Consider the following 86,890-nt stretch of genomic DNA (forward strand, 5'->3'; position numbering starts at 1 on the left):
GTCGATTTTGGAGCCCCGAGTGCTTCAAACACTTCGCTCTGGCGCTTCCGCGCCGCACTAGCCCCCAGAACAGAAATGACCTCTGCTAGGCCATCCGCCGGCTTCGTCGATGTGTCGTCACTTCGCCCTCTAGGCAAAAGCGTCATGCGTCGACCGTCCAAGTACATAGATTCGCCCTGGACAGTGTGCGGTCTAGCCGGTAGGTCTGCGGCAATCCTCCCCACGGTACCTTACTGAATGCGGTTTCCTTCTATCTTGGATCCCGTATGATGGCGATTAGCCATGCGCGGCCTGCCAGGTCAGCCCCAGGATCATCGACTAAGCCAAAGGAACACACATGCCTAACGAGGCGTTGTCCGCTGCCCAGCTTAAGGAGCTGGTAAAGCGAGTTGTTGTTGCTCAAGGCAACACTTTCATCAAAGACCTGTTGCGCTCTACCGAGAGCCGAATCGGTAGCACAAAGCAGGAGTTCGCTCAAAATCTGGATGATGCTATCGATGAAGGGCGTTTGACTCAAACAGGTCTTGAAACGTGGCTGGCGGAGGTTGAAGGGTGGGGTGACCAGTATGTTTATGTGTTGTCGGCACCGGCGATCGAGGTTGAAGAACTGACGAGGGGCGTTGCTGGGAGCCGCGTTGCGCATCTTCAGGATGCCGCGGCCAGTGCTGAATTTCCTGATGACCTGCAGCTAAAGCAGATTGCGGTAAATGAAAATGGTTTGTCGATGGTTTGGCACCAAGGCAAAGAAGGTTGGAATCGTTGGCCGCGGAAGGATTTTGAGGAGGAGGAGGGGGTTGAGAGATATCGGTACGAGGCTAAACGGCAGCGCCTTGACCGTAGCGTTGTTCGGTTTGAATGGCAGTTTGGTAACGAGTATTGCCTCGCCCTGATTCACCGGAATCCAGACATCGAGCATAACGAGGTTTTTGAGGCTATAGGGGAGATGCTTGTACATTTCGGATGTGGTGGCCTACCTCTGCAACTGGTACCGCTCACGCAAGCCATCCGGACGTCAGCGCAAAGAGTCAATGGTGTGCAGTCGACCCGGTTTGAGTTGGATAGCGGTTACGTGGAGCTGGCCTCTACCTTGCCTGGGATGGGTATTGAAGGGGTTGGCCCCGTACGAATGGTGCTGCAGGCGGTGAACACTGATCAGTTCGAAAGGGCCCAAGGAATACTAAATTTCGTTGCGCATGAGCACGGCACAAGTCGAGATATTTCCATCGAGGTTTTCGGTTCTGAAGCGAAATTGCGGATCTGGGCACAGTGCAAGCGCGATGATGTTTTGATCATTCTCCATCAAATATGGGGGTACAACGCGTCGTGACTATCGACGATGTTTCACCACTAGAGCGGTGGGTCGATGCCTTAAACCGAAAGGTGGAGCTTGGAGAAGGCCTTGAGTTTTCGGCTGTACAGCTTGCTCGCCAGCTGAACGAGCCCGACATCGCTAGCCTGACAGCATTTCTCGCCAAACTCGTGGCATGGGGATCCGCGACCGAGTTCACGGCTTACACCTGTCCAATGAGCGGTTGCCGAAAAACACTTCCTAGCGGAGTCGATCCGGTTGCTTGCCCATTCTGCTGGGTGACCTTCATCGAAGAAGGTGTAACACCTACATCGGAACAGTTTTTTCGCCTGACCGGGGAGATCAGTCGAGACATTCGGTGGATGGTGGTGATTCACGGGATGAACAGCCGTGCTCCGTGGCAAGAGGCGTTCAGTTGGGAGATAGCAAACCTTCTGAAATACTCCGCGCCAGTGCTGATCTACAAATACGGTTGGGCAACGTATGAAGTCTTGTTCCCGGGTATACATAGACGGATGGCGAAGAGTCTGGGGCGGCGTATTCGTATTGCCATTGGGCGAGCTAGGGCCGCTAATCTGCCAGATCGCCCTGACGTCATTGCACACAGCTTCGGTACTCGCTTGTTCTCGTTAGTCTTGCAGGATCCTGAATTCGCGGATCTCAGATTCGGACGAGTAATTACTGCTGGTAGCATCATTCGACCGGATTTTGATTGGAAACGTCATTTTCGAGATGGAAGAGTTGAGGCCGTTTTGAATCATGTAGCTGCTAAGGACGGTGCTGTTCCCTTTGCTGTTTGGGCTATTCCCGGAACGGGCCCTGGTGGGAAGGTCGGGTACATGGCTCAGCAGGTTTTGAATGTTCGTAACCTGCAATACGGGCATTCGAGCTTTTTTGAAGATCAACATCTGCCCGCGCTTATTGGCGAGAATGGCCTGTGGCGCAGCTTTTTCACGCGGCCACTGAAGCCATTGAGGGATGATGGTGTGTTCGTGCAAAAGGATGCCTGGCAACCACCGGCGAGGTGGCGGATTATCACGGCTCGTGCCGGAGGGTGTATTGCAATCGCTGCGGTAGTACTGGCGTCTCTATGGTTACTGAAGCTGAGTTTGTGCTGGTAGGAAAATCCGCCTCGACCTTGGATGATCAGGCGGCCTGTGAACTCCGATACGTCCCACGATGACCTTGAAGCGATTCGTGTTTCAATCAGATGAACTCGGCAGTCATTCGTGAGCGGCTGCTATCGGCTAGACGCGACCGCTCGAAGTGTCTACAAATTAAAAGGCTATTCCGTGGTGATCAGGGGGCGTCCTCACTGACCTCTGTGGCCGACTCTGTATTAATTCGGGGGCGAAGATCCAGTATTTTCACAAGAATTCGGACTTCGTGGCCCACCTCCTCCATAATTTGATCGGCTTCTTCTTCCAGCATGGCCCTTAACTCTCCAAGGTCGATCCTTTCGCCAGTGTCAGGGTGCTCCCATTGTCGCGAAGACGCTACGGTCACCATCAAACAACCAGTTTTGCAGCTGTCAGCCGCCATATATTTAGTCAACAGCTGATCCCGCAAGGTGCGTTTCAACACTGCGCCGGACCAGCCGTTCTCACCTACTTTTAATTCAATTGTCGCTTGCTGGCCGGACGTTGAACGCATTCGTACGTCCGTCTCTTTCTCATCAGCAGTCACAGCCTCTTGATCAACTGTATAAAGTTCGTTCGCTGTCTCCCTCAACCGCCGCGCTATTTCCCGGCGCATGAGCTTTTCTGATTTTATATTCGCCCAATTTTCACGAGGGGACACATCCTGCAGCAGCAGGTCATCGATATCGTCCAACCTATCCTGCATCAAGCCAAACATTTCATCGCGGGTCTTGGGGGGGGCTTCGCCGATGTCGTCCAGAAGTGAGATTTCGTCCTCAGTCATCTCGGCCTTATCCATTTCCTCCGCTGCCTTTTGCTTCGCCAAGAGTGCAAGCCTATCGCTAAAATGCGCAAAGAGCGGATCGACAACCAACTCCATCTTGGCAGCCCAGGCTTCGGGTCCCGTCAGCGCGAGAACAGCACTTAGGAGCGTATTACGCGCCTGCTCCGCATCGTCTCGCGCTGTAGGCGTAAACGAACTCTCCCTGTGCAGATCATCGCTGGGACGGACATGCTGGTAGGCGAGTCGCAAGAGCCGTACGCGCTGGCTGACGGTGAAACGTTCGAAACCCAGATCAAAAGGCCACCCGCTCCATCGGCCACCAAACACACTGGAAAAGAGGTCGACTCCGGCCCCCTCGGCCGACGGGTCTATTTGTAGAAGAAGTCGTGTCAATTCGAGAGTAGCTGCTTCAGGGTCCAAGGCAAAAAGCGCAGACAGCCACAGGTGGACGAACGCTGGTTTGGCGGCCACTCCTAGCTTTTCGAATACGGTATCGCGAAGTATGATTCGATCGCCCTCGACGTTTTGGCCCATGAGTATTGCCAAAACCGACTTTGGCCGCTCCCAGATAGCAGGGCCACTGTCGTCAGTCTGAGCGGGCTCGATAAAAGTGCTCAACCAGCTTTGCAAATCGACAATGAAAAGCTGTGCGACGAATTGCGGTGAATTTTTGATGACGTTTAATGCGTTGAGATAATCACCGTGCCCACTAACCTTTTCGAGCTCCCATCGCAACTGCCTGCCAAGGACGCTCTGAACAACGCCAGGAAACGCTTTTGCGAGCTGCTCTATCCACCCGGGACAGCCCAGATACTCTAATGGAATGTAATGTGCAGCTGTTCGAGCCTGTGTTTCGCTGATATTTGTTGCCCAAAGCGGATCTTCGGCTTCCGCCCATAGCGATGTCAGTCCAAGTTGCCAACGAACCTGAACAACATTGATTTGGTCTTGCGGTCGATCCATGGGCAAGGTAGGGCATTGTGTCGGCCATAGCGTACGCATCCTGGCGTGCAAATGATTGGTGACCGAGATGCCAAAGTGCTGCTCCAGGAAACGTCTGTTCCAGCCGGACGCCTGGTTCGATCCAGGTGCCCTCTCCATGATTTCCCAGAGCGCTCCCAACGTACGCTCGCCAACAGGGGAGTTCAGCACTCCCACTGGGTCGTCGTTCAGCCGCTGCCAGAAATCCACCCAGTACTGGATCTCGTCGCTGGCACGGCGCGCAGCCACACGTTTACGCTCCGCATCACGCCTCTCATACTCCACCATCTGCGCAGACTCGGGACGTGGCTGCAACGCTGCATCTATCCTCGCCAACAATATCGAATCGTCACTGACCAGTGGCCTGAGCGTCTCCACGTAGCTCGCCCATTCCTGAGAATGGTCAGCCGCGTGCGTGAGTGATGCTTCTAACATCAGTTGGCGCAGGTCGAGGGAGTGCTGACGGTCGGCTAGGACCGCATGAATCCATTCAGAATCCTGAGCATGATTCAGGTATATCGCTCCGCTAGAATTCGATGCGTATAACCGCAGCCAAGGATCGCTTTCAGGTTTAAGTCGTTGCCGTAGGCTGTCCTCGCAGGAAAACACAAGCATTCTTAACTGCGAGGGCGCATTGGCAAACATCGCCTTGATCGATTTGAAGTGTTCGCCGCGAAGGTGAAGTGATGAGGCTATCGCCAAGGCGAGAACAAGGCCTTCCACCACCTTTTCCGTAATCAGATCCGCAATAGCGAGGCGCAGCCCCGCGATCGCGAGCAACGGTACAAGATCAGGACGAGATACGCAGATGTGCGGCCAATCTTCTGACCAAGACACGCTTTCATTATGCACTGTCGAGATCGTATCAAACAGTCGATGAAGTTCAGCGTCGCTGATGTTGGCGTCCCGTACAACTCGTACTAAATATCCCATTCGCCCGCTGTCCGGCTTGGGAACCACCGGTAGCGAAGCCAGCAACTGCACCAGCAATTCGGGCCCCAAATAGGCCGGGAAAAGCTCGTTTATAGCCCCACGAATGAGCCGCTCTGACCAATTCTCAGAAGGCTCCAGCATCTCTTGTACGAGCGTTGATAACCGTGAATCAGTCAATTGCACGAGGGCATCGATAGCAGTCAGACGCTCGTCATCTTCAACTGACGGATCTATGGCGATCGCATACACGAGGTCACTGCAATCACGCATCTCTGCGTACGCAACGAGATGAAGCAATAGCTGTCGAACTTCCGTATTCTCAATTCCCCGCTCCAGCATCTCTCTGACCGTTGAAGACAAATCTTGCGAAGCGAAACGGCTAACCTGCAACGACGGTATTTTCAGCCCGCGCCAGCCCCCATTGCCGTACCGAGAGACAAAAGCTTGAAGCGCCTCGACTCGCTGTCGTGGGCTTAGTGACTCCGGATCACCCTCAGAGAGCAAAGCTTCGGGTTCACGATCTCGGACTTCTTCGAAAATGCTGGGGTTCAACCGCGCTAACCACGCTGCGATTGGTCGCATGGATGGTTTGATGACTTTGATGTTGTGCGATGTCTCTGCGAACAATAAGCGCTTAACGGCTTTGAGCGACATGCCCGCGGACAATCGATCCTCGAGCCGGTGAGCCGCCAGGTACTCGACCACCGAACGGTGGTGAAACCGAACACGACCATAGCTTGCGAATCCAAAAATGCTGCGTTCCAAAAGAGTCTGGATTTCTTTGGCGTTCCAGTTCCTCAGTACGCGACCAGGATCTAATGCGATTGACTGTGGGTTGGCCTCCAAATCGGATTCCGTGTTATGACGGATCGTCAACTTACGGGCCAGCAGCGCTGCGAGGGCCAGTCGGCTAGCGCCCTCCATCGCACGTGCAGGCGATATCTCGCCAGGTTCAGGTCGATCAGTGCGCGCTTTGAGCTTCACCTGGACGTTTTGCAGAACCTGTTCCCGGTGGGTCCGAATGCTTCTTGAAGCCTGCCAGTCAGCGCAGAGTTCGATCAGGTCTTGCGGGCGTCTGGCAAAATCCTGAGCGTTCTTCTCACGAATTGAGGCGACAAAACCATCGATATCCGTCACGCGTTGAGTGGCAGCCATTTCTCGAATTTGCGCGTCAGACAGCGGTTGTAACCTGACGATTAGAAGCTCTGCTACGCGATCCCCCTCGTCTTTTGAATCTTTCTGTTTCCCTTGGCCGGATGCGATCTCAGCAAATCGTTCGGCGCTTGGCAAAGCGACATCTTCGAGGCTGATCTGGTACGGGAAATACTGTCGAATCAGATGTTGGTCCACGGGAATCGGACGGGTTGTAATGACGATACGTACCCTGTCCAGGTTCCCCTGAAGCTTTTTGCTTAGCTTGTTTAAAGCGAGCCTGAATGAACCCAGCGTGAGCTGTAGCTCATCGATTGAATCCAAAAAAAATGTTGCGACATCCGACTGGCTTGTCTGCCAAGCAACAAACCGGGCTTCTTCCTCGTAAGACAGGAGGTCCTCGAATGGAGACTGCGCCAGATCTGATAATTCCAGGAAAAACGCCGGCTCGCCTTCTTCCCAAAGCTGCTGGTGTTGAGTCCTACACTCAAAAGTCTTGCCCGTCCCGGCCTCAGAAACAATCAACACGCGCATAGATTTCTGTAGCTCATCCCAGTCGATGGTTGGAGTCAAACCAAGCTGGTCGCGCAGCATCAGATTCTCGATGTCTGCGGCTTTTTCTTGAGAGAGTGTGCCAAAGGTGCGTCGGATGCGTGAGGACTGCGTACTTACTAAGCTCATAGAGAGAACGCCGAGAGACGAAATAGCGCCTTTGTAGTTCATTTCTCAAAGGTTGTCTGCAGAATTGCAGGCTGAATCGCCCCTAGCTTGATGGATAGGCGGAATGACCGCTTGTGGCTGTGGATTCAACCGGTCGATAGCAGCCGATCTCACTCAGAGATTGAAAATCCATGTTTTTTGTAAACGATGAGCGAGCAGCCGCACGGTCAGCAAATAGTAATATCGCGTCGCCTCGCTGCGTCGATTTAGGCGATGCTCAAGAAACCAAACCACGTGCTTTTTCTGCCAAGCCCAAGGCGTCTGTAGCTGCCAGCGCTCTGAGATTTCAGACTGGATGATTCTCGCCTGTCGCAAATGGCGTTGCCGCGTGACGTGCGATCCGGTCAGCACTCCAGCCAGGAACAGCTCCATGTCGAATACTCTACTCATCTGCGACCCCCTATGTAGGCAGCGACCACATCGATCCGATCGTGCCCTAGCTCATTGCTGATTTGCCTCCGGGCCTCGCGATCAAGGCGCCGATCTATCTGGCAACATTGGCCGCCGTTGATAGGTGCGCGGTGTTGGGTGATTTGTTCATACCGCTCACATGCGTACGCCGCTCGTAGCTCATGGAAACCTTTGAGGTGGTGTGCATGCAGGATGTCCCGCGCAGGGCGGATAATTTCTTGCAGAACATTCAGGTAGCTCTCATATGGCGCAATCAGGTTGCGGCTACCTCCGGGCGACACCCGCCGCGCAAATCCAAGCGCGCTTTGAACATGTTCGTTCACCGCAATCCAGCGAGGTGCCGAGGCCCCGGCGCGGCCACCTTTGGTGCCATCCTGAATGTTAATTCTGCCTAGGTCGTTAGCCTCACGGCTTAGCCGTGGCAGATCAGCCAAGATGGCTTCACGCAAGCGCATGCCGGCGGCGCGCGCCAACAGAACGATCGCAGCGGCTCGTAGCTGATGACGGCTGCAAAGTGCGTCGACGATCTGCTTAACCTGTTCGCGGTCTTGGCCTTGCGGCACCGAGTGTCGAACCCGGGTGCGCTGCATACCCAACGCCTTACTCGGACTTGGCAATTTCACGCACTGATCACCGCGAAGCGCCGCCATGGTCCTGTTAACGCTGGATAACCGGTTTTGTGCGGTGCTGACGGCGAGTTCGCCGCACCTAACCACGTCGCGCAGATACGCTGCATAGTCGGTCAACACTTTCCGATCAATCTGTCGCGCATCGTTGATACCCGGTCCCTGTTCGGAGCGGCACCACTTCACGAATGCCAACCACCGGTCACAGTGCGCTTTGACCGTGCCGTAATGGCCACCGCCGAACATGTCTTTCAGCGCCTGCGGCCCTGCGTAGCTCAACTGCCTGCCGTAACCAAAATTACGACCCTCGCGCCTACCCACCAATGCCATCTCGGTCACCTCATCTTCCGCTCTCCAATCCTCGCCCCACGTCATCCCGCCAAGAATGCTGAGTGTTATCAGGGATCAAGGCCCCTGCGACCTGTGGGGATGTCCTCTAACGCGGGACTGGCGGCTCTTTACGACCAAGAGCAAGGGCATCTCATGATCTGGCCTCCTGAGCACCATTACCGGTGGGCGGGTGGAGGCTGCATTGGCTGACGAGACCAGTGCCGCGAGATCCTGAGCCTGGTGCAATCAGCAATGCGATGACCGGGGCATGCCTGACTGTCGGTCAGGTGCAGTCCGTTCCCTGGTCTGCGGCACCATCATCTGCATGGCTGTGCTGGTGACATCGGCATTGTCACGCCGATTGTCACGAGGGGAGTTGCCGCAAAGCCAAATGCGATGAGGGCTGCAGCAGTGCTAGGAGCGCCCGTCTCTTTCCAGGAGAAAGAGACGGGCGCAGGTTGGCGCAAGATTCGGCCAAGCGGATAGGTTGCTGCAGGGCAGCGAAGTAGGAGGTGTCGTCTGGCGCACGAGGGCCATGATCTGAAGTAGGCATCCATCACCGGGGAGGTGACCGGGCGAGCTGCCGGACGCGAATCGCCATTTGGGGGAGAACCACCGCAGGGGCGGCGTGGCCTTCAAGGTTCGGGCCACCTGGGTTGCTGTCATCGACAGCGCTTGCACGGCCAGTTTTACGCCTGTGGATAAACCCGGTCAAGGTTCGAAATTCAGCGCCACTTTGGACTTGAAGAACGGTTACCCACCGGTGGAATTCCGTGGTAAATCCTGGACAACGTGGTCGCTTTGAGCTTTTCAAAGTAAGGTCCATCCAAACAGGGCGGCTTTGCAGCCCTGTTTGGATGGACCCGCGCTTAGAAGCGGATAAGCAAGGTTGCTTGCCCAGAATCCTGAGCGCTCAGTTGTTGCTGCGTTATTGCGGCTGTACGGCGCTAGCGGATCGGCACCACGTTCTTATCTCTGACTTGGCCGTATGCTGAGGCAAGCAGGCTGCCGGTGGCGGCTTTCTGGATGTACTCACTCCACCACGCCATCATCGGACGCCGGCGTTCGATGTAGTCGGCTCGGTTGTAGGCGCTCCGCACCTCATCCTTATCGACGTGCGCCAGTGCCACTTCGATGAGCTCCGGGTCCCAGCCATGTTCATTCAAGATGGTGCTCGCCATCGAGCGCATGCCGTGGCTGACCAACCGATCCTGGAAGCCCATGCGTTTCAATGCCATGTTGGCGGTCTGGCTATTGGCGTGGGTGCGCGGATTTCTGTCTGCCGGGAAGATGTATTCGCGATGGCCGCTGTGAGTCTTCAGTGACTCCAACAGTGCGACAGCGTGATCACTCAACGGGATGCTGTGTGGGCGGCGCTTCTTCATCCGTTCCGGTGGGATAGTCCAGACACGCCTTTCAAAATCGATGTCTGCCCAGCGAGTAGTCGCCGCCTCGGCGGGGCGAGTCATGGTGTGCAACTGCCATTCGATCAGGCAGCGGGTCGTGCGCTTGATGCTGGCATTTGCGATTTCCAGCATGAGCTCGGGGAGCTCTTCGGGCGGGAGGGCCGCCATGTTTTCTTTCTTGGGCTTTTTGAAAACCGCTCGGATGCCACTGAGCGGGTTGGCGAAGATCAGGCCGGAGTTCACGCCGTAGGTCATGATCTCGTTTAGCCGCTGGCTAAGACGCTTGACCGTTTCCAGGCTGCCTTTCGCTTCGATTGGACGAAGCAGAGCGATCACCATCGGCGCGGTGATTTTCGCGAGTGGCGTCGTCTTCAAGTCCGGGAGCACATGCAGCGTGAGCGACCGCCAAATGTCCTCGGCGTAGGCCGGGGTGACCGAGTCTTTCTTTAACTCGAACCAGGCGGTGGCCACGTTCTCGAAGGTGTGTTCCGTTTCTGCGCGTTTGAATTCATTCAGCGTATTGCGTTGTACCTTGGGATCGATGCCCTGGGCGAGCAGCTCGCGGGATTCGACTGCCAGCTTCCGTGCATTCGCCAGCGACAGTTCGGGATAGGTCCCAAAGCCAATGTTGATGCGCTTCTTGGTCACCGGCTCGCGGTAGTTGAAATTCCACAGCAACGAGCCGTTGCTGCGTACGCGGAGCTGCAAACCGTCACCGTCTGTGAGGACGTAATCCTTGGACGCGGGTTTGACTCCCTTGAGCTGTCGATCGGAGAGGCGGAGGGTTTGGGCAGGCATGAGATTCTCCTCAGGCACTGATTCGGTATTCCAAAGATTAGCACCGGATGAGCTGGAATACCGTCTGGAATCCCCGAATGGCTGGAACTCAGAAAATCTCAAAAGACCGCAAAAGCGCTGGAAGCCGCGTATTTACTGGATCACAGGCACAAAAAAAGACGTCCGTGGACGTCTTTTTTTGATCATTTGGTGGAGCCGGGGGGATTTGAACCCCCGTCCGCCAGTACTCCGCTGTCGGTACTACATGCGTAGCCGTTTCTATTAAGTTAACCCTCAGCGACCCGAAGGGCAGGGTGCTTTGGGCGAGTTGTGTAAGTTTTAGCCGCTTCGTCCACAACGTACTGCACGGCGATTCTGTTCTATATGACAATCACTTTGGGTTTACAGACATCCCCTGGTGATTGCTGGACCCGAAGGTACCAGAAGCTCAGGGCTAAGGCTGCTTACGCAGCGAGAGCGAATTCCTGGCCGTAGTTTTCGTCATTGGCAACTATAAGAAGTTGCAACAGTGGATTTACGAGTTCTGTTACCAACTCGGCATGCACCTAAAGTTTCGCGACCGGCGTCGAATCCTAAACGGCCCCGTGCTTGTAACTCGTTGTTTCTTAGTGAGTGACAAGCCTGTGCAGTGTACGCCAAAACGTCAGCGAAGGCCAACCCGAAGGTTGGCCCTCTCGCTTACTGGCCGCCTTTCTCGCTGTTCTGCAGGTCTTGCAGGGCCTTGGAGGTGATTTCGATGCACTTCTTCTCATCACCTGCGGCGTGGGCGGCCTTGGCCTGGGAGACGGCGGTGTCTATTTCGCCACTTTTACCGCTGGTGTCGGTGGCGAGCAGGGCTTTGCCGTTGTTGATTTTGTCCAGGTTGATCTGGCACAGGTCTTTGTCACCGGCGGCGAAAGCGGGGGAGGCGAGCATCGCAGCGGTCATGAACAAGCCAGCAAGAGCGGAACGCTTCATAGGGTGTCTCCTTGCGCAAAAGGGCTCGACGCTGCTGGCGGGCAACCGCTGCCAGCGACATCACTGATTGGCCTCGTTGGTCGAGGCCTATGCAGATGACTGCGCCGGTGCGCGAGGGTTCGGTTTTTTTGCCGGGTCAGTGGGGGCGGGCGCGGGTGACGCGGTCTACCAGGTAGACCAGGCCGTGGTAGTCGATGCCGCCATGCTGGCTCAAGCCGATCTCGCAGGTGCGGCTGGTGGAGATGCCTTCGCTGCAATATTGCACGGCGTCTTTGAGTGAGCGCAGGGAGTGGGCGTTGAGCTCCGGGGTGGTGAAGCCTTTGTCGCCGGCAAAGCCGCAGCAATGAATGCCTTCGGGGATCACCACGGTTTTGGCGCAGCGGCGTGCCAGTTCGATCAGTGCCTGGCTTTCGCCCAAGTGTTGGGTGCTGCAGGTGACGTGCACGGCGATGGGCGCTTCCTGGGGTGTGACGTCGAGGCGGTCCATCAGGTGGGTGCGGATAAAGCGCACGGGGTCGTAGAGGTCCAGGCGCGTTTCTCCCAACTCTTGCACCAGGCGTAGGGTGCAGGGGCTGGTGTCGCAGTAGATCGGGTCGAGGCCGCCGCGGCTGGCGTGGAGCAGGGCGCCGATCAGTTCCTGGCGCTTGTGTTCGGCCTGCTCGGCGTAGCCTTTGGAGGCGAAGGGTTGGCCGCAGCAGAGGCTGTCCTGATTGTCGGGGAAGACTACCTGGTAGCCGGCTTTTTCCAGCAACTGGCGGGTTTTGTCGTACAGTGACATTTGCTCTTTATCACCGGCTGCCGGGCCCATGGCGCGGGAGACGCAGGCGGCCAGGTAAACCACGCGCGGGCGCGTATCCGCCACTGCCGGGCTGAAGCGGATGGCTTTTTCGGGCTGTGGCATGGCGTTGGTCCACTGCGGAATTTGCCCTTTGGACAGCTTGGTCAGCGTGCTCGAGAGCCTGGCCAGCCGTGGGGCGCCCAGCAGCATGCGTGCGCCATTGGCGACGTGCAGGGTAAAGCGCGCACCTTGCAGCGCGGTGGCGAAATGGCTGGCGAGCCAGTCGGCGGTTTTCGTACGGTCGGCCTCGCGGCTGCGCAGTTTTTTCACCAGGTCGCCGGTATTGATGCCTACAGGGCAACGTTGCGCGCATAAGCCAGTGGCGGCGCAGGTGTCGATGCCCTGGTAGTGGTAGGCCGCTTCCAGTTCGGTGGTGTCCACGCCTGCGCGTTTTTTCGCCTGGATATCGCGCCAGATCACGATGCGCTGGCGCGGGCTCAGGGTCAGGCCTTTTGACGGGCACACCGGCTCGCAGAAACCACATTCGATGCACTTATCCACAAGCTCATCGGCGGCGGGCAACGGCTTGAGGTGTTTGAGGTGGATCTGCGGGTCTTCGCTGAGCACCACGTCCGGGTTGAGGATGCCGTTGGGGTCGAGCAGGCGCTTGAGTTGCCACATCAGTTGATAAGCGTCGCTGCCCCATTCCAGTTCAACGAACGGCGCCATATTGCGGCCGGTGCCGTGTTCAGCCTTCAGCGAGCCACCGAACTCCACGGCCACCAGTTGCGCAACGTCGTCCATGAACACTTGATAGCGTGCGACTTCTTCGCTGCTGTTGAAGCCTTGGGTGAACACAAAGTGCAGATTGCCTTCCAGGGCATGTCCGAAAAGGATGGCTTCGTCGTAGTGGTGTTTGTCGAACAGTGCGATCAAGCGGTTCACGCCAATCGCCAGTTGTTCTACCGGGAAGGTCACGTCTTCGATGATCACGGTGGTGCCGGTTTTGCGTACGGCGCCTACGGCGGGGAAGGTGTCTTTGCGGATGGCCCACAGGCGTGCGTTTTCCAGTGGGTCTTCGGTGAAGTCGACTTGTTTCTCCACGGGAAACGCCGCCAGGGACGCCATGATCAGCGTCAGTTGTTCGTGCAGCAGTGAGGGCGAAGCGGCGCGGGATTCGATCAGCAGTGCGCAGGCGTTTTCCGATAGATGCTGTACGAAAGCAGGCATACCCGGTTTGTCCTGCACCGAGCGCATGCTGCGTCGGTCAAGCAGTTCAACAGCTGAGACTGGCTGGGTTTTCAGCACGGTGACGGCATTGCAGCAGGTTTCGACATCCGGGAAGACGATCAGCGCCGAGGCTTTATTGGGGTGATCGATCACCGTGTCGTAGGTGACGGCACTGATAAACCCCAGGGTGCCCTCGGAGCCGACCAGCAGGTGGCTGAGGATATCCAGCGGGTCATCGAAATCCACCAAGGCATTGAGTGACAGACCGGTGGTGTTTTTCAGACGGTATTTGTGGCGGATCTTTGCCGCCAGCTCAGTATTTGCCCTTGTCTGGCGACCTAGTAGGGCCAGGCTTTCAAGCAGTGCGCCATGTGACTGGCGGAAGGCTTGCACGCTGGCGGCATCTTCGGTGTCCAGGCGGCTACCATCAGCCAGCACCAGGCGGATGCCCGCCAGGGTGTGGTAAGTGTTTTGCGCCGTGCCGCAGCACATGCCACTGGCGTTGTTGGCGACGATTCCGCCGATCTTGCAAGCATTGATAGACGCTGGGTCCGGCCCGATCTTGCGCCCGAACGGTGCGAGCCAGGCATTGGCCTGGGCGCCGATCACGCCGGGTTGCAGGCGTATCTGGGTGCCTTGCCCGCGAATTTCGCGGTGGTTCCAGTTATCACCCAGCACGATCAGCACCGAGTCGCTGATGGCCTGGCCCGAGAGGCTGGTGCCTGCGGCACGGAAGGTCACCGGCACGCGGTCGCGCTGGGCCAGTTGCAGCAGTGTCACCACTTCGTCTTCTGACTCCACGCGGATCACCAGTTGTGGGATCAGTCGGTAGAAGCTGGCGTCGGTGCCGAAGGCGAGGGTGGAAAGTGGATCGTCGAAGCGGCGATCTTGCGGGATCAGTTGTGCGACGTCGCTCAGGAAAGCAGCAGGCAGGCTCATCGGTCCTCCAGAAATAGCAGACGCCGGAAGGATGCCCCGGCGTCGATTCTTACCCTATTACGTGCAGGTCTCAGTGCACCAGCATACCGGTGAACCAGTACGCCTGCGCCAAGGTGATCAGCCCGACGATGGTGGCAAAAAACAGGCTGTGCTTGAGGGTAAAGCGGAACAGATCGGATTCCTTGCCCACCAGGCCGGTGGCGGCGCAGGCCACGGCGATGGATTGCGGCGAGATCATTTTGCCGGTCACGCCACCGCTGGTGTTCGCGGCTACCAGCAGGGTGTCGTTGACGCCGATCTGGTGTGCAGTGGTGGCTTGCAATGAGCTGAACAGGGCGTTGGATGAGGTATCGGAGCCCGTCAGGAAAACTCCCAGCCAGCCGAGGAATGGCGAGAAGAACGGGAAGGCTGCACCGGTGCCGGCCAGAACCAGGGCCATGGTCGAGGACATGCCGGAGTAGTTGGTGACGAACGCGAATGCCAGCACCATGCCGATGGAGAGGATCGGCCAGCGCAGCTCGTAGAAGGTCTCTTTTAAAGTGGTAAGACCAGTTTTGATGTCGATTTTCAGTACCAGCATGGAGATCAGTGCCGAGAAGAAGATTGCAGTACCGGTGGCAGAAATCGGGTCCAGCTTGAAGACGGCCGGGATGGCGGTTGGGTTGGTCACGATGGGCGCGACTTTAACCACCAGTTGGTCCAGGTGCGGGATCGCAAAATTGAATACCCAGCCGTACATCGAACCGCCCGCGGCGAACAGGGCCTTGAAGGGTTTGAGGGTCCAGATGGTCACCAGTACGGTGAGGATCAGGAATGGCGACCAGGCCTTGAAAATTTGCCCCAGGCTGTAGGGCGAAACCACGGTGTTGCGTGGCAAACCGAAGCCGCCGGCGCTGGAAGTAACCGCTACGCTGGAGGTGGCGCCGGCAATTTGTGCGCCTGCGGTGCGCTTGGGTTGCCAAACTTTCAGGAACAGCGTCAGGGCAATCAGGCTGGCGAGTGCCGAGGTGATGTCCGGCAGCTCTGGGCCAATGAAGTTGGAGGTGAAATATTGGGTGACGGCAAAGCTCAAGCCCGCCACCAAGGCTGCCGGCCAGGTTTCGCGAACGCCGCGCAGGCCGTCCATCATGAACACCAGCCAGAACGGCACGAACAGCGACAGCAGCGGCAGTTGGCGGCCGGTCATGGCGCCAATCTTGAACGCATCAATACCGGTGACCTGGCCGGCGACGATGATCGGAATGCCCAATGCGCCGAAAGCCACGGGCGCGGTATTGGCAATCAGGCACAAGCCGGCGGCGTACAGAGGGTTGAAGCCCAGGCCCACCAGCAGCGCGGCGGTGATCGCCACGGGCGCGCCGAAACCGGCGGCACCTTCCAGGAAGGCACCAAAGCAGAAGCCGATCAGCAGCACCTGCAAGCGCTGGTCATCGGTGATCGACAAGACGGAGCTGCGAATGATCTCGAACTGGCCGCTCTTGACCGTCAATTTGTACAGGAATACCGCCGCGACGATGATCCAGGCGATGGGCCACAGGCCGTAGGCAAAACCATAACCGGCCGCAGCCAGCGCCATGTCTACCGGCATCTGGAAGGCGAAAATGGCGACCAGGATCGACAGGGCCAGGGTGATGCTGCCGGCCACATGGCCTTTGAGGCGGAACACGGCCAGCGCCAGGAAGAAGAATACGATGGGAATGACGGCGGCCAGTGCGGACAGGCCGAGGCTGCCGAGTGGGCTGTAAAGCTGTTGCCAGGTTTGCATATGGGGTGGCCCCTGATTGTTGTTGTTTGGTGAGCTTGGGTAATTGGTAATACCAATTTACAATCGCTGTGGGCTAGATTAAGAGGCTGGGCAGGGGTGTGTCAATTTGCCGCCTGCGAAACTTTGGTCGTAGGTCGGGAGGGGGGGCGTTCTGATCAGCGAAATTGAAGGCGTTCTGATAGGTGCTGCCGGCACGTCGATAGGCCAGAATAGGGGCCCCGGCGAGTGGTCGGGATGGTGGAGAGTTGAGTTATGGGGTTTGATCAGGTGCGTCAGCGCCGTTTGTCTGACGATATTGTCGAGCAGCTTGAGGGCATGATTCTCGAGGGTACGCTGAAGTCGGGCGAGCGCTTGCCGGCCGAGCGCGCGCTGGCTGAGCGCTTTGGTGTGTCGCGCCCATCGTTGCGTGAGGCGATTCAGAAGCTGGCGGCCAAGGGGTTACTGGTCAGTCGCCAGGGCGGTGGCAACTATGTGGTGGACTCCCTGGGTTCGACCTTCAGTGATCCGCTGCTGCATTTGTTGGAAAGCAATCCCGAAGCGCAACGCGATCTGCTGGAGTTTCGCCAGACCCTTGAGGCTTCGTGTGCTTATTACGCGGCGTTACGCGCCACGGAAGTCGACCGTGAACGGCTGACCGCAGCGTTTGAAACGTTGCAGGATTGCTATGCGCGCGCCGACGAAGTGAGCCGAGTGGAGGAGGGTGCTGCGGATGCAAGGTTTCACTTGGCGATTGCCGAAGCCAGTCATAACGCCGTGTTGCTGCACACCATTCGCGGGCTGTTCGACCTGCTCAAGCGTAACGTGGTGACGAATATTGGTGGCATGTACCAGCAGCGTACTGAGACCCGCGACATGCTGATCAATCAGCATCGGGACTTGTACCTGGCCATCATCGAGGGGCGGGCCGAGCAGGCGCGCGACGTCTCGACACGGCATCTGCTGTATGTGCAGGAGGTGTTGGAGGAGGTGCGTCAGGAGGTTCAACGCGTGGCTCGGGCGGAGCGGCGCAAAGGGATGTAGCCCGCCTGGGCTACACCGTCACAAGGATTACTCTTCCTTGCCTTTGTTGCGCACGGCGCGATGCAGCTCGCGATTGGAATCGCGCTCGCGTTCGGTGTCGCGCTTGTCGTATTCCTTCTTGCCCTTGCCCAATGCGATCTCGCATTTGACCAGGTGCTTGCTCCAGTACCAGGACAAGCAGATACACGCGTAGCCTTTTTGCTGCACGGCTGCGGCGAGTTTTTCGAGCTCGCGGGCATTGAGCAACAACTTGCGCGTACGCACCGGGTCGGCAATCACGTGGGTGCTCGCGGTGGTCAGCGGGGTGATATGACTGCCAAGCAGCCATGCCTCGCCATCCTTGAGCAGCACATAGCTGTCGACCAGTTGCAGCTTGCTGGCACGCAGACTTTTTACTTCCCAGCCGGCCAGGACCAGACCAGCCTCGAACCGATGTTCGATGAAGTAATCGTGTCGCGCTTTTTTATTTTGCGCGATGGTCCCTGTGGGGTGTTTCTTTTGTTTAGCCATAGGGGCGGCATTATAGGGAGTTGCGAGCGTGTCGGCTACGGTCAACCTGTGTGCTTGAGCGAGTTGGACGAATCCCGGACAATGCGGGCAGTTCTTTGGTTTTTTTCTCTCGCGGATTGGGCTGTTCTTTCGCGATGTTTGCCTTAAGCAGTGGAAGTAACGCTCACATGACGACGCATATTCAACGTTCGGCCCTGTTGCCCTACCCGGCGCAGGCGCTCTATGACCTGGTCAACGACGTGGCGCGTTACCCAGAGTTTCTGCCTTGGTGCTCGACGGCCGAGGTTCTGGAGAGCAGTGACGAGCACATGGTTGCCAGTGTGGGGGTGGCCAAGGGCGGCCTCAGCCAGCATTTTGTGACGCGCAATGTGCTGGTGCCGGGTCAATCCATTGAAATGAACCTGCAGGAAGGGCCGTTCACCCAACTGCACGGTGTGTGGGTGTTCAAGGCGTTGACGGACAAGGCCTGCAAGATCAGCCTGGATCTTTCGTTTGATTATGCCGGGCCGATTGTTCGTGCGACGTTGGGGCCTTTGTTCAATCAGGCAGCCAATACCCTGGTGGACGCGTTCTGTCAGCGCGCCAAGCAACTGCATGGTTGAGATTGAGGTGGTGTTCGCCGCTGAGGATCGCCAGGTGTTGCTGGGGGTAAAGGTGGCTGAAGGCACTAGTTTGCGCGAGGCGGTGCGGGCGTCGGGAATAGCGGCGCATTTTCCTGACGTTGATCTGGCTGATTGCCCGCTGGGTATATTTGGCAAGGTTGTCGTGGATGCCGGGGCGCGTTGCGTACAAGCGGGCGACCGTATTGAGATCTACCGGCCTTTGCTGGCCGACCCTAAAGAGGTGCGCAGGCTACGCGCGGCCAAGGCGGCATTGGCCAGGCAAGCGAATTCTTGAACTTGCCAAATGGCAGCCTAGCTATCTGGAGCGCCGCGATCCAACTGTGGGAGCTGGCTTGCCTGCGATGACGCCCTGATAGCCAGCGCATATCTACCTGATACCCGCGATCCAAATGTGGAAGGGGGCGGTTCCGATAGCGGATATGTACTCGATCTGATCCAGGATCCTGGTTGACTGTCAGATCGCTTTCGCAGGCAAGCCAGCTCCCACAGGTTCAGCGTCGCACCAAGGTTATGTAGAGATGCCTATGTAAATGGCAGGCAACAAAAAGCCCGGCATGCCGGGCTTTTTATCGAGCGCAAAATTATTGCGGGCTGGTGTCCAGAGGCTCAGGCGTCGGCACGGGCACGGTTTCCACGTTGTCGATGTCTTTCTGGATGCTGTCCAGCAACGAACCTGGCTTGGCCGGTACCTCGGATTTTGGTTTTTCGGCTTCCTGCGCAGGGGCGGTCACGTTGGTGCCGCTGTCCTTGCCCAGCAAGGCTTCATCGCGGCTTACGCCGGGCATGAAGTCACCGGACAGGCTCACGAGCTGGTCATTGCCATTGAAGATGACACTGACGCGCTCCTGCTGGCGTTCACCGCCACCAGGCTGCAGGCTGTACAGATAATCCCAGCGATCGGCATGGAAAGTGTCGGTCAGCAGGGGATTACCCATGATAAACCGTACTTGCCGTCGGGTCATTCCCGGGCGTAACTGGTCTATCATGTCCTGCGTGACGACATTGCCCTGCTGGATGTCGATTTTGTAAACCCCGGGGAATGAACAACCGGCGAGTGCGAGCAGTCCCACAAAGGTGAAACTGGTTAGCAAGAGCTTGGTGTTTTGCATCGGTGGGCGACTTCCACTATCTTGGCTGGGACAACGTAAACGCCGATCATACCCGTATTAAGAGAAGCTGCGAAGCAGCATCCGCGAGAAAGCTAACCATGGTTGAAAATAGCGAACTACGCAAAGCCGGTCTCAAAGTGACTCTGCCACGAGTCAAGATTCTACAAATGCTCGATTCTGCTGAGCAGCGCCACATGAGTGCCGAAGACGTTTACAAGGCGCTGATGGAGTCTAACGAGGACGTCGGCCTGGCCACGGTCTACCGTGTACTGACCCAGTTTGAAGCCGCAGGGCTGGTGGTTCGTCATAATTTCGACGGCGGTCATGCGGTGTTTGAATTGGCTGACGGTGGTCACCATGACCACATGGTTGACCTGGATACCAATGAGGTTATCGAGTTCACCAGCCCTGAAATCGAAGCGCTGCAGCACAAGATTGCTGAGGAGCATGGGTTCGATTTGGTCGATCACAATCTCGTGTTGTACATCCGTAAGAAAAAGTAAAAATCGACGCAGTTTTGCTTTGCGAAACGATTGAAGGCGACCCTCGGGTCGCCTTCGTGCTTTCTATGGAGTGGAAAATATCGCTTCAGGCCTTCGCGGCCACCACCATTTTTTTCGCGTGAGCCAAGGACTCCTTGGTCAAGTCGATACCACCAAGCATCCGCGCCACTTCTTCCACCCGTTCCGACTTGTTCAGCTTGGAGACGGCGGTGTGTGTCGCGTCGCTACCGCGCACCTTATGCACAAACAGGTGCTGATGCCCTTGGGCTGCCACTTGCGGCAAGTGAGTCACCGTAAGCACCTGGCCGCGATCCCCCAGGCGACGCAGCAATTGGCCAACAATTTCCGCGGTCGGCCCGCCAATGCCCACATCCACTTCATCGAATACCAATGTGGGTACCCGTGAGGTCTGGGCGGTAATCACTTGGATCGCCAGGCTGATGCGCGACAGTTCGCCGCCGGAGGCCACTTTGGCCAGGGCCTTGAGCGGTTGGCCGGGGTTGGCACTCACCAGCAGTTCGACGTGCTCCAGCCCATGGGGCTGCAATTCTTGACTGGCGTTGGGATGCAGCTCGATGGTGAAGCGCCCGCCTGGCATGCCTAGGCGTTGGATTTCCAGCTCAACGGCGCTGGCCAGGCTGGTGGCTGCTTGCTGGCGCAGGGCGCTCAGCTCCCGGGCCTTTTCCTGATAATGACGGGCAAACGAAGCGAGCTCTTCGCCCAGGCGCTCGATGGATTCGTCGTTCGCGTTGAGTGTTTCGATTTCATCCAGCAGTTTCTGCTGCATGGTGGCGACTTCAGTCGGCTGGATTCGATGCTTGCGAGCCAGGGTATAAATAGTGTCCAGGCGCTCCTCTATTTCCTGCAGGCGAGCTGGGTCGGCGTCGAAGTGATCCAGGAAACGATTGAGTTCGCCCACGGCCTCTTCAACCTGGATCTGCGCGCTGGTCAGCAGGGTGGTCGCTTCACTCAGCGAGCCAGAAGCATTGTTCACGCTGGACAGGCGATTGAGGCTGGCGGTCAGTGCGTTGAGCACATTGCCGGAGTCGCTCTCGCTACATTGTTCGACCACCTGGCGGCAGATGCCCAGCAGGGTTTCGGCGTTGGTCAGGTTCTTGTGTTCCTGCTCAAGCTGTTCCAGCTCGGTTTCACCCAGGCCCAGGCTCTCGAGCTCTTCCAGTTGATAACTGAGCAACTGGTGGCGGGCGCGTTGTTCGTCGCCGGAGTTGGAGAGGCGTTCCAGTTCCTGGCGTGTCTGGCGCCAGCGTTGGGCGGCCAGCTGAACTTGCCGGGAAAGATCGGTGGCGCCGGCGTACTCATCGAGCAGGCGGCGGTGGGTATCGGTTTTCAACAGGGATTGGTGTTCGTGCTGACTGTGGATATCAATCAGCAATTCACCCAGGGCTTTCAGGTCGCCCAGTGGGCAAGGCGTACCGTTGATATAGCCGCGGGAGCGCCCCTCGGCGGTGATCACCCGGCGCAGAATGCAGGGGCCTTCATTATTAAGGTCGCGTTCGGCCAGCCATGCCTCGGCTTCGGGGATGTCCGCCAGGTCGAAGGTGGCCAGAATGTCGGCCTTGTCGGAGCCAGGGCGTACCACGCCACTGTCGGCGCGGTCGCCGAGGGTCAGGCCGAGGGCGTCGAGCATGATCGACTTGCCGGCGCCGGTTTCGCCTGTGATTACGCTCATCCCGCGATCCAGTTCAAGATCCAGGTGCTCAACGATGGCGTAGTTATGTACAGACAGGTGCACGAGCATGACGGCCGCTCCCAGGCTTTAGGTCTGGTTATTTATACAGTGTTTTGTTCAAGCCTGACAATCCTGGTGCTTAGCTCGATTTGCTTGAGTCGCGATTTTTTTTAGCGCGATGTGGAATGAGCGTGAAGGAAATGATCCAGGTCAATCGAAAGACTTTTGGTAACGCCTGCGCCCTTGAACCTGAAAATTGTGGCCCCATATACCGGAGCAGAAGCGCGAGTTGAGTTCGCGCATGATTTTGAAAGGAGAAATCTATGGCTGACGAACAGACGCAGGATACGCAAACTCCAGACGCCAATTCGGCTGCCGGTGATGAACTGGCGACTCGTGTGCAAGTGCTCGAAGAGCAATTGGCCGCTGCGCAGGATCAATCGTTGCGTGTTGCCGCCGATCTGCAGAACGTCCGCCGCCGTGCCGAGCAGGATGTAGAGAAGGCTCACAAGTTCGCGCTGGAAAAATTCGCCGGTGACCTGCTGCCGATCATCGACAGCCTGGAGCGTGGTCTTGAGTTGTCCAACCCGGACGACGAAAACATCCGCCCAATGCGCGAAGGCATTGAGCTGACCCTGAAAATGTTCCAGGACACCCTGAAGCGTTATCAGTTGGAAGCGATCGATCCGCAAGCCGGCGAGCCGTTCAATGCTGAGCATCACCAAGCCATGGCCATGCAGGAAAGCCATGACCTGGAACCCAATAGCGTGATCAAGGTGTTCCAGAAGGGTTACCAGCTCAACGGTCGCCTGATGCGCCCGGCAATGGTGGTGGTGAGCAAGGCTCCTGCACCCGTTGCACCTTCTATTGATGAGCAGGCTTGAAATACGCCGCAAGGCCCCCATTTATAAGTCAAGCGTTTAAGTGCTACCGCAGTTAGCCAAAACTGCTGCGGCAACCAAATTCAAGTTTCGGGAGAGTAAATCATGGGCAAAATTATCGGTATCGACCTGGGGACTACCAACTCCTGCGTCTCCGTGCTGGAAAACGGCGTTGCAAAAGTTATTGAAAACGCCGAAGGCGCACGTACCACCCCGTCGATCATCGCTTACGCCAACGACGGTGAAATCCTCGTCGGCCAATCGGCCAAGCGTCAGGCAGTGACCAACCCGCACAACACCCTGTACGCGGTAAAGCGTCTGATCGGTCGTAAGTTCGACGAAGAAGTCGTACAGAAAGACATCAAGATGGTGCCTTACAAAATCGCCAAGGCCGACAACGGTGACGCCTGGGTTGAAGTGAACGGCCAGAAGATGTCGCCGCCACAAATCTCGGCTGAAATCTTGAAAAAGATGAAGAAGACCGCCGAAGACTACCTCGGTGAAGCAGTGACTGAAGCGGTGATCACCGTTCCGGCCTACTTCAACGACAGCCAGCGTCAGGCCACCAAAGACGCCGGCCGCATCGCGGGCCTGGATGTAAAACGTATCATCAACGAACCAACCGCAGCTGCTCTGGCTTACGGTATGGACAAGGCCAAGGGCGATCACACCGTGATCGTTTACGACCTGGGTGGCGGTACATTCGACGTCTCCGTGATCGAGATCGCAGAAGTTGACGGCGAGCACCAGTTCGAAGTGTTGGCCACCAACGGCGACACCTTCTTGGGTGGTGAAGACTTTGACATTCGTCTGATCGACTACCTCGTTGACGAATTCAAGAAAGAAAGCGGCATGAACCTCAAAGGTGACCCGCTGGCCATGCAGCGCCTGAAAGAAGCCGCTGAAAAAGCCAAGATCGAGCTGTCTTCCGCTCAGTCGACCGACGTGAACCTGCCGTACATCACAGCAGACGCCACTGGTCCTAAGCACTTGAACGTGAAAATCTCGCGTTCCAAGCTCGAAGCACTGGTTGAAGACCTGGTTCAGCGCACCATCGAACCTTGCCGTATCGCGCTGAAAGACTCCGGTATCGACGTTGGCTCTATCAACGACGTGATCCTGGTGGGCGGTCAGACCCGTATGCCACTGGTTCAGAAGCTGGTCACCGAGTTCTTCGGCAAAGAAGCTCGTAAAGACGTGAACCCGGACGAAGCCGTTGCCATGGGTGCTGCCATCCAGGGTGCCGTACTGGCCGGTGACGTGAAAGACGTGTTGCTGCTGGACGTAAGCCCGCTGACCCTGGGTATCGAAACCATGGGTGGCGTGATGACTGCGCTGATCGAGAAAAACACCACGATTCCTACCAAGAAATCCCAGGTGTTCTCGACTGCCGATGACAACCAGGGCGCCGTGACTATCCACGTGCTGCAGGGCGAGCGTAAGCAAGCTGCGCAGAACAAGTCCCTGGGCAAGTTCGACTTGGCTGAGATTCCACCAGCACCACGTGGCGTGCCACAAATCGAAGTGACCTTCGACATCGACGCCAACGGCATCCTGCACGTCGGCGCGAAAGACAAGGCCACCGGCAAAGAGCAGAAGATCACCATCAAGGCCAACTCCGGCCTGTCTGATGAAGAAATTCAACAGATGATCCGTGATGCTGAAACCAATGCTGAAGCGGACAAGAAGTTCGAAGAGTTGGCGGGCGCCCGTAACCAGGGTGACGCGCTGGTTCACTCGACGCGCAAAATGATCGCTGATGCTGGCGACAAAGTGACCGACGAAGAGAAAACCGCAATCGAAGCGGCAGTGGTTGCCCTGGAAGCCGCCATCAAAGGCGACGACAAGGCTGCCATCGAAGCCAAGGTTGAGGAGCTGTCGAAAGTCTCCGCGCCAGTTGCTCAGAAAATGTACGCCGAACAAGGCCAGCCGGCTGACGGCGCTGCGCAACAAGCAGAACCTGAAGCCAAGCACGACGACGTTGTCGATGCCGAGTTCGAAGAAGTTAAAGACGACCAGAAGAAGTAACTTGGTCGCCCGGTTGACCGCACACAAGCGGTGACTGGTAGGATGTCGCCGCGCGGGAGCTTGCTCCCGCGTTGGCGTGTCTGGGGTATGCGAATTTTTACAGCATGCGACAACGCTCGGATGCTGGCGGTGTGAACGGGAATGCTCCTGCTTTCCGAATGACAGTCACCGCGTTTTTGGCCGGGTCCCTGGCTGAAAGCAGTAATGACCAGGATCGTTGAATTGACGTGAGTTGGGTCCGGGCCTGTATTGGGGCTCAACGAGTTTGGCAGGGTTCAGGAGGGCCAGGTCGAACGTCCTTAAGAGTGCAAAGACTTATGGCAAAGCGTGACTATTACGAAGTATTGGGTGTGGAGCGTGGCGCCAGCGAGGCGGAGCTGAAAAAAGCCTACCGTCGCCTGGCGATGAAGCATCACCCGGACCGTAATCCGGATAACAAAGAATCCGAAGAGATGTTCAAAGAGGCCAACGAGGCCTACGAATGCCTGTGTGATCCCAATAAGCGTGCGGCCTACGACCAATATGGCCATGCTGGCGTCGACCCGAGCATGGGCGGCGGCGGTGCCGGTTTTGGTGGCCAGAACTTCTCCGATATTTTCGGCGACGTATTCAGCGACTTCTTCGGCGGTGGCCGTGGCGGTCAGCGTGGCGGCCCTCAGCGCGGCAGCGACCTGCGTTACACCCTGGAGCTGAACCTGGAAGAAGCCGTGCGCGGCACCAGTGTCAATATCCGTGTGCCGACGCTGGTCAACTGCAAGCCGTGCGACGGCTCGGGTGCGAAGAAAGGCTCCTCGCCGATCACGTGCCCGACCTGCGGCGGTATCGGGCAGGTACGCATGCAGCAGGGCTTCTTCTCGGTGCAGCAAACCTGCCCGCGTTGCCATGGCCAGGGCAAGATCATTTCCGATCCGTGCGACTCCTGCCACGGCGAAGGCCGCGTCGAAGAGTACAAGACGCTGTCGGTGAAAGTGCCGGCGGGTGTGGATACCGGTGATCGTATTCGACTGTCGGGCGAAGGCGAGGCGGGTGCCCAGGGTGGCCCTACAGGCGACCTGTACGTGGTGATCAATGTGCGCGAGCACTCGATCTTCCAGCGTGACGGCAAGCACTTGTTCTGCGAAGTGCCGATCAGCTTTGTTGATGCGGCCCTGGGTGGCGAGCTGGAGATTCCGACGCTGGATGGTCGGGTCAAGCTCAAGATTCCCGAGGGGACTCAAACCGGCAAGCAGTTCCGCATTCGTGGCAAAGGCGTTGCGCCCGTGCGCGGTGGCGGTGCTGGCGACCTGATGTGCCGTGTGGCGGTGGAAACCCCGGTGAACCTGAATCGTCGTCAGCGTGAACTGCTGGAAGAGTTCCGCAGCTCGCTGGAAGGCGATGACTCGCACTCGCCGAAGACTACGGGCTTCTTCGACGGTGTAAAACGCTTCTTCGGCGACCTGTAAGGATCTGAATATGCGACGTATAGCCGTAATGGGCGCTGCCGGGCGCATGGGCAAGACGCTGGTCGAGGCGGTGCAGCAACGCTCGCCGGCCTCCGGGCTGACGGCGGCGATTGTTCGCCCAGGCAGTACGTTGATCGGCGCGGACGCAGGTGAGTTGGCCTCGTTGGGTCGCATCGGTGTCTCGCTGTCTGGCAACCTTGAGCAGGTGGCGGACGAATTCGACGTGCTGATCGACTTCACCCTGCCGGAAGTGATGCTGAAAAATCTGGCCTTCTGCCGCAAGGCAGGCAAGGCCATGGTGATCGGCACGACCGGTTTGAGTGCCGAGCAGAAACAGTTGCTGGTGGAGGCGGGCAAGGATATTCCGATCGTCTTCGCGGCCAATTTCAGCGTGGGTGTGAACCTGTCGCTGAAGTTGCTGGACCTGGCGGCGCGTGTGCTGGGGGATGAAGCGGATATCGAGATTATCGAGACCCATCATCGCCACAAGATCGACGCGCCTTCGGGCACGGCCTTGCGCATGGGTGAAGCCATTGCCGATGCGCTGGGTCGCGATCTGTCGAAAGTGGCGGTGTACGGGCGTGAGGGCCATACCGGTGCGCGTGCGCGTGACACCATTGGTTTCGCGACCGTGCGCGGTGGTGATGTGGTCGGTGATCACACGGTGCTGTTTGCCACCGAAGGTGAGCGCCTGGAAATCACCCACAAAGCCTCCAGCCGCATGACCTTCGCCAAGGGCGCAGTGCGTGCTGCACTCTGGTTGGAAGGGCGTGAGCCGGGCCTGTACGACATGCGTGACGTGCTGGACCTGCACTAAGCAGTAGCTAAAACGGGGCCTCAGGATTATCCTGTGGCCCTGTTTTTACCCGCTAGGCGACGTCCTGTCGCATTCCCCTGCCTTTAAGGCTCATTAGCGGTGGACCAAAAAAGCCTTTTTCTGTAAGCTACAGCTTTAGTGTGTCCACTAAAAGCGCGCAGAATAATTCAGTGAAGAAGCGGGGTGACGTGTCCATACGTCACTCCGCTTTTTTACAACCTGCGATCGCCCTTTCAGGCTTTATTTACGGGAGGTCTTCTTGACTAAGCCAGCCATACTCGCCCTTGCTGATGGCAGCATTTTTCGCGGCGAAGCCATTGGAGCCGACGGTCAAACCGTTGGAGAGGTGGTGTTTAACACCGCCATGACCGGCTATCAGGAAATCCTTACCGATCCTTCCTACGCCCAACAGATCGTTACCCTGACCTATCCGCACATCGGCAACACCGGCACCACGCCGGAAGATGTCGAGTCTGATCGTGTCTGGTCGGCGGGCCTGGTGATTCGTGACCTGCCACTGGTTGCGAGCAACTGGCGTAACACGATGTCGCTGTCCGATTACCTGAAAGCCAACAACGTTGTGGCGATCGCCGGTATCGATACGCGCCGCCTCACGCGCATCCTGCGTGAAAAAGGCTCGCAGAACGGCTGCATCATGGTCGGTGACAATATCTCCGAAGAGGCGGCGATTGCCGCGGCGCAAGGTTTCCCTGGCCTGAAGGGCATGGACCTGGCGAAAGTCGTCAGCGTCAAAGAGAAGTACGAGTGGCGTTCCACTGTGTGGGATCTGAAGACCGACAGCCACGCGACTATCGAGGCTGCCGATCTGCCTTACCACGTGGTGGCTTATGACTACGGCGTCAAGTACAACATCCTGCGCATGTTGGTCGAGCGTGGCTGCCGCGTGACCGTGGTACCCGCGCAAACCCCTGCCAGCGATGTGCTCGCGATGCAGCCGGACGGCGTGTTCCTGTCCAACGGCCCGGGTGACCCTGAGCCATGCGACTACGCTATCCAGGCCATCAAGGATGTGCTGGAGACCGAGATTCCGGTGTTCGGCATCTGCCTTGGCCACCAGTTGCTGGCTTTGGCCTCCGGCGCCAAGACCCTGAAAATGGGCCACGGCCACCACGGTGCCAACCACCCGGTACAAGACCTGGACACCGGCGTTGTGATGATCACCAGCCAGAACCACGGTTTTGCGGTGGATGAAGCCTCCCTGCCGAGCAACGTGCGCGCCATTCACAAGTCGCTGTTCGACGGTTCCCTGCAAGGCATCGAGCGCACCGACAAGAGCGCGTTCAGCTTCCAGGGCCACCCTGAAGCCAGCCCGGGCCCGAACGACGTAGCGCCACTGTTCGACCGTTTCATCAATGAGATGGCCAAGCGACGCTGACTGAGTGGCCTGCGGGCGGCCCCGGATTGCGGTGGCCCCTGCAGGCTCTTCAAAGATTGTTCAAGACGGCTTGCCGACTGACCTGCGGATTTGAGTGACAAACCCATGCCAAAACGTACAGACATAAAAAGCATCCTGATTCTCGGCGCTGGCCCGATCGTGATCGGCCAGGCCTGCGAATTCGACTACTCCGGCGCCCAGGCCTGTAAAGCCCTGCGCGAGGAGGGCTATCGCGTCATCCTGGTGAACTCCAACCCGGCCACCATCATGACCGACCCGGCCATGGCCGACGCCACCTACATCGAGCCGATCAAGTGGCAGACCGTTGCCAAGATCATCGAGAAAGAGCGTCCGGACGCGCTGCTGCCAACCATGGGTGGCCAGACCGCTCTGAACTGCGCCCTGGACCTGGAGCGCGAAGGCGTCCTGGAAAAGTTCGGCGTAGAGATGATCGGTGCCAATGCCGACACCATCGACAAGGCTGAAGACCGTTCGCGTTTCGACAAGGCCATGAAGTCTATCGGCCTGGCGTGCCCACGTTCCGGTATCGCCCACAGCATGGAAGAGGCCAACGCGGTCCTCGAGACCCTGGGCTTCCCGTGCATCATCCGTCCGTCCTTCACCATGGGCGGCACCGGTGGCGGTATTGCCTACAACCGTGAAGAGTTCGAAGAAATCTGCGCTCGCGGCCTGGACCTGTCGCCGACCAAAGAGCTGCTGATCGACGAATCCCTGATCGGCTGGAAAGAATATGAGATGGAGGTTGTCCGCGATAAGAAGGACAACTGCATCATCGTCTGCTCCATCGAAAACTTCGACCCGATGGGCGTGCACACCGGTGACTCGATCACCGTGGCGCCAGCACAGACCCTGACCGACAAGGAATACCAGATCCTGCGTAACGCCTCCCTGGCGGTACTGCGCGAGATCGGCGTTGAAACCGGCGGCTCCAACGTCCAGTTCGGCATCTGCCCGGACACCGGCCGCATGGTCGTGATCGAGATGAACCCACGTGTATCGCGTTCTTCGGCGCTGGCCTCGAAAGCGACTGGCTTCCCGATTGCGCGTATCGCTGCCAAGCTGGCTATCGGCTACACCCTGGACGAGCTGCAAAACGAAATCACCGGCGGCGCTATGCCGGCGTCTTTCGAGCCGTCTATCGACTACGTCGTGACCAAGCTGCCGCGCTTTGCCTTCGAGAAATTCGCCAAGGCTGATGCGCGCCTGACCACCCAGATGAAGTCGGTCGGTGAAGTCATGGCAATCGGCCGTACTTTCCAGGAATCCCTGCAGAAAGCTCTGCGCGGCCTGGAAGTGGGTGTTTGCGGCCTGGACGAGAAGCTCGACCTGAGCAACCCGGAAAGCATGAGCATCCTCAAGCGCGAGCTGACCGTGCCGGGCGCCGAGCGTATCTGGTACGTGGCTGACGCCTTCCGTGCCGGCCTGAGCGTCGAAGATATCTTCGGCATGAACATGATCGACCCGTGGTTCCTGGTGCAGATCGAAGATCTGATCAAAGAAGAAGAGAAGGTCAAGACGCTGGGTCTGTCGTCTATCGATCGCGACTTGATGTTCCGCCTCAAGCGCAAAGGTTTCTCCGACCAGCGTCTGGCCAAGCTGCTGGGTGTGACCGAGAAGAACCTGCGCACTCATCGCCACAAGCTGGATATCTTCCCGGTCTACAAGCGCGTTGACACCTGCGCCGCAGAATTCGCCACCGACACGGCCTACATGTACTCAACTTATGAAGAAGAGTGCGAAGCCGCGCCGACGGGCCGCGACAAGATCATCATCCTGGGTGGCGGTCCGAACCGTATCGGCCAGGGCATCGAGTTCGACTATTGCTGCGTACACGCCGCCCTCGCCCTGCGCGAAGACGGGTACGAGACCATCATGGTCAACTGCAACCCGGAAACGGTTTCCACTGACTACGACACTTCCGACCGCCTGTACTTCGAGCCGGTAACCCTGGAAGACGTCTTGGAAATCTGCCGCGTCGAGAAGCCTAAAGGCGTGATCGTCCAGTACGGCGGCCAGACCCCGCTGAAATTGGCGCGCGCCCTCGAAGCCGCTGGCGTGCCGATCATCGGCACCAGCCCGGATGCTATCGACCGTGCCGAAGACCGTGAGCGTTTCCAGCAAATGGTTGAGCGCCTGAACCTGCGTCAGCCGCCGAACGCCACCGTGCGCAGCGAAGACGAAGCCATTCGTGCGGCCAGCAAGATCGGCTACCCGCTGGTGGTGCGTCCGTCCTACGTACTGGGCGGCCGGGCGATGGAAATCGTCTACGAAGAAGAAGAACTCAAGCGCTACCTGCGTGATGCGGTGAAAGTCTCCAACGACAGCCCGGTGCTGCTGGACCACTTCCTCAACTGCGCCATCGAAATGGACGTGGACGCGGTCTGCGACGGTACTGACGTCGTGATCGGCGCGATCATGCAGCACATCGAGCAGGCCGGCGTTCACTCCGGTGACTCCGCGTGCTCCCTGCCGCCGTACTCGCTGCCGGCGCACATCCAGGATGAGATGCGCGAACAGGTCAAGAAAATGGCCCTCGAGCTGGGCGTTGTCGGCCTGATGAACGTACAGTTGGCGCTGCAAGGCGAAGATATCTACGTCATTGAAGTCAACCCGCGTGCTTCGCGTACCGTACCGTTTGTGTCCAAGTGCATCGGTGTGTCCCTGGCCATGATCGCCGCTCGCGTGATGGCCGGTAAGACCCTGAAGGAAATCGGCTTTACCAAGGAAATCATTCCGAACTTCTACAGCGTGAAAGAGGCAGTGTTCCCGTTCGCCAAATTCCCTGGCGTGGACCCGATCCTGGGCCCAGAAATGAAGTCCACCGGTGAAGTGATGGGTGTGGGCGATACCTTCGGTGAAGCCTTCGCCAAGGCCCAGATGGGTGCCAGTGAAGTGCTGCCGACCGGCGGTACTGCGTTTATCAGCGTACGTGATGATGACAAACCACTGGTTGCAGGGGTCGCCCGCGATCTGATCAACTTGGGCTTTGAAGTCGTGGCTACCGCCGGGACCGCCAAGCTGATCGAAGCTGCCGGCCTGAAAGTACGTCGCGTGAACAAGGTGACGGAAGGGCGTCCGCATGTGGTCGACATGATCAAGAATGACGAAGTCACTCTGATCATCAACACCACCGAAGGTCGCCAGTCGATCGCGGACTCCTATTCCATTCGTCGTAATGCCTTGCAGCACAAGATTTACTGCACCACTACCATTGCTGCTGGCGAAGCTATCTGTGAAGCGCTGAAGTTCGGTCCGGAAAAGACCGTGCGTCGCTTGCAGGATCTACACGCAGGATTGAAGGCATGAGCATAACCAAATACCCGATGACCGTTCAGGGCGCGCGCGCCCTGGAAGAGGAGCACGCCCATCTGACCAAGGTCGTACGTCCAAAGCTGAGCCAGGACATCGGTACGGCCCGCGAGCTGGGTGACTTGAAGGAAAACGCCGAATACCACGCTGCTCGCGAGCAGCAGGGTATGGTCGAGGCGCGGATTCGTGACATCGAAGGCCGTATGCAGAATGCGGTGATCATCGATGTCACCACCATCCCGCATACCGGCAAGGTAATTTTCGGCACGACCGTGGAAATCGCCAACGTCGAGACCGACGAAAGCGTGACTTACCAGATCGTGGGTGAGGATGAGGCTGACTTCAAGCAAGGCAAGATCTCTGTCGGCTCGCCGATTGCTCGCGCCTTGATTGCCAAGGAAGAAGGCGACGTGGTTGCCGTGAAAACGCCGAGCGGCGTCATTGAGTACGAGATTGTCGAAGTTCGTCACATCTGAAAGACGGCGCCCGCTGCGTGCGGGCGCCATGCTTTGGCAGCTCTCTCAGATGCTTTGGGTGGGCGGCCTATGGCTGTTACATATTGGTGTGTTGCCGGCGTTGGGCCTGATTGGCCTGGCGCCGCTGCTGATCGATGAGATCGACGGATTGCTGAGTGCGCTGCTGGTGGGTTTTGCGGCGACGTGCGTGATACTTCAGGTGTTGGTGCTGGTCAAGGCTGAAGGCCTGAAGAGTTTGTGGCGGGATATTCGCGGGCAACTGCTGTTGATGGCGCTGTATGCATGCGCGATGTTTTGCGTGGTGCATGTGTGGCTGCCGCAAGCGTTGCGCTGGCAGTTATTCAGCTATCTTGTGCTAGGGTTCTCTGGCCTGGTGCTGGTTATACAGCCTGCGCCGGGATGGAGTGGCGGGGCGCGCGAAGCACGCCCTTGACCCTTTTCATCATTTGAAGCGATGAACGTTCGACAGTTGCTTGTTGACGCTGAAGTTCTTGCGATACAGCAGCGCCATCTTGCCGATGACCTGAACCAGGTCCGCTTTGCCGACCTTGCACAGTTCTGCAACGGCGGCCAGGCGCGCTTCGCGATCAAGGATGTTGACCTTGATCTTGATCAGTTCGTGATCGTTCAGTGCGCGCTCGAATTCGGCTAGCACACCCTCAGTCAAACCGTTGTCTGCCACAATCAGAACTGGTTTCAGATGGTGGCCAATGGATTTGTACTGTTTCTTCTGCTCTTGAGTGAGCGGCATAATCTGACCCCTGCGTCTGATCTTGTAAAAAGCGGCGGCCAGTTTACCCGAGCGAGTCCGGGACCGCCCAGTTAATCACGACCCGTTTTATTTTTTCGAGGTGGCCCGTGGCCCGTTCCAAAACCAGCCTTAAGTGGCTACAAGAACATTTCAATGATCCTTACGTCAAAAAGGCGCAAAAGGACGGCTATCGTTCCCGTGCCAGCTACAAGCTGCTGGAGATCCAGGACAAGGACAAACTGATCCGTCCAGGCATGAGCGTTATCGATCTCGGCGCGGCCCCCGGTGGCTGGTCCCAGGTGACCAGTCGTCTGATTGGTGGGCAAGGTCGACTGATCGCTTCGGACATCCTCGAGATGGACAGCATCCCGGACGTGACCTTTGTTCACGGCGATTTTACCGAGGACAAAGTATTGGCCGAGATCCTGGAGGCTGTGGGAAATTCGCAGGTAGACCTTGTGATTTCCGACATGGCCCCCAATATGAGTGGATTACCGGCTGTTGATATGCCGCGTGCCATGTTCCTGTGTGAACTGGCGCTGGATCTGGCAGGTCGGGTGTTGCGTCCGGGTGGCGATTTCCTGGTGAAGGTCTTCCAGGGCGAAGGTTTCGACGAGTACCACAAGAACATTCGCAAGTTGTTCGACAAGGTACAGACACGCAAGCCGGACTCATCCCGTGACCGGTCCAGGGAGCAGTATCTGCTGTGCCGTGGCTTCCGCGGTGTCGAAGGCGCTGCGAGCGAAGAGCGTTTTTGAGAAATTCGAGGAGGGCGATAGGTTTTTTTATATCGCTTTCGTCACGAAGCTTTACGAATATTGCGTAGTCAAAGTTTCACAAAGGGTTACAGACGGCGCCTGCCAGAGTTGTAGGTAATGTAGTAAGTTAGGCCGGTGAATATCATGCGAAGCGCGCGCCAGTAGCGGAGCTTGCTTCAGAGGGTAGTTAATTGAACGATATGGCAAAGAATCTGATCCTGTGGTTGATCATCGCGGCTGTCCTGGTGACGGTGATGAACAACTTCTCCAGCCCTAACGAGCCGCAGACCCTCAACTATTCCGACTTCATCCAGCAAGTTAAGGATGGCAAGGTCGAGCGCGTAGCGGTTGATGGCTACGTGATTACCGGTAAGCGCAACGATGGCGACAGCTTCAAGACCATTCGTCCTGCCATTCAGGACAACGGTCTCATCGGTGACCTGGTGGATAACAAGGTCGTTGTGGAAGGCAAGCAGCCTGAACAGCAAAGCATCTGGACCCAGCTCCTGGTGGCCAGCTTCCCGATCCTGGTGATTATCGCCGTGTTCATGTTCTTCATGCGCCAGATGCAAGGCGGTGCGGGAGGCAAGGGCGGGCCGATGAGCTTCGGCAAAAGCAAGGCGCGCCTGCTCTCCGAAGACCAGGTGAAGACCACCCTGGCTGACGTCGCAGGTTGCGACGAAGCCAAGGAAGAAGTCGGTGAGTTGGTCGAGTTCCTGCGTGATCCGGGCAAGTTCCAGCGCCTGGGTGGCCGTATTCCTCGCGGTGTGCTGATGGTGGGGCCTCCGGGTACCGGTAAAACCTTGCTGGCCAAGGCGATTGCCGGCGAAGCCAAGGTGCCTTTCTTCACGATTTCCGGTTCTGACTTCGTCGAGATGTTTGTCGGCGTCGGCGCCAGCCGTGTTCGCGATATGTTCGAGCAGGCCAAGAAGCACGCGCCATGCATCATCTTCATCGACGAAATCGATGCCGTTGGTCGCCATCGTGGCGCGGGCATGGGGGGTGGTCACGATGAGCGTGAGCAGACCCTCAACCAGTTGCTGGTAGAGATGGATGGTTTCGAGATGAATGACGGCATTATCGTCATCGCCGCAACCAACCGTCCCGACGTTCTCGACCCTGCGTTGCTGCGTCCGGGCCGTTTCGACCGTCAGGTTGTGGTCGGCCTGCCGGACATTCGTGGTCGTGAGCAGATCCTGAAAGTACACATGCGCAAGGTGCCAATGGGTGACGACGTGGCTCCGGCTGTGATCGCCCGTGGTACTCCCGGTTTCTCCGGTGCTGATCTGGCGAACCTGGTGAACGAGGCTTCGCTGTTCGCTGCCCGTACTGGCAAGCGCATCGTTGAGATGAAAGAGTTCGAATTGGCGAAAGACAAGATCATGATGGGCGCCGAGCGCAAATCCATGGTCATGTCCGAGAAAGAGAAGCAGAACACCGCTTATCACGAGGCAGGTCACGCCATTGTAGGTCGCGTTGTGCCTGAGCATGACCCCGTCTACAAAGTGTCGATCATTCCTCGTGGTCGGGCACTGGGTGTGACCATGTTCCTGCCGGAAGAAGATCGCTACAGCCTCTCCAAGCGTGCGCTGATCAGCCAGATCTGCTCGCTGTATGGCGGTCGTATTGCTGAGGAAATGACCCTTGGCTTCGACGGTGTGACCACTGGTGCCTCCAATGACATCATGCGTGCCAGCCAGATCGCACGAAACATGGTGACCAAGTGGGGCTTGTCGGAAAAACTCGGCCCATTGATGTACGCCGAAGAAGAAGGCGAAGTGTTCCTGGGGCGTGGCGGCGGTGGGCAAAGCGCCAGCTTCTCGGGTGAGACAGCCAAGCTGATCGACTCCGAAGTTCGCAGCATCATTGACCAGTGCTACGGCACGGCCAAGCAGATCCTGACTGACAACCGTGACAAGCTGGACGCCATGGCTGATGCGTTGATGAAGTACGAAACCATTGATGCCGACCAGATCGACGACATCATGGCGGGCCGTGCGCCGCGTGAACCGCGCGACTGGGAAGGTGGTTCGGGTACTTCAGGCACACCGCCTGTGGTGCAGAATGAGCGCCCTGAAACGCCTATCGGCGGCCCGGCAGCTGATCACTAAGGTTTGAAATGACTTCTGCTTTGTCCTCTACCCGGTTGCCTTGCGGCAACCGGGTTCTTGATTTGGCCCGGACGCATGTCATGGGCATCCTCAATGTAACCCCTGACTCCTTTTCCGATGGTGGCCGCTTCAGCCAGCTGGACGCCGCGTTGCGCCATGCCGAGGCGATGGTGGCTGCCGGTGCGACGTTGATTGATGTGGGGGGGGAATCGACCCGCCCCGGCGCCCGCGTTGTTTCTCCGTTGGAGGAACTGGAGCGGGTGGCGCCGGTGGTCGAGCGTATTGCCCGTGAGCTGGATGTCATCATCTCGGTAGACACCTCCACCCCGGCAGTGATGCGCGAAACCGCGCGGCTCGGAGCGGGGTTGATCAACGATGTGCGTTCGCTTCAGCGCGACGGCGCCCTTGATGCGGCCGCTGCAACCGGCTTGCCTGTCTGCCTGATGCATATGCTGGGTGAGCCCGGCAACATGCAAGACAATCCGCATTACGACGATCTGGTCGGTGAGGTCAGTGGGTTTCTTGCTGATAGGGTCGCCCAATGTGTCGCTGTGGGTATCGCGCCTGAGCAGATCATCCTCGATCCGGGGTTTGGCTTTGCCAAGACCCTGCAGCACAATCTAAGTCTGTTCAAACACATGGAAGCCTTGCACGCCCTTGGTCGCCCGCTGTTGGTCGGCGTTTCGCGCAAGAGCATGATAGGGCTCGCCTTGAATCGCCCGGTCGGCGAACGCCTGTATGGCGGCCTGGCGCTTGCGGCACTTGCTGTAACCAAGGGCGCACGTATTTTGCGTGTGCATGATGTCGCCGAAACGGTCGATGTGGTGCGCATGCTCGCTGCTGTAGAATCAGCCGAATAAGAATGATGGAGCACTTATGACTAAAAAATATTTTGGCACCGACGGCATTCGTGGTCGGGTCGGCGAATTCCCGATCACCCCTGATTTCATGCTCAAGCTGGGTTGGGCGGCAGGCATGGCGTTCCGCAGCATGGGCGCGTGTCGCATCCTGGTGGGCAAGGACACCCGTATTTCGGGTTACATGTTTGAGTCTGCGCTGGAGGCCGGATTGTCCGCCGCTGGGGCCGATGTGATGCTGTTGGGCCCTATGCCCACGCCGGCAATCGCTTACCTGACGCGTACCTTCCACGCCGAAGCCGGTATTGTGATCAGCGCCTCCCACAATCCTCATGATGACAATGGCATCAAGTTTTTCTCGGGGCAGGGCACCAAGCTGCCTGACGAGATCGAGTTGATGATCGAAGAGCTGCTGGATGCGCCGATGACGGTGGTCGAGTCCAGCAAGCTGGGCAAGGTGTCGCGCATTAACGACGCGTCAGGCCGCTATATCGAATTCTGTAAAAGCAGCGTTCCGAGCAGCACCAATTTTGCAGGCTTGAAGATTGTTGTCGATTGCGCCCATGGGGCGACCTACAAGGTGGCGCCGAGCGTCTTCAAGGAACTGGGCGCACAGGTTACCGTGCTGTCGGCTCAGCCCAACGGCTTGAACATCAACGACAACTGCGGTTCCACCCACATGGAGCAGCTGCAGGCTGCAGTGCTGGCTGAGCATGCGGACCTGGGCATCGCTTTTGATGGCGATGGCGACCGCGTGCTGATGGTGGATCACACTGGCACGATCGTGGATGGTGATGACCTGTTGTTCATCATTGCCCGTGACCTGCATGAGCGTAACAAGCTGCAAGGCGGCGTGGTCGGCACCCTGATGAGTAATCTCGGGCTGGAATTGGCGTTGGCAGAACTGGGGATTCCCTTTATTCGCGCCAATGTCGGTGACCGCTACGTGATCGCCGAGCTGCTGGAGCGTAACTGGTTGGTCGGCGGCGAGAACTCCGGGCACGTGGTTTGCTTCCAGCACACCACCACGGGTGACGCGATCATCGCCGCGCTACAGGTGCTGTTGGCCCTGCGTCGCCGCGAAGAGAGCCTGGCCCAGGCGCGCCAAGCCCTGCGCAAGTGCCCGCAAGTGCTGCTCAATGTGCGTTTTGCCGGTGGCGAAAACCCCATCGAACACCCTGCTGTCAAAGAGGCTTGCGAGCGCGTAACTCAGGCAATGGCGGGGCGCGGGCGTGTGTTGCTGCGCAAGTCCGGCACAGAGCCGCTGGTGCGTGTGATGGTCGAAGGCGAGGACGAAACACAGGTTCGCGGCCATGCCGAAGACCTGGCAAAACTGGTAACTGAAGTTTGCGCCTGAATTCGGCTTGCCAGTGATGATGTGGTTGGGTAACATCTGCGCCCACTTTGACCGACGGGGTACAGCATGCGTCGCACTATGGTAGCTGGTAACTGGAAGATGCACGGTACCCGCGCCAGTGTCGCTGAGCTGATCAACGGCCTTCGTCACTTGGCCTTGCCTAGCGGTGTTGACGTCGCGGTGTTCCCGCCTTGCTTGCATATCAACCAAGTGGTTGATGGCTTGAAGGGCAAGTCGATTCAGGTCGGCGCGCAGAACTCTGCGGTAGAGCCGATGCAAGGTGCGTTGACCGGCGAGATTTCGCCGAGTCAGCTGGTTGATGCGGGTTGTTCCTATGTGCTTGTCGGGCACTCCGAGCGTCGCCAGATGATGGGCGAGCGGGATGGGACACTCAACCGCAAATTCGCCGCAGCACAGGCTTGTGGCTTGATTCCGGTGTTGTGCATAGGGGAGACCCTTGAGCAGCGCGAATCGGGCAAGACTCTTGAAGTTGTCTCGCGTCAGCTGGGCAGCATCATCGAGGAGCTGGGTGTTGGTGCATTTGCAAAGGCAGTTATTGCTTACGAGCCGGTCTGGGCCATTGGCACCGGGCTGACTGCTACACCGCAACAGGCGCAGGATGTGCACGCAGCCATCCGCGCGCAGTTGGCGGCAGAGAATTCTGAAGTCGCACAAGGTGTGCGGCTTCTATACGGCGGCAGCGTGAAGGCGGCCAATGCGGTCGAACTGTTCGGCATGCCGGATATCGATGGGGGGCTCATTGGTGGAGCTTCCCTGAATGCAGATGAGTTCGGTGCGATCTGTCGCGCCGCGGGAAACTGAAAAAATGCTGGAAACAGTCGTAGTCGTTTTTCATCTGTTGGCTGCCCTGAGCGTAGTTGCTCTGGTTTTGTTGCAACAGGGTAAAGGTGCGGATGCTGGTGCGTCTTTCGGTGCAGGTGCTTCAAATACTGTGTTCGGAAGCCAAGGTTCCTCTACCTTTCTTAGTAAGTTTACTGCTATACTTGCCGCAGGTTTCTTCATAACCAGCTTAGGGTTAGGTTACTTTGCTAAAGAGAAAGCTCATGTGCTGACTCAAGTAGGTTTGCCAAACCCAGCAGTGTTGGAAGTTCCAAAAGCAAAACCGGCTTCTGATGATGTCCCGGTGCTTCAAGAGCAAAAGTCGGCTACTCCAGCGACTGACGTACCTCCAGCTCAAGAGCAGAAGTAAGAAGGGTTGTAAGCGCTGTATTGCCGAGGTGGTGGAATTGGTAGACACGCAACCTTGAGGTGGTTGTGCCCATAGGGTGTAGGGGTTCGAGTCCCCTTCTCGGTACCAATTATCAGGAGAGCCCGCTGTTGCGGGCTTTCTTGTAGGTGGAAGGTTACATTGACCCTGCAAGGGATCGGTCGTATACTTCCGCCCCAGCTTTGTCGCGGGGTGGAGCAGTCTGGTAGCTCGTCGGGCTCATAACCCGAAGGTCGTCGGTTCAAATCCGGCCCCCGCAACCAGTTTTAGCGGAGCCCCTTTTAAGGGGCTTTTTGTTAGCTGGACACTTTCAACGCCGCTGTTCGACGGCGTTTCAAGGATGGGCGTTTCGCCCATTTTTTTATTTTGCACAGCATGCACATACATGCACGAGGGGGTTCAGGTGTCGAGCAAGCTAGAAGAGTTGCAGGCCTTGTTGGCCCCGGTGGTCGTGGCCCTAGGCTATGAATGCTGGGGTATTGAGTTTTCGGCTCAAGGTCGCCACTCAATGTTGCGCGTTTATATCGATAAAGAGGGCGGCGTGCTGGTGGACGATTGTGCCATTGTCAGCCGTCAGATCAGCGGTGTGCTGGATGTTGAAGATCCAATCTCCGTTGAATACACCCTTGAGGTTTCCTCGCCAGGCATGGAACGCCCACTGTTCACTCTCGAGCAGTTTGCTAAATATGCCGGTGAACAAGTGAAGATCAAGCTGCGCTCCCCCTTTGAAGGGCGACGCAACTTTCAGGGCCTTCTGCGCAGTGTAGAAGATCAGGATGTCGTGGTGCAGGTAGAAGACCATGAGTTCCTGTTGCCGATCGATATGATCGACAAGGCCAACATTATTCCCAGTTTTGACTGAGACGCGGATCCCGCGGATCCAATGGCTTGCGAAAGGCGAGGCGTACGATGAGCAAAGAAGTACTGCTGGTTGTTGAGTCGGTATCCAATGAAAAGGGTGTACCGGCAAGCGTGATTTTTGAAGCGTTGGAGCTGGCCCTGGCCACTGCTACCAAGAAACGTTTTGAAGACGAAGTAGATCTGCGTGTGGAAATCAACCGCCACACCGGTGCCTATGAGACTTTCCGTCGTTGGACGGTGGTCGAAGAGGACGATCTTGATGATCCGGCAATCGAAACCTGGCCAAGCAAGGTTGCGCAAACGCATCCGGGCGCTCAGGTTGGCGATGTTGTTGAAGAAAAGATCGAGTCGATCGAATTCGGCCGTATTGCTGCACAGACCGCCAAGCAGGTCATCGTGCAGAAGGTTCGCGAAGCCGAGCGCGCTCAAGTCGTTGACGCCTATCGCGAACGCCTGGGTGAAATCATCTCCGGCACCGTGAAAAAAGTTACCCGCGACAACGTGATCGTCGACCTGGGCAACAACGCCGAAGCGTTGCTGGCCCGCGAAGACATCATCTCTCGCGAAACCTTCCGTGTCGGCGTGCGCTTGCGTGCGCTGCTCAAGGAAATCCGCACCGAGAACCGCGGCCCGCAGTTGATCCTGTCGCGTACCGCGCCGGAAATGCTGATTGAGCTGTTCCGTATCGAAGTGCCGGAAATCGCCGAAGGCCTGATCGAAGTGATGGCTGCGTCCCGTGACCCGGGTTCGCGTGCCAAGATCGCGGTCCGCTCCAAAGACAAACGCATCGACCCGCAAGGCGCTTGCATCGGTATGCGCGGTTCGCGCGTCCAGGCAGTGTCGGGCGAATTGGGCGGTGAGCGTGTGGACATCGTCCTGTGGGACGATAACCCGGCGCAGTTCGTGATCAACGCCATGTCGCCAGCTGAAGTGGCGGCAATTATCGTTGACGAAGATGCCCATGCAATGGACATCGCCGTTGGCGCAGACAATCTGGCTCAGGCCATTGGTCGTGGTGGTCAGAACGTGCGTCTGGCCAGCCAACTGACCGGTTGGACCCTGAACGTGATGACCGAATCGGACATCCAGGCTAAGCAGCAAGCTGAAACCGGTGACATCCTGCGCAACTTCATCGAAGAGTTGGAAGTCGATGAAGAACTGGCACAGGTGCTGGTAGATGAAGGCTTCACCAGCCTGGAAGAGATTGCCTACGTACCGTTGGAAGAAATGCTCAACATCGACGGCTTTGACGAGGATATCGTCAACGAGCTCCGCGCTCGGGCCAAGGATCGTTTGTTGACTAAAGCCATCGCTACTGAGGAAAAGCTGGCAGACGCCCATCCGGCCGAAGACCTGCTCTCGCTTGAGGGTATGGACAAGGATTTGGCGATGGAACTGGCGGTGCGCGGCGTAATTACCCGCGAAGACCTGGCCGAGCAGTCTATTGACGATCTGCTCGACATCGACGGCATTGACGAAGATCGTGCCGGCAAGTTGATCATGGCCGCCCGAGCCCATTGGTTCGAGTAATTAGGCGCGGCCTGAGGAGAGAAGTGCATGACGCAAGTCACGGTGAAACAACTGGCCGATGAGGTCAAAACACCGGTAGAGCGCCTGTTGCAGCAGATGCGTGAGGCAGGTCTGCCGCACACCGCCGCCGATGAAGGTGTGAGCGATAGTGAGAAGCAGTCTTTGCTGACTCACTTGAAGAGCAGCCACAAGGCGAAAGTGGAAGAACCGCGCAAGATTACATTGCAGCGCAAAACCACCAGCACCCTGCGGGTTGCAGGTAGCAAGAGCATCAGCGTTGAAGTACGCAAGAAGAAAGTCTTCGTACAGCGCAGCCCGGAAGAAATCGAAGCCGAGCGCAAACGCGAGCTGGAAGAACGTCGCGCAGTAGAAAACGCTGCACGTCAGAAGGCTGAAGAAGAAGCCAAGCGTCGCGCCGAAGAAGAAGCGCGTCGCCAGCCTGCTGCTGCGCAACCTGCTGCCACTGACGCGGTCGCCGCCCCTGTTGAAGCTGTGCGTGAGGCTGCCCCGGCTGCCGCTGCACCTGCTCCTGCAGCAGATGCCCGCAAGCGCGACGAGCCTCGTCGTCCGGACAAACCACGTGCTGACGACAACAATCGTCGCGGTGGTGGTGGCGATGGCGAGCGTAAAAACGCTCCGCACCGCGCCTCGGTCAAAGAGAAAGCGCCTGCGCCACGCGTTGCCCCACGTACCACCGACGAAGAAAGCGATGGCTTCCGTCGTGGTGGTCGCGGCAAGGCCAAGCTGAAGAAGCGCAACGCCCACGGTTTCCAGAGCCCAACCGGCCCTGTCGTGCGTGAAGTGAAGATCGGCGAGACCATCACTGTGGGCGATCTGGCCCAGCAGATGTCGGTCAAGGCTGCTGAAATCATCAAGTTCATGTTCAAGCTGGGCACTCCAGCCACCATCAACCAGGTTCTGGACCAGGAAACTGCCCAGTTGGTTGCTGAAGAGCTGGGCCACAAAGTGACCCTGGTCAGCGACACCGCCCTGGAAGATTCCCTGGCCGAGTCCCTGAAGTTTGAAGGTGAAGCGGTTTCCCGTGCGCCGGTTGTGACCGTAATGGGCCACGTTGACCACGGTAAGACTTCCCTGCTCGACTACATCCGTCGTGCCAAGGTTGCCGCAGGCGAAGCCGGTGGTATTACCCAGCACATCGGTGCATACCACGTTGAAACCGAACGCGGCATGGTCACTTTCCTCGACACCCCAGGTCACGCCGCGTTTACCGCAATGCGTGCCCGTGGTGCCAAGGCGACTGACATCGTGATCCTGGTGGTTGCAGCGGACGACGGCGTAATGCCGCAGACCATTGAAGCTGTCCAGCACGCCAAGGCTGCCGGTGTTCCTCTGGTCGTTGCCGTGAACAAAATCGACAAGCCGGGCGCCGATCTCGATCGCATCCGTAGCGAACTGTCGGTTCACGGCGTGACGTCCGAGGAATGGGGTGGCGAGACGCCATTCGTATCAGTCTCGGCGAAAATGGGTACCGGCGTTGACGAACTGCTCGAAGCGGTGCTGTTGCAAGCCGAAGTCCTGGAACTGACCGCTACTCCATCGGCTCCTGGCCGTGGCGTCGTGGTTGAGTCCCGTCTCGACAAGGGCCGTGGCCCGGTTGCCACCGTGCTGGTCCAAGACGGTACCCTGCGCCAAGGCGACATGGTGCTGGTCGGTTCGAACTACGGCCGTGTACGTGCCATGCTCGACGAGAACGGCAAGCCAATCAAGGAAGCAGGTCCTGCTATCCCAGTCGAGATTCTCGGCCTGGACGGTACGCCGGACGCTGGCGACGAGATGAGCGTAGTGGCCGACGAGAAGAAAGCCCGTGAAGTGGCTCTGTTCCGTCAAGGCAAGTTCCGCGAGGTCAAGCTGGCCCGTGCTCACGCCGGCAAGCTGGAAAACATCTTCGAGAACATGGGCCAGGAAGAGAAGAAGACGCTTAACATCGTCCTCAAGTCTGACGTTCGTGGTTCCCTCGAAGCGTTGAACGGCGCCTTGAACGGCCTGGGTAACGACGAAGTGCAAGTGCGTGTTGTCGGTGGCGGTGTCGGTGGTATCACCGAATCCGACGCCAACCTGGCACTGGCCTCCAACGCTGTACTGTTCGGCTTCAACGTGCGTGCCGATGCTGGCGCTCGCAAGATCGTCGAGCAGGAAGGCCTGGACATGCGTTACTACAACGTCATCTACGACATCATCGAAGACGTCAAGAAAGCCCTTACCGGCATGCTTGGCAGCGACGTCCGGGAGAACATCCTGGGTATCGCCGAGGTGCGTGACGTGTTCCGCTCGCCGAAATTCGGTGCGATCGCCGGCTGTATGGTGGTTGAAGGCACTGTGTACCGTAACCGTCCAATCCGTGTACTGCGTGAAGACATCGTTATCTTCGAAGGCGAGCTGGAATCCCTGCGCCGCTTCAAGGATGACGCTGCCGAAGTACGTGCCGGCATGGAATGCGGTATCGGCGTCAAGAGCTACAACGACGTCAAGGTTGGCGACAAGATCGAAGTCTTCGAGAAGGTTCAGGTTGCTCGCAGCCTCTAACTCGCGCACTTCAGGAGCCGCGCAGCGTGTGGGCATGCAGATGCCCCGCGCAGCGTCAGGACTCTAAACGCAACGCCCGGTCTGGCTTTTGTCAGGCCGGGCGTTTGCCGCTTTCAGACCCCACGGGTTTCACCGTGTGGCAGTAACAGGTAACAAGACATGGCAAAAGAATACAGCCGTACCCAGCGTATCGGCGATCAGATGCAGCGTGAGCTGGCCCAACTGATCCGCCGCGAAGTCAAAGACCCACGCGTTGGCCTGGTCACCATTACCGCTGTTGAAGTGAGCCGTGACGTGGGTCACGCCAAGATCTTCATCACCGTGATGGGGCAGGACAACAGCGAAGAAATCGCGCAAAGCATCAAGGTGCTCAACTCTGCTGCAGGTTTCCTGCGTATGCAGTTGGCCCGTGAAATGAAGCTGCGCAGCGTTCCACAGTTGCACTTCCACTACGACGAAAGCGTCGTGCGTGGCGCGCACCTGTCGGCTCTGATCGAACGCGCCGTGGCTGAAGACAGCCAGCATCCGTCCACACCTGAAGACGCCAAGGAGTAAGCGGTGGCTCAGGTCAAACGTATTCGTCGCAACGTCAGTGGCATCATTCTGCTCGACAAACCCATTGGCTTTACCTCCAATGCCGCGTTGCAGAAGGTTCGCTGGCTGCTCAACGCCGAGAAGGCCGGGCACACCGGCAGCCTTGATCCATTGGCCACCGGTGTATTGCCGTTGTGCTTTGGCGAGGCCACCAAGTTTTCGCAATACCTGCTTGATTCCGACAAGGGTTACGAAACCCTGATGCAACTGGGCAAGACCACCACCACCGCGGATGCCGAAGGTGATGTTTTGCAGGTTCGCGACGTGACCGTTGGTCGTGCGGATATCGAAGCTGCCTTACCCGCTTTTCGTGGGCAAATCAGTCAGATACCGCCGATGTACTCGGCACTCAAGCGCGATGGTCAGCCACTTTACAAGCTGGCACGTGCGGGCGAAGTAGTGGAGCGCGAACCGCGTTCTGTTACTATTGCGCGCTTGGAATTGCTCGCTTGTGAAGGCGACACTGCCCGTTTGGCCGTGGACTGCAGCAAAGGCACCTATATCCGTACCCTGGTGGAGGATATTGGTGAGCAACTTGGCTGTGGCGCATACGTTGCCGAACTGCGACGTACACAAGCCGGACCTTTCACCTTGGCCCAGACGGTCACGCTGGAAGAGCTTGAGGCAGTGCACGCCGAAGGCGGCAACGAAGCGGTTGATCGCTTCATGATGCCATCGGACAGCGGTTTGCTCGATTGGCCATTGCTGCACTTTTCGGAGCACAGCGCGTTCTACTGGCTCAACGGCCAGCCGGTACGCGCCCCGGATGCCCCGAAGTTCGGCATGGTGCGAGTACAAGATCATAACGGTCGCTTTATCGGTATCGGTGAAGTGAGCGAAGACGGGCGCATCGCGCCGCGTCGGCTGATTCGGTCAGAATGACCGGAACCAGTTTGTGGTAAAGCGCAGTAGCTTTTACGCAAACTGGAACGAGTGTGGCTGTTAACAGGCATGGTCAACACTCATTTTTAGATACAGGGATTTGTCCCTGGCCTGTTGAAACTGCCCTTTGGGTGGTTTCCTTAAAAAAAGGATTGCCTCATGGCTCTCGACGTTCAAGAAAAAGCACAAATCGTAGCTGACTATCAGCAAGCTGTTGGTGACACTGGTTCGCCAGAAGTGCAAGTTGCACTGCTGACCCACAACATCAACAAACTGCAAGGTCACTTCAAGGCCAACGGTAAAGACCACCACTCCCGTCGTGGTCTGATCCGCATGGTAAACCAGCGCCGTAAGCTGCTGGACTACCTGAAAGGCAAGGATCTGGGTCGTTATCAGACTCTGATCGGTCGCCTGGGTCTGCGTCGCTAATAAGCGATTGCGCTAGAGGTTGGTTGTCTGCCGCGTGTCATCGGGATTCCCGTTGGCCCGTGGTAGGCTCCCAGCCTCAAGTTTTATCTGGATACACGTTTTTTCCCTGGACGAGCGTCGGGCCGATTCCCGGCATTGCCCAAGAATTTCGCAAGAAGACAAGTTCCCCCAAGAGCCACAAAGAAGGTAGGACACCGTGAACCCGGTTATCAAAAAATTCCAGTTCGGTCAGTCGACCGTTACCCTCGAGACAGGCCGTATCGCCCGTCAAGCCTCCGGCGCAGTGCTGGTTACCGTTGACGACGACGTGACCGTACTGGTGACCGTTGTTGGCGCCAAGACCGCTGACCCGAGCAAGGGCTTCTTCCCTCTGTCCGTTCACTACCAGGAAAAGACTTACGCTGCCGGTAAGATCCCTGGCGGTTTCTTCAAGCGCGAAGGCCGTCCTTCCGAGAAAGAAACCCTGACTTCCCGACTGATCGACCGTCCGATCCGTCCGCTGTTCCCAGAAGGCTTCATGAACGAAGTGCAGGTTGTCTGCACCGTCGTTTCCACCAGCAAGAAGACCGATCCGGACATCGCTGCGATGATCGGTACCTCGGCTGCCCTGGCCATCTCCGGTATTCCTTTCGATGGCCCGATCGGCGCTGCCCGCGTTGCGTTCCACGAAAGCACCGGCTACCTGCTGAACCCGACTTACGAGCAACAGAAAGCCTCGAGCCTGGACATGGTCGTTGCCGGTACGTCCGAAGCCGTATTGATGGTTGAGTCGGAAGCCAAAGAGCTGACCGAAGACCAGATGCTGGGTGCCGTACTGTTTGCTCACGACGAGTTCCAGGTTGTGATCAACGCGGTTAAGGAATTGGCTGCCGAAGCTGCCAAGCCAACCTGGACCTGGGCTGCTGCCCCGGAAGCCACCGAACTGCTGGGCGCTATCCGCTCCGAGTTCGGCGCTGCCATCTCCGACGCCTACACCATCACCGTCAAGGCCGACCGTTATGCTCGCCTGGGTGAGCTGAAGGACCAGGTCGTGGCCAAGCTGTCCGGCGAAGAAGGCCAGCCTTCTTCCAGCGAAGTCAAAGCTGCTTTCGGTGAGATCGAATACCGCACCGTTCGCGAAAACATCGTTAACGGCAAGCCACGTATCGACGGTCGCGATACCCGCACCGTGCGTCCGCTGAACATCGAAGTCGGCGTTCTGCCGAAAACTCACGGTTCGGCGCTGTTCACCCGTGGCGAAACCCAGGCCTTGGTCGTTGCGACCCTGGGTACTGCCCGTGACGCACAACTGCTGGACACCCTGGAAGGCGAGAAAAAAGACCCCTTCATGCTGCACTACAACTTCCCTCCGTTCTCGGTGGGCGAGTGTGGTCGTATGGGCGGTGCAGGTCGTCGCGAAATCGGTCACGGCCGTCTGGCTCGCCGTTCGGTGCAGGCCATGCTGCCTGCCGCCGACGTGTTCCCGTACACCATCCGTGTTGTATCGGAAATCACTGAGTCCAACGGTTCCAGCTCCATGGCTTCCGTTTGCGGCGCTTCCCTCGCTCTGATGGACGCCGGTGTGCCGATGAAGGCGCCGGTTGCCGGTATCGCCATGGGCCTGGTTAAAGAAGGCGAGAAGTTCGCCATCCTGACCGACATCCTGGGTGACGAAGACCACCTGGGCGACATGGACTTCAAAGTAGCCGGTACCGCTAAAGGTGTGACCGCGCTGCAGATGGACATCAAGATCAAGGGCATCACCGAAGAGATCATGGAAATCGCCCTGGGCCAAGCCCTGGAAGCGCGCCTGAACATCCTCGGCCAGATGAACCAGATCATTGGTCAGTCTCGCACCGAACTGTCGGAAAATGCTCCGACCATGATCGCGATGAAAATCGACACCGACAAAATCCGTGATGTCATCGGTAAAGGCGGCGCGACCATCCGTGCGATCTGTGAAGAAACCAAGGCTTCGATCGACATCGAAGACGACGGTTCGATCAAGATCTTCGGCGAAACCAAGGAAGCGGCTGAAGCAGCACGCCAGCGCGTCCTGGGCATCACCGCTGAAGCCGAGATCGGCAAGATCTACGTCGGCAAGGTTGAGCGCATCGTCGACTTCGGCGCGTTCGTCAACATCCTGCCAGGCAAAGACGGTCTGGTTCACATCTCCATGCTGAGCGATGCTCGGGTTGAGAAAGTGACCGACATTCTGAAAGAAGGCCAGGAAGTGGAAGTGCTGGTACTGGACGTGGACAACCGCGGCCGTATCAAGCTGTCCATCAAGGACGTAGCAGCCGCGAAGGCTTCGGGCGTTTAAACACCCGCAGGCTTTACGCTGAAAAAAAGGACTCTTCGGAGTCCTTTTTTTATGGGTGCGAGAAAATGAAGCAGAATCAGCTGTTTAGCGCTGCCCAAAAGCCGCAACTTGCATGCAGGCCCGATGCGCTTCATGCAAGTTGCACGATTTCGAAAATACGCTATTTCTATAACTCATTGTTTATAAAGGTATTTAATCTGTTCGGCGACTTGGCACACTGCCTGCAATATCCCTGGTAGCGCTGCAGCATGAAGGTTTACGTCTGCAGACTTTTAATAAAACAGGAGTTACTCGTATGAAGAAGTTCGCTCTCGCTACTGCTACCGCTCTGACCCTGGCCATGGGTGCTAACGTAGCCTTTGCTCAGACTTCCCAAGCCCCTATGACTTTGGCGGCCGGTGAAGCGACCAAGGCTAAGGAAAGCGTTTCGGATACTTGGATCACCACTAAAGTCAAAGCTGACCTGCTGACCGAAAAAGGCATTCCGGGTTCGGACATCAAGGTTGAGACCAACAAAGGTGTGGTTTCCCTGTCCTCCGACGTAGCTATCTCGGATTCGCAAAAAGCGACTGCTGTAGCCATCACCAAGAAAATCAAAGGTGTGACTGCGGTTTCTGCTGACGGCCTGCTGGCTGGCGGTGCTACCAAGGCTGACGGCATCGACAAAACCAAAGGCGCTGCCCACGACGCTAAAGAGACCACCAGCGATACCTGGATCACTACCAAAGTGAAGGCTGACCTGGTAACTGAAAAAGGTATTCCTGGCACCGACATCAAGGTTGAAACCAACAAAGGTGTTGTATCCCTGTCGTCGCCTACCGCCGTGACTGCTGCACAGAAAGAAACGGCTGTAGCGATCACCAAGAAAATCAAAGGCGTTAAAGCTGTCTCGGCCGATGGCCTGAAAGCAGAGTAACGCTGAACGTTTCGTTTGAACTGAATAGCGGCGGCTTAGGGTGAGCTAGATATCCACCTGACGCACCTCTGGAGTTCATGCGACCGACCACACGGATGTGGTCATTACAGGCCCCGGCATTTGTGTCGGGGCCTGTTCTATTTCGGGTTGAAACAGAAATCAGGCCAAAAAAATGTGGGAGCTGCCTGCGATACGCATAGGTGTCTACACACCTTCGCTGCGACACTGAACCTGTGGCGAGGGAGCTTGCTCCCGTGACGACCTACCAACCGACGCAGATGTGCCTGACACACCACGATCCAAATGTGGGAGCTGGCTTGCCTGCGAAGACGGCCTGACAGTCAATACAGTCGGACCGTGTACATATTCATTGCTGCGGTAACGGCCACTTAGGGTTCCGCCTGACGGCGGCTCACTTTTGAAAGGAGCCCAAAAGTAAGCAAAAGGCTCTTGCCCCACCACTCGGCGCCTCGCTTGGGCTCGGTGTGCCCGAACGCAGGCTTGAATCCGTGGGCCACGAATTCAAGCCTGCGTTCGGCCAGCGTGGTTTAACGGGGCGCTTGAGATCAAGAGCAAGATCAAGAGCAAGAGCGACTCGCTTCGCATCGTGGTTACCGTCGGCTGCTACAACCTACAAAATCGTGTAGATACCTATGCTGCGATGCTGGCACCTCGGTCATTCAGTTGCACCGAGGTGATGCTATCGCAGGCAAGCCAGCTCCCACATTAGGATGGGCGGTGCTTAGAAGTTACTCAGCATCCAAGTGCATTGGCGTGATCACGCGGCCATCTTTCTCGGCCTGGCCCAGCTGCGCATCGATGAAATACACGCGGTCATCTTCCAACTGGCCCTTGTCTACCAGGTAGTCCTTGATAGTGCTGGCTCGGTCCTGCCCCATCTCGCGCAGTAGCACGTCACTGCCACTCCAGAACTTGATCACACCGTCCTTGAGCTTCGCCGAGCGCTCATCGCTGCCCAGGTCCTTCCATTCGGCCGGTGGTTGCTGTTTGAGGCGGGTGCGGTAGATGCCTTCCAGCAATGGCGCTTTTTCCTTCTCTGGTACTTCAAGCAACGAGGCCTGGGCCGGGACTTTGTCGCCGCGGCGCTGGAGGATCTTGTAATAGTTGTATTGGTATTCACGTTCCAGTCGCTGTGCGGCCAGGAACGGCCCGTCGCTGCTGGCAGCGGCTGTGCCTTCAATTTCCAGGCGCAGGGCAGGGCGTTCTTTCAGCGCCTTGGCCAGGGTGTTCAGAGCGCCTTCGGCGTCTTTGTTCAGCTCACTGGAGCCTGCGGCGAACGACACATTACCCAAGTCTTCAGAGCCGCCACCGGTGACCAGCCCGCCAATGAACTTGAAGGGCGCTGTTGCCGCGCGCACCACGAGGTTACGCAGGGTCTGCCACACAATCGGCATCACGCTGAATTGCGGGTTGTTCAGGTCGCCGCTTACCGGCAGTTCGATGGAGATCTTGCCGTCGGAGTCCTTGAGCAGGGCGACAGCCAGGCGAATCGGTAAGTCGACGGCATCGGAGCTGTCGACTTTTTCACCCAATTGCAGTTGCTCGACCACCACTTTGTTTTCAGCCTTCAACTGGCCTTTGGTGATCACGTAGTGCAGATCGAGATTCAGGCGGCCCTTGCGGATGCGGAAGCCTGCGAACTTGCCTGAGTAAGGTGTCAGGTTGGTCAACTCGACACGCTTGAAGCTGGTGGCGATATCCAACGCGGCCATCGGGTCAAACGGGTTCACGCTGCCTTTGATCGTCACTGGCGCGTAACGGTCCACCTTGCCCTTGATGTCGACGCTGGCCGGTTTGGCCTGGCGGCTGTCGATGGTGCCAATCTGGCCGTTGAGCTGTTGAATCGCGGTGGCAAAGTTGGGCGTGAGGCTAAAGTCGGCAAAGTTGGCCGAACCGTCGTTGATCGCGATCTGGCCGATATGAATGCCCAAGGGCTTGTCGTTACTGGCGGCAGGTTTGGCGGCCGACTTGCTGCCGCTGTCGGCGGGCTGCGGGATCAGCAGGTCGTCGATGTTGGTGGTGCGATCTTCGTTGATCATGAAGCGCGCATACGGCTGCAACAAGTTGACCTTGTCGATCGACAGGCTTTGGCCGTGCTGGTAATTCACGCCTTCGAGCACCAGGCGTTGCCATTTTAGGAAGTCGCGGCTCTTGAGGGTGTCCAGGGTATGCAACTGGTCAACCTGAGCGCGGCCGGTGACCTGAAGGGCCAGTGGCTCGGTGCTTTTGAGGTTCACGTCCAGGTTGCTGCCCAGCATGCCGCTGCGCAATTCCAGGCGAATAAACGGGCTGATATAAGCCTGGGCGACCCGCAGGTCGATGTCCTGGGTGTTCACTTTCAGCTTGGCGCTGACGGGGTTGAGGTTAACCTCGCCGGTTGCCTGGATCTTGCCTTGTTTGCCCAGGCCGGTGTCGATCTTCAAGGCAAAGGGGCTCTGGTTGAGGCTGTCGAAGTTCTGTACGTCGACATTCAACGGGCCCAGTTCCAGCGCGACCGCAGGTTTTACCTGGCGGTCTGCCAGGTGCACCTGATAGTTACGCAGTTGCACATCCTTGAGCAGCACTTGCCACGGCTTGCTCGGTGCCGCCGGTTGCGCCGAAGGCGCGTCGGCAGCGGCTGGCTCCGGTGCCTTGGCCGGTTTGCTCGGTTGGCTGGCGAACAGTTTCTGCCAATCCAGTTGACCATCGGCCTCACGGGCGGCCCAGGTTTCCAGCTTGTTGCTGCGGATCTTGCCGACAATGACCTGCTGCTTGGCCAGGTCTACCGTGGTTTCGCTGACGTCCAGGCGCTCCAGGCGTGCCAGTGGCCGGCCATCGGGGGCCTTGATCGCAAAGGGGGCGATGCTGGCGGCGGTGTTGGTCAGGCTCAGCTCGGTTTCTTTGGCCAGGCTGAATTTGTAGTCAGTGCTGAAGTTGAGCACCCCGTCTTCCAGTACCAGTGGCAGTGCGTCACGTACATACGGCCACCAGGCTTTCATCTTGCCGTCGGTGACCTTCAAGGTGCCTTCGGAGGTGATCGGTACCAGGCTGAAATTGCCTTTCCAGTCGATCTGACCCCCTTCGGGGCCCGCAGCGACCAGGGTCATGTCGGCATTGTCGTCAGGCAATGTGCTGAGGTTTTTCAGCTCGAAGTCGAGTTCGTCGTAGAGGAATTCGATGGGTTCGCTGGGGCGCAGGTCCTGGAAATGCAGGTTACCACCGGCCAGCTTGATGCTGTCGATACGCAGTGGGAACGGCTTGGCATCAGGATCGGCCGGGGTTGGCTCGCTCGGTGGCAGTTTGAACAGCTGCGCCAGGTTCAGTTGGCCGGACTTGTCGAACAGCAGTTCGGTCTTGGGCTTGTCCAGTTGCACATCGGCCAGGTGCAGGGCGCGGGTCCAGAGGCTGTCGATCTGCAGGTTGGCGTAGAGGCGTTCGAAACCTACTTGCTCTTTGCCTGGCTCACCGATCTTCAGGCCCCACAACGTCAGTTCCAGGCTGAAGGGGTTGAGCTCGATGCGCTCGATTCGCGCCGGCACTGTGGCGTAGTTGGCCAACTGTTGGTTGGCAATGCGAAGGGCGATGCCGGGTAATATCAGAAAGCCCAGCAAGCTGTACAAAGCAAGGGCGGTCAACAAGGCGCCTACGGCGCGGATCAATCCTTTGGGCATGGGTGAACGCCATCTATGTCGAACGAGAGTGCCTTGGAGTATGGCACGGGAATTCGGTTCCGAAGAACCGTGGACGCTGGGAAACTTCCTACAAATGCAGGATCAGCGTCTTCAGCGGAGGCTGTTGGTCTCTGGAGGGAAAGTCGGCTCCAGGTGGCATAACCTGCCATTCGCGCACCGGGCGCCCGGCTTTTTCCGCGCAGCGCAGCACCTGCTCACGCCAGTCCTCCATGCTGACCTTTGCCAAGTTGTTGCAGCAAATCAGCACGCCATTGTTGGCGGTGGCCAGCAGTGCGGGTTTGAGCAGGCTTTGATAGTCGCGCAACAAATCGACGGTGCCGAAAGCGCTCTTGGCCCAGGCGGGAGGATCGAGCAGTACCAGGTCGTACTGGCGCTGTTCCAGGCGCGGATAGCTCGGCAGCTTCTGCCCGCGACGCTGGGTGATCGGCAGGCCCGCCAATTGGCGAATCGCCGGGAAGTAATCGGACTGCACAAACTCCATGCTCGGCAACTGCGGGTTGAGTTGGCCGTTTTCACGCCCCACCGCCAGGTTGCCCTCGGCAAAATCCAGGTTGCACACCTCGCGTGCGCCGCCTGCTGCCGCGCTCAAACCGACGCCGCAGGTATAGGCGAACAGGTTTAGCACGCTTTTGCCGGCGCTGTTGTCCTTGACCCAGCCCCGGGTGTTACGCAGGTCGAGGAACAGCAATGGGTCTTGCCCGGCGTGGCGCCCACGCACACGGTAATTGAGGCCCCACTCGTGGCCGACCAGATCTTCCAATGCGCCAGGCTCTGCGCGGTACACCGTGTCTTCGCGGTCGATGCGTGAGTTGCCGCGGGCACGGTCGTTGTACACCAGCAACAATTCCAGGCCCATGTACTGGTTGATCAGTTGGTGCAGGTCCAGCAGGTCTGCCGTTTCCAGGGACTGGTGGAAGCTTTGTACCAGCAATTGCGGACCGTAGCGGTCGATGGTCAAGCCGCCGGCGCCTTCCTGGCTGCCGTGGAACAGCCGATAGCAGTCCGTACCCTGGCTGTGCAGCGTGTTGATCAGGTCTTGGCGGTGATCGAGGGCGGCGCGCAGCGCCTGATTCAAGGGAGTCATGGAGCGCGCCTTGCTTGCAGATGAATAAGAAAAAGGGGGCGCGAAGTTTAACAGCTAACCCCGGCCTGCACAGGCCGGGGATTATCCTGGCGCTACCGGTTGAGGCGTTTGTCGATCAAACCGTCCACCACGCTGGGGTCGGCCAGGGTTGAGGTGTCGCCCAGGCTGTCCAGTTCGTTGCAGGCGATCTTGCGCAAGATGCGCCGCATGATCTTGCCAGAGCGGGTTTTCGGCAGGGCAGGCGCCCATTGGATCAGTTCCGGTTTGGCGAAGCTGCCAATCTCCTTGCTGACCAACTCCAGCAGGTGCTTTTTCAATTCGTCGCTGGGTTCGACGCCATTCATGGGGGTGACAAACGCGTAAATGCCCTGGCCTTTGACGTCGTGGGGATAGCCCACCACAGCGGCTTCGGCGACCTGGTCATGCAGCACCAGGGCACTTTCCACCTCGGCGGTGCCGATGCGATGGCCCGAGACGTTGATCACATCGTCGATGCGCCCGGTGATCCAGTAGTCGCCGTCTTCATCGCGCCGTGCGCCATCCCCGGTGAAGTAGTAGCCGGGGTAGGGCTTGAAGTAGGTGTCGATCATGCGTTGCGGGTCGCCGTAGACGCTGCGAATCTGCCCCGGCCAGCTGGCCTTGATCGCCAGGACGCCACTGCCGGCGCCACTGATTTCCTTGCCCTGTTCATCGAGCAACACCGGTTGTACGCCGAACATGGGCTGGGTAGCACAGCCCGGTTTGATGCGCTGGGCGCTGACCAGCGGGCTGAGCATGATGCCGCCGGTTTCGGTCTGCCACCAGGTATCGACAATCGGGCAGCGCTGTTCGCCGACGGCGTTGAAATACCAGTCCCAGGCTTCCGGGTTGATCGGCTCACCGACGCTGCCCAGCAGGCGCAGGCTGGCGCGGGATGTGTTCTGCAACGGGCCGTGGCCTTCACGCATCAGGGCACGCAGGGCGGTGGGCGCGGTGTAGAAGATATTCACCTGGTGTTTATCGATGACCTGCCAGAAACGCGAACTGTCCGGATAGCTCGGCACGCCCTCGAACATCAGCGAGGTGGCGCCATTGGCCAGCGGGCCATAGACGATATAGCTGTGGCCGGTGACCCAGCCCACGTCGGCGGTGCACCAGAACACTTCGCCCTCTTGGTAGTCGAGCACGTACTTGAAGGTCATCGCCGCTTGCAGCAGGTAGCCAGCGGTGGTGTGCAACACGCCTTTGGGTTTGCCGGTGCTGCCGGAGGTGTAGAGGATGAACAGTGGGTCTTCGGCGTCCATCGGCTCGGGTGGGCAGTTGTCGCTGGCGGCGTCCAGGGCGGCTTGGTACTTGAGGTCGCGGCCCTCGTGCCAATTCACGCTCGCCCCGGTGCGCTCTACCACCAGTACCGTGCTGACATTCGGGCAACTGGCCAGGGCTTTGTCGACGTTCTGCTTCAGCGCCACGGGCTTGCCACCGCGTACGCCTTCGTCGGCGGTGATCACGGTGCGGCAATCGGCGTCGAGAATGCGGTCGCGCAGGGCGTCAGGAGAGAAACCACCAAACACCACCGAGTGCACCGCGCCGATTCGCGTGCAGGCCAGCATGGCGTAGGCCGCTTCGGGGATCATCGGCATGTAGATACACACGCGATCACCTTTTTTCACGCCACGGCTTTTCAAGACGTTGGCCAGGCGGCTGACGTTTTGGTGCAGTTGACGGTAAGTAATCGTGCAGGATTTTGACGGATCATCGCCTTCCCAGATGAAGGCCGGCTGATCGGCGCGCTGCGCCAGGTGGCGGTCGATGCAGTTGTAGCTGACATTCAACTGACCACCGGCAAACCATTGGGCGGCACCGGTGTGGATGTCTGACTGCTGGACGCTGTGCCAGGGTTTTATCCAGTCGAGAAAGCCCTTGGCCTGTTCGGCCCAGAAGGTGTCTGGCTGGTCGATGGATTGGCGATAGAGGCGCTGGTAGTCCTCTTGACGCAGTTGCGCAGCCCGGCGGACGGCATCGGCGGTGGGAAAGGTGCTGATATCGAACATGAGCGCTCCTTATTCTTGTTTTTGCGACAAGTCATAAAGATGCACCCTGAGGCGGGAGGGTTCAAGGCCAACGTCCAAACGGACGGTGGCCTTGAATGAACGGCCTCAGCCGCGGTGACGACCGCGGAAGTAGTTGATCAGGCCCTGGGTCGAAGCATCTTCGGCCAAGGTTTCTTCGGCGCCGGTCAGGCGGTTGTACACGCCTTTGCCCAGCTCCTTGCCCAGTTCAACGCCCCATTGGTCGAAGGCATTGATGCCCCACACCACGCTCTGCACGAACACCTTGTGCTCATACATCGCCACCAGCGCACCCAGGCGGCGCGGGCTGATGCGCTCGACCACCAGGGTATTGCTCGGACGGTTGCCCGGGATCACCTTGTGCGGTGCCAGCTTCTGTACTTCGGCTTCCGGCAGGCCCTTCTCACGCAACTCGGCTTCGGCCTCGCTGCGGGTCTTGCCGAGCATCAGTGCCTGGCTTTGGGACAGGCAGTTGGCGTACAGCCACTGATGGTGGTCGGACACCGGGTTGAAACTGACGATCGGCACGATGAAGTCGGCCGGGATCAATTGAGTCCCTTGGTGCAGCAACTGGTGGTAAGCGTGCTGGCCGTTGCAGCCCACGCCGCCCCAGATCACCGGGCCGGTATCGGTGGACACGGGCGTGCCGTCCTGGCGCACGCTCTTGCCGTTGGATTCCATGTCCAGCTGCTGCAAATGTTTGGTGATGTTACGCAGGTAATGGTCGTACGGCAGGATCGCATGGCTCTGCGCACCCCAGAAGTTGCCGTACCACACGCCCAGCAAGCCCAGCAGCACGGGCATGTTGGCTTCGAACGGCGCGTTCAGGAAGTGCTGGTCCATGGTGTAGGCACCCGACAGCAGTTCCTTGAAGTTGGACATGCCGATGGCCAAAGCAATTGGCAAACCGATGGCAGACCACAGCGAGTAGCGCCCACCGACCCAGTCCCACATCGGGAAAATGTTCTCTTCGCGGATACCGAACGCCACGGCCGCGGCATTGTTGCTCGAGACGGCGATGAAGTGGCGATACAGCTCGGCTTCCGAGCCCCCCTGGGCCAGGTACCAGGCGCGGGCGGCCTGGGCGTTTTTCAGGGTTTCCAGGGTGTTGAAGGATTTGGACGAGACGATAAACAGCGTGGTCTCGGCGCGCAACTTCATGGTCAGTTCGTGGAACTCACTGCCGTCGATGTTCGCCAGGTAGTGGCAACGCACGCCTTTGTGGGCATAGGACAGCAAGGCCTCGGAGACCAGCTCCGGGCCGAGGAACGAGCCACCGATGCCAATGTTTACCACGTCGGTGATCGGCTTCTCGGTGTAGCCACGCCACAGGCCGTCGTGGATACGGCCGACCAGGTCAGTGATCTGGTTCAGCACTTTGTGCACGTCCGGCATGATGTTCACGCCGTTGACCGACAGCTTGTCGCCCACCGGGCGGCGCAGGGCGGTGTGCAGGGCAGGGCGGCCTTCGGAGGAGTTGACCGGTTCGCCAGCGTACTGCGCGTCGATTGCCGCCTTGAGATTGACTTCCTTGGCCAGGCCCACCAGCAGGTCGCGGGTTTCGCTGGTGATCAGGTTTTTCGAGTAATCGAGGAAAAGTCCGCAGCTGCTCAAGGTGAACTGGGAAAAACGCTGAGGATCGGCATTGAACGCCTCGCGCATGCTGAAATCCTGCATGGCTTGGCGATGTTGAACAAGCGCTTGCCAGGCGGGCAGCGCGGTAACGTCATGAGGGGTGCGGTAGTACGCCATCGCTGCGGGTTTCCTTTTTATTACGGGGACTGCCTTTAGGACACTTCAAAGCCCGGAACATCCAGTCTTATAACAAGGATTGGGTTCCAGACAGCGCTAACCATAGCGCAGGGCAGTTACATTAAACCTAGCGTGTGGATATGTCTTGGCTTTGTCTGCGCTGTGGCCGGTACTTTTTTATACCGGCACAGCCGTCGGGGCAACAGGTTGAGGGTAAAGCGGGGTCAGGCGAGGTTCAGGTGCAGGTTATCGATGAGGCGCGTCGCCCCCAGGTAAGCGGCGACCAGGATCACCACATCACGATCTTCAGCCGTGGCCGGGCGCAGATGCACGCCTTGGCGCACTTCCAGGTAGTCCATGCGCAGCCCTGCGGCTTCAATCTGCTGGATGTGCTCGGCGCGCAGTCTGGCGAAATCATGATCACCGCCTTTGATGGCCGTGGCGATCTGGCTGAGCGCGCGGTACAGCACTGGCGCGACCGCCCGTTGCTCCTCGGTGAGGTAGCCGTTGCGTGATGACAGCGCAAGGCCGTCCTCGGCGCGCACGGTGGGCTCGCCGATGATCTGGATCGGCATGTTCAGGTCGCGGACCATGGCGCGGATCACCGCCAACTGCTGGTAGTCCTTCTGGCCAAATACGGCCATGTCCGGCTGGACCATGTTGAACAGCTTGCTGACCACCGTGGCTACACCTTCGAAGTGCCCTGGGCGGCTGGCGCCGCACAAGCCTTCGGACAGCTGTGGCACGCTGACACGGGTCTGACCGTTCATGCCATCAGGGTACATTTCCTCGACCGTGGGCGCGAACAGCAGGTTGCAACCGGCCTGCAGGAGCTTTTCCTGGTCGGCGGCCAATGTGCGTGGGTATTTGTCCAGATCTTCGCCAGCGCCGAATTGCAGCGGGTTGACGAAAATGCTCGCCACCACAAAATCCGCTTGCTGTGCGGCCTTGGTCACCAGGGTGGCGTGGCCGCTGTGCAGGTTGCCCATGGTGGGCACAAAGCCGATGCGCTTGCCGGCGCTGCGGGCGTGGGTTACGGCAGCCCGCAGTTCGCGGACGGTTTTAACGGTGTTCATGCCGAGAATCCGTGTTCAACGCTTGGGAACGTCACGTTTTTCACTTCGCTGACGTAGGCGCTCAGGGCGGCGTGGATGCTGTCCTGGCCGGCCATGAAGTTCTTCACGAACTTCGGCACGTGGCCGGTGATCGACAGGCCGAGCATGTCGTGCAATACCAGCACCTGGCCATCGGTGGCTGCACCGGCACCAATTCCGATCACGGGCACTTTGACAGCCTGGGTGATTTCGGCAGCCAGTTCGCTCGGCACGCACTCCAGCAGAATCATCGCAGCACCGGCTTGTTCCAGGGCGATGGCATCGGCGCGCATCTGGCGGGCCTGGGCTTCATTGCGGCCCTGGACCTTGTAGCCACCGAGGATATTCACCGACTGCGGCGTCAGGCCCATGTGCGCACATACCGGCACACCGCGCTCGGCCAGCAGCCGGATCGACTCGGCCAGCCACACGGCACCTTCGACTTTGATCATGTGCGCGCCGGCCTGCATCAGCTTGCCGGCGTTCAGAAAGGTTTGCTCAAGAGTGGCGTAACCCATGAACGGCAGGTCCGCGATGATAAAGGCGCCATCGTTGCCACGCTTGACGCTGGCGGTGTGGTAGGCCAGTTCATCGGTGGTCACGGGCAGCGTGCTGTCATTCCCTTGAAGAACCATGCCCAGGGAGTCGCCCACCAGCAGCACTTCGACGCCAGCCTGGCAGCTGGCGTGGGCGAAAGTGGCGTCATAGCAGGTCAGCATGGTGATTTTTTCACCTTTGAGCTTGAGGCTCTGCAAGGTGGTCAGGGTAATGTCTGGCATGAAAAGGGTCCTCGTTCAGGCGCTTGGAAACAGCGAGTAACGCGCGTGAGTCTTCGTTTATACAGGCGCACTGTCTTGAAAGCAGTGCTTATAAGGCCTGGATTGCGCCCTGTCGCGCCGGGTTGGCGGCAGCGGGACGCCTATAGTCGTGAGGAGGACACGGGAAGTCAATTGGATGTGTTACCGCATTGTTACGATGGCGGTGTTACCGCTGTTACTGACGCGATTCAGCAAGTTGAGCACGGGTTTGGGCCGCACTGAATATCCAATGTGGGAGCTGGCTTGCCTGCGATGGCATCAACTCGGTGTGGCTGATACACCGAGTCGCTTGCATCGCAGGCAAGCCAGCTCCCACATTGACCGAGTCAATCTTGCGGGAGGCGTTCCAGGCCGACGAACGGGCAGGCGCTGAGCAGGTCGCTTAAACGCTGGCCGTCAGGCAGATGCAGGTCGGCTGGCGCCAGCTCAGCCAACGGATACAGCACAAACGCGCGCACATGCATCTGGTAGTGCGGCACTTTCAGGCGCGGCTCGTCGATCAGGCGATCACCGAACAGCAGGATATCCAGGTCCAAGGTGCGTGGGCCCCAGCGTTCCAGGCGCTCGCGCCCCTGATCGTTCTCGATGGCTTGCAGCGCATCGAGCAGGTCCAATGGCGCCAGGTGGCTGTCCAGCGCCGCAACGGCGTTGGTGTAGCGCGGCTGGCCCGGCAGCAATGAATCGCTTTGGTAGAAAGCGGACACCCCAGCGAGGTGGGAGCCAGGCAGTTGCGCCAGCGCCTCGATCGCGCTGCGCAATTGTTGGTGCGGGGCAGCCAGGTTGCTGCCCATGCCGATGTAGATACGTTCCATGTTTATTCGCCCGCAGCGCCCGAGGCATCGGCACTGCTGCGTTTACGCTTGGTGCCGCTGCGGCGACGCTTTTTCGGGCCTTCGCCGGCGCTATCGCCTTTGCTGCCCAGTTCACGAATCATCTCGCGGCGCTGGCTGTCATTGGCGTCCTGATAATCGGTCCACCATTCGCCCAGGCCATCGGTCTGCTCGCCGGCGCTTTCACGTAGCAGCAGGAAGTCGTAGCCGGCACGGAAGCGCGGGTTGTCCAGCAACAGATCGGCGCGCTTGCCGCTGCGGCGTGGCAGGCGCTCCTGCATGTCCCAGATTTCGCGGATCGGCATGGTGAAACGTTTGGGGATGGCGATGCGTTGGCACTGTTCGGCGATCAGCTCGTGAGCCGCTTCCTGCATGGCCGGGATCGGCGGCATGCCACGGTCCTGCAAGCGCAGTACGCGTTTGGGCAGGGCCGGCCACAACAAGGCAGCAAACAGGAACGCCGGGGTCACCGGCTTGTTCTGCTTGATGCGCAGGTCGGTGTTGATCAAGGCCTCGCTGATCAAGGTGTGGGTGTACGTCGGGTTGTACTCCAGGGCCTCGGCGCTGGCCGGGAACAGCGGGTCGAACAACTGCAGATCGACGAGCATTTCAAAGGTGTCGGCGGCGTAGCCCGAAAGGAACAGCTTGAGCACTTCCTCAAACAGGCGCGCCGAGGGGATTTCCCGCAGCATCGGCGCCAGTTCGCGAATTGGCGCGGCGGTGTGCTTTTCGATGCCGAAGTTGAGCTTTGCCGCGAATCGCACGGCGCGCAGCATGCGCACCGGGTCTTCCTGATAGCGCTGCGTCGGGTCGCCGATCAGGCGGATCAGATTGTTGCGAATGTCGTGTACGCCGTTGGCGTAATCGAGGATGCGCTCGCTGACCGGGTCGTAATACAAGGCATTGATGGTGAAGTCGCGGCGTTGCGCGTCCTCTTCCAAAGTGCCATAGACGTTATCGCGCAGGATGCGCCCGCTCTCGTTGCGGGAAGACTGGTTGGTGTCTTCCTCTTCATCGTTTTGCGGGTGACCGGCGCGGAAGGTCGCGACCTCGATGATTTCGCGACCAAAGTGGATATGCACCAGCTTGAAGCGCCGGCCGATGATTCGTGCATTACGAAACTCGGCGCGCACTTGTTCAGGCGTGGCGCTGGTGGCAACGTCGAAATCCTTGGGCGTGATGTTGAGCAACATGTCGCGTACGCAGCCACCCACCAGGTAGGCCTGGTAGCCGGCGTTCTGCAAACGTTCGACGATGTTCACTGCATAACGGCTGAATTGAGCGCGCTGCAGCGAATGCTGGCTGCTATTGAGCACTTCAGGCGTGCTGCGTTTGTGTTGCGTTCGACGCAAGGGAGAACGGAATGACTGGAACAACTTCTTCAGCATGGGATGCACTGTTTGAAGGAATGTTCGGCCATAACGAAGAATGACCGCATGATGGGCGGGGATTCTAGCATTTAGTCGGGGGATGGTGTAGGAACAAGCTAAAGGCATTGCGCCATAAGCGTTTGAAGGTCAAATCCCGGAAACTACAAGGGGAGCCGAAGCTCCCCCAGAAGTAGTTGCGTGCTCTATTTTTATTATTGATGTCGGGCTTCTTGTTTTTGTTGATCGCCCTCGCCATAAAGCTTCACCTTCATGACACTCCCAATCGGGAGTCAAGAGCAAACGGATTGCTTTGGTCGCTGTGTTGCTGATCTACGATCCAACCAGTTCAGGCTCTGCCTTAGGGCAGTTTTTGTTGTTCTCGGCCTGGTTGCGGGGCAAGCCCCAAATGCAACGCCTCTCCAAAAGAATCAGTTAGCTGCGCCTCCGCCGTGTTGTTTTTGTTATGCGTGAGTCGATTCGTCTTATTTTTATTGTCTTGTACAAAGCTTGTTATTGTTTTTGTACTAAGCATATAGCAGGGTGCGTGCCAACTTTTGTGCCGCCCAGCAAAACCGGGGGGTTGGGCTGGTTTCGCCGGTTTGAGGGCCAAAAAAAAGCCGGGGCTTCGTTACCGTAAGCCCCGGCTTTTGTTACGTGAAAAGTCAGCGGTAACAGTTTTTTCACATCAACAGGTGTTACCTGTGGGGCTGCGCCCTCAGCTTTCGCTGGCCACCCCGGTCTTGCGCCGTGGAATGCCCAGGCGCTGACGGCGTTCCCACAGGCATTTGCGACTCACGCCCAGCTTGCGTGCGAGCTCGGTCTCGGTCATATGGTCCTGATGCTCGAGCACGAAGTGCTGGAAGTAATCTTCCAGTGACAAATCTTCCGTCGGTTCATGGCTGGTATTGCTGGCTCCGCCCTGCTGCGGGGCCAAGCCGATGAAATCGTCGTCGTCCAGGTCACTGAGCTCAATGTCGATGCCCAGCAACTCGGCGGAAATCTCCGGACTCTCCGACAGAATCACCGCGCGCTCGACGGCGTTCTCCAGCTCACGCACGTTCCCTGGCCACGAGTAGTGACGGATCGCCTGCTCGGCGTCTGCGGCAAACTTCAGGTCGGTGCGATCAATGCGCGCGCCTTGACGCAACAGGAACGCGTTGGCGATCTCGTTGACGTCGGCGCCGCGCTCGCGCAGGGCTGGCAGTTTGAGCGCGATGACATGCAGGCGGTAATACAAGTCCTCACGGAACTGGCCGATCTTGGCCAGGCTCTTGAGGTCTCGGTGTGTCGCTGCGATCAATCGAACATCGACCTTCTGCGATTGTACCGAACCGACCCGGCGAATTTCGCCTTCTTGCAGTACGCGCAGCAACCGCGCCTGGGCTTCCAGGGGCAGTTCGCCAATTTCATCGAGGAACAAGGTGCCACCGTCCGCGGCTTCCACCAGGCCCGCACGCCCGGCGCTGGCGCCGGTGAACGCCCCTTTCTCGTGGCCGAATAACTCGGACTCGATCAGGGATTCGGGGATCGCCGCGCAGTTCACCGAGATCATCGGCGCCTTGGCACGCTTGGACAGGTTGTGCAGGGCGCGGGCCACCAGTTCTTTACCGGTGCCCGATTCGCCCTGGATCAATACATTGGAGTCGGTCGGCGCCACTTTGCGGATCTTGCTGTACAAGTCCTGCATCGGTGGGCAGGAGCCGATGATGCCGATCTCGCCGTTGCTGTTGTCGACACCCGGTTTTTCGCCGGCGCTGGCCTTGCCGGTGGGGCGCTGCTCGGCAGGCGCGCTGCTGGCCGACACACGGTCACGCAGGATGCGGGCCACGGCCTGGAGCATTTCGTCGTGATCGAAAGGCTTGGCGATGTAGTCCACCGCGCCCATCTTCATCGAGTCCACCGCCGAGCGCAGGCTGGCGTAGCTGGTCATGATCAGCACCGGGGTGCCCTGGCCCAGCTTGATCAGCTCGGTGCCCGGGGCGCCGGGCAGGCGCAGGTCACTGACAATCAGGTCGAACGTGGGAATGCTGAATCGCTCTTGGGCTTCCTGCACCGAGCCGGCTTCGCTGACCTGGTACTGATTACGTTCAAGCAGGCGTCGCAAGGCAGAGCGGATAATGGTTTCGTCTTCGACGATCAAAATGTGCGGCATTGATTCAATTCTCTCGACGGTCTCAGTTCACAGCGGACGTCGCTTCGACATGACGCGGCAAGGTCACCCGGATACGGGTGCCGCGTTGGCTTTGTGTGTCAGCCGGGCTGTCGATGGTGATTTGTCCATAATGCTCTTCAACGATGGAATAGACCAGTGCAAGGCCCAGACCGGTACCTTCACCGGGGTCCTTGGTGGTGAAGAAGGGTTCGAACAATCGGTCCATGATGTTCTGTGGAATGCCGCTGCCTTCGTCTTCCACGATCAGGTCGACCGTATGCTCGAAAGCCTCGCTCTTGACACGTACAGCACTGCCGGCCGGCGACGCGTCGCGGGCGTTGGACAGCAGGTTGATCAGCACCTGGGCCAGGCGTTGTGAGTCGCCATCGACCCAATGGTCCGGATCGCACAGGTTAAAGAACTGTACTTCGAAATTGCGCCGGTTCAAGGCCAACAGCCCAATGGCATCCTGCGCCACTTCGGCCAGGCACACCGCTTCGTCCTGATTCTGATGGGCGCCGGAGTGGGCAAAGCTCATCAATGACTGGACGATGCGTGAAACCCGCTTGGTCTGTTCGAGGATCTGCCCGCTGATTTCGGTGATTTCACCGTCTTCTTCGCGCTCTTCGCGCAGGTTTTGCGCCAGGCAGGCGATACCGGTGATTGGGTTGCCGATTTCATGGGCCACGCCGGCTGCCAGGCGCCCAATACTGGCCAGGCGTTCGGAGTGCACCAGCTTGTCTTCGAGCATTTGTGTATCGGTCAGGTCTTCCACCAGCAGCACCAGGCCGCTGTTACCCGGTGCCAAGGGTTCATCGATGGCGGCTTTGTGCAAGTTGAGCCAGCGGGTCTGGCCGTCGAGGGCCAAGTGTTGCTTGTGCAGGTGCTCGTCCGGCAGGTTGATGAAGCCTTGCAGCAGCTCTTTCCATGGATCGCCCAGGGTATTGAGGCGCGAACCCACCACTCGCTGGGCGGCGATGCCGGTGAGTTCCTCCATGGCCTTGTTCCACATCAGGATTTCCTGGTCCTTGGCCAGGGAACACACGCCCATCGGCAGTTCCTGCAGGGTCTGGCGGTGGTAACGGCGCAGGGCGTCCAGCTCGGCGGCCAGGCCGGTGAGGCGTGAGTGGTAATCCTCCAGCCGGCTTTCGATGAAGTGGATGTCTTCGGTAACGTAGTTTTCGCCACCGGCCTTGTAGGGCAGGAAGGTTTCCACCATGTCCTGGGACACGCTCGGCCCCATCAACCCGGACAGGTTGGCCTCGATACGGTCACGCAGGCGGCGCAGGGCATAGGGGCGGCGCTCGTCAAATGGCAGGTAAAGGTCGCGTAGCGCCTGTTCGACTTCCTTTTGTGCGGCCTTGGCGCCCAGGGGCTTGGCCAGTTGCGTGGCGAACTCCTGGGGCGAGGCCGCATGCAGTTCGCGGCGTTGCGGGCGGCGCACGTTGTCCACCGCGCAGGCTTCGGCGGCGCTGGTTTCTTCGGCGCTGGCGTTGGTGAACAGCGAGATCAGGGTAAACATCAGTACGTTGGCGGCCAGCGAGGCGATGGCCGCCATGTGCCAACTGGTGTCGTCCAGCACGTAGATCATGTTCAGCAACGGGATATAGAAGCCCTGCAAGTTGCCGACCAGCGGTAACAGCATGGTGACGGTCCACACCAGGATCCCGGCCAGCAGCCCAGCAATAAAGCCACGTCGATTGGCGGTCGGCCAGTACAGCACCGACAACACGCCCGGCAGGAACTGCAAGGTGGCAACAAACGCGACAATGCCGAGGTTGGCCAGGTCTTGCCCGGCGCCCAGCAGCAGATAAAACGCGTAGCCGGCCATGATGATCGCGACGATCAGCGCGCGTCGGGTCCATTTCAACCAACGGTAGATATTGCCCTCAGCCGGCGGCTGGTACAGCGGCAGTACCAAGTGGTTGAGCGCCATGCCCGAGAGTGCCAGGGTGGTGACGATGATCAACCCGCTGGCGGCCGACAACCCGCCTACATACGCCAGCAGGGCCAGGGCCGGGCTGTTGGCAGCAATACCGATGCCCAGGGTGAAATACTCGGGGTTGGTGGTGGCCCCCAGTTTCAGGCCGGCCCACAGGATCAGCGGCACCGCCAGGCTCATCAGCAGCAGGAACAGGGGCAAGCCCCAGCTGGCGCTGACCAGCGAGCGCGGGTTGAGGTTCTCGGTGAAGGTCATGTGGTACATGTGCGGCATCACGATCGCCGAGGCGAAGAACACCAGCAGCAGCGTACGCCATGGGCCTTCCTGCAAGGGCGTATGCAAGGCGGCGAGGGCGGTCTGGTTTTGCAGCAGCCACAGCTCCAGCTGTTGCGGCCCGTCGAACACGCCGTAGAGCGCATAAAGGCCGACGCCGCCGATGGCGATCAGCTTGATGACCGACTCAAAGGCAATCGCAAACACCAGGCCCTGGTGTTTCTCGCGGGTGGCGATATGGCGAGAACCAAAGAAGATGGTGAACAAGGTGATCAGCGCGCAGAACGCCAGGGCAACCCGATGTTGCACGGGCTCGCGGGTCAGGATGCTGATGGAGTCGGCCACCGCCTGGATCTGCAGGGCCAGTAACGGCAGCACACCGATCAACATGAAGATGGTGGTCAGCGCGCCGGCCCAGGTGCTGCGAAAGCGAAAGGCAAACAGGTCGGCCAGGGAAGACAGCTGGTACGTCCGGGTGATTTTCAGGATCGGGTACAGCAGCACCGGCGCCAGCAGGAACGCGCCCGACACCCCAAGATAACTGGAGAGAAAGCCGTAGCCGTACTGATAGGCCAACCCCACCGTGCCGTAGAACGCCCAGGCACTGGCGTACACGCCCAGGGACAAGGTGTAGGTCAACGGATGGCGAATGATCGCCCGCGGAATCATTCCGCGCTCACTGATCCAGGCCACGCCGAATAACGCAGCCAGGTAGGCGGCGCTGATCAGCAGCATCTGGGTGAGACTAAAGCTCATCGGCATCTTTTTGGCTCTGCAGGATGAAGGTCACGACGATCAGGATCAGCCACAGCAGATAAGGGCGATACCAGGCGCCCGTGGCGTCGATCCACCAATCCATGATGGCGGGGGAGAACAGGTAGATCCCGACGACCAGCAGCAGGACCAAACGATAGATGTACATGTTGGCCTCTGATTAAAAATCTGCCGCGATGTTAACGGATGGCTGGCAACCTGCAAGCGCCTTCAACTCAATTGCGCTTCGGCCAGGGTCAGCGTGCGCGGGATGCGGGTGGCGTCCCAGTGTGCAATGCCCCAATCCAGCAGTTCTCGTGGGCTTGCGTGAAGCAATTGCGTGTCAGTCTGTTGGCCAAGGGCGCGCAGTGCTCTGAGTAGCAAAGGCGTGGCCTGGTCGGCTGTCAACGGTGCAGAGCGGTAGGACTTGCCCAGCTTGTTGCCGTCTGGCTGCACGATCAGCGGTACATGCAAGTAACGTGGCTGGCGCAGGCCAAGCAGCTCTTGCAGGTACAGCTGGCGCGGTGTGGAGTCGAGCAGGTCGGCGCCGCGCACGATATCGGTTATCCCTTGCCAGGCGTCGTCGAGCACCACCGCCAGTTGGTAGGCGTAGAGGCCGTCGCGGCGACGGATGATGAAGTCGCCGGCATCGCGGCCCAGATGCTGCCGGAACTCGCCCTGGACGCGGTCGATAAAGTGATACTCCAACTCGGGCACGCGCAGGCGGATGGCGGCGTCTTGCTGGGCGTGGCCGGCATTGCGGCACAAGCCTGGGTAAACCCCGTTGTAGGGCGCCAACTGCTTGCGCGAGCAGGTGCAGGCGTAGGCCAGGCCGTGGTTGAACATATCGTTCAGTACTTTGGCGTAGGCATCATGCCGCTCGCTCTGACGAACCAGTTCGCCATCCCATTCAAAGCCGTAGCTTTCCAGCGCATGCAGGATCGCCGCCTGAGCGCCGGGCTCTTCACGGGGAGGGTCAAGGTCTTCCATGCGCATCAACCAACGGCCATGGTGGGCGCGTGCATCGAGGTAGGAGGCGAGGGCGGCAACCAGGGAGCCGAAGTGCAAATGGCCGCTGGGTGTGGGGGCGAAGCGCCCGATATAAGTAGAGGCTGTCATGGCCCGGATACTACTGCATAACCGGTAAACGCCAGAAACAAAAATGGAGCGTTCGCACGCTCCATTTGTTCAACTCGGCAACGTTACTTGCCGACCTGTTTTTCCTTGATTTCAGCCAAGGTCTTGCAGTCTACGCACAGGTCCGCGGTTGGGCGGGCTTCCAGTCGGCGAATACCGATTTCGACGCCGCAGGATTCGCACCAGCCGTATTCTTCGTCTTTGATCAGTTGCAGGGTCTTGTCGATCTTCTTGATCAACTTGCGCTCGCGATCGCGGGCGCGCAGTTCGAGGGCGAACTCTTCTTCCTGGCTGGCACGATCGGCCGGGTCAGGGAAGTTGGCCGCTTCATCCTTCATATGGTCAACCGTACGGTCAACTTCCTGCATCAAGTCCTGTTTCCACTTGTTGAGGATCTTGGTGAAGTGCTCGCGCATGGGCTCGCCCATGTACTCCTCGCCCTTTTTTTCGACATAGGGTTCGAAGCCGCCGAGGCCTTGAGTCTGCTGTTGCTTTGCTTGGGTGGACATGAATAGACCGCCTCTCACTCTTCTAATCCATTGCGCAGGATTGCAACGTCACCGACACCTGCCGGCCCTGCGGCTGCAAGCGGGCGAACTTACCAGATAGATTCAGGGTGCGCTACTCCCGGTTGTCGAGGTCCAGGGCAAAGGGGATGCAAACCGCAGCAGCCCGCCATGACTGGGTATGTATTGCCTCGAATGTTGATTTTAGCTGTTTTACGAGCGCGCGCAGGGTGCACTTGCAGCCCCAATCAGGCAATAGAGCATGTTTTACCGCGAGGGTTCGGTAGAATCCAGATTTTGTCCTCACCGTCTAAGGAAGGCTAATGGCTCAGCCCTACAGTGCGCGCAGTCGCGCCATCGAACCTTTTCATGTCATGGCGTTACTGGCGCGTGCCAATGAGCTGCAGGCCGCCGGTCACGACGTGATCCACCTGGAAATCGGCGAGCCGGACTTCACCACCGCCGAACCGATCATCCAGGCCGGCCAAGCTGCGTTGGCAAACGGTAAGACGCGCTACACCGCCGCCCGTGGCTTGCCGGAGTTGCGCGAAGCCATCAGTGGTTTCTACCAGCAACGCTACGGTTTGAGCATCGACCCGCAGCGCATTCTGATCACTCCCGGTGGCTCCGGCGCGTTATTGCTGGCCAGCAGTTTGCTGGTGGATCCGGGTAAGCATTGGCTACTGGCGGACCCAGGCTACCCCTGCAACCGACACTTCCTGCGCCTTGTGGAAGGCGCGGCGCAGTTGGTACCGGTCGGCCCAGACGTACGCTACCAGTTGACCGCCGATCTGGTGGCCAGGCATTGGGACCAGGACAGTGTCGGCGCACTGGTGGCGTCGCCCGCCAACCCCACCGGCACGATCCTCACCCGGGACGAGTTGGCTGGGCTGTCGGGCGCCATCAAGGCGCGCAACGGTCATTTGGTGGTCGACGAGATTTATCACGGCCTCACCTACGGCACGGACGCCGCCAGTGTGCTGGAAGTCGATGATGACGCCTTTGTCCTGAATAGTTTTTCGAAGTATTTCGGCATGACCGGCTGGCGCCTCGGTTGGCTGGTGGCGCCGCCTGAAGCGGTGGGTGAGTTGGAGAAATTGGCGCAAAACCTCTACATCAGTGCGCCAAGCATGGCCCAGCATGCCGCGTTGGCCTGTTTCACCCCGCAAACCCTGGAGATTCTGGAGCAGCGCCGTGCCGAATTTGGTCGCCGCCGTGACTTCCTGCTGCCGGCCCTGCGTGAGCTGGGGTTTGGTATCGCCGTGGAGCCCGAAGGTGCCTTTTATCTGTATGCCGATATCAGCGCGTTCGGCGGCGATGCCTTCGCGTTTTGCCGGCATTTCCTCGAAACCGAGCATGTGGCCTTTACGCCCGGGTTGGATTTCGGTCGCTACCAGGCGGGCCATCACGTGCGTTTTGCCTACACGCAAAATCTCGATCGGCTGCAAGAAGCGGTGGAGCGGATCGCCCGTGGTTTGCGGAGCTGGCAAGGCTGATGCGTTTTAATCCTCCTCTTGAAGAAGGGCGGCTGATCCGCCGCTACAAGCGCTTTCTCACCGATATCGAAACCCTTACCGGCGAGTTGCTCACCATTCACTGCCCTAACACCGGCTCGATGCTCAACTGCATGGTCGAAGGTGGCCAGGTCTGGTTCAGCCGTTCCACGGACCCCAAGCGTAAGCTGCCGGGCACCTGGGAGATTGCCGAAACGCCCCAGGGCCGGCTGGCGTGCGTCAACACCGCGCGTGCCAATCAGTTGGTGGAAGAAGCCTTGCTGGCCGGTGTGATCACTGAGCTCAATGGCTTTACTGCGTTGAAGCGTGAGGTGCCTTATGGCCAGGAGAAAAGCCGCATCGACTTTCGCCTGGATTACCCCCAGGGTGCTGCGTTTGTTGAGGTCAAAAGCGTCACCCTGGGCTTTGATGGCAGCTCAGTGGCGGCTTTCCCCGATGCGGTGACCCAGCGCGGTGCCAAGCACTTGCGTGAGCTGGCGCATCTGGCGCGCGACGGTATACGGGCCGTGCAGCTGTATTGCGTGAACCTGTCGGGGATCGACGCGGTGCGCCCGGCGGTGGAAATCGACGCCGGTTATGCGGCAGCGCTACGTGAGGCCAAGGCTGCAGGTGTAGAGGTGTTGGCCTATGGCGTACGGGTTACGCCGCAGGAGATTTACGTCGAGCGTCGGCTGAAGGTGCTGCTGGGCGACTAGAGATCGACCCACAATCCCTGTTCGTCTTCGCGGCCGGGCAGGGCGGTGAGGCTTTGGCCTGCGCAAGGCCCGGCGATGCACTCGCCGCTTTCAATCAGGAACAACGCGCCATGGGTGGCGCATTGGATCAGGCTGGCGCTTTCATCGAGGAAGCGATCTGGCTGCCATTCCAGCGGGATGCCGCGATGGGGGCAGCGGTTGAGATAGAAGTACGCAATGCCGTCCCGGCGCACCGCCAACAGCCTGTGGCCATCGATATCAAAACCGCGGCTGCTGTTGGGGGCGAGGTCGCCGGAGGCGCAGAGAAACTTCATTTCAATCCTTAAGTGCCTTGACGTGCAAATGCAAACAATTATCAAATGCCTGCTTCGCCCGTCAGCTGATTGGGTGCTCAATACGATGCATGGCAGGGGTAATCTGTCACATCAATGAGTGCTTGAGTGGCCCTGCCCTAGGAAGGAAACCCTGTTATGCGCCTGAGTACCAGCGCTATTGCGCTTGTTGCCTCACTGCTGGTCAACCCTGGGGTGCACGCCTCTGAACTGCCGCAACGCTGGGTCAGTGCCGGCGGTGCGCTGTCGGAATGGGTGACGGCCCTGGGCGGTGAGTCGAAGCTGGTGGGGGTGGACACCACCAGTCAGCATCCGGCGTCGCTCAAGGCCTTGCCGAGCATTGGTTACCAGCGGCAGTTGTCGGCCGAAGGCATTCTCAGCCTGCGCCCGCAAATCCTCGTGGGCACGGAGGAAATGGGGCCACCGCCGGTGCTGGCACAGATTCGCAGCGCCGGGGTGCAGGTGGATATGTTCTCGGCCCAGCCGGATTTGCCCACGCTCAAAGGCAACCTTGAACATTTGGGGAAACTGCTCGGTAGTGAGGCCCAGGCTGATGCCTTGTTTGCCGGGTATGAGCAGGCGCTGGCGCAGCAAAAAAACTGGGTGGCCAAGGCCCAGGCTACACAGAAGGCTCCAGGTGTGCTGTTGCTGCTCGGCCATGCCGGTGGCAAACCGCTGATCGCCGGTAAGGACACGGCCGCTGACTGGATGTTGCAGCAGGCTGGTGGGCGTAATCTGGCCACGCATGTGGGCTATAAACCGTTTTCCGTGGAATCGCTGGCCGGTTTGAATCCTGAGGTGCTGGTGTTTGCCGATCGCGCCCTGACCGGGGACGCGGCGCGTGCCGCCTTGTTCAAGGAAAATCCGATCCTTGCTTCTACGCCGGCAGCCAAGAGCGACCGAGTCTTTGAGCTGGATCCGACCTTGCTGGTAGGTGGCCTGGGGCCGCGATTGCCGCAAAGCCTGGAGAAACTGTCTGCCGGCTTTTATCCGTCCCAGGCCAAGCCTGCTCCATGACCACTCTGGTTAAGCCAAAAACGCTGTTTATCGGGCTGTCGCTGCTGTGTGTATTGGCGATCTGGCTCTCATTGGCACTGGGGCCGGTCAGCCTGCCGTTAGTGGACACGCTCAGGGCTGCGTTAAGACTGATGGGCGTACCTATTGAGCCGCAAGGATTGGAGCAGGCCGAGTTGATCCTGGGGCAGATTCGCTTGCCGCGCACCCTGTTGGGGCTGGCGGTCGGCGGTGTGCTGGCGTTGTCGGGTGTGGCGATGCAGGGGTTGTTTCGCAATCCGCTGGCCGATCCTGGCTTGGTCGGTGTGTCAAGCGGCGCAGCGCTGGGGGCGGCGGTGGCGATTGTTGGTGGCTCGTTCTTTGGCGGGCTGCCGGAGGCATTCGGGCCGTATCTATTGTCGCTGTGCGCATTTCTCGGCGGCCTGGGCGTTACGGCGCTGGTCTATCGTCTGGGACGTCGCAATGGCCAGACCAATGTCGCGACGATGTTGCTCGCCGGTATCGCCCTGACGGCCCTGGCCGGTTCTGCGGTGGGGCTCTTTACCTATTTGGCTGACGACGCCACGTTACGCACCCTGACGTTCTGGAACCTGGGCAGCCTCAATGGCGCAAGTTACTCGCGGTTGTGGCCCTTGCTGCTGGTGAGCGCGGGCGTGGCGCTGTGGTTGCCGCGCCGGGCCAAGGCGCTGAATGCGCTGCTGTTGGGTGAGTCTGAGGCCAATCATCTGGGTATTGATGTTGAAAGGCTCAAGCGTGAGCTGGTGTTCTGTACGGCTTTAGGCGTTGGCGCTGCAGTGGCGGCGGCGGGCATGATTGGTTTTGTCGGGTTGGTGGTACCCCATCTGGTGCGGTTGCTGGCGGGGCCGGATCATCGGGTGTTGTTACCGGCCTCAGTATTGGCGGGGGCGAGCCTGCTGTTGTTTGCGGACCTGGTGGCGCGCCTGGCGTTGGCGCCGGCGGAGCTGCCGATCGGTATTGTCACCGCGTTTATCGGTGCGCCGTTTTTCCTCTATTTATTGTTACGAGGGCGCGCCTGATGTTGCGGGTAGAAGCGTTGCAGATCCGGCGTGGTGGGAAAACCGTGCTGGCCGATATCACCTTGGACCTTTTGCCGGGCGAAGTGCTGGGCGTTCTGGGCCCCAATGGCGCCGGCAAAAGCACCTTGCTTGGGGCGCTGTGCGGGGAGTTGCAGCCGGATCAGGGCAAGGTCTGGCTGGATCACCAGGCGCTCAAGCACATGACCGGCGCGCAGCGTGCCCAGCGCCTGGCGGTACTGCCACAATCTTCCACCCTGGATTTTGCTTTTCGTGTCGAAGAGGTGGTGGGCATGGGCCGCTTGCCCCATCAGACCGGGCGAGTGCGCGACGACGAAATCATCAGCGCGGCCCTGCAAGCGGCGGATGTCGGCCACCTGAGTGGCCGCAGTTACCTGGCGTTGTCCGGCGGCGAGCGGCAACGTGTGCACCTGGCGCGGGTATTGGCGCAGTTATGGCCAGGTGAAGCGGGGCAGACATTGTTGCTGGATGAACCCACGTCGATGCTCGACCCCCTGCACCAACACACCACCTTACAAGCTATCCGACATTTCGCCGACAGAGGCGCTGCGGTGCTGGTCATTCTGCATGACTTGAACCTGGCAGCGCGTTACTGCGACCGGATCCTGTTGCTGGAAAACGGCCGCCCTCACGCGTTGGATACGCCCTCCAAAGTCTTGCAACCTGAGCCGCTCAAGGCTGTATTCGGCCTGGATGTGCTGGTACAGCTGCATCCGGAGCGTGGGCATCCGCTGATCATTGCGCGCTGAGGCGGGTTAATTCACGGGCAAAAAAAGACCCGGCAAGAGCCGGGTCAAATAACCGTGATTAGCCTGATGAGGAGATAATCTGAGAGTCCGAACCAATGGTCTTTCAGTTATCGGCTGATCTCGCGACCAGTTGTGATAATCATAACGATTCTCATTTGAGAGTCAACATTTGTTTTTCTGGCTCATGTAGTTTTCTCAAACGCTCGTTTGTAATGCCCGTAAACACTGGGTTTGAGTGCCACTCTAGTTCTTCTGATGCACTGAAATCGCTTCCAGCTGACGGTTCAAGGCCTCCTTGCGCTCCGTGGGTATGTCGTTCCAGTGCACATCCATCAATGCCCCTTCAATCGCATACAGCAGAACCTTCGAGGCTCGAAACCCGCGCGTGCGCACGGCTCGGTAGGCATCGACCGCCCCCAGCCGACGCAAGTCGGACGCGCTGTGGATGCCCACCGCATGCAGCCACTGCGCTGACGTCTTGCCAAGGTTTTTCAGGTGTTGCAGCTCATCGTTCATCAAGCCTCCTTGCGTTGGCCGAATGGTGCGGTGGGTGTCGTGACCAGGCAGCCTGAAAATGAGTGTAGCGCTCAGTAGGAAAAGCGTGGTTCTTTGGTCAGGAAGGGCTGAAAAGCTTATAAGAATGGCGCGACGGCGCTTGCTCGCAGATAGGCGCAACGCGCCCGCCAGGCAGGGGATGTGGCCGTCACTCAGTGTGTGGGGTTACTTGGTGCGGTAGCGCAGGCGAGTACCGAAATTGACTGACATAAGTATTTCGTCAGCCGTGAGTTCGGGCGGGAAATAAGCACCCGAAATCTGTGCATGGGCCAGGCTGGCGCCTTCCAGTGAGCAGCCACGCAAGTCCAGGCCGCGCAGGTCGGCAGAGCGAAAATAGGCGTCGGTAAAATCAACACCCGTGGCGTTCAGGTCGCGCAGGTCCAACCCGCGAAAGTCGCCACCGCGCATGTCGATGGTGCCGTTCTCAGGGCGCTCCTGGTTGAAGCCGCGGATATCGTCCTTATGCAGGAGGGCGTAGAGCGGGGTATCAAGAAGCTTGGGCTGACTCATGATCGCGACTCTGGCTGGTGTTATGGAGCCAGTATAGTGCCACTATCGCGAGGTCGCGCGCCGAAGACGGCGACACGACCAAGAAATATTTCTTACAGGCCCGGCAGACGCTGGCGGATATGCCCGACCAAGGCGTCGAGCGTCCCGCTTTCATTGGTCTCGACACGCTTGCTGAGCAGCAGCTCCTCGGCAGTCAGCGGATCACGACTGGCTTGTTGTTCTTCGATAACGGCCAGTGTGGCGTCGGACGGATCGTTTTTATCCGCCTGGCGTTGGGCCAGCCAACTGGTGATAACGGCGTGCGGGGCGTTGCAGTCGAGGATCAGGAACGGCGCGCCAGTGGCTTCGGCAACCTGGGCGGCGGCGTCACGCTGTGCGCGTTTCAAGAACGTGGCATCCAGCACTACCGGGTAGCCGGCGCGCAGCACGGTGTCGGCAATCTCGTTCAGGCGTGCGTAGGTGGCAGCGCTGGCGTCCTGATTGTAAATGCCGGCCTGCAGGGTGTTCTCCACCTGCTGCTCGCCAAACAGGCGCTTGCGCTCTACATCCGAGCGCAGGCGGATGGCGCCCAGGGCTTCGACCAGGCGCATGGCCACGTGGCTCTTGCCCACGGCTGAAACACCGTGGGTGATTGCCAGGAAACGCGAAGGAATGGTGCTGTAGCTCTCCGCCAGGTTGGCGTAGTTGCGGTACTGGCGCAGGGTGGTAGCGCGTTGCACCGGGTTGGCTTCGCTCGGCATGCTGAACAGTGCAACCTTGGCGCGCACCAGCGCACGGTAGGCTTTATAGAAGTTCAGCAGCTCCAGGCCCTGGTAGTCACCGGTCAGTTCCAGGTACTGGCTGATAAAGCGCCGTGCCAGGCATTTGAGGCCGCGATCTTCCAGGTCCATGGCCAAAAAGGCGGTGTCGGCGTACACGTCGGTAAAGCGGAAAGGCTCGTTGAACTCGATGCAGTCGAAGATCACCACGCGGCCATCGATCAGGGTGGCGTTGCCCAGGTGGATATCGCCGTGGCATTCACGGGTATAGCCGTCGAGCTTGCGCTGCGCAAGCAGAGGCTTGAGGCGTTCGAAGCTGCTTTCAGCCCAGGCTTGCAGAGCCTCCAGTTGCGTCAGGTCGGCCTTGTCGCTGAGGAACGGGCGGATCTGGTCAAAGTTCTGGCGTACCGGCGCCATTACTTCCTGCGGCGTGCCGGCCGGGTGGTCTTGTGGGACTTGAGGGGCATGGAGGTGGAACTGGGCAATCTGTTTGGCCATCTCATCGATGTGCGCGCTGGTCAGTTCGCCGTTGGCTTGCAGGGTGCTGAGCATCTGGCTTTGCGGGAACTGACGCATTTTCAGCGCGTATTCGATGGCCGGGCCGTCGCCACCCAGTTGCGGTGCCTCGGCAGTGCCGGTAATCGGCAACACTTCAAGATACAAATCTTCGGTCAGGCGCTGGTTGAGGCGCAGTTCCTCGCGGCAGAAATGCCCGCGGTCGTCCAGATTGGTGAAGTCCAGGAAGCCGAAGTTCATCGGTTTCTTCAGCTTATATGCATAGGGGCCCGTCAGTATCACCCAGGAAATATGGGTCTCGATGACTTGAAACGCGTCAACCGGATGAGGGTACAAGGCCGGGTTTTGCAGGGCAGCGATCAGGGTCTGGCTCACGGGCGATCCTTCAAAGTCTGGGGAAAATCATGGGGGGCATTATGGCTGCTGATGCCAGTCGTGCAAACCGCTGTCCGGCTCATGTTGATCATCAATAAAGTGCGTATAATCCGCCGCCATGACTCGAACCCGATCTCCCCGTTCCCGTAAAAAACCTCCTTCCCGCGGCCCGCGCCCTTGGCTGGGCTGGGTGATCAAGCTTGGCCTGGTGGGCCTTGTGGCGGTCGCTGGCCTTGCGGTGTACCTCGATGCCGTGGTGCAGGAAAAATTCTCCGGCAAGCGCTGGACGATTCCGGCCAAGGTGTATGCACGCCCGCTGGAACTGTTCTCTGGCCAGAAGCTCAGCAAGGAAGATTTCCTCACCGAGCTCGATGCACTGGGCTACCGCCGCGAACCTGTGAGCAATGGCCCCGGCGCTGCTGCGGTCAGCGGTAATACCGTCGACCTGAACACCCGTGGCTTCCAGTTCTACGAAGGCCTGGAAAAAGCCCAGCCGGTGCGCGTGCGTTTCTCTGGCGACTATGTGGCTGAGCTGTCGTCGCTCAATGGCTCCAAGCTGCCGGTGGTGCGTCTTGAACCGTTGCTGATCGGCGGTATTTACCCGAAAAACCTTGAAGATCGCATCCTGATCAAGCTCGATCAGGTGCCGCCGTACCTGCTGGAAACCCTGGTCGCTGTCGAAGACCGCGATTTCTATAGCCACTGGGGTGTCTCGCCGAAGTCGATCGCCCGTGCTATCTGGGTCAACACCTCCGGCGGCAAGATGACCCAGGGCGGCAGTACGTTGACGCAACAATTGGTCAAGAACTTCTACCTGACCAACGAACGCAGCCTCACCCGTAAACTCACCGAAGCCATGATGGCGATGTTGCTGGAGCTGCATTACAGCAAGCAGGAAATCCTCGAGGCCTACCTCAACGAGGTATTCGTCGGGCAGGATGGCCAGCGCGCCGTGCACGGTTTCGGCCTGGCCAGCCAGTTCTTCTTCGGGCAGCCGTTGTCCGAGTTGAAGTTGCATCAGGTCGCGTTGCTGGTGGGGATGGTGAAGGGGCCGTCCTATTACAACCCGCGCCGCAACCCGGAGCGTGCGCTTGAACGTCGCAACCTGGTGCTCGATGTGCTGGAGCAGCAGGGTGTCGCTACCGCTGAACAAGTAGCCGCTGCGAAAAAAATGCCACTGGGTGTGACCACTCGCGGCAAGCTGGCGGATAGCTCATTCCCTGGCTTTATCGACTTGGTCAAGCGCCAACTGCGCGAAGACTACCGCGACGAAGACTTGACCGAAGAGGGCCTGCGGATCTTCACCAGCTTCGACCCCATCCTGCAGATGAAGGCCGAAGCGTCGGTCAACGACACCTTCAAGCGCCTGACCGGCCGTAAAGGCTCGGATGAAGTCGAAGCCGCCATGGTCGTGACCAACCCGGAAACCGGCGAAGTCCAGGCCATGATCGGCAGCCGGCAGGCCAGTTTCGCCGGTTTCAACCGCGCACTGGATGCCGTGCGGCCAATTGGCTCGCTGGTCAAGCCCGCGGTCTACCTCACAGCACTGGAAAAACCCAGCAAGTACACGCTGACCAGTTGGCTGTCCGATGACCCGCTGTCGGTCAAAGGTGCGGATGGCCAGGTATGGACCCCCAAGAACTTCGACCGCCGCTCCCATGGCACGGTGTTCCTGTATCAAGGGCTGGCGCATTCCTACAATATTTCGACCTCGCGCCTGGGGCTTGAGGTAGGCGTGCCAAATGTCCTGAAAACCATAGCGCGACTGGGGGTGGAGCGTGAGTTCCCTGCATTCCCATCCATGCTTTTGGGCGCTGCGGCCATGACGCCGATGGAAGTGACCACCATGTACCAGACCCTGGCCAATGGTGGCTTCAACACGCCGATGCGCGGTATTCGCAGTGTGCTGACCGCCGATGGCGAACCGCTCAAGCGCTACCCGTTCCAGATTCAGCAGCGCTTCGACGCGGGTTCCATTTACCTGATCCAGAACGCCATGCAGCGCGTGATGCGGGAGGGTACAGGGCGTTCGGTCTACAGCGTGCTGCCGTCGAACCTGACCCTGGCCGGCAAGACCGGTACCAGTAACGACTCCCGCGACAGCTGGTTCGCAGGGTTCGGCCAGGATGTACTGGCCGTGGTGTGGCTGGGGCGCGACGATAACGGCAAGACGCCGTTCACCGGTGCGACCGGCGCGTTGCAGGTATGGACCAGTTTCATGCGCAAGGCTGATCCGTTGCCGCTCAACATGCCGCAGCCGGACAATATCGTGCAGGCCTGGATTGATCCGCACACCGGCCAAGGCTCCGACGCCAACTGTCCGGGCGCGGTGCAGATGCCGTATATTCGCGGCAGCGAACCACCACCCGGCGCCGCGTGCAGTGGCAGTACACCTGCTGACGCGGAATCGGTGATGGATTGGGTCAAGGGCTGGATGAATTAAGCAAAGAGGGTTTCAAGTGAACAAGTTGTGGATTCCAGCCATTACGGCTCTGGCTTTGCTCGGCGGTTGCTCCAGCGTGCAGCGCGGCTCTATCCCTGTGGTGGACTCAAGCACGTCCGTCTCCAATAGCGACCGCATTTCGGCCAATGGCGGCTTCCGTCAGACCGTGGTCAAACGGCCTGCCCAAGCTGCACCCCAGGCCATTCCCCAGGATTCCGGCGTCGTGGTGATGGTGCCAGGCAGTGGGGCTGCAACCTCGGCGCCTATCAGTGCCGAGCCATGGACCCCAGGCCCGAGCACTTCCGGGCCGGTGAACTCCACGCCGATTCAAACCGCGCCGGTCAACCAGGGCACCTACAACATGCCTTCGACGCCGAGCGGTATTCCGTCATCGTCCAATGCGGGTGGGTTGTCGGCTGACGAACAACTGGATGGCCCGGTGCTGGCGTTGCTCACCACCGCTCAGCAGCAGCAGGCCGGTGGCGACTTGAACGGCGCCTCGTCGAGCCTTGAACGTGCCCAGCGCGTGGCGCCGCGTGAGCCACAAGTGCTCTATCGCCTGGCCCAGGTGCGCATGGCCCAGGGCGATGCGCCCCAAGCGGAGCAGTTCGCTCGTCGCGGCCTGAGCCTGGCCAATGGCCGTCCAGACCTGCAAGCCAGCCTGTGGGCGTTGATCGGTGATGCACGTGCCGCCCAAGGGGATGCCGCCGGTGCAGCCCAGGCGCGGCAAAAAGCCAAGGTCAGTCTCTGATGGATGCGCGTTTCCCCGCGATCGCCGAGCAGTTATTGCTGATCGAGCGCGAACTGCGCGTACAGGGCTGGTGGGATGAAGTTTCCCCTGGCGCTGAAGCCCTCAGCAGTGTCGAGCCCTTTTCCGTCGATACCCTGGACTTCCATCAGTGGCTGCAATGGATCTTCCTCGCGCGTATGAAGCAGATCCTGGAGCAGGACCTGCCCTTGCCGAATGCGTCGGGGATCCTGGAAATGGCCGAGATGGTCTACGCCGACCGACCGCGGGAGAGCCTCGGCTTGCGTAACGCGCTGAAAAAGTTCGATCAATTGATCGTCGACGCTCGTTAATTGCCTGACTGCCGGTTTTTCCGGCAGTCTTGCGCACATTTCTACCGCTTGACGACATTCAGGCGAGTTTTATCCCTCCTCAAAGCCCTTTCTTCTACGTTCTCATGCGCTTAGTTGGAAAAAAGCGCAATTATTGCTTGACTTGAAGGGCGTGAAACAGAAGAATCCAAAGTCCGCTGTATCGGGACTGCCAGAAGCAGGCCCGCTCAGCAGATCATGAGGCGCACATCCGCGCCGACCTGTAACACCCGCAACGCGTTACCTCGCGCTGGGTGGGAAAAGCCCGCAACACTTGGGACGATCCCAATACTTGCTCAGTCAGTGCTGACGTAGTCGGCGACCACCGTCGCTCATGCTCTGTTGAGAAGTAAACCTATTAAGACCCGTCGGTTTTTAACGGACGGTATTCTGGCGTTTTAGAGGTGAACAACGTGGAGCTTTTATCTGGCGGTGAGATGCTCGTCCGCTTTTTGCGTGACGAAGGCGTCGACTATATCTACGGGTACCCAGGTGGTGCTCTGCTGCATGTCTACGACGCACTGTTCAAGGAACCGGCTGTTACCCACATCCTGGTTCGCCACGAACAGGCCGCGACCCATATGGCTGACGGTTACGCCCGTGCCACCGGTAAAGCCGGCGTGGTACTGGTAACGTCCGGCCCAGGCGCAACCAATGCCATTACCGGCATCGCGACTGCCTATATGGACTCCATTCCGATGGTGATCATCTCTGGTCAGGTGCCTAGCACTATGGTCGGCACCGATGCATTCCAGGAAACCGACATGATCGGTATTTCCCGGCCGATCGTGAAACACAGCTTCATGATCAAGCATCCCTCGGAAATCCCGGATGTCATGAAAAAGGCGTTCTACCTTGCCCAGTCCGGTCGCCCGGGCCCGGTAGTGGTCGATATCCCGAAAGACATGACCAACCCGGCCGAGAAGTTCGAATACGTCTTCCCGAAAAAAGCCAAGCTGCGTTCCTACAGCCCGGCCGTGCGTGGGCACTCGGGGCAAATCCGCAAGGCGGCAGAAATGCTCCTGGCGGCCAAGCGTCCTGTGCTGTACTCCGGTGGTGGCGTGATTCTGGGTGGCGGTTCTGCTCCGTTGACCGAACTGGCCAAGCTGCTCAACCTGCCGGTGACCAACACCCTGATGGGCCTCGGCGCATTCCCGGGTTCGGACCGTCAGTTCGTCGGCATGCTCGGTATGCACGGCAGCTACACCGCCAACCTCACCATGCACCACGCCGATGTGATCCTGGCCGTGGGCGCGCGGTTCGATGACCGGGTGATCAACGGCGCGAGCAAATTCTGCCCGAATGCCAAGATCATCCATATCGACATCGACCCGGCGTCCATCTCCAAGACCATCAAGGCCGATGTGCCGATCGTGGGTCCTGTAGAAAGCGTACTGACCGAAATGGTCGCTGCGCTCAAGGACATCGGCGAAACGCCGAACAAGGAATCCGTTGCCAGCTGGTGGAAGCAGATCGACGAATGGCGCGGTGATCGCGGCCTGTTCCCTTACGACAAGGGCGACGGCAGCATCATCAAGCCGCAAACCGTGATCGAAACCCTGTGCGAAGTGACCAAGGGCGACGCCTTTGTGACCTCCGACGTAGGCCAGCACCAGATGTTCGCGGCGCAGTACTACAAGTTCGACAAGCCTAACCGCTGGATCAACTCTGGTGGCCTGGGCACGATGGGCTTTGGTTTCCCTGCGGCCATGGGTGTGAAGCTGAGCTTCCCGGATGCCGACGTTGCCTGTGTGACGGGCGAAGGCAGCATCCAGATGAACATCCAGGAACTGTCGACGTGCCTGCAGTACGGCCTTCCGGTGAAGATCGTCTGCTTGAACAACGGCGTACTGGGCATGGTTCGTCAGTGGCAGGACATGAGCTACGGTAGCCGTCACTCCCATTCCTACATGGAATCGTTGCCAGACTTCGTCAAATTGGTTGAAGCCTATGGCCACGTCGGCATTCGCATCAACGATCTGAAAGATCTGAAGCCGAAAATGGAAGAGGCGTTCGCCATGAAGGACCGCCTGGTGTTCATCGATATTCAGGTGGATACCAGCGAGCACGTCTACCCGATGCAGATCAAAGACGGCTCTATGCGCGACATGTGGCTGAACAAGACGGAGCGTACTTAATCATGCGGCATATTATCTCCCTGCTTCTGGAGAACGAACCCGGCGCTCTGTCTCGTGTTGTCGGCCTGTTTTCGCAACGCAACTACAACATCGAAAGCCTGACCGTGGCCCCAACCGAAGACCCGACCCTGTCGCGCCTGACGTTGACCACCGTGGGTCACGATGAGGTGATCGAGCAGATCACCAAGAACCTCAACAAGCTGATCGAAGTGGTCAAGCTGGTCGACTTGTCGGAAAGCGCTCACATCGAGCGCGAGCTGATGCTGGTCAAGGTCAAGGCCACGGGTGCCCAACGTGCCGAGATCAAACGCACTACCGATATTTATCGCGGGCAGATCGTCGATGTGAGCGCCAGCGTTTATACCGTTCAACTGACCGGTACCAGCGACAAACTGGACAGCTTCATCCAGTCGATCGGGACGGCCTCGATTCTGGAAACCGTACGCAGTGGTGTCACCGGGATAGCCCGTGGCGACAAAGTACTCAGCATCTAACCCAATTAGCGAATGGCCTTACGGCCTGGATATATAGAGGAACCTCATGAAAGTTTATTACGATAAAGATTGTGACCTGTCGATCATCCAGGGCAAGAAAGTCGCCATCATCGGCTACGGTTCCCAGGGCCACGCCCAAGCGTGCAACCTGAAAGATTCCGGCGTTGACGTGACTGTTGGCCTGCGTAAAGGCTCGGCTACTGTTGCCAAGGCTGAAGCTCATGGCCTGAAAGTGACTGACGTTGCTTCGGCTGTTGCGGCTGCCGACCTGGTCATGATCCTGACCCCGGACGAGTTCCAGTCCTCGCTGTACAAGAACGAAATCGAGCCGAACATCAAGAAGGGCGCCACCCTGGCCTTCTCCCACGGCTTCGCGATTCACTACAACCAGGTTGTGCCACGCGCTGACCTCGACGTGATCATGATCGCGCCGAAAGCACCGGGCCACACCGTGCGTTCCGAGTTCGTCAAAGGCGGCGGTATCCCTGACCTGATCGCGATCTACCAGGACGCGTCGGGCAACGCCAAGAACGTTGCACTGTCCTACGCTGCTGGCGTGGGTGGCGGTCGTACCGGCATCATCGAAACCACCTTCAAGGACGAGACCGAAACCGACCTGTTCGGCGAACAAGCCGTTCTGTGCGGTGGTACTGTTGAGCTGGTAAAAGCTGGTTTCGAAACCCTGGTTGAAGCTGGCTACGCGCCGGAAATGGCCTACTTCGAATGCCTGCACGAACTGAAGCTGATCGTTGACCTCATGTACGAAGGCGGCATCGCCAACATGAACTACTCGATCTCCAACAACGCCGAATACGGCGAGTACGTGACCGGCCCTGAAGTAATCAACGCCGAGTCCCGTCAGGCCATGCGCAACGCCCTGAAACGTATTCAGGACGGCGAATACGCCAAAATGTTCATCAGCGAAGGCGCTACCGGCTACCCTTCGATGACCGCCAAGCGTCGTAACAACGCCGCTCACGGTATCGAAGTCATCGGCGAGCAACTGCGCTCCATGATGCCGTGGATCGGTGCCAACAAGATCGTCGACAAAGCCAAGAACTAAGTCGTACGCATCGAGGGAAAACGCGGCTTAGGCCGCGTTTTTTCGTTTGGAGGGCCGGTTCTGGTATAAAGCTGCATCGTTTGCAGGCGAACAGTCGCTGCAAGTATCTGTCGAATTTTTTTCACACCGTTGCAAGGTAAAGTCCATGAGCGAACGTCCCGAAGAGCCACATCAGGCTTCCGACGCCGAAAGCATGCTGCCGATCGATGAACATGTCGAAGAAGGGCATGACGCCGAAGGCCGCAAGGTCCGGCATCGTGGCATCTATCTGCTGCCCAACCTGTTCACCACGGCGAACCTGTTTGCCGGCTTCTATTCCATCATCAACTCCATGAGTGCCCAGAGTGCGCTGGCGGCGGGTGATGCGGCGAGTGCCAGCAAATACTTCGGTTTTGCCGCGATCGCAATCTTCGTGGCCATGGTGCTCGACGGCCTGGACGGGCGTGTGGCGCGTATGACCAATACCCAAAGTGCCTTCGGCGCCGAGTACGACTCGCTGTCGGACATGGTTGCCTTTGGTGTCGCTCCCGCACTGCTGGCGTTTGCCTGGGCATTGGGTGACATGGGCAAGGTCGGCTGGATGGTTGCCTTCATCTATGTCGCGGGCGCCGCTTTGCGCCTGGCGCGCTTCAACACCCAGGTGGGGACTGCCGACAAACGCTACTTCATCGGCCTTGCCAGCCCGGCAGCGGCGGGTGTTGTCGCGGGGATTGTCTGGGCGTTCAGTGACTACGGGATTCAAGGGTCGAAGATGTCGTTCCTGGTTGCCCTGATGGTGGCGGCGGCCGGCATGCTGATGGTCAGCAATATCAAGTACAACAGCTTCAAGGAGTTCGACCTCAAGGGGCGCGTGCCTTTCGTGGCCATCCTTGTCGTGGTGCTGGTGTTCGCGGTCGTGTTCAGTGATCCACCGCGTATCCTGCTGCTGGCGTTCCTGGCCTACGCCGCTTCGGGCCCTATTCAGTACTTGTTGCGTCTGCGTCGGGACAAAACATTGCCTTAATGTAATTTCCCCCATACTCCGCAGTCTATTGGTGCATCAGTTCTCCAACGCTGCGGAGTTACCATGTTAATCAAATTACCCAAAGCGTCCGATTGTCACGAATCGGATGTCACGCCTGAATCTTTCTACCTCTCTCGCCGCAGCCTGCTCGGCGGTGCGCTTGCCGGTATTGCCGCCAGCAGCTTGCCGCGTTGGGCCAGTGCGGGCGATGCTGCGCGGTATGCCGACGTCGAGCCGGGCAGCGCGCCCGGCTGGTTTACCGAAAAACTTCCGAATACGAAGTGGCAGGCGGTGACGGTCAAGGATGAGGCCATCACGCCGTTCAAGGACGCCACCCACTACAACAACTTCTATGAGTTCGGGACAGGCAAGGGCGACCCGGCGACGAATGCGGGCTCGCTCAAGACGCAGCCCTGGAGCGTGGTGATAGATGGTGAAGTCGCAAAGCCTGGGCGCTATGCTCTGGAGGACTTCATGAAGCCCTATGAATTGGAAGAGCGCATCTACCGCCTGCGTTGTGTCGAGGCATGGTCCATGGTGATTCCGTGGATAGGCTTTCCCATCTCGGCGTTGCTCAAGCAGGTCGAGCCAACCTCCAAAGCCAAGTACATCCGTTTTGAAACCCTTCAGGATCCCAAGAGCATGCCTGGGCAACGCTCAAGTTTCGGCTTGATCGACTGGCCTTATGTGGAAGGGCTGCGCCTGGATGAGGCGATGAATCCGCTGGCGATCCTGGCTGTGGGTATGTATGGGCGGGAGTTGCCCAACCAGAATGGTGCGCCTTTGCGTTTGGTGGTGCCGTGGAAGTATGGCTTCAAGAGTGTGAAGTCCATCGTGCGGATCAGCCTGGTCAGTGAGCAGCCGAAAACCACCTGGCAAAGTATTGCGGCTGATGAGTATGGGTTTTATGCGAATGTGAACCCTACGGTGGATCATCCACGCTGGACCCAGGCGCGGGAGCGCCGTCTGCCGAGCGGCCTGTTTAGTCCGAATGTGCGCGAGACGCAGATGTTCAATGGCTATTCGGATGAGGTCGCTTCTTTATATACAGGCCTCGATCTGCGGAAGAACTACTGATGCGCTATCCCATCTGGCGCATCGGCGTGTTTGTAGCCGCTGCAGTGTGGCCATTGCTCTGGTTGTATGAGGCGTGGAGTTCCGCGCTGGGGCCTGACCCTGGCAAGGTGCTCGTCGATCGATTGGGTTTGGGAACGTTGATTCTGTTGCTGATCACACTTGCCATGACGCCGCTGCAGAAGTTGAGCGGTTGGGCGGGGTGGATAGCGGTGCGTCGACAGTTGGGCCTGTGGTGCTTTGCTTATGTCGTGCTGCACCTGGCGGCCTATTGCGTATTTGTCCTGGGGCTGGATTGGTCGCAGCTCGGCGTAGAGTTGAGCAAGCGGCCCTACATCATTGTGGGTGCGCTGGGGTTTGTTGCTCTCCTGATGCTGGCCGTCACGTCGAACCGCTACAGCCAGCGCCGGTTGGGGAGCCGCTGGAAGAAGCTGCATCGCCTGGTCTATGTGATTCTTGGGCTCGGTTTGCTGCACATGTTATGGATAGTGCGGGCGGATCTGAAGGAGTGGGCTATCTACGCTTCTATAGGTGCGCTGCTTCTGTTGCTGCGGGTGCCGCCGGTGACGCGACGAATCCCTCGCCTTATTGCTAAAAAAGCGCCTTCTGCAACAAAAGCGTAATTAAGCCTTGACGGCAGATTCTAGAAGCCTATAATTCGCCCCACTTCCGGCGCAGTCGAAACGGAAAACTCCTTGGTAAACAATGAGTTACGCAGTTCTCGACAGCAAGTTGCTTCAGTTCATCGAAGCCAAAAGGAAGTTGAAAAAGAGGTGTTGACAGCAGCGTGTAACGCTGTAGAATTCGCCTCCCGCTTACGAGAGATCGCAAGCGCAAGTGGTTGAAGTTG

General features: G+C 58.7%; 70 protein-coding genes, 2 tRNA genes and 1 other RNA gene. 44 read left to right on the plus strand and 29 right to left on the minus strand.

Annotated elements, in window-relative coordinates; all coding sequences use genetic code 11:
• Positions 1-337 precede the first annotated feature (337 nt).
• Together QK296_RS08275 and QK296_RS08280 are read left to right on the plus strand one after the other, a co-directional pair.
• The gene (locus tag QK296_RS08275) at positions 338-1,327 is read left to right on the plus strand and encodes a hypothetical protein (RefSeq protein ID WP_282390798.1); all 990 of its coding nucleotides are present in this window, start codon (positions 338-340) and stop codon (positions 1,325-1,327) included.
• Positions 1,324-2,430, plus strand: coding sequence for a hypothetical protein (locus tag QK296_RS08280; RefSeq protein ID WP_282390799.1), 1,107 nt, complete (start codon positions 1,324-1,326; stop codon positions 2,428-2,430). The genes QK296_RS08275 and QK296_RS08280 overlap by 4 nt, the downstream gene beginning before the upstream one ends.
• A 178-nt stretch (positions 2,431-2,608) precedes the next feature.
• On the opposite strand, the gene QK296_RS08285 is transcribed toward QK296_RS08280, so the two are convergent.
• From QK296_RS08285 to QK296_RS08320, 8 genes are all read right to left on the minus strand, one after another.
• Positions 2,609-6,979 (minus strand): hypothetical protein, encoded by a 4,371-nt coding sequence (locus tag QK296_RS08285; RefSeq protein WP_282390800.1) that lies wholly within the window; start codon positions 6,977-6,979, stop codon positions 2,609-2,611.
• Between the two features lie 153 nt (positions 6,980-7,132).
• Entirely contained in the window at positions 7,133-7,408 is a 276-nt protein-coding gene (locus QK296_RS08290; protein WP_282390801.1) for a hypothetical protein, read from the minus strand.
• Positions 7,405-8,385: an integrase domain-containing protein gene (locus QK296_RS08295; protein WP_282390817.1), complete on the minus strand. Its 981-nt coding sequence runs from the start codon at positions 8,383-8,385 to the stop codon at positions 7,405-7,407. Before QK296_RS08295 ends, QK296_RS08290 begins: the two co-directional genes overlap by 4 nt.
• A gap of 947 nt (positions 8,386-9,332) precedes the next feature.
• Positions 9,333-10,589: an integrase domain-containing protein gene (locus QK296_RS08300; protein ID WP_282390802.1), complete on the minus strand. Its 1,257-nt coding sequence runs from the start codon at positions 10,587-10,589 to the stop codon at positions 9,333-9,335.
• A gap of 187 nt (positions 10,590-10,776) precedes the next feature.
• Positions 10,777-11,173: a transfer-messenger RNA gene (ssrA, locus tag QK296_RS08305) on the minus strand.
• A 94-nt stretch (positions 11,174-11,267) separates the two neighbouring features.
• Positions 11,268-11,546, minus strand: a complete 279-nt coding sequence (locus QK296_RS08310) for a hypothetical protein (protein ID WP_020301768.1) — start codon at positions 11,544-11,546, stop codon at positions 11,268-11,270.
• Between the two features lie 136 nt (positions 11,547-11,682).
• On the minus strand, positions 11,683-14,493 hold the full coding sequence (locus QK296_RS08315; RefSeq protein ID WP_169856672.1) for an FAD-binding and (Fe-S)-binding domain-containing protein: 2,811 nt from the start codon (positions 14,491-14,493) through the stop codon (positions 11,683-11,685).
• Positions 14,494-14,563: 70 nt separating this feature from the next.
• Positions 14,564-16,258 carry a lactate permease LctP family transporter gene (locus QK296_RS08320; RefSeq protein ID WP_003194231.1) on the minus strand — a complete coding sequence of 565 codons (1,695 nt, stop codon included), beginning with the start codon at positions 16,256-16,258 and terminating at the stop codon, positions 14,564-14,566.
• Positions 16,259-16,510: 252 nt separating this feature from the next.
• Between QK296_RS08320 and QK296_RS08325 the strand changes: the two genes are divergently transcribed.
• On the plus strand, positions 16,511-17,278 hold the full coding sequence (locus tag QK296_RS08325) for an FCD domain-containing protein (RefSeq protein ID WP_019817955.1): 768 nt from the start codon (positions 16,511-16,513) through the stop codon (positions 17,276-17,278).
• 27 nt (positions 17,279-17,305) lie between these two features.
• Here QK296_RS08325 and smpB read toward each other — a convergent pair whose 3' ends face one another.
• On the minus strand, positions 17,306-17,788 hold the full coding sequence (gene smpB / locus QK296_RS08330; RefSeq protein WP_003176160.1) for an SsrA-binding protein SmpB: 483 nt from the start codon (positions 17,786-17,788) through the stop codon (positions 17,306-17,308).
• Positions 17,789-17,955: 167 nt separating this feature from the next.
• Here smpB and QK296_RS08335 point away from each other — a divergent pair, with 167 nt between their 5' ends.
• Both QK296_RS08335 and QK296_RS08340 read left to right on the plus strand, forming a co-directional pair.
• Complete coding sequence (locus tag QK296_RS08335; protein ID WP_003194226.1) at positions 17,956-18,390, plus strand: type II toxin-antitoxin system RatA family toxin; 435 nt, start codon at positions 17,956-17,958, stop codon at positions 18,388-18,390.
• Positions 18,383-18,685, plus strand: a complete 303-nt coding sequence (locus QK296_RS08340; RefSeq protein WP_127881943.1) for an RnfH family protein — start codon at positions 18,383-18,385, stop codon at positions 18,683-18,685. The genes QK296_RS08335 and QK296_RS08340 overlap by 8 nt, the downstream gene beginning before the upstream one ends.
• 307 nt (positions 18,686-18,992) lie before the next feature.
• On the opposite strand, the gene QK296_RS08345 is transcribed toward QK296_RS08340, so the two are convergent.
• Positions 18,993-19,520, minus strand: coding sequence for an outer membrane protein assembly factor BamE (locus QK296_RS08345; protein WP_003194222.1), 528 nt, complete (start codon positions 19,518-19,520; stop codon positions 18,993-18,995).
• A gap of 98 nt (positions 19,521-19,618) precedes the next feature.
• On the opposite strand from QK296_RS08345, the gene fur reads away from it, so the two are divergent.
• Complete coding sequence (gene fur / locus QK296_RS08350; RefSeq protein ID WP_003194220.1) at positions 19,619-20,023, plus strand: ferric iron uptake transcriptional regulator; 405 nt, start codon at positions 19,619-19,621, stop codon at positions 20,021-20,023.
• 85 nt (positions 20,024-20,108) lie between these two features.
• Here fur and recN read toward each other — a convergent pair whose 3' ends face one another.
• Positions 20,109-21,782 (minus strand): DNA repair protein RecN, encoded by a 1,674-nt coding sequence (gene recN / locus QK296_RS08355; RefSeq protein ID WP_003194217.1) that lies wholly within the window; start codon positions 21,780-21,782, stop codon positions 20,109-20,111.
• Between the two features lie 254 nt (positions 21,783-22,036).
• On the opposite strand from recN, the gene grpE reads away from it, so the two are divergent.
• The 8 genes from grpE to QK296_RS08395 all read left to right on the plus strand — a co-directional run bounded on the left by grpE (position 22,037) and on the right by QK296_RS08395 (position 32,516).
• Positions 22,037-22,597 carry a nucleotide exchange factor GrpE gene (gene grpE / locus QK296_RS08360; RefSeq protein ID WP_003194215.1) on the plus strand — a complete coding sequence of 187 codons (561 nt, stop codon included), beginning with the start codon at positions 22,037-22,039 and terminating at the stop codon, positions 22,595-22,597.
• 102 nt (positions 22,598-22,699) lie between these two features.
• Positions 22,700-24,622 carry a molecular chaperone DnaK gene (gene dnaK, locus QK296_RS08365; protein ID WP_003194213.1) on the plus strand — a complete coding sequence of 641 codons (1,923 nt, stop codon included), beginning with the start codon at positions 22,700-22,702 and terminating at the stop codon, positions 24,620-24,622.
• Positions 24,623-24,939: 317 nt separating this feature from the next.
• Entirely contained in the window at positions 24,940-26,064 is a 1,125-nt protein-coding gene (gene dnaJ, locus QK296_RS08370) for a molecular chaperone DnaJ (protein ID WP_014719958.1), read from the plus strand.
• Between the two features lie 10 nt (positions 26,065-26,074).
• Positions 26,075-26,881, plus strand: coding sequence for a 4-hydroxy-tetrahydrodipicolinate reductase (gene dapB / locus QK296_RS08375; RefSeq protein ID WP_003194209.1), 807 nt, complete (start codon positions 26,075-26,077; stop codon positions 26,879-26,881).
• A 259-nt stretch (positions 26,882-27,140) separates the two neighbouring features.
• A complete protein-coding gene (carA, locus tag QK296_RS08380) occupies positions 27,141-28,277 on the plus strand; it encodes a glutamine-hydrolyzing carbamoyl-phosphate synthase small subunit (RefSeq protein ID WP_003194208.1) in 1,137 nt (378 codons plus the stop codon).
• A 105-nt stretch (positions 28,278-28,382) separates the two neighbouring features.
• Positions 28,383-31,604: a carbamoyl-phosphate synthase large subunit gene (gene carB / locus QK296_RS08385; RefSeq protein ID WP_003194205.1), complete on the plus strand. Its 3,222-nt coding sequence runs from the start codon at positions 28,383-28,385 to the stop codon at positions 31,602-31,604.
• 2 nt (positions 31,605-31,606) lie between these two features.
• Positions 31,607-32,083 carry a transcription elongation factor GreA gene (gene greA, locus QK296_RS08390; RefSeq protein WP_032873232.1) on the plus strand — a complete coding sequence of 159 codons (477 nt, stop codon included), beginning with the start codon at positions 31,607-31,609 and terminating at the stop codon, positions 32,081-32,083.
• Positions 32,084-32,111: 28 nt separating this feature from the next.
• A complete protein-coding gene (locus QK296_RS08395; protein ID WP_282390804.1) occupies positions 32,112-32,516 on the plus strand; it encodes an MFS transporter in 405 nt (134 codons plus the stop codon).
• A gap of 9 nt (positions 32,517-32,525) precedes the next feature.
• On the opposite strand, the gene QK296_RS08400 is transcribed toward QK296_RS08395, so the two are convergent.
• The gene (locus QK296_RS08400) at positions 32,526-32,834 is read right to left on the minus strand and encodes a YhbY family RNA-binding protein (RefSeq protein ID WP_003176146.1); all 309 of its coding nucleotides are present in this window, start codon (positions 32,832-32,834) and stop codon (positions 32,526-32,528) included.
• 107 nt (positions 32,835-32,941) lie between these two features.
• Here QK296_RS08400 and rlmE point away from each other — a divergent pair, with 107 nt between their 5' ends.
• From rlmE to QK296_RS08480, 16 genes are all read left to right on the plus strand, one after another.
• Positions 32,942-33,592, plus strand: a complete 651-nt coding sequence (rlmE, locus tag QK296_RS08405; protein ID WP_014719954.1) for a 23S rRNA (uridine(2552)-2'-O)-methyltransferase RlmE — start codon at positions 32,942-32,944, stop codon at positions 33,590-33,592.
• 200 nt (positions 33,593-33,792) lie between these two features.
• Positions 33,793-35,703 carry an ATP-dependent zinc metalloprotease FtsH gene (gene ftsH / locus QK296_RS08410; RefSeq protein WP_032895273.1) on the plus strand — a complete coding sequence of 637 codons (1,911 nt, stop codon included), beginning with the start codon at positions 33,793-33,795 and terminating at the stop codon, positions 35,701-35,703.
• Positions 35,704-35,711: 8 nt separating this feature from the next.
• Positions 35,712-36,563, plus strand: a complete 852-nt coding sequence (gene folP / locus QK296_RS08415) for a dihydropteroate synthase (protein ID WP_003194197.1) — start codon at positions 35,712-35,714, stop codon at positions 36,561-36,563.
• Between the two features lie 16 nt (positions 36,564-36,579).
• Positions 36,580-37,917, plus strand: a complete 1,338-nt coding sequence (gene glmM / locus QK296_RS08420) for a phosphoglucosamine mutase (protein WP_003194195.1) — start codon at positions 36,580-36,582, stop codon at positions 37,915-37,917.
• A 66-nt stretch (positions 37,918-37,983) separates the two neighbouring features.
• On the plus strand, positions 37,984-38,739 hold the full coding sequence (gene tpiA / locus QK296_RS08425; protein ID WP_003194193.1) for a triose-phosphate isomerase: 756 nt from the start codon (positions 37,984-37,986) through the stop codon (positions 38,737-38,739).
• A gap of 4 nt (positions 38,740-38,743) precedes the next feature.
• Entirely contained in the window at positions 38,744-39,127 is a 384-nt protein-coding gene (gene secG / locus QK296_RS08430) for a preprotein translocase subunit SecG (protein ID WP_003194191.1), read from the plus strand.
• Between the two features lie 22 nt (positions 39,128-39,149).
• Positions 39,150-39,235: transfer RNA gene (locus tag QK296_RS08435), tRNA-Leu, on the plus strand.
• Positions 39,236-39,331: 96 nt separating this feature from the next.
• Positions 39,332-39,408, plus strand: a tRNA-Met gene (locus QK296_RS08440).
• Positions 39,409-39,548: 140 nt separating this feature from the next.
• Positions 39,549-40,007, plus strand: coding sequence for a ribosome maturation factor RimP (gene rimP, locus QK296_RS08445; RefSeq protein ID WP_032897769.1), 459 nt, complete (start codon positions 39,549-39,551; stop codon positions 40,005-40,007).
• Positions 40,008-40,054: 47 nt separating this feature from the next.
• Positions 40,055-41,536, plus strand: coding sequence for a transcription termination factor NusA (gene nusA, locus QK296_RS08450; RefSeq protein WP_003194187.1), 1,482 nt, complete (start codon positions 40,055-40,057; stop codon positions 41,534-41,536).
• Positions 41,537-41,563: 27 nt separating this feature from the next.
• Positions 41,564-44,080, plus strand: coding sequence for a translation initiation factor IF-2 (gene infB / locus QK296_RS08455; protein ID WP_003194185.1), 2,517 nt, complete (start codon positions 41,564-41,566; stop codon positions 44,078-44,080).
• A gap of 159 nt (positions 44,081-44,239) precedes the next feature.
• Positions 44,240-44,635, plus strand: a complete 396-nt coding sequence (gene rbfA, locus QK296_RS08460) for a 30S ribosome-binding factor RbfA (protein ID WP_003176137.1) — start codon at positions 44,240-44,242, stop codon at positions 44,633-44,635.
• A 3-nt stretch (positions 44,636-44,638) separates the two neighbouring features.
• Positions 44,639-45,556, plus strand: coding sequence for a tRNA pseudouridine(55) synthase TruB (truB, locus tag QK296_RS08465; RefSeq protein ID WP_282390805.1), 918 nt, complete (start codon positions 44,639-44,641; stop codon positions 45,554-45,556).
• Between the two features lie 159 nt (positions 45,557-45,715).
• Positions 45,716-45,985: a 30S ribosomal protein S15 gene (gene rpsO / locus QK296_RS08470; protein WP_003177875.1), complete on the plus strand. Its 270-nt coding sequence runs from the start codon at positions 45,716-45,718 to the stop codon at positions 45,983-45,985.
• 196 nt (positions 45,986-46,181) lie between these two features.
• Positions 46,182-48,287 (plus strand): polyribonucleotide nucleotidyltransferase, encoded by a 2,106-nt coding sequence (pnp, locus tag QK296_RS08475; protein ID WP_003194180.1) that lies wholly within the window; start codon positions 46,182-46,184, stop codon positions 48,285-48,287.
• A gap of 295 nt (positions 48,288-48,582) precedes the next feature.
• Positions 48,583-49,203: a BON domain-containing protein gene (locus tag QK296_RS08480; protein WP_003194178.1), complete on the plus strand. Its 621-nt coding sequence runs from the start codon at positions 48,583-48,585 to the stop codon at positions 49,201-49,203.
• Positions 49,204-49,952: 749 nt separating this feature from the next.
• On the opposite strand, the gene QK296_RS08485 is transcribed toward QK296_RS08480, so the two are convergent.
• The 13 genes from QK296_RS08485 to dksA all read right to left on the minus strand — a co-directional run bounded on the left by QK296_RS08485 (position 49,953) and on the right by dksA (position 68,657).
• Positions 49,953-52,874, minus strand: coding sequence for a DUF748 domain-containing protein (locus QK296_RS08485; RefSeq protein ID WP_282390806.1), 2,922 nt, complete (start codon positions 52,872-52,874; stop codon positions 49,953-49,955).
• Between the two features lie 88 nt (positions 52,875-52,962).
• Positions 52,963-53,979, minus strand: a complete 1,017-nt coding sequence (locus QK296_RS08490; RefSeq protein ID WP_169856682.1) for a class I SAM-dependent methyltransferase — start codon at positions 53,977-53,979, stop codon at positions 52,963-52,965.
• A gap of 92 nt (positions 53,980-54,071) precedes the next feature.
• A complete protein-coding gene (gene acs, locus QK296_RS08495) occupies positions 54,072-56,009 on the minus strand; it encodes an acetate--CoA ligase (RefSeq protein WP_282390808.1) in 1,938 nt (645 codons plus the stop codon).
• 105 nt (positions 56,010-56,114) lie between these two features.
• Positions 56,115-57,779: a glucose-6-phosphate isomerase gene (gene pgi / locus QK296_RS08500; protein ID WP_003194166.1), complete on the minus strand. Its 1,665-nt coding sequence runs from the start codon at positions 57,777-57,779 to the stop codon at positions 56,115-56,117.
• A 224-nt stretch (positions 57,780-58,003) separates the two neighbouring features.
• Positions 58,004-58,855: a pantoate--beta-alanine ligase gene (panC, locus tag QK296_RS08505; RefSeq protein ID WP_003194163.1), complete on the minus strand. Its 852-nt coding sequence runs from the start codon at positions 58,853-58,855 to the stop codon at positions 58,004-58,006.
• Positions 58,852-59,652, minus strand: a complete 801-nt coding sequence (gene panB, locus QK296_RS08510; RefSeq protein WP_003194161.1) for a 3-methyl-2-oxobutanoate hydroxymethyltransferase — start codon at positions 59,650-59,652, stop codon at positions 58,852-58,854. Before panB ends, panC begins: the two co-directional genes overlap by 4 nt.
• Before the next feature lie 365 nt (positions 59,653-60,017).
• Positions 60,018-60,503 carry a 2-amino-4-hydroxy-6-hydroxymethyldihydropteridine diphosphokinase gene (folK, locus tag QK296_RS08515; RefSeq protein ID WP_282390810.1) on the minus strand — a complete coding sequence of 162 codons (486 nt, stop codon included), beginning with the start codon at positions 60,501-60,503 and terminating at the stop codon, positions 60,018-60,020.
• Between the two features lie 2 nt (positions 60,504-60,505).
• Entirely contained in the window at positions 60,506-61,909 is a 1,404-nt protein-coding gene (locus tag QK296_RS08520; protein WP_003194157.1) for a polynucleotide adenylyltransferase PcnB, read from the minus strand.
• A gap of 697 nt (positions 61,910-62,606) precedes the next feature.
• Positions 62,607-64,043, minus strand: a complete 1,437-nt coding sequence (locus QK296_RS08525; RefSeq protein WP_003194155.1) for a sigma-54 dependent transcriptional regulator — start codon at positions 64,041-64,043, stop codon at positions 62,607-62,609.
• A gap of 22 nt (positions 64,044-64,065) precedes the next feature.
• Positions 64,066-67,020, minus strand: coding sequence for a sensor histidine kinase (locus QK296_RS08530; RefSeq protein WP_003194154.1), 2,955 nt, complete (start codon positions 67,018-67,020; stop codon positions 64,066-64,068).
• Positions 67,004-67,180, minus strand: a complete 177-nt coding sequence (locus QK296_RS08535) for a hypothetical protein (protein ID WP_003176118.1) — start codon at positions 67,178-67,180, stop codon at positions 67,004-67,006. Before QK296_RS08535 ends, QK296_RS08530 begins: the two co-directional genes overlap by 17 nt.
• Positions 67,181-67,242: 62 nt before the next feature.
• Positions 67,243-68,130, minus strand: coding sequence for a tRNA glutamyl-Q(34) synthetase GluQRS (gene gluQRS, locus QK296_RS08540; RefSeq protein ID WP_034133686.1), 888 nt, complete (start codon positions 68,128-68,130; stop codon positions 67,243-67,245).
• 83 nt (positions 68,131-68,213) lie between these two features.
• The gene (gene dksA / locus QK296_RS08545; protein ID WP_003194150.1) at positions 68,214-68,657 is read right to left on the minus strand and encodes an RNA polymerase-binding protein DksA; all 444 of its coding nucleotides are present in this window, start codon (positions 68,655-68,657) and stop codon (positions 68,214-68,216) included.
• 320 nt (positions 68,658-68,977) lie between these two features.
• Between dksA and QK296_RS08550 the strand changes: the two genes are divergently transcribed.
• Positions 68,978-70,150 carry a pyridoxal phosphate-dependent aminotransferase gene (locus QK296_RS08550; protein ID WP_014719940.1) on the plus strand — a complete coding sequence of 391 codons (1,173 nt, stop codon included), beginning with the start codon at positions 68,978-68,980 and terminating at the stop codon, positions 70,148-70,150.
• Positions 70,150-70,863, plus strand: a complete 714-nt coding sequence (gene sfsA / locus QK296_RS08555; RefSeq protein WP_034133684.1) for a DNA/RNA nuclease SfsA — start codon at positions 70,150-70,152, stop codon at positions 70,861-70,863. Before QK296_RS08550 ends, sfsA begins: the two co-directional genes overlap by 1 nt.
• On the opposite strand, the gene QK296_RS08560 is transcribed toward sfsA, so the two are convergent.
• Positions 70,860-71,177 carry a Rieske (2Fe-2S) protein gene (locus QK296_RS08560; RefSeq protein WP_003194144.1) on the minus strand — a complete coding sequence of 106 codons (318 nt, stop codon included), beginning with the start codon at positions 71,175-71,177 and terminating at the stop codon, positions 70,860-70,862. The genes sfsA and QK296_RS08560 overlap by 4 nt on opposite strands.
• Positions 71,178-71,333: 156 nt before the next feature.
• On the opposite strand from QK296_RS08560, the gene QK296_RS08565 reads away from it, so the two are divergent.
• The 3 genes from QK296_RS08565 to QK296_RS08575 are packed head-to-tail and all read left to right on the plus strand — an operon-like array spanning position 71,334 to position 74,013.
• Positions 71,334-72,212 carry an ABC transporter substrate-binding protein gene (locus tag QK296_RS08565; protein WP_169856689.1) on the plus strand — a complete coding sequence of 293 codons (879 nt, stop codon included), beginning with the start codon at positions 71,334-71,336 and terminating at the stop codon, positions 72,210-72,212.
• Positions 72,209-73,246, plus strand: a complete 1,038-nt coding sequence (locus QK296_RS08570) for an iron ABC transporter permease (protein ID WP_003194141.1) — start codon at positions 72,209-72,211, stop codon at positions 73,244-73,246. Before QK296_RS08565 ends, QK296_RS08570 begins: the two co-directional genes overlap by 4 nt.
• The gene (locus tag QK296_RS08575; protein WP_094775287.1) at positions 73,246-74,013 is read left to right on the plus strand and encodes a heme ABC transporter ATP-binding protein; all 768 of its coding nucleotides are present in this window, start codon (positions 73,246-73,248) and stop codon (positions 74,011-74,013) included. Before QK296_RS08570 ends, QK296_RS08575 begins: the two co-directional genes overlap by 1 nt.
• A 243-nt stretch (positions 74,014-74,256) precedes the next feature.
• Here the strand turns inward: QK296_RS08575 and QK296_RS08580 are convergent, their stop codons facing one another.
• The 3 genes from QK296_RS08580 to QK296_RS08590 form a co-directional block, all read right to left on the minus strand.
• Positions 74,257-74,529 carry a TfoX/Sxy family protein gene (locus QK296_RS08580; protein WP_003194139.1) on the minus strand — a complete coding sequence of 91 codons (273 nt, stop codon included), beginning with the start codon at positions 74,527-74,529 and terminating at the stop codon, positions 74,257-74,259.
• A 204-nt stretch (positions 74,530-74,733) separates the two neighbouring features.
• A complete protein-coding gene (locus QK296_RS08585) occupies positions 74,734-75,078 on the minus strand; it encodes a pentapeptide repeat-containing protein (protein ID WP_003194138.1) in 345 nt (114 codons plus the stop codon).
• 92 nt (positions 75,079-75,170) lie between these two features.
• Positions 75,171-76,727, minus strand: coding sequence for a bifunctional aminoglycoside phosphotransferase/ATP-binding protein (locus QK296_RS08590; protein WP_094775286.1), 1,557 nt, complete (start codon positions 76,725-76,727; stop codon positions 75,171-75,173).
• 118 nt (positions 76,728-76,845) lie between these two features.
• Between QK296_RS08590 and mrcB the strand changes: the two genes are divergently transcribed.
• From mrcB to msrQ, 9 genes are all read left to right on the plus strand, one after another.
• Positions 76,846-79,170, plus strand: a complete 2,325-nt coding sequence (mrcB, locus tag QK296_RS08595; RefSeq protein WP_003194136.1) for a penicillin-binding protein 1B — start codon at positions 76,846-76,848, stop codon at positions 79,168-79,170.
• A gap of 16 nt (positions 79,171-79,186) precedes the next feature.
• Positions 79,187-79,921 carry a tetratricopeptide repeat protein gene (locus tag QK296_RS08600; protein ID WP_003194135.1) on the plus strand — a complete coding sequence of 245 codons (735 nt, stop codon included), beginning with the start codon at positions 79,187-79,189 and terminating at the stop codon, positions 79,919-79,921.
• Positions 79,921-80,250: a YqcC family protein gene (locus QK296_RS08605; RefSeq protein ID WP_003194134.1), complete on the plus strand. Its 330-nt coding sequence runs from the start codon at positions 79,921-79,923 to the stop codon at positions 80,248-80,250. Before QK296_RS08600 ends, QK296_RS08605 begins: the two co-directional genes overlap by 1 nt.
• Before the next feature lie 431 nt (positions 80,251-80,681).
• Positions 80,682-82,406 carry an acetolactate synthase 3 large subunit gene (locus tag QK296_RS08610; protein WP_003194133.1) on the plus strand — a complete coding sequence of 575 codons (1,725 nt, stop codon included), beginning with the start codon at positions 80,682-80,684 and terminating at the stop codon, positions 82,404-82,406.
• 2 nt (positions 82,407-82,408) lie between these two features.
• Positions 82,409-82,900 (plus strand): acetolactate synthase small subunit, encoded by a 492-nt coding sequence (ilvN, locus tag QK296_RS08615; RefSeq protein WP_003176102.1) that lies wholly within the window; start codon positions 82,409-82,411, stop codon positions 82,898-82,900.
• A gap of 46 nt (positions 82,901-82,946) precedes the next feature.
• The gene (ilvC, locus tag QK296_RS08620) at positions 82,947-83,963 is read left to right on the plus strand and encodes a ketol-acid reductoisomerase (protein ID WP_003194132.1); all 1,017 of its coding nucleotides are present in this window, start codon (positions 82,947-82,949) and stop codon (positions 83,961-83,963) included.
• A gap of 145 nt (positions 83,964-84,108) precedes the next feature.
• Positions 84,109-84,966: a CDP-diacylglycerol--serine O-phosphatidyltransferase gene (pssA, locus tag QK296_RS08625; RefSeq protein WP_003194131.1), complete on the plus strand. Its 858-nt coding sequence runs from the start codon at positions 84,109-84,111 to the stop codon at positions 84,964-84,966.
• 63 nt (positions 84,967-85,029) lie between these two features.
• On the plus strand, positions 85,030-86,043 hold the full coding sequence (gene msrP / locus QK296_RS08630) for a protein-methionine-sulfoxide reductase catalytic subunit MsrP (protein WP_003194130.1): 1,014 nt from the start codon (positions 85,030-85,032) through the stop codon (positions 86,041-86,043).
• Positions 86,043-86,663, plus strand: a complete 621-nt coding sequence (gene msrQ / locus QK296_RS08635) for a protein-methionine-sulfoxide reductase heme-binding subunit MsrQ (RefSeq protein WP_003194129.1) — start codon at positions 86,043-86,045, stop codon at positions 86,661-86,663. The genes msrP and msrQ overlap by 1 nt, the downstream gene beginning before the upstream one ends.
• The last annotated feature ends 227 nt before the right edge of the window (positions 86,664-86,890 follow it).

The sequence above is a fragment of the Pseudomonas sp. AL10 genome (genome assembly GCF_029960685.1).
GTDB classification, from domain to species: Bacteria; Pseudomonadota; Gammaproteobacteria; order Pseudomonadales; family Pseudomonadaceae; genus Aquipseudomonas; species Aquipseudomonas lactis.

Excerpts from the sequence above, each read along its gene's own strand:
- QK296_RS08275 (WP_282390798.1), top strand. The coding sequence starts at position 338 with ATGCCTAACGAGGCGTTGTCCGCTGCCCAGCTTAAGGAGCTGGTAAAG.
- QK296_RS08285 (WP_282390800.1), bottom strand. The coding sequence starts at position 6,979 with ATGAGCTTAGTAAGTACGCAGTCCTCACGCATCCGACGCACCTTTGGC.
- QK296_RS08290 (WP_282390801.1), bottom strand. The coding sequence starts at position 7,408 with ATGAGTAGAGTATTCGACATGGAGCTGTTCCTGGCTGGAGTGCTGACC.
- QK296_RS08295 (WP_282390817.1), bottom strand. The coding sequence starts at position 8,385 with ATGGCATTGGTGGGTAGGCGCGAGGGTCGTAATTTTGGTTACGGCAGG.
- QK296_RS08300 (WP_282390802.1), bottom strand. The coding sequence starts at position 10,589 with ATGCCTGCCCAAACCCTCCGCCTCTCCGATCGACAGCTCAAGGGAGTC.
- QK296_RS08310 (WP_020301768.1), bottom strand. The coding sequence starts at position 11,546 with ATGAAGCGTTCCGCTCTTGCTGGCTTGTTCATGACCGCTGCGATGCTC.
- QK296_RS08315 (WP_169856672.1), bottom strand. The coding sequence starts at position 14,493 with ATGAGCCTGCCTGCTGCTTTCCTGAGCGACGTCGCACAACTGATCCCG.
- QK296_RS08320 (WP_003194231.1), bottom strand. The coding sequence starts at position 16,258 with ATGCAAACCTGGCAACAGCTTTACAGCCCACTCGGCAGCCTCGGCCTG.
- QK296_RS08325 (WP_019817955.1), top strand. The coding sequence starts at position 16,511 with ATGGGGTTTGATCAGGTGCGTCAGCGCCGTTTGTCTGACGATATTGTC.
- smpB (WP_003176160.1), bottom strand. The coding sequence starts at position 17,788 with ATGGCTAAACAAAAGAAACACCCCACAGGGACCATCGCGCAAAATAAA.
- QK296_RS08335 (WP_003194226.1), top strand. The coding sequence starts at position 17,956 with ATGACGACGCATATTCAACGTTCGGCCCTGTTGCCCTACCCGGCGCAG.
- QK296_RS08340 (WP_127881943.1), top strand. The coding sequence starts at position 18,383 with ATGGTTGAGATTGAGGTGGTGTTCGCCGCTGAGGATCGCCAGGTGTTG.
- QK296_RS08345 (WP_003194222.1), bottom strand. The coding sequence starts at position 19,520 with ATGCAAAACACCAAGCTCTTGCTAACCAGTTTCACCTTTGTGGGACTG.
- fur (WP_003194220.1), top strand. The coding sequence starts at position 19,619 with ATGGTTGAAAATAGCGAACTACGCAAAGCCGGTCTCAAAGTGACTCTG.
- recN (WP_003194217.1), bottom strand. The coding sequence starts at position 21,782 with ATGCTCGTGCACCTGTCTGTACATAACTACGCCATCGTTGAGCACCTG.
- grpE (WP_003194215.1), top strand. The coding sequence starts at position 22,037 with ATGGCTGACGAACAGACGCAGGATACGCAAACTCCAGACGCCAATTCG.
- dnaK (WP_003194213.1), top strand. The coding sequence starts at position 22,700 with ATGGGCAAAATTATCGGTATCGACCTGGGGACTACCAACTCCTGCGTC.
- dnaJ (WP_014719958.1), top strand. The coding sequence starts at position 24,940 with ATGGCAAAGCGTGACTATTACGAAGTATTGGGTGTGGAGCGTGGCGCC.
- dapB (WP_003194209.1), top strand. The coding sequence starts at position 26,075 with ATGCGACGTATAGCCGTAATGGGCGCTGCCGGGCGCATGGGCAAGACG.
- carB (WP_003194205.1), top strand. The coding sequence starts at position 28,383 with ATGCCAAAACGTACAGACATAAAAAGCATCCTGATTCTCGGCGCTGGC.
- QK296_RS08395 (WP_282390804.1), top strand. The coding sequence starts at position 32,112 with ATGCTTTGGCAGCTCTCTCAGATGCTTTGGGTGGGCGGCCTATGGCTG.
- QK296_RS08400 (WP_003176146.1), bottom strand. The coding sequence starts at position 32,834 with ATGCCGCTCACTCAAGAGCAGAAGAAACAGTACAAATCCATTGGCCAC.
- ftsH (WP_032895273.1), top strand. The coding sequence starts at position 33,793 with ATGGCAAAGAATCTGATCCTGTGGTTGATCATCGCGGCTGTCCTGGTG.
- folP (WP_003194197.1), top strand. The coding sequence starts at position 35,712 with ATGACTTCTGCTTTGTCCTCTACCCGGTTGCCTTGCGGCAACCGGGTT.
- glmM (WP_003194195.1), top strand. The coding sequence starts at position 36,580 with ATGACTAAAAAATATTTTGGCACCGACGGCATTCGTGGTCGGGTCGGC.
- tpiA (WP_003194193.1), top strand. The coding sequence starts at position 37,984 with ATGCGTCGCACTATGGTAGCTGGTAACTGGAAGATGCACGGTACCCGC.
- secG (WP_003194191.1), top strand. The coding sequence starts at position 38,744 with ATGCTGGAAACAGTCGTAGTCGTTTTTCATCTGTTGGCTGCCCTGAGC.
- nusA (WP_003194187.1), top strand. The coding sequence starts at position 40,055 with ATGAGCAAAGAAGTACTGCTGGTTGTTGAGTCGGTATCCAATGAAAAG.
- infB (WP_003194185.1), top strand. The coding sequence starts at position 41,564 with ATGACGCAAGTCACGGTGAAACAACTGGCCGATGAGGTCAAAACACCG.
- rbfA (WP_003176137.1), top strand. The coding sequence starts at position 44,240 with ATGGCAAAAGAATACAGCCGTACCCAGCGTATCGGCGATCAGATGCAG.
- rpsO (WP_003177875.1), top strand. The coding sequence starts at position 45,716 with ATGGCTCTCGACGTTCAAGAAAAAGCACAAATCGTAGCTGACTATCAG.
- QK296_RS08480 (WP_003194178.1), top strand. The coding sequence starts at position 48,583 with ATGAAGAAGTTCGCTCTCGCTACTGCTACCGCTCTGACCCTGGCCATG.
- QK296_RS08485 (WP_282390806.1), bottom strand. The coding sequence starts at position 52,874 with ATGCCCAAAGGATTGATCCGCGCCGTAGGCGCCTTGTTGACCGCCCTT.
- QK296_RS08490 (WP_169856682.1), bottom strand. The coding sequence starts at position 53,979 with ATGACTCCCTTGAATCAGGCGCTGCGCGCCGCCCTCGATCACCGCCAA.
- acs (WP_282390808.1), bottom strand. The coding sequence starts at position 56,009 with ATGTTCGATATCAGCACCTTTCCCACCGCCGATGCCGTCCGCCGGGCT.
- pgi (WP_003194166.1), bottom strand. The coding sequence starts at position 57,779 with ATGGCGTACTACCGCACCCCTCATGACGTTACCGCGCTGCCCGCCTGG.
- panC (WP_003194163.1), bottom strand. The coding sequence starts at position 58,855 with ATGAACACCGTTAAAACCGTCCGCGAACTGCGGGCTGCCGTAACCCAC.
- panB (WP_003194161.1), bottom strand. The coding sequence starts at position 59,652 with ATGCCAGACATTACCCTGACCACCTTGCAGAGCCTCAAGCTCAAAGGT.
- folK (WP_282390810.1), bottom strand. The coding sequence starts at position 60,503 with ATGGAACGTATCTACATCGGCATGGGCAGCAACCTGGCTGCCCCGCAC.
- QK296_RS08520 (WP_003194157.1), bottom strand. The coding sequence starts at position 61,909 with ATGCTGAAGAAGTTGTTCCAGTCATTCCGTTCTCCCTTGCGTCGAACG.
- QK296_RS08525 (WP_003194155.1), bottom strand. The coding sequence starts at position 64,043 with ATGCCGCACATTTTGATCGTCGAAGACGAAACCATTATCCGCTCTGCC.
- QK296_RS08530 (WP_003194154.1), bottom strand. The coding sequence starts at position 67,020 with ATGCCGATGAGCTTTAGTCTCACCCAGATGCTGCTGATCAGCGCCGCC.
- QK296_RS08535 (WP_003176118.1), bottom strand. The coding sequence starts at position 67,180 with ATGTACATCTATCGTTTGGTCCTGCTGCTGGTCGTCGGGATCTACCTG.
- gluQRS (WP_034133686.1), bottom strand. The coding sequence starts at position 68,130 with ATGACAGCCTCTACTTATATCGGGCGCTTCGCCCCCACACCCAGCGGC.
- dksA (WP_003194150.1), bottom strand. The coding sequence starts at position 68,657 with ATGTCCACCCAAGCAAAGCAACAGCAGACTCAAGGCCTCGGCGGCTTC.
- QK296_RS08550 (WP_014719940.1), top strand. The coding sequence starts at position 68,978 with ATGGCTCAGCCCTACAGTGCGCGCAGTCGCGCCATCGAACCTTTTCAT.
- sfsA (WP_034133684.1), top strand. The coding sequence starts at position 70,150 with ATGCGTTTTAATCCTCCTCTTGAAGAAGGGCGGCTGATCCGCCGCTAC.
- QK296_RS08560 (WP_003194144.1), bottom strand. The coding sequence starts at position 71,177 with ATGAAGTTTCTCTGCGCCTCCGGCGACCTCGCCCCCAACAGCAGCCGC.
- QK296_RS08565 (WP_169856689.1), top strand. The coding sequence starts at position 71,334 with ATGCGCCTGAGTACCAGCGCTATTGCGCTTGTTGCCTCACTGCTGGTC.
- QK296_RS08570 (WP_003194141.1), top strand. The coding sequence starts at position 72,209 with ATGACCACTCTGGTTAAGCCAAAAACGCTGTTTATCGGGCTGTCGCTG.
- QK296_RS08575 (WP_094775287.1), top strand. The coding sequence starts at position 73,246 with ATGTTGCGGGTAGAAGCGTTGCAGATCCGGCGTGGTGGGAAAACCGTG.
- QK296_RS08580 (WP_003194139.1), bottom strand. The coding sequence starts at position 74,529 with ATGAACGATGAGCTGCAACACCTGAAAAACCTTGGCAAGACGTCAGCG.
- QK296_RS08585 (WP_003194138.1), bottom strand. The coding sequence starts at position 75,078 with ATGAGTCAGCCCAAGCTTCTTGATACCCCGCTCTACGCCCTCCTGCAT.
- mrcB (WP_003194136.1), top strand. The coding sequence starts at position 76,846 with ATGACTCGAACCCGATCTCCCCGTTCCCGTAAAAAACCTCCTTCCCGC.
- QK296_RS08605 (WP_003194134.1), top strand. The coding sequence starts at position 79,921 with ATGGATGCGCGTTTCCCCGCGATCGCCGAGCAGTTATTGCTGATCGAG.
- ilvN (WP_003176102.1), top strand. The coding sequence starts at position 82,409 with ATGCGGCATATTATCTCCCTGCTTCTGGAGAACGAACCCGGCGCTCTG.
- ilvC (WP_003194132.1), top strand. The coding sequence starts at position 82,947 with ATGAAAGTTTATTACGATAAAGATTGTGACCTGTCGATCATCCAGGGC.
- pssA (WP_003194131.1), top strand. The coding sequence starts at position 84,109 with ATGAGCGAACGTCCCGAAGAGCCACATCAGGCTTCCGACGCCGAAAGC.
- msrP (WP_003194130.1), top strand. The coding sequence starts at position 85,030 with ATGTTAATCAAATTACCCAAAGCGTCCGATTGTCACGAATCGGATGTC.
- msrQ (WP_003194129.1), top strand. The coding sequence starts at position 86,043 with ATGCGCTATCCCATCTGGCGCATCGGCGTGTTTGTAGCCGCTGCAGTG.